Here is a 110,101-nt window from a genome sequence, read left to right as displayed (position 1 = left end):
CGTGCAGGTCGACCGGTCGTCCCGCCTCGGCCGGCAGGAACGTGGCGTTGAAGAACCGGGCCAGCTCTCCGACGGTCATCCCGTGCTGCTGAATGATCTCCTTGAGACCCACGCCCGAGGTGTACGGGCTGGTCATCATCGGCCCGTAGGCCCGCCCGCCGATCGGGTTGGGCCGGTCCAGCACGACGTAGCGTTTGCCGACCCGGGCCGCGGCGACCATCGAGGTGTACATCGTCCAGATGTAGGTGTAGAAGCGGACTCCGACGTCCTGGATGTCGAAGACCACGGTGTCCATCCCGGCCTCGGTGAACATCGCTTCCCACCGGGCCTGCGAGGCGCCGTACGCGTCGTACACCGGGATGCCGGTGCGTGCGTCGACGCCGGTTCCCTCGCTGCCACCGGCCTGCGCGGAGCCGCGGAAGCCGTGCTCGGGGCCGAACGCCGCGACCAGCTGCACCCGACCGGAGCCGTGCATCAGGTCGACGAGATGCCGGTACGACGCATCGACGCCGGTCGGGTTGGAGATGACGCCCACGCGCTGACCGGCGAGTTCGGCGAACCCGGACGACACCAGCTCGTCGAGGCCGGTGCGGACCCGACGGTCACGGGAGTTGGCCGCCGCCGGTCCGACGCCGAGCGTCCCCGCCCCCAGCGCGCCCGCACCGACCGCGCCGACCAGGAAATTCCTCCGCTGCATGCTTGCCTCCTACCAGCTCAGGCCGTGGCCGTAGGGGTAGAGCACGGAGCCCGCCCCCTCGGCCGTGGGGATCGTGACGGGCAGCCGTCCGCTCGGGGACAGTTCGCCGTGCAGCGCGCGGACGAGGGCGTCCATCGCCGCGCGGGTGTACGAGTACGTCGCCAGGTAGGTGGTGACACCCGGCAGGTACGCGATGTCGTACGGGTCGCGGACGGCCACGACGACCACGGGTTTCCCGGCGCCGAGCAGCGCCGCGACGAGGCGCTGTTGGGTGGCTCGCGGGTCGGTGACGGCGGTGTCCCACGCCTTGTTCACGAGCACGACGGTGAGGTCGTGCTCGGCGGCCTGGCTCGCCGTGGCGGTGATCGTCGCGTCGGAGGGCAGGGTCGCCGGTCGGGCGGTGACGCGGGCACCACGCGTGGTGAATCCGGCGGCGACCGTCGCGACCGGGGCGAAGGCGGCGCTGTCCCAGCCGGTGATCAGGACCGACCGGTCGGCGTGGGGCAGGGGCAGCACTCCGGCATCGTTGCGGACGGCGGTGAGCGTCGGGTCGGTGACCTGGGTGACGGCGGCGAGGTGCTCCGGAGCGCCGACGGTCCGGACGGCCTTCTCGACGTCGACCAGCGGCGAGCGGGCGAGTCCCTGGCGATACTTCACGCCGAGGATGCGCCGGACCGACTCGTCGATCCGACGCTCGGTGAGCTCGCCGGTGTCGACGGCCCGCAGCACCGCGTCCCGCGCCAGCGCGAGATTCGGCGGCATCAGGAGCTGGTCGGCGCCGGCCTTGAGCGCCAGTACGGGCACCCGCTCGTCGCCGTACTTCGCCCGCACGCCAGCCATGTTCAGCGCGTCGGTGACGATGACGCCCCGGAAACCGAGCTCACCGCGCAGCACGCCGGTGAGGATCGTCGGCGACAAGGTCGCGGGGTCGCCGGACGGGTCGAGCGCCGGGACCACGATGTGCGCGGTCATGATCGTGTCGACACCGGCGCGGATGGCACGCTTGAACGGCGGCGCGTCGATCCGATCCCACTCGGCGCGGCTGTGGTTGATCACCGGGAGGCCGGTGTGGCTGTCGGTGGCCGTGTCGCCGTGCCCGGGGAAGTGCTTCGCCACGGCGGTCACCCCGGCCCGGTCCTGGAAACCGGTGACCTGGGCGGCGGTGAGGTCGGCCACGAGGGTGGGGTCGGCGCCGAAGGACCGCACGCCGATCACCGGGTTGCCCGGGTTGACGTTGACGTCGGCGATCGGCGCGTACGGCTGTTGGATGCCGACGGCGCGCAGCTCGCGTCCGGTGACCTCCGCCGCCGTCCGGGCGGCCCCGGGCGACCGCCCCGCGCCCAGCGCCATCGACCCGGGGAACTGGGCGGCGGGGGAGGGCATTCGCACCACAGCGCCCTGCTCCTGGTCGGTGGAGATGAGCAGTGACACCCTGCCCTTTGCCCCGTCGCCACGAGCAGCCCTCTGCAGTCCATTGGAGAGGGTTGCGATCCGTCGGGGGCTATCCAGGTTGTGCGACCAGGAGAAGTAGCAGACGCCGCCCAGGTGGTACCGCTCGATCACCTCGGCCGGTGTCTCCACACCGAAGGCGGCGAGGTTCGCGGCCCGGTCTGCGGCGCTGGGGTCCGTGGCGTCACCGCCGTAGACGTAGGTGGCGAAGAGTTGTCCGACCTTCTGCTCCAGGCTCATGTGTCGCAGCGTCGACGTGACCCAGCCGTGCTCGGCGGTCGGTGGGCGCACCGGCGTGGCGGCTTGGGCAGGCATTGAAGCGAGGGTGGCCGCCAGGGCGGTCGCCAGGGCGGTCGCGGTAACGAGTCGGGTCTGCATAGACGCCTCTCAGTCCGGGTGGCTGAAACTTAGCTACACGCCAGCCGCCCGTCAAGAAGACAACCTACAAATCCCCGCAAGCTGAAGGGCGAAAGGACACTCGATGCGAAGTCCGTCGACGGCGAGGCCGCCCTCGCCACGGTGCACGCCATGTCGCTCACGCCGCTCACCGCAACCCTCATGGCCGTCGGTGGGCTGGTCACGTCGGCCTGGGTGCTGCTGGCCCTGTTGCGCTGACGACCACCGCGTCATCGACCCCTCATCGCTGGGCGACGATGGCCTCGAGCACCGTGCGGACGGGTGTCGGGCGGTGGCCGATGACCGCCTCCAGCGTCGGATCGGTCACCGCGAACTCCTTTTCTCGCGCCGCGAGGTACAGGCCGAGAGTGAAGTCGGCCGCCGCGGCGGGCATGCCCCGCTCGATGGCGGACGCCCGCCACTGGTCGTCATCCGCGACGACACGTTCGACGGTGCGGCCCGTGATGTCGCTGAGGATGGCAGCCACCGCTTCGAGGTCGAGCATCTCCGAGGCGGTCAGCGGTGCCGTGACCCCGTCGAGTACGCCATCCTCGGTGAGAGCGACGGCTGCCGCCTCGGCCAGGTCGGCGTGCGCGGTCCAGGAGACCGGGCCGTCCGCCGGCGCCACGAGTCGCCCGGTCTCCAGCGCCGCGCCGATGGAGAAGCTGAGCGTGCTCGCGTAGAACCCGTTGCGCAGGGCGGTGAAGGAAACCCCCAGTCCGGCCAGATGTTCCTCGGTCGCGGCGTGCGTGGGCTGGGCGGCGAAGAGCGAGTCCCGGGAGGCGGCCTGGTGGCTGGTGTAGAGGATTCGACTCGCTCCCGCGGCGCGGGCGGCGTCGATGGCGGCGCGGTTCGCGACGAACGCGCCGGGGCCGCGGATGGCGGCGGAGACGATGAGGATCTTGTCGGCACCCTCGAAGGCGTGCCCCAGCGTGGCCGGGTCGGTGAAGTCCGCGGCGCGCACCCGCACCCCACGCTCGGCGAGGCCGGCGGCCCTGTCGACGTCGCGCACGCTCACGCCCACGGCGTCGGGCGACAGCCGGTCGAGCAGCCGGTCGACGATCTGGGACCCCAGTTGGCCAGTGGCACCGGTGACGACGATCATGATGAACACTCCTTGTTATCGGCGTTACGGCGCAAACGTTAGCACCGATAATTCATGGATAACAAGTCACTGTTAGCATCGGTTCATGGTGACAACGCAGGACACCCGCGACGACGTCCGTGCGGGCATCGTCTCGGCAGCGACCCAACTGCTGCGCGAGAAGGGCGCGAACGCGGTGACGACGCGCGCCGTCGCCCAGGCCGCGGGCGTGCAGGCGCCGACCATCTATCGCCTGTTCGGCGACAAGGACGGCCTCATCGACGCCGTCGCCGAGCACGTCATGGCGACCTACGTCAGCGGCAAATCGGTCGCGGCGGACGGCGACCCGGTCGCGGACCTGCGCGCCGGATGGCGCGCGCACGTGGAGTTCGGCCTGACAAACCCCGAGTTGTACGCGCTGATCGCCACCCGGGGGAGCGGTACACCCTCGCCGGCAACGATCGCCGGCCTAGACGTGCTACGCCGGCGCGTCCGACGACTCGCCGCAGCCGGCCTCCTTCGGGTCGACGAGGAGCGCGCGCTGATGATGATCCACTCTGCGGGCAACGGAACCATCCTCACGCTGCTCGGAATGCCCACCGGGCAGCGCGACCTCGGCCTGGGCGAGGCCATGCTCGATGCCGTGCTCACCAGCATCCTGGCGACAACTCCGGTAACACCCGACACCACCGCGAACGCGGTCGCGGTGACCTTCGCGACCGTGCTGCCCGACCTCCCGGGGCTCACCGACGCCGAACGCGCGCTGATGGCCGAGTGGCTCCACCGATCGCTGACCCACCAGACGCCGTGATCACGTGGCGAGGAAACAACTCGACGGGATCACCCTGGGGGATATAGCTTGCAGTTGACCGCGACACCGCCCGAGGAGGTGAGACCCATGAACGTTGTAGCGATGTGGGTGCTCCCCCTTGCCGTCACGGTCGGGCGATTGACGTAGGTGTCGCCGGGAGCGCCTTGCCAACACGGCACTCCCGAGAGGCAACACCTATGCGCCCTCCGCAATTCACCGCCGACGCGCCGTCGACCGATCAGGTCGAGCGCGACTCCACCGTGGGCGACATCCGCCCGGCATCGTCGGCCCCCAACACCGATCGTGTGCCCCGCACGTACGACGTGATCATTGCCGGATGCGGGCCGACCGGTGCGATGCTCGCCGCCGAACTGCGGCTGCACGACGTGCGGGTCCTCGTTCTGGAGAGGGAGACCGAGCCGGCGTCGGCCGTCCGCATCGTCGGCCTGCACATCCGCAGTCTGGAGCTGATGGCGATGCGCGGGCTGCTGGACCGCATCCTCCCGCACGGGCGGCAGCGTCCGGCCAGCGCCTTCTTCGCCGCCATCGCCAAGCCCGCGCCCAAGGGCCTGGATTCCCGGTACGCCTATCTGTTGGGCATCCCGCAGCCGGTCATCGAACGTCTGCTCGAAGAGCACGCCATCGAGCTGGGTGCGCAGGTCCGGCGCGGTCGGGCGGTCGCCGGTTTCGAGCAGGACGACGAGGGTGTGACAGTCGAGCTGGCCGACGGGGAGCAGTTGCGGTCGCGCTACCTCGTCGGCTGCGACGGCGGGCGCAGCACGGTGCGCAAACTGCTCGGCGTCGGCTTTCCCGGCGAGCCCGCCCGGACCGAGAGTCTGATGGGCGAGATGGAAGTGGGCGTCCCGCAGGAGGAGATCGCCGCCACGGTGGCCGAGATCCGCGAGACCCATCAGCGGTTCTGGCTCCGGCCCGCGGGTGTCGGGGTCTACAGCGTCCTGGTCCCCGCCGCCGGGGTCAGCGACCGCGCCGAACCGCCCACCCTCGACGACTTCAAACACCAGTTGCGCGCCATCGCCGGGACCGACTTCGGCGTGCACTCCCCGCGCTGGTTGTCGCGCTTCGGCGACGCCACCCGGTTGGCCGACAGCTATCGGGTCGGGCGGGTGCTGCTGGCCGGCGACGCGGCGCACATTCATCCGCCCATCGGCGGACAGGGCCTCAACCTGGGCGTCCAGGACGCGTTCAACCTCGGCTGGAAACTGGCCGCGCGGATCCGCGGCTGGGCGCCGGAGGCACTGCTGGACACCTACCAGGCCGAACGCCGTCCGGTCGCCGAGGCGGTGCTGGACAACACCCGAGCCCAGACGGAGCTGCTGTCCACCGAGCCGGGCGCACAGGCGGTGCGCAGGCTGCTCACCGAGTTGATGGACTTCGACGAGGTGAACCTCCATCTGCTGGAGAAGATCACCGCCATCGGTATCCGCTACGACTTCGGCGCCGGCCCCGACCTGCTCGGTCGCCGCCTGCCCGACATCGACGTCAAACAGGGCCACCTCTACGGTCTGCTGCACGGCGGCCGCGGTCTGCTGCTGGACCGCACCGAACGCCTCACGGTTGGCGGCTGGTCAGACCGGGTGGACCACCTTGCGGATTCGAGCGCGGCGCTGGACGTTCCGGGTGTCCTGCTGCGCCCCGACGGCCACGTCGCCTGGATCGGCGACGACCAGCAGGACCTGGACGACCACCTCTCCCGCTGGTTCGGCGAGCCCGCCCACTGATCTCAGGCCGGCGGCCTCGAGGTTGAGGAACTATCAGCGACCGGGCTCGGGGTGACGCTCTGAGTTGCCCCGAGCCCGGTCACTGATGATGTGAGGCTGGACGTGCCGGTGACGGTTCATGACACAGCCCGGCAGTCAGGTGCGATTGAACCGCCAACGGGTCGCGGTCAGTCCGTCCGTGCCATAGCCGAAAGCCCGGACGGGGGAGACCTTGTAGAAGGCATACCGGGGCGACCCCGGCAGACTCTCGTCATGGACTCGGCCGTCCCTGATGGCGAACGTCCAGCCGTACTTGGTTGCGAAGGCGGCGGCCACCCGGCGCAGCGCGGTCTCGCCCGACACCTGGTGAGCTTCACCGCTTACCACCAGGTCGAGGTTGTCGCTGCTCACGGTGATGACAGCGCGGGGGTTGCCGGCCAGGTTTCGGCTCTTGCGGGAGCTCGGGCGGCTCGCAATGCACGGCACCCCATCCACCAGCACCGGCATCACCGGCGCGGCATGTGGACGGCCATCCGGACCTACCGTGGACAGCCAACACTTGTGCGCCGAATCCAGACAGGCCAATGCCTGGCTCCAAGGCTTGAGTGTCGCCACGTCGGTGTTGAAGGGTGTGGCATCTTCCTGCCCGAAGAGGAGTTCAGCGACTGGCGTGTCGACCCTCATGACGGGTCCTTGGTCGTGTCGTACTCGTCGTGCAGCCGCCACCACTGGTAGGGCTGGGTCTGCGGCCAGCCTTGCGGCGAGTCCTCCCAGGTCTCCTGTCTGCCGTATGGCGTCAGGTCGAGGAAGGACCAGTTGCTGCCGAGCCGTTCCACGCCCCGGGCGGTGGTGGTGTAGGTGCGGAAGATCCGGTCGTCGGCGCGGAGGAAGACGTTCAGCGCGAATCCGTCGCCGGTTCCCATGTCGGCGTTGAAGCTGTTGTTCAGCGACGAGTACCAGGGCAGGGCCCAACCCATTCGCCGCCGCAGCGCCAGCAGGTCGTCGAGTGGGCCATGGGACGTCAACGCCAGGGTGACGTCGCGGGCGTTGAGGTGGGCCGGGTGTCCGACGTTGTCGGTGAACATTGAGCAGCCGGAGCAGACAGCGTCGACGCCGTGCCACATGAAGGTGTACACGATGAGCTGGCGGCGGCCCTGGAACAAGTCGGTCAGACTGGCAGGCCCGGACGGGCCCTCGAACACGTAGTCCTGCTCGACCGGCGTCATCGGTAGCCGGCGACGCGCCGCGGCCACTGCGTCGAGCTGGCGGGTGAGTGCCTTTTCGTGGACTCGCAAGGTGTTCACTGCCTCTTGCCAGTCCCCGGTCGGCACGATCGGCGGATGGTTCATACGGGCCTCTTTCGGCTTCCATACGCGTGTAGAGGGGGCTTGAACCAGTCCGTCTCCTTAAGGAACGGACTGGTTGTGACGCTAACAGAGTCAGTTCCTTGAAGGAACCACCTTGCGTATCGTGACGTCATGCAGCGAACGCAATTCGGCGCCATGGCATGCTCGATCGCCCGCACCCTCGACGTCATCGGTGAGCCGTGGTCTCCGCTGATCTTGCGGGACGTCTACGCCGGCACGCACCGCTTCGAGCAACTCCAGCGGGGCCTCGGCATGTCCCGCAAGGTGCTCGCCGAGCGGCTGAACTGGCTGGTCGAACAGGGCGTCCTGGCCCGGCGTGAGTATTCCGCCCGGCCGCTCCGGCACGAATACCTGCTCACCGACAAGGGCAGGGAGCTGTGCGATCTGCTGCTTGTCATGGTGAGGTGGGGTGACCGGTGGACGGCGGGCGAGGCCGGCCCGCCGGTGCTGTACCGCCACCACGCCTGCGGCAAGATCAGTCATGTGGAGCTGCGGTGCTCGGAGTGCGAACAGCCCATGCGGGCAACTGACATCGACCTGTTGCCCGGGCCCGGAGCCCACCCAGGATCTTGACCATCGGATCGGTTGGCTTACTGGTTGTGGCCGCCGATCGATCGCGGGCACACTCGGTGAGAATCGGATGCGTCGATCCAGTACCGGACCGACGCATGACGTTCTGTGGACGCTGGCAGACTCATCACATGACGGGTCTGACAGCCGAACTCGTGGCCGATGGTCGCGCCCCGCAGGCCGCGGCGCTCGCACCGAACGGGCGCTTGCTCTGCTACGTTCTCGCCCCCCTCAGCCGGACCGGTGACCACCTCGACACCGAACTCTGGCTCGTCGACACTGATGCCGCCGTCGCGTCACGCCGGGCGACCGCCGACACCGCAACCGAATCCCAGCCACGCTGGTCGGCCGACTCGGGAACGCTGTTCTTCCTGTCCGACCGCGCCGACCGCGGTACCCCGCAACTGCACGGGCTCACCCTCGCCGACCGCACGATGACCCCATTGACCAAGTGGCGCGCCGGCATCGTCGACCACCTGCCGCTCAGCGACCCCAACCTGGTCGCTCTGCTCGCCGAGGACGAACCCACCGAGCAGGACACCGACCGTGCCCGCGACCGCGACGACGCCATCGTCGTCGGCGAGCGCGAACCGCGTGCCCGACTGCGCCTGCTCGACCTGCGCACCGGCCGGGTCACCACCCCGAGTGTGTTCGGTGACCGGCACGTCGTGGAACTGCGCCAACGTCCCGACGGCGGCCCAATTGCCGTGCTGACCTGGGCCAGCGCTGACAACGACCACGGTCCACGCACCGGCCAACTGCACCTGTTCGACCCCACGACCGGGACCGAGGAGAACCTCGGACCGGTCGAGGTCGACGCACGATCTCTGGCCTGGTGGCCGGGCTCGGACGGTTGGCACCTCGGTTACATCGCGCTCACCCCACCGACTCTGCAGGCCGGCACCGCCGTGCTCGACCTGGCCTTGGACAGCCGCGTCCTGCGCAACCGCACCGCTGGTCTCTCGATGTGCCCCACCCAACTTCGCCAGACCGACGCCGTACCGCTGGTGGTGTTCGCCGACGGCCTGAACACGACCCTGGCCAGGCTCGACCCCACCAACCTCACGACCCTGTCGCATCACCCCGGACGCCTCGACAACCTCACCACCACCCCTACCGGCGACAAAGTCGCGGCACTGACCGGCACCCGCTACCAAACCCCGAACGTTCACATCGGAGCGCCAACCGGGCCGCTGCGAAGAATCACCAACACCCGGCCGGAACTCGACGGCATTCCGCTTGGCACGCAACAGCCGCTGGCCTACCGCGCCGCCGACGGCCTCGACCTGGACGGCTTGCTCGTGCTGCCGGTCGGACGAACCGCATCGGAAGGCCCGTTCCCGCTGGTCACGATCGTGCACGGAGGCCCGTACGATCGCTACGCCGATCGGTGCCAGCTGTTCTGGTTTCCCAGTGCGCAGTGGTTGGCCGCCGCCGGCTACGCGGTGTTGCTGCCCAACCCGCGCGGCGGTCAGGGCCATGGCCACCAGTTCGCCGCCAGCGTCGCCGGCCGGGTCGGGCAGCAGGAGTGGACCGACATCCTGACCGGCATCGACCTGCTAGTTGCCGAGGGCATCGCCGACCCCGACAGGCTGGGCATCGCCGGCTGGAGCCACGGCGGCTTCATGTCCGCCTGGGCCATCGGCCAGACCGACCGCTTCTGCGCCGCGCTGGTCGGCGCCGGCGTCATCGACTGGGGCATGCTCGCCGCGACCGGGGAGAACGGCCAGTTCGAAGCCGCACTCGGTGGCAGCACCGGCTGGTCGGGTATCGGCCCACACCCACACGACGCGGTCAGCCCAATCTCCTTCGCCGGCAACATCCGCACTCCGGTGCTCATCCTGCACGGCGCCGAGGACACCAACGTCCCCCTCGGACAGGCCGTGTACCTCCACCGGGCGCTACGCCACTTCGACGTCGAGCACGAGTTCGTGATCTACCCGAGAGAGGGCCACTCGATCCGGGAACGCAACCACCAACTCGACGTCCTGCGCCGGACCCGCGCCTGGTTCGATCGCTGGCTCCGGACCTGACCTGAGCTGACTGTGCGGCTGGACGGGCTGTACGCCGCCGGCGCCCGCAAGGTCCCGGCCGGCGCCCCGGCCGGTTCGTGCCGACGAAGTGGGTCGGCCACGTCAACGCGTACCGCCGGAACTGGGAGTTGGGCGTGAGGCCACATTTCCGCTCGCCCCAAACCGATCAAACCAGTTTGATGTATCTTTGTGGTCATGGTGCCGCCGAGTCACACTGCGCCGCCGTTCGTTCGGCTGGCCGCACACCCGCTGCGCTGGCAACTGCTGACCGCACTCGCCCGCAGTGACCTGCGGGTCCGCGAACTGGTCAGCCTCGTGGACCAGCCGCAGAACCTTGTCTCCTACCACCTGCGGCTGCTGCGCGACGGCGGCCTGGTCACCGCCACCCGCAGCAGCTTCGACGGTCGCGACAGCTACTACCACCTCGACCTCGACAACTGCGCTCACGCGCTGGCAGGCACCGGCGCCGCCCTGCACCCCGCCCTGCAGTTGGGCAGCACTCCACCGACCCCGCCGGTCCACCCGCCGCGAACCGTGCTGTTCGTGTGCACGGGCAACAGCGCACGTTCCCCCATCGCCGAAGCCCAGCTCCGACGCCACACCGCCGGGCACGTGCAGGTGACCAGCGCAGGAACCCGCCCCCGACCGCAACTACACCCCCATGCCGTGCGGGTGCTTCGCGACCACTTCGGCGTCGACGTCGCGAGCCGGCACCCGCGGCACCTGGACACGCTCACCGGCCGCCGCTTCAACTACGTGATCACCCTGTGCGACAAGGCCCGAGAAGTGTGCCCCGACTTCGGTAACCCGGCCGGTCAGCTGCACTGGAGCATCCCCGACCCCGCCGCAGCCGGCACCAGGGACGACTACCCCGCCTTCTTGCAGGTCGCTGCCGACATCGACACCCGCGTGCGGCATCTGCTGCCCGTCCTCGCCACCGATCCCCAGGAGACCAAACCGTGAGCACACCTGAGCAGTACGTCAACGTCCGCTACCTCGTCGACGATGTTGACGCCGCCGTCGACTTCTACACCGCCCACCTCGGTTTTCACCTCAAGACCAGCGCGGCCCCCGCCTTCGCCGACGTGGTCCGCGGCCGGCTACGACTGCTGCTGTCCGGACCCGCCAGCTCGGGCGCCCGCGCCACCCCGAACGACGCCACCAGCCCCGGCCGCAACCGTATCCACCTCATCGTCGACGACCTGGACGCCGAGATCGACCGGCTCCGCGACGCTGGCCTGGCGTTCCGCAGCGAACTGGTCTCCGGGCCCGGCGGCCGTCAGATCCTGCTCGCTGACCCCGCTGGCAACCTCATCGAACTTTTCCAACCCGTCCGCGAAGCCACCCGCGCCAACACCTAAAGCCAGTCGCACGTCGCCGCAGCGAACTGGTGGCCTAGGCGACATCTCGGCCCAACTGATCGGCGTGCGCGGTGATCCACCTCGCGTCGCGTCGGTAGAGCCCGACGTGACTGCGAATGCTCTCCTGTCCCTGATCAGCCCGCGCCTCGGTGAAGGCGGCGAGGTCGTGTAGTCGATGGACCGCGGCCTGGAGGACGTGAGCAGGGTCTTGCCCCGAGCCGTAGGCATCGCAGAGCATGCGCAGCCGACGTGCCCGCTCGCGTACGTCACTGCCGATTGCGTCGCCGTTGTCGGGATGGGCCAGCGGCACCAGCCGGTAGGCAAGGTAGGCCAGATCCCACGACCGGGGACCGGGCGAGGCCGTGTCCCAGTCGATGACTCCGGTGAGCCGCCGGTCGGTGAAGACCATGTTGTACGGCGCGAAGTCGTTGTGACAAATGACCTCAGCTGGCTGTCGCACCGGGAACTGCCAAACTCCGCCGACGGTGTCGAAGCTGGCGGTGGCTTGGTGAAGGTGTGCAAGGTGGACACCTGCATCGGTGAGGACGCCATCGCTCCAGACCCAGTTCGGCAACGGGTACTGCGGCACGATGCCCGGCAGGTACGAGACGCTGTCGCGTCCGTGCTCATCGGTCCCGAGCGGTTGCGGAGCCCAGGTGACCCCACGCTCACGTAGGTGTCGGAGCAGGCGTTGAATCGTCGGGCTCCAGGTCCCGGCACCGCGCCGAACAGTGGCACCGACACGAGTTGCACCCCCCATGTTGCCGCCCGGTAGCGCTTCCTCCTGCTCGTCGACCGCGTTCGCACTGTGGTCATTCATGCCGACATCCTCAGCGCGTGGGGGCCGCAAAGCCACAGCGTTCCCGAGGCGGCCGACGAGTGGGCCTGAGCTCCAGGGAGCCGAATACTGGATTGTTGTTAACGATAATCCGCTAATCACCCGGGACGAAAGGTGCGAAACGTGCAGGCACCATAATGACAGTTATGCTGTGTAACGAATGAGACTGGTGTAAGTGGTCGGACGAGCCGCCTGTCCTGTCCCGACGGGACTTGATGCGGGCCGCTGGTGGTGAGGCTTCTGCCAGAATGACTTCCTCGATCCGTGGGGGCGCGGCGCTTCCGGTCCATGGACGGAGGAACGGCGTGAGCGTCGCGCGGGAGCAGTTGCTTGACGATGTCGCTGACATGGTTCCGACGTTCCCCGCGCCGCAGTGCGTACGGGTGGCCGTTGACGGGGTCGGCGACTTTCATCACCGTCGGGCTGCGCGGCATCGCCGGGGCCGGGATTCGCCGGAAGGCTTCTGGCTCGATAGTTACGACTACGAAGCCCTCGTCCACAACGTGCTGGAGCCGTTCGGTCTCGGAGGCTCTCGCCGTTACCGTCCTGCTGTCCATGATCTTCGGACAGACGAGGTCCTGGATCTTGCGCGGCGGACCGCGGCGCCTGGCACGGTACTCATCGTCGACGGGCTGTTCCTGCACCGTGACGAGTTGGTGGAGTTCTGGGACTTCTCCGTCTTTCTTGACGCGCCGTTCGCGGTCACCGTGGCCCGGATGGCCCGACGCGACGGCTCGCATCCGGATCCCGAACATCCCAGCATCAGCCGCTACGTCGGCGGCCAGCGGCTGTACTTCGCCGCCTGCGCGCCTCACGAACGCGCTGACGTCGTCATCGACAACCAGGATGTGACCAGACCGGTCCTCGCCAAGGTGAGCATCGGCCGACGATCATCGAGGTGAGTTGCGGGGTGCCTGCTACCGCGGCACCTGCTCTGCTCCTGATGCTTCAGACCGGGTTGCCATACCCGCCGGGTAGGACGCCGCAGTTTCGGCAGGCCCTTCCCGGGCGGGGGTTCTCGTCGCCGCAGGCCAGGCAACGTCCAGCCGGGTCGACCCCTGCGGCGTACGTATCGAGCACCCGCTCCACCACGATGGAGAGCTCCTCGGTGGGATGCTTCTGCGGATCGGGGCAGTAGGCGATGTCATGGCAACCCCACGAGTCCCACGGATGCGGCGTCGTGGGGACTCGTCGGCCCTCCTGCTTCTGCAGTCGCCGCTGGGCCGCGAAAGCGACTGCCCTGGCCAGCACCAGAACGCGGGCTGTCTCGAGTTCGCCGAGGGCCCGGACCATCGACGGGGGATCGACCTCAATGTCGCCGGGGATGCGGTGCCGGGTCGCCAGGTGATGCCAGGTGGCGTGGAAGCCGTACGGCGCGAAGTGGTAGAGGCAGTCCCGTAGATGCGAACGGCGCCGTCGGGGGCTGAGGCTCTCGTCACGCACCCGGCGGGCGGTCGCGGGGAAACTGGTCATCTCAGGACGATCACTACGAGCGGCCGTACGCAGCGCGGGCTTGGGCTACCTCGGCGGCCTCGCGTTCACGCCAGCGGCGTTGGGCCTCCCGGTTGCAACTGCGACAGACCCGACGGTACCGGCCGGTGGCCGGGTCGAGCTCACGGTCGTGGCCGTTGCGGCACTGTGCCAACTGGTTGCGGCTGCGGCAGGCCTCGGCCCGGCTGAGCTGGCGCAGATGTGTCGGCTCGATACAGTCGGCGGCACCGCAGGTCTGATCGACGTCGAGGGCGGGGTCGTACCCGCCGACGAGGACGACGTACGCGGCGATGTGCGCCCACGCGCGACCGGCGACCTTCTGGTGCACCCCGCGTCGCCGCCCGTAACCTTCGATGACCAGGCAGCCGTTCTCGGTACGGTGCGAGCGTTCCAGCAGGTAGACGCGCAGCGACTCCTCGGTGTGGTACCGGGACAGACCCTTCACGGCCGAGAGCACAGTGTCACCGTACCCAGGTCGCACAGCCTCGTCGAACGACGGCGGACCCGCCGGCGCGCCCGCTCGGCGAGTGGTCGCGCTCCGGCCGGTAGCCGACCGTGCTGTCCACACCAGAGCTGCCGTACCCTCGCCGGGGTGGGTCTGCTGTTGGTGCTGCGCGCTCCGCTGCCGCGTCCGACGAGCCTGCGTCGGGCTACCCGCGCGCAGCGGCGGGAGCGCCATCGCGCCAACGCCGACGAGTGGACCGCGGCGCAGGAGCGCGGTTTGCTGCTCGACGTGCCGGTGGAGGAGTTGCTGCCGCTGCTGAACGCCGCCGGCGGTAACCGACTTCCAATCTTGGGTCAGCTCAGCCCGTGGTCAGATGGCGTACTCGTTCGTGAGGATCTGCCGCAGCTCGACGCTGACGTCGACCGTCTCGCGGCGGCGGCGGCTGACGAAGCGGAGCGTGAGCTGGTGGCGGCGCTGAAGGCGTTGTTGGCGCGCTGGCGTGACGAGCCTGGCCTGACACTGCACTGGTATGGAGACTGACGGGGATCCGAAAGATCGCACAGAACGAGCTGGGCGGCGCCCGTCGGCGTCACCGACACACGTCCAGGTCGGTGACGCCGACGACCGTCTCAGGTGCGGATGCCGTAGTGCAGGGACGCCACACCGTTGCTGAATCGGCGATTGCTCAGTAGCTCCAGGTCAAGGCGGGTGCCACTGGGCAGTCCGGGCTTGCCTCCGCCGGTGAGGATGGGATGGATCAGCAGGTGGCACTCGTCGATCAGCCCGGCCTGGAATGCCTGCGCCGCGAGGTGTGCACCTCCGATGGTGAGGTCACTGGTGGCCGAGGCTTTCATGGCGCGTACCGAGGCGGGGTCGAAGTTCCTTTCGAGCCGGGTTTTGGCGGTCGAGGTCGCGTCCAGCGTGGTGGAGTAGACGACCTTGTCCGCTGCCTGCCAGACGTCGGCGAAGTCGGCAGTGAGCTTCGAATGTGCAGCCAAGGCAGGTTCGGTCTCCCAGACGGACATCGACTCGTACAGACGCCGGCCGTAGAGGTAGGTGCCCATGGGCCGGACGAGATCAGTGATGAACGTGAGGTAGTCGTCGTCGGGTGGAGTCCAGTCGAATCTGCCGTGTTCGTCCTCGATGTAACCGTCGAGGGACACGTTGTTCACGTAGATCAGCTTGGCCATGGCGCTACACCTCGACGTCGACTGCGACGGCGTGGACATTCCGCAGTGTGGCGTCCAGTTTGGAGAAGGCCTCGTTCCAACCCTGTTCGGCGGGGCCAACCACCCTCCCCGGGAGCCACTGACGGATCTCGAGGCGCGTCCGTCCATCGGCCTCGTCGTGGAACTCGACCCGCATCCTTGTCTCGTGCGGCTCAATGCCCTCCGGCAGCTGCCCGGTGACGTGCGCGACGCCGTCGAGCAGTTCGCCGTCGACGACGTCGGTGAGGTCGATGTGGACGTCGACTCGAAGGTCGGGTTGGGTCGGGAAGACCTCGGTCCACCGCTGGTAGCCGCCAGGCCGAACGTCGAATTTCATGTCGCCGCGGGGCAATGAGTTGCCGATCGGTCCCCACCATGCGGCCAGGTGGTCCGGGTCGGTGAAAGCTCGGTAGACCAGCTCCCGTGGCGCGTCCACCACTCGTGAGATGACGATTGGCGGTTTGTCGCTGTCCATCAATTCTCCTTGTCGTGAGCCTTGCTCGGGGATTCCCTGTCGGGACACGCCGAGCCGTGGATCGTTCGGTCCGTTGGCCGGCCGGCGGCCTGCACGGCCGCGAGGTGGGCGTCGAGGCGGGTGAGGGACGTGTCCCAGAACCGCCGGTAGCGCTCGATCCACTCGGCGGCTTCGCGCAGCGGGGCGGCCTCGATGCGACTCATCCGCAACTTCCCCGACCGGGTGCGTGAGATGAGCCCAGCGCGCTCAAGCGCCTTCAGGTGCCGCGACACCGCCGGCATCGAGATCGGGAGCGGAGCGGTGAGCTCGGTGACCGTGGCGTCGCGGTCGGCCAGCTCGGCGAGGATCGCCCGTCGAGTCGGGTCGGCGAGCGCCGAGAACACCGCGCTGAGTTGATCGCTGCCAGACACCAGAGCCTCCAGTCACTTAACCAACACGTTAAATGTAGTGCCGGATGAACGCATGTCAACACGCCGAGACATCGCGGTGATCATCGCGGGTAGACGTGCAGCCTCGTCGAGGTGCCGGCGGGCGCCGACCCGGCGGTGTCCGCCGGCACTGGGCAACCCCGGGCTCGCGGCGTGGCTGCCGCCGCCCTCGCGCGGACGCCCCTCGGGCAGCGGTACGCGCCTTGGCCGAGCACCACATGGGCTGCCGTTGGTCGGGCCCGCCGCCGTCACGACGACCAGTTGTCTGCCGACCTGGCTAGCCGAGGTGCGCCCAAGCCGGTAGCCAGACCTCGGCGCCGGGTGCCTGCACCCGTCGGGAGCCGAGGTGGTCGCGAAGTGCGGCCAGCGCGGGGTGCGGGTTGTCGTCGCGCCAGATGAGTGACATCGGGTAGATGGGTGCCGGGTCGCGCACCGGTACGCGGCGCAGGTCGTAGCTGTCCGGCCACAGGTACCGGGTGCGTTCCCCCGCGAGGGTCGCCAGCTCCGCGGAGTCGGCGATCTCGGCCAGCAGCGCCTCGTTGCCGAAGACCGGCCCGACCAGGTCGATGGTGAGGCCGAACGCGGCGGCGAGTTCGTCGTAGTAGTCGGCCCATTCGGTGCCGGGAGCCATGCCGGGCATCCAGATGCGATGCTCAGCGAGTTGCGCGGGCGTGACGGTGGGGGCGTTGGCCAGGGCGTGGCGGGGGCCGACGAGCAGTTCGTGGTGTTCGTCGATCACGCGGGTGGTCCTGATCGCGGCGGGCAGGTGACGCGCGGCGACGGTTACGGCGTGGAAGGTGGCGTCGACAGTCCCCGCCTCGACGGCGGCCATCGCGGCGTGGACGTCGGCGTCGAGGGTGACGACGTCCAGCTCGATGCGGGGATGCGCGCGGTGGAAGTCCTGCAACAGCACCGCCGGTGCGATCCGTCGGCTGTGCACGTCGACGCGCAGCGCCCGTCGGCCGGGGCGTACGGAGGCATCGGCGCGCGCCTCGGCCCGGAGCAGTTCACGGGCGTGCGGCAGGAACGTCTGACCGTCGACGGTGAGGTGGGTGCCGCGCGCGGTGCGGGTGAACAGCCGTACCCCGAGGTCCTTCTCCAGTGCGGCGATTCGCTTGGAGACGGCCTGCTGGGTGATCGACAGCGCGGCGGCGGCGTCCTGGAACTGGCCGGCGTCGACGGCGGCGACGAACGTACGGACGGCGTCGAGGTTCACCCGACAAACCCTACCGACACAACCTTTGGTTGTGACTCGCCGCCCATGCGGTTGTTTGATCCATGGTCGCCCGCCTTGCTTTGATCGCGGCGGTCAACGATGAGTTGTCGGGAGCGGGGGTGTGGGCTTGTCCGCGAGGCGATCCCTGGGACGGCGGTTCGGCTGGTTGTGGGCGTCGTACGCGGTCAGCGCCTACGGCTCGGGGCTCGGCTTCGGGGCATTGCCGTTGATCGCCGTGCTGGTGTTGCAGGCCAGCCCCGCCCAGGTGTCCGTGTTGGCCGCGCTGGGGCCGGCCGTAGGCGCGCTGATCGCGTTGCCGCTCGGGCCGTGGGTGGAGTTCCACCGCAAGCGGCACGTGATGATTGCTATGGATCTGACCCGGTTCGCGGTCCTGCTGACCATCCCCGTCGCGTACGCCCTGGGCCGGCTCAGCTTCGAGCAGTTGCTGGTCATCTCGGCCGTGCTCGCCACCGCCAAGATCGCCTTCAACGCGGCCAGCGGCGCCTTCCTCAAGGCCCTCGTGCGGCCGGACGACCTGCTGGTGGCGAACGCGCGGTTCGAGTCGACGACCTGGAGCTCGATCGCGCTCGGGCCGCCGCTGGGCGGCGCCGCGGTAGGACTCTTCGGGCCGGTCGTCACCGTCGTGGCCGACGCGCTCAGCTACCTGCTCTCCGCACTGGGCCTCACCGCCATTCGCGGCCACGAAGACCACCCCCGGCGCACCGGCGCAGGCCGGGTCCGGGCCGGTGAGCTGCTCGACGGCTGGCGGCACCTGCTGACCCACCCCGGTCTGCGGGCGCTCTACCTCAACCAGTTGCTCGTCGCCGGGCTGATCATGGCCACCGAGCCGCTGTTGGCCGTGCTCCTGCTCGGCGAGCTGGGCTTCCCGCCGTGGCAGTACGGCCTCGCCTTCGCCGTGCCCTGCGTCGGCGGGCTCATCGGATCACGCCTGGCCCGTCGTGTGGTGGCACGCCATGGCCAACAACGGATCATCCGCACCGTGGGCACGCTGCGCGCGATCTGGCTGATCGGCCTCGCCTTCGTTCAGCCCGGCGTGGTGGGTCTCGCCACGGTGATCGCCGTCGAGTTCGCGATCATCATCAGCATGAGCCTGTACAACCCGGTGCTCGCCACCTACCGCCTTCAACAGACTCCGAAGGACCGCATCGTCCGCACCCTCTCTGCCTGGTCCATCGGCAGCAGCGCGGCCATCGCCATCCTCAGCGCGCTCGGTGGGCTGCTCGCGCAGGCCACCAGCCCGCGCACGGCCATCACTGTCGCCGGGTTGGTGATCCTCGCGAGCCCGCTGCTGCTGCCCCGGAGCATGGACGCCGAACGACCGGCACCGGAGCTCTCCGCACGGGTCTCTACGATCGCGTGATGTTCCAGCCGACCTATCCGATCCGCACCGCACGGCTCGTCCTGCGCCCGGTCACGATCGACGACCTCGACGATGTGTACGCGTTTCAGCGTCGGCCCGACGTCGTGCGCTGGATGCTCGGCGCGGAGCCGCGCACCCGGGAGCAGTCGCGGGTGTCGGTGCTCGCCATGGCGGGCGAGGACGCGTGGCGCGCGGAGGGTGACTGCCTCACGGTGGCCGTGGTGACCGACGCCGGGGTGATCGGGATCGTGGAGTTGGTGTGGCGCAGCCAGCTGGAGCGTACCGCCGAACTCGGGTTCGTCTTCCACCCCGACCACTGCGGTCGCGGATTGGCCACGGAGGCCGCCACCGCGGTGCTGGACTGGGGTTTCACCGAGTTCGGACTGCACCGGGTCTACGGCCGGTGCCACTGTCGCAACGCCGCATCGGCCCGGCTGATGACGCGACTCGGTATGCGCCAGGAGGCCCGCCATGTCGAGAGTTACCTGTTCAAGGGGGAGTGGGCCGACCAGCTCGTCTTCGCGATCCTGGCGCGCGAGTGGCGGGCCGGGACAAGCACGGCACGGGGTGGGATGCGCCAGTAACCGGCCTTGCGCCGGCTGAAGCCCTGGTCAGAGACGCAACTCGAGCACCAGTTCGTGCCGGATGGGGATCCCGCCGCCGTGCCCGCGCGTCGCGGCGGCGGTCGATCGCCGCCGCGAGACGCGGGGTGTGCCTGCTCAGGCCCGGCGCGCGAGCCACTCCCGGTAGGCGGTGGGCGCGATGACGGCGTCGTCGCCTGCGATGAGGACATCGCCGGACATGGCGGCGAACATCCCGGCGGTGTTGTCGGTGGTGACGGTGCGCTGGTCACCGCGGGCTTCGAGGGTGATCCGCCCCAGATCGTCGAGGGCGAAGACGTCGGGCCCGGCGACGTTGCGGATGCCCTGCAACGGCGCGCCCATGCTGACCTCGGCGACGGCCTGCGCCACGTCGGCGGCGGCCATCGGCTGCACCGGCGTGCTGGGCAGGCGGACGGTGGTGTCGTCAGCCGTCCAGGACAGGATCGCCTCGACGAACTCGAAGAACTGGGTGGCGCGGACGATCGAGTACGGAATCGGACCGGCCGTGAGGATCTCCTCCTGGAGGCTCTTGGCGCGGTAGTAGTCCAGGTCGGGCACCTGGTCGACGCCGACGATGGAGAGGATCACCGCGTGGCCGACGCCCGCGCGAGCGGCTGCGGCCAGCAGGTTGTCCATGGTCGTCTGGAAGAAGGCGGGCGAGGCCTCGTCGAAGGTCGGCGAGTTCGTCAGGTTGACGACGACCTCGGCGCCGGCGAGCCCGTCGGACAGGCCCTGCCCGGTGAGCAGGTCCACCCCGGTGGACGGCGAGAGCGGCACCGCCTCGTGCCCCGCGGCCTGCAGGATCTTGACGACCTGCGACCCGATGAGGCCGGTCCCGCCCAGTACGGCGATCTTCATCCCATGCACCTTCCCGTGACTGTGTGGTCCGACTGCTGAGGTTCAGCCGAAACTCGGACCATCCTTGTCCGAGAACTATACTCGGACACAACGAGTCCGAGTAACGGGGTGACTAGGGTGACGTCATGAAGATGTCCGGCGGGGTCGAGTGGGCGCTGCACTGCTGCGTGGTGCTCACCGTCAGCCACACGCCCGTTCCGGCGGCCAAGCTGGCGGAACTGCACGACGTCTCCAGCAGCTACCTCGCCAAGCAGCTCCAGGCGCTGGCCCGCGCCGGCCTGATCCACTCCGCTCAGGGCAAGTCCGGCGGCTATGTGCTGGCCCGCGCACCGGAGAGCATCACCCTTCTCGACGTGGTCCGGGCCGTCGACGGTCCCGGCAGGGCCTTCGTCTGCACCGAGATCCGCCAGCGCGGCCCGTTCGCGACCCCGACCGACGCCTGCACCACGCCGTGCCCGGTCTCCCGTGCGATGTGGGCGGCCGAGGACGCGTGGCACCAGGCGCTCGCTGCGGTCACGATCGCCGATCTCGCCCGCGACGTCGACGCCACCTCCGGCCCCGAGGCCCTGGTCGGCATCCAGGCCTGGCTGACCGGCGGAGCCAGCTGACCCCGGCTGACCGGCGAAGCCTGTCGTGCACGGTCAGCCGGTGTGGCGTACCTCGGTGTCCCAGATCTGCGCCCACGGACGCCGCAGCCCCCGACACACGTGGATCGGGCCGCCATTCTCGTCGTTCTCCACCTCGACCCGCTGGTCCACCACCCCGGAGAGGGTGCACCGCTCGAACCAGGTGTTGAGCTGGTCGGGGCGCTCCCAACCGACGGCGATGACCACGTCCGCGTCGGCGGGCGGGCGACCGAAGTCGACCATGCTGTTGTGCCCGGAGTACGCGCGGGGCAGACCACGGGCCGGACCGTAACGCGCCAGTGCGCCGGCCTCGCCGTAGTTGGCGGTCAGAACGACCGCCCGTGACCGCTCCTCGGGCGGCAGCCCACGATGGACTCTCGCGACCGAGTCGGCGAACTCCGGCCAGCCGATCGTCTCGCCGGCGTCGTAGTTGACGTCGACCACGAACCCGGGCAACCGGTCGGCCGGCAGCACCGGCAGCAGCAGCACGACGTTGGGCAGCAGGAACGGCACCACGCCCAGCGTGAGCAACCCACGACGCCACCAGAGCGACCCGCGCGAGGCCCACGCCACGGTGACCAGCGCTCCGGCGGCGGTGAGGACCAGCAACAGCGGCGCGTCGTAGTAACCCTTGCCGCCGGCGATCAGCACGATGCCGACGACGACCACCCAGGCCCAGCCCACCGCCCGGTAGGCCCGCCACTCCGGCCGACGCAGCAGCGCCACGAGGCTGGCGATCCAGATCGGTACGGCGTACGGGCTGATGATGACGAAGTGGAGGGTGAACGACTCCAGGCGGCCACTGTAGGAGCTGTCGCCGTCGGAGATGGACCCGGCAACGTCGAGCTGCGGAAAACCGTTGGTCGCCTGCCAGATCAGGTTCGGCGCGGCCAGCAGCACGGTGATCCCGGCGGCGGCGAGCACCCACCGGTCGCGCAGCAGCCGACGCGGCCCGGCGATGAGCACCCCGGCGACCAGGCCCACGGCCAGCAGCGCCGGCAGCAGCTTGCTGAGCATGCCCACACCGAGCGCCAGCCCGATGCCCAGCGCCCAGCGGCTGTCACCGGTACGCAGCAACCGCACCGCACACCACGCCGCGACCAGCCAGACCAGCAGGTCGACGGTGGTCGTGCTGAGCAGGTGGCCACTGGCGAGAACGATGCCGGAGAGCGCGGCGAGCACCGCCGCGAAGAGTTGGCCGCCCCGGCCGGCACCCAGCTCCCGGGCGATGGCGGCGACCAGCAGCACCGCGCCGCCGGCCAGCATCGCCGACGGGGTACGCAGCACCACCAGGTTGCCCGGGGCGATCGTGTCGAGCAGCCGGGCCAGCGCCGGGACCAGGGGCCCCTGATCGACGTAGCCCCAGTCGAGGTGCCGACCGGCGAGCAGGAAGTACAGCTCGTCGCGGTGATAGCCGTAACGGCCCGCGAGCAGCAGCAGCGTCACTGTGGTCGCCGCGGCCACCCACCACGGGCCGAGCGCCCGCGGACCGGGTACTTCCGGTTCGCCCGGTGGGCCGACCGTGGCAGGCCGACGGGGACTGTCGGTGTCGACTGCGTGTTCGCTCACCCGCTCATCATCGCCGGCCGCGTCGCCGCGTGGTGCCCGTGGTGCGCGCTGTCGCCGTCCGGACAGAACGAGAATCCTGCTCGGTGGAACCTCGGCGGCGGTCGAGGCGTGAGTGCGGTGGACGTCGATGGGACGCCGGAAGGGCGGGGGGCGAAGGGATGTTGCATGTCGACGAGTTCGACGACTTCTACACCAGCACGTATCGACGCGTGGTCGGGCAGCTGTACGCGATGCTGGGGGATCTCAACGAGGCGGAGGACGCGGTACAGGAGGCGTACTGCCGTGCGTGGCAGCGACGGACGAAGCTGAACGAGTACGACAGTCCCGAGGCGTGGGTCCGCACGGTCGCCTACCGCATCGCGGTGAGCAGTTGGCGTCGAGCGAGAAACCGGCTGGCCGCCCACCGGCGGCACGGTCCGCAGGATCCTGTCCAGTCGACCGGCTCCGGTCATCTGGAACTCATCGGAGCCCTGGCGGGACTGCCGTACGAGCAGCGGCGGGTGGTGGTGCTGCACCACCTCGTCGGCCTGCCACTGGCCGATATCTGCCGCGAGACGGGAACGCCACTGGGGACGGTGAAGTCCCGGCTCGCCCGGGGCAGGCAGGCGCTGGCCCAGCACTTCACGGAGTTGACGGACAGCGCTGACGGAAGGATCTCGGAAGATGTCTGACCTGCATCGGGCGGCCGGCGAGCCGGCCCCGTTCGAGGAGAGGCTGGCCGACCTGGCCGGGAGTGCGGCGGCCGTGGCGCGACCCGAGTCCCCGGCGGCCGTCCGACGCCGTGCTGGGCACCGGACGGCGCGCCGACGGCTTGGCACCGGGGCCCTGGCGGTGGCGGTACTGGGCGCCATTGCGGTCGGAGGCGCGTGGCGTTCGTCCTTCGACGACGCGGTACCGCCGGCGGTGACGCCCTCTCCGGTGACCCCGCCGAGCACCCCGGCGCCGACCACGCCGTCGCCCACCGTTCAGTCGCCGACGACCGGTTCTCCCGAGGTGCCCAGCTCGGCGGCCGGGACCGTCGGCGCCCGGCCGCCGGGCGCGCCCGACTCGACGCCGGGCCGGTGCACGACGGCGCAGCTGACGGTCACGCTCGCGTCCGAGGACGCCGCGAGCGGACACCGCAGCGTGGCCGTGGTGTTCCGCAACAGCGGAGGGGCCGCCTGCCGACTGACCGGCTACCCGGGGGTCGACGCGCTGGGTGGCGACGGCAGGACCCTGGCGCATGCCGAGCGCACGCGGCGCGGCTATATGGGTGGTCCGGCGGGGACCGGGCGGCCGCCGACGGTGACGTTGCATCCGGGCAGGTCCGCGTCGGCGTTGGTCGAGGCGTCGGGTTTCCGCGCCGACGGCGCCGCGTGCAAACCGTACGTGAGCCTGTTGATCACGCCGCCGGACGACGTCCGGTCGGTACGGCTGAGGTGGGAGACCGACAGTTGCAGCGATCTGGAGGTGCATCCGCTGGTCGCCGGAACCACAGGTCGCTCGGCCTGACCGTACGGAGCGCGACCGCCGCGGCGCTCAACGCGCCGCGGCGGTCCGCCCCGTGCGGGTGGTCGGACCGGGTGCGAAGATCAGCTTTGTCACTCGGACCGAAAGGACGATATGCGCTATCGCACTCTGGGCAACACCGGCACCCTGGTGTCCACCCTCTGTCTGGGCACGATGACCTTCGGCGCGGAGACCGACGAGGCCGGCAGCTTCGCCCAACTGGACCGGTTCGTCGAGGCCGGCGGCACCTTCATCGACACCGCTGACGTCTACTCCACCGGCGTCTCCGAGGACATCATCGGGCGCTGGCTGCGCAGCCGACCCGACCTGCGCGACCGCCTGGTGATCGCCACCAAGGGGCGGTTCCCGATGGGCCCGGGGACCAACGACGCCGGCCTGTCCCGGGTGCATCTCACCCGCGCCCTGGACGCCAGCCTGCGCCGACTCGGCGTCGAGGCCGTCGACCTGTACCAGGCGCACGCCTGGGATCCGCTGACCCCGCTGCCGGAGACGCTGCGGTTCTTCGACGACGCGGTCAGCGCCGGCAAGATCCGCTACGCGGGGGTCAGCAACTTCACCGGCTGGCAGTTGCAGAAGGCCGCCCTACTCACCCAGCACCTCAACCTCACCCCGATCGTGACCCTGCAACCGCAGTACAACCTGCTGGCTCGGGAGATCGAGTTCGAGTTGGTGCCGGTCTGCGAGAACGAGGGCATCGGCATCCTGCCGTGGTCACCGCTGGGCGGCGGTTGGCTGACCGGCAAGTACCAGCGCGACAGCACGCCCACCGGCGCGACCCGGCTCGGCGAGAACCCGCAGCGCGGCGTCGAGGCGTACGCGGGTCGGAACGCCGAGGAGCGCACCTGGCGGGTGCTCGACGCGGTCCGCCAGATCGCCGAGGACAGGGGCGTGTCCATGTCGGCGGTGTCGCTGGCCTGGCTGGCGGCCCGACCGGCAATCACCTCGGTGATCCTCGGCGCGCGGACCACCGACCAGCTCGACGACAACCTGACCGCCGCCGACCTGGTCCTCGACGCCGAACAGATGCGGCTGCTGGACGAGGCGAGCGCCCCGCTGGTGGGCGACTACCCGTACGGCGCGGCCGGGGTGCGCCAGCGCGGCCGTGACCTGCCGGCCGGATCATGACCTCGTTCCCCGAGCCCACCGACCCGGCCGGCAGCCGCACCGAGGTCTTCCTGCGCTCGAGACCCGCGCGGACCTGGTGGCGGCGCTGCGGGTGCAGGGCGCGCACACCACGGCCGTGGTGACGGCACACGACCTGGCCGAGATCGGCGCGCCGGGCCCGCGGTGGAACGGCGCGGACCCGGCGTCGCTGGAGCGGGTGCTGTTCCACCTGGTGCAGGAGTACGCCCGCCACTTGGGCCACCTCGACGTGGTCGCCGAACTCGCGGGCAGCCCGACCGGGAAGTGAGGCCGCCGGCTCGATAATGGGCTGATGCCGCTGCTCGTCGCACCAGCCCTGCCCGCCGGAAGCCTCGCCGCCCAGGAGCAACCCCACCTTCCGGTACGCCCCGGGCTGGCCCTGCGGCCGTGGCGCGACGACGACGCCCCGGCAGTGCGGGCCGCCTTCGACTGTCGGCAGATCCAGCGGTGGCACGTCCGGCGCATGGACGGCGACGACGAGGCGCGGGCGTGGACGGCGCAGTGGGCCGGCCGTTGGCGTGACGAGACGTCGGCCAGTTGGGCCGTCGTCGACGCCAACGACCGACCGCTGGGTCAGGTGGGGTTGCGGGGCGTGCTGCTGGACGAGGCGTCGGCGCACCTGTCGTACTGGTTGGTGCCGGCCGCGCGTGGTCGGGGCATCGCCACCGAGGCGCTGGGGGCACTCACCCGGTGGAGTTTCACGCGGGCCGGTCTGCACCGGCTGGCCCTGGAGCACTCGACCGCCAATGCGGCGTCGTGCCGGGTGGCCACGCGGGCCGGCTTTCCGGTGGAGGGCGTGGCCCGGGGGTCGGTTCGCCACGCCGACGGCTGGCACGACATGCACCTGCACGCACGGCTGCGCACCGACGGCCCGACCTGATCAGATTGTCGGCGCGGATGGTGTCGGCGTTGCACCAGCCTCGTCGGCGCGTCGCATCGCCCGCGGCAGCCGCAGCGCGACGACGCCGGTGGCCACCAGGCCGCCGACGCCCGCAACCATCAGGGTCACCGGGGCGGAGGTGGCGTCCAGCAGGACACCACCGGCGAGGTAGGACGTCGCGGCGGCGACCCCGATCGCACCGTACAGATTTCCGAAGACCCTGCCGAGCATGCCCGGTGGCACCGTGCGTTGCAGCAGCGTGCTGGAGGCGACGTCCATGGCTGCCAACCCGAACCCACGGACGGCCTGCAGGGCGATCGCGGCGGCGACGGCCCAGGCGAGCCCGGTCAGCAGGTTGCCGCTGCTGCTGACGGCGAAGCCCGCGATCAGCAGCAGCGGCATCGACGCCCGGGTGCCCCACCTGGACAACATGGCGTAACCGGCCACCAGTCCGACACCGACCGCGCCCAGCAGAAGCCCGACCGCGGATTCGCCGACGTGAAAGGTCTTCTGGGCCAGCAGCACCAGGGCTACGTCGTCGACCCCGTTGAAGGCGACCACCGCAGTGAAGCCAAGGAAGATCACCCGCACCGTCGGAACACTCAACAGATAGGCGATGCCCGCTCTGGCCTGTCGCAGCAGGGACGGCTGGCGCCCATCGCCGGTTGCTGGCGGTAGTGAGGGGAGCGTCGCGAGCAGGACGGCCGAGACCAGGAACGACACGGCGTCGACGATCAGCACACCACGCAATCCGACCAGGGGGAACAGGGCCGCGGCGAGCAGGGGGCCGACCGCCTCTGCCGCGTTGGAGCCGAACCCGAGGGTGGAGTTGGCGGTTTCCAGGTCACGGTCACCGACCAGTGCGGGCACCGCCGCCCGAGATGCCGGTTGGAAGAGCTGCGACGCGGTGGCGCGAACCGCGACGAGAGCCAGCAGCATTGGCAGCGAGGGCATTGTCAGCACGATGACCAGCAGGACCACAGCTTGGATGAGTTCGCAGACGACCATCAACCGTCGGAGATTGAGCCGATCAGCGAGGGCTCCGGTGAAGGGACCCAACAGGGATGGAGCGAAATCTCCGACAAGGAGCAGAAGCGCGACCGCCAGTCCCTTACCCGTCGTCTCGGCGACGTGGAAGATCAGAGCGACGAGGCTGAGTGAATCGCCCGCGTACGAGACGAGCCGTGCCGAGAAGAGCGTTCGGAATGGCCTGTTGCGGCGAAGCAGTTGGGTGGGACGCAACGGCGCAGCGTCTGCCGTGGCGGACGCTGCGCCGGGCATCTCGAACTTCCCCTGTCGCCGAGGGCTGCGGTGCGGGGTCGTGCTGCCGATACAAAGGACGGGTGAACCAGCCTGTGGGTGAAGGTAGCCATCAACGCGTCGGTGAGCGCGGTATTTACGGTTGTCGGGGAGCTGACTCAGGAAGCGACCGGGACGTTGGTGGTGGTCCCGTTGGCGTCGGTGACCCGTACCTCGGTCGCGGTCGCGGGCAGGAGCGCCGCGTTGCGGCCGGCGTCCTGCCACTGACCGTCGGCGATCTGGTAGCTCAGCGCCGAACCCTCGGCGGCGACGAGAATGCCCTGGTTGTCGGGCAGTCGTAGCCGCACGGGGAGGGGCGCCGACCAGTCCGCGGTCGTGCTGGCCACCGCTTCGAACGGAAGATATTTGCGGGCGAGCAGCGCGATGACGCGGGCCGGGTCGTCGTCGTACTGGACGGTTTCCACGAGGAGCCGCCGGCCGTCGGGGGTTGCCCCGTAGACCCACAGGAGGGGAGAGCCGTTGTGGGTGTGCGCTCCGACAGGGTCGATGTATTCGGCGAGGGCTTCGGTCGGCGCGTTCACCTCTTTGGCAGCCGGATCGGTGCCCCAGACCTGCTCCGCGCCGGGCAACGTGTGGCGAAGAAGCGGTGGTGCGGGCCGATCCTTGTTGCCGGGGAAGTAGATCTCGCTCGTGCCGTCGATGTGAATCGCGTTCTGCCGTTCAACGGGAGTCCGGGAGAGCGCGACGGTGAGCTTCGTGCGCTGCGGCGGCACCGACAACACCGCCGCACCGTCCTGGAATGCCACCGGCTCGAAGGTCCGCTCGACCTTGCCATCGGGCTTGTACCGCAGTTGCGACGAGAACTGCACCGGTTGCCCGAAGTCCAGCACAAGGAGTACGTCGCGCTGCGGTCCGAGCAGCGCCGCCTGCTCAAGGCCGTCTGTTTCGCTGTCGGTGGCCTGGGTCAGGGTGCTGACGCGCGGGTCGCCGGCGGTCGGTTCGACGAACCCCACAGTCGTGCCGTGTGCGGTGGCGTGGGCGACGTAGGCGGCCGGGCCAGCAGGCGTACCTCCTGCCCACACGACGTGCGGCTCGCCGCGCGTCCGATCTCCGACCTCCTTGATCCGGCGCTGCCACACCTGACGGACCTGCCGCAGGTATCCCTCGTCGGCGGCCAGATCACCGCGAGTGGGCTGGTCGAGCAGCCGTGAAGCGACAGGTGTATCTCCGGCGTTGCCGGGCAGGTCGAGGACGCCAGCCACGGGCACGGCCACCACAGCCGCGCAGACCGCCGCCAACACGGCCCGCCGGCGCACCACCCGCCGCCGCCCACCCCGACGCACCTCAGCGAGCAGGCCCGGTGGGCTGACCAGGTCGACCGTCGCGCGATGCAGGATGGCGCGCACGTCACTGTCGTTCATGGTCATCGCGAACTCCCGGGTCCAGTGATGGGCATGACGAAATTCGATCCGGCCAGCGCTTCTCGCAGCCGAGCCAACCCACGGGAGGCGTGGCTCTTCACCGCACCCTCGGAGCAGCCCATCGCCGCGGCGACGTCGACGATCGGCAGGTCTTCCAGGTAACGGAGCACGACAGCGGCCCGCTGCCGAGCCGGCAACGCCCGCAGCGCCCCGACGACCAGCTCGCGAACCGCCACCGCGTCGGCGTGGTCCCGGGCAACCCCGTCGTGGTCGCCCAGCGACTGTTCCGGACGCCGGGCACGCCACCGCCACCGGTTGATCGACCGATTGACCAGCGCACGTCGCGCGTACGCCTCCGGGCTGATCTGCACCCGGCGCCAGCGCACATACATCTGCTCCAGCACCTCCTGAAGCAGGTCCTCCGCCGCGTGCCGGTCCCCGGTCAGCAGGAAGGCAACCCGCAACAGCACACCCGACCGTGAGCGAACGAAGTCGTCGAACTCCACCCCCCGCGAATCCCTCATCTGACCTCCCGGCCTCGTCAACCAGCAAGACACCGGGTGGGCTCGCGAGGTTTACCGGTCCGGCAACTTCGCCCCGGCGGGTCGGACCCGCGTGGAGGGCGTGGGCCGGTGATCCGGGGTGGGGCCGCGGTCGGCGGTCAGTAGGGGCATCTGCGCCCGTCGCGCACCATCTGCGCGTACTCGGCGCCGGTGATGCGCAGCCGATCGGTCTCAGTGCCGTCCTTGGCCCGACAACCGTCGAACGGACTGAGGTAGACCCAGGTGTAGGCCGAGTCGTCCGCGCGCCCGGTTACCTCGAACGGCTTGTCACCGGGTGCCGAGATCACCATTGTCTGGCGTCGTCCGTCGGCGAGGTAGTCCAGCTCCAGTCGCCATCGGCAGTGCTGCTTGGCGCTGAGCGCTCGTACCTGGATGACGTTCTTCTCACCCTTGGGCAGGGTGATCTTGTGGGTGGCGAAGAACGGGGCACCGGCATCCTCGCTATCCGGGTCGTCGACAAGCATGCGGGGGTTCGGCCGGTCGACGTGTGTCACGAGGACGACCTTCTTGGAGTCGCCCTGGGATTCGTTGGGCTCCTGGATCCCGGTGAGTGGGGGACGGCAGGGCTCGACGAGGACGGGCCGGAGGTCGACGGCCTCGGCGGCCTCGTCCCGGGTGCCGACGAGGGTGATCTCCCAGGTGCTCCGTTCGATGTCGACAGCGCCGGCCTCGACGGCCGGATCGTCCGGCCGTTTGGCGTCCAGGCGAGCCAGGTCGGCGCCGGCGGGGTAGACGTAATCGAGCGCACCCTCCTGCGGGTAGGGAACGTGTTTCAGGTCCAGGACGACGACAGGCCCCCGCCCGGCCAACTGCTCGGCCAGCTCGTTCGCGGGCTTCCACTGGTTGATCGTGCCGAGGACGACGGTGCCGAGCCAGGTGGCGACGGCACCGACCACGATCGTCAGCAGCCAGGTGACGGGACGCTTCCACCAAGCGACGGTTGCCGGCGCGGGCGGCGGCGCGGCCTTACGGCGACGCGGGCGCTTGTTACGTGGACTCATGGACCGGAGTCTCCTGCGTATCGGTGGACGTGTCGGTGGACGTGTCGGTGGACGTGTCGGTGGACGTGTCGGTGTCGAGGAGCCGACGGGCCAGCAGCACCGGCAGCGCGACGAGCCAACCCCAGGCCGCGCCGAACCGCAGCGCTGAGGTCAATTGCAGGCCGAGGGACTGCCAGGGCGCGCAGCCGGTAGGGGAGTCCGAGATGGCGCAGTCGACGAGGACGTCGGACGTCGCGGTCAGCGCGGACGCCGCGATCGTGGCACCCCAACAGACGACGACGAGCCCGAGGCGGTGCCCGGAGTTCGGCAGGCCGGCGAGCAGCGCCCAGAGCAGGAGCCACAGCACCACCAGCAGGGCGAGGGCGAGCACCGACCTGTGCACCCATACGTCCATCGACAGGGGATTCGGGTCGATCTCGTGGGTCAGCCGATATTCGACGTCGTCGCGTCCGTGCGGCGGCGGGGACAGGGCGGGGCGGGACAGGAACACAGTGAACAGCGCCAGGGGCCCTCTCCCCGAATAGCTGTCCCACACCGCCTGGGTGCCGTTGATCAGCATGAGCACCAGCACCGGAAGGACGCCGGCCAGGGCAAGATTCGCGCTGCGTCCTCGCACGTCGCCGATCAGCGGAACGCGGGCAGCGGGCGCGCTGTCGTCACCTTCGTCGGTGTCTTTCCTGAGCCGGTCCAGCAGCAGTATCGCCAGGCTGGTTGAACCCACCAGGGAGGCGTTCGCGCCCGCCAGCAGGCAGCCGAGAAAGAGGGCGTCGGACGTCCAGCCGGTCAGCGTCAGGTGCGCGCTGGCGAGGAGCGTGGAATGGTCCAGTGCCTCGTTGGCGTACCAACCGGTGGGGACGGTGTGGACGCGGACCACGAGGGTGGCCCACCAGAGCAGGTCCCCGATCGCCGTGGCGGTGAGGGCGGCGGCCGCACCGACCATCGCCGCGACGAACGGGTGCGTCCGCCGGGTGACCAGGCCGCAGGCCAGGTACGTCGACACCCCGACCAGCAGGATCACGACCCAGCGGATCAGCGGCGTCACCGCGTCCATCATGGGAGCGGTGATGGGGTCGAGGGGGGCGAAGAAGACCACCCCCTTCGCGACGAGGGTCCGGAAGTCGTCGGCGGTCCGCGTGACGGTGATCGGCCCCGACATGGAGTTGACCTCGGCGGTGACCCCCAGGTAGATCAGGATGGCGCCCACAGCGGCGAGCACGGCGACGACGATCCTGAATGGTCGGCTCATCCGGGTGGCCTCATCCCGGGGCGGGTCGTCACGCCGTCAGTCTCCCGCATCGTGCTGACTCGTACAGACCCCCGGAGGTGGTTGACGACCGCCTCAGCGGGCTTCCGCCCAGCCGACGAAACGCGGGGTCAGATCGGGCAGCGCGACGTCCGGGTTGAGCTTGGTGAGATCAGTTAAGGCTTCCTCCTGGACCTTCGCCAGGTGGCTCAACAGGCCCGGTCGATCCTCGCGGTACTCGCCGAGCAGGCGCAGCTTCGCGGCCGAGCACGGCCACAGGATGCCGCAGACCGGGCAGCGCCACGACGGGCGCAACGGGGAGTGCTTCGGGCGCTCGGGCATCAGCGGATCCCCACTGTTGCGCAACGCCGGACCGGTGTGGGTTTGCTGAATTGGACGCTCGCGGCGGTGGTCAACAGGACCACGTCCCCGGCCCTGAAAGCGTTCCGTACCTCGTTCTGCACAGCTTCTCCTTTTCGTTGCAGCACCGTCTACAACGCACTTTGCCGGGGGTTGCTGGACAAACACACAGCGTTAACTAATCTTCTCGGAGCAGCGGATTTGTTCCAGGGGAGGGACGGCATGAACCACGCCTTTGTCGCGGCGCTGGCCGCGGCGGGTCACACCGCCGAGAGCCTCGCAGGTCAGCTCGGTGTGCACCCGAAGACCGTCGCCAGGTGGGCAAACCCGGGGCACATTCCCCAGAGTCGACACCGTGCGACAGTGGCGGGGCTGCTGGCGAAGGACGCCGACGCGCTGTGGCCGGACGTGGTCCGTCGCCGTGAGCCGGTGTGGTTCCGGCCGTGGGTCGACCTCGAACGTGAGGCCGTGACGCTGCGATCGTTCCAGCTCGCGTGGGTGCCCGGGCTGCTCCAGACCGAGGCGTACGCCAGGGCGACCCTGGCCGGCGGGGTGCTGACACCGGAGGCGGTCGCCGAGTTCGCCGAGGCGCGGATCAACAGGCAGGCGATCCTCGGCCGGGGAGGTGGCCCGCTGCTGATCGCCGTGCTGGACGAGGGGGTGCTGAGGCGGCGCGTCGGCGACGACCGCGGGCTGATGGCGGTGCAACTCGCGCGCCTGCTCGGGCACGCCGAGGCGGGCGCCGTGCAGCTCCACATCGTCCCGGCGGACGCGCCCAGCTACCCCGGGCTCGACGGACCGTTCACCATCGCCGACATGCCGGACGGGTCACGGGTCGCGCACGTCGACAGCGCGGCACGGGCGCAGATCCTCGATCAAACGTCGGATCTTGTTAGCCTGGAACGACGGTGGGAGCGTATTCGCGGCGAGGCCCTGCCCCGAGGGCGTTCGTTGGAACTTCTCAGAGAAGCGGCAGCATCATGGACATGACCGGTGCGCGGTGGCGGAAGAGCACGAAGAGCGGCGGCAACGGCGGTGACTGCGTCGAGGTTGCCGACAACCTTCCGGGCGTGGTCCTGGTCCGTGACACGAAGGACCGCGACGGCGGCACGCTGACGTTCAGCCCACAGTCGTGGCGTGGCTTCGTCGCGATGGCCCGCGACGCCGGCTGAACGAACCACATCGGACGAAGGCTCCCGGCGCTGGCCGGGAGCCTTCGTCGTGGGTGGGCCCGGCCGTCGGCCACCGCGCATCGACGAACGATCTGATCAACGGACGACGACGGGGTCGGCCGGTTGCGGTTGCGGGGCCGCCGGCCAGGTGAGTCGGCGTACGCCGGGCACGAGGGCGGTGCCCGCGCAGGCGGCGAGAACCAGCAGACCTGCGACGGCCAACGGAACGGGTGCGCCGAACGCGTCGGCTGCCAACGGCGCCAGGGCGTAGCCCAGCGGCATGGCGGCCAGCGACACCAGCCAGTCGTACGAGGTGACCCGGGCCAGGACCTCCGGCGGGAAGTGGTGCTGCACGACTGTCTCCCACACCGGGTTGAGGTAGCCGAGGGCGGTCAGCGCCACCGCATAGGCGGCGATCACCGCAGGGGCGGGCGCGGCGACGGCGAGCAGGAACAGTGGGGCGGCGTAGCAGGCCAGCCCGAGGTTGGCCAGCAGCACCGGCCTGTGCAGCCGGACCCGCCCGGCCAGCAGCGATCCGGTGAGCATCCCGATCGCGCCGGCCTGCAACAGCAGCACCCAGGTCGTCTCGCCGCCCAGGCGGTCGATGGCGACGGCCGGCCCGAGGGTCATCAGCACGGCGGCGGCGCCGTTCCACACGCCGTGCCCGAGCAGGCTGGTCCAGAACCAGTCGCGGGCGCGTACCTCGCCGAAGCCGTGCCGCAGGTCGCCGAGGACGGAACGGCGGGGCAGCGGCACATGGCGGACCCGCACCAGCGCGAGCAGCGCGGCGCTGAGCGCGAAAGACGCGCCGTCCAGGATGAACGCCCAGCCGGGCCCGGCGGCCCAGATCAGCGCGCCGGCCAGGGCCGGGCCGGCGAGGCGGCTGATGTTGGCGGTGATCCCCATCAGGGCGTTGGCCTTCTGCCGGTCGGCCGGTTCGACGGTGCCGGCGACCAGCGGGGACGCTGTCGGAATGGCGAACGCCGAGGCGGTGCCGCCGAGCGCGGACGCCACCACGACTGTGGTCAGTGACGGGTCGCCGCCGAGCAGCTCGACGCCGACCGCGAGCTGCGTGGCGCAGCGGACCAGGTCGGCCAGGAGGGCGACCCGGCGGGCGTCGAACCGGTCTGCCACCACCCCGCCGAACGGCAGCAGGACCAGCCGGGGGACGACCGCCGCGGCGAGGATGACGGCCAGCGCGCCGGTGGAGCCGGTGGCCCGCAGCACGGCCAGCGCCAGCGCGGCGGGCACCACCGCGTCGCCGAGGGCGGAGATGGTGCGACCCAGGAACAGCAGCCGGAAGGAGTGGTTGCGCAGCGGGTGAGCCATGGCCACAACATACTTCGACGTCGAATATTTCGGCAATGAATATTTCGGCACTGAGGTAAGCTGGCAAGGTGACCACCACTCCGGACGCCGTCGACCGGCACATCGAGCGCTGGCTGCCAGTGGTGCCCGACCTCGACGCGGACGTCGAGGGGGCGGTGACCAGGATGATCCGACTGACCCGGCATCTGCGGGCCGTCAAGGAGCGGGTCCTGGTCGACCTCGACCTGCCGGCCCACGAGTACGACACCCTGCACGCCCTGGCCGGCCGCGGTGGTCGGGCCGCACCCTCGGACCTCGCCGCGGACCTCACGATGGCCCCCGCCTCGATCACCGCGCGGGTGGACGCGCTGCTCCGGCGGGGCTTCGTACACCGGATCCCGTCGACAGTCGACCGTCGACGCGTCGACGTGGAGCTCACCGAGGCGGGTCAGGCCGCGTGGCGTGGGGCGATGGAGGTCCAGGGCGCCGAGGAGCACCGCCTGCTCGGCGCGCTCACCGCGACCGAACGGCGACACCTCTCCGACCTGCTGCGCCGGGTGCTGCTCGTCGCCGAACAGCCACAGAGCACGCCGCAGACCGACTGAGCGGGGCCGAAAATCGCCTGGCGGCCCGCGTACCGCTGATGCAAGGGTGACCGGCGTGACTACGCATGTGCTGGCCGGGGCCCTGGCCGACGACGGACGGCGACGGATCTTCGCGGCGATCGTGCTGGGTGCCACCAGCGCGACCGAGGTCGCCGAACGGACCGGCCTGCCGGCGCGGGTGGTGCTCACCGGGGTCCGCCGGCTCACCGACGCGGGCCTCGTCACCGGCGCGGACGGCGCGCTCGCGGCCGACGAGGCGTCGCTGCGGGCCACCGCGCGCGACGGCGGCCCGGCCGACGACGCCGCACCCGGCGTCGACCCGGTGCTGCGGACCTTCCTGCGCGCGGGCGTCCTGGTGAGTCTGCCGGCGCAGCGGGGTCGACGGAGGGTCCTGCTCGCGCACATCGCCGAGCAGTCGTTCAAGCCGGGCACCCGCTATCCGGAGCGGGCCGTCGACGACGCGCTCAAGCCGTGGTGCGCCGCGGGAGGGTCGGATCACGCGACGCTGCGCCGGTATCTGATCGACGAGCAGTTGCTGACCCGCGAGCACGGCATCTACCAGCGGCTCTGAACGCCGGCTGCGCGAACCGTCTGGTTGCAGAGGATCTTGCTAGCCTCGGCGCATGACCTCCTGCACGCCCACCGATGGCCCGCCGGACCTGTTGTTCCTGCTCTCCTGGGCGAGCCACTCGTTGCAGACCGAGCACGCCGCCGGGCTGGCCGAGCTGGGCATCTCGCCGCGGGCGCACTACGTGCTGGCCCAGGCCCACACCGGTGAGCTGACCCAGCGGGAGATCGGCGAGCGCTGCGGTGTGGACAAGACCACGATGGTCGTGACGCTCGACCAGTTGGAGCGGGCCGGGCTGGCCGAGCGCCGCCCGGTGCCAACCGACCGACGGGCCCGGATGGTCGCGGTGACGCCAGCGGGGGAGCAGGTGCTGCGGCAGGCGCAACAGGTGGTCCGGCGCATCCAGGACGACCTGCTGGCAACCCTGCCCGAGCAGGACCGGGAGGTGTTCCTGCGGGCTCTCCTGGCGCTGGTGAGCGGGCCACTGGCCAACACCTCCCCGTACGCGCCGGGGGCCCGTTCCGGCTGTTAGTTCCGAGAAAGATAGTTCCGAACCAGACTATCTGTTACGGTCGTACTCGTTCGTTTCCCCTGAACGAGGAGCCGTCATGAGTGCTGCCACCGTCACGACCCCCGCCCCCTCACCACTGCGCCGCCGCGCCCTCGGCGTCGCCGCCGCCGTCGTGGCTCCCCTGGCCATCTGGGCGATCGGCGCGCTGGCCGGAGTCGACTACACAGTCGAGAGCCCGGGCCAGCCCGCCACTGTCATCGGGGCCGGCGCGATCGTCATGATCGCCCTTGTCGCCGCCCTGCTCGGCTGGGCGGCGCTGGCGCTGCTGGAGCGGTTCGCCCCCCGGGTCGCCCGACCGGTCTGGATCTCGCTGGCCATCGTCGTGACGGTGCTGTCCTTCGTCCCCGTGCTCAGCGTCGAGGCCACCGGCGGCGCCAAGCTCGCCCTCGGCGCGACGCACGTGGCCGTGGCGGTCGCGTTGAACGCCCTGCTGCCCCGCCCGCGCCGGTAAGCGCCCGCTGGTATTCCCGCCGCCCACCTCGTGTCGCGCCGACCACGGGGTGGGCGAAACCCTCATGAGTCGATGCGCCGAGGTTGCTAGCATCGACGAGCGCCGCCGTCGTCGTCGCCACCCACGACCGGCAACTGCTGCGGGACCTGGCCGACTGGCCGCTGCTACGGGTCGACAAGGCCGTGACACCGGGTACGCGAACCGGGGCGACCGGATAAAACCGTTGACCGGGCGGTGATGATCAACAGGTGACCATTGCCGCCCGGCCCACCTGGACGACCAGCACCAGCCGGCCCGACCACCCCGACGGGGTGCTGCTGCTGCGCGAGTACATGACCGAGATGGTGGTTCGTTATCACCGTCGCCCGGCCCTGCCCGGCGAGGTCGACGCCGCGCTGGCCGAGCTACCCAGCGACGACCTGACCACGCCGAGCGGGCTGCTCCTGCTCGCCCACCACGGCACGGAACTGGCCGGCTGCGCCGGGCTGCGCTGGCAACCCGGCTGGGCCGAGCTGACCCGGGTGTTCATCCGCTCCGAGCACCGCGGCGCCGGTGGGGGCGCCGTGCTGCTGGCCGCCGTCGAGGAGCAGGCCCGCGCGGCCGGGGCGGACCGGATCCGGCTCGACACCCGCCACGACCTGGTCGAGGCCCGCGCCCTGTACGCCCGGCACGGCTACGTCGAGATCCCGGCGTACTCGCGGGGCCCCTACGCCGAACACTGGTTTGAAAAGCGGCTGTCCGAAGCAGTTGACGTCGGCGCGCGGACGCGCTAAATAAGAAGAGGAAGTTGAGTCACCCTGGCTCAACTCATCACCTTCGGCCAGGAGAACCGAGGAGGCATGACGATGTTGATGCGTACCGACCCGTTCCGCGAGATCGACCGGCTCGCCGAGCAGTTCTTCGGTACGGCGGCCCGTCCCGCGACGATGCACCTGGACGCCTACCGCGACGGCGACCACTTCTACGCGGCGTTCGACCTGCCCGGCGTCGATCCGGACAGCATCGACTGCACCGTCGAGCGCAACCTGCTCACCGTCCGCGCCGAGCGTCGCCGGCCCACCGGCGACGGCGTCGAACTGGTCGCCGCCGAACGCCCGATGGGCACCTTCACCCGGCGGCTGTTCCTCGGCGACACGCTCGACACCGACAAGCTGGAAGCCGGCTACGAGAACGGGGTGCTGACGCTGCGCATCCCGGTCGCCGAGCGCGCCAAGCCCCGCCGGGTGACCATCCAGGCCAACGGCGGCGCCCGCCGAGAGATCAACGCCTGATCCGACACAGTGACGGGTGGGACCGGCGCGCCTGCACGCCGATCCCACCCGAGGCTGAGAGCCTTTTTCACATGGTGTTCTCCGACGCTCCGGTGCTCGCCCGCCCGTCCGCGCCACCGGCGCTGCCGAGCGGGCCGGTCGAGGTCACCGAGGCGTGGCTGCGCAACCGGCGGCTGTCCGAACACACCCGCGACGCCTACCGACGTGACGTCACCGGCTGGCTCACCTGGTGCGCCGGTCACGACCTGGACCCGCTGCGGGCCACGTTCCTGCACGTCAACGAGTACGCCCGCGCGCTGGAAAGCCGCGTCGACGCCCGCAGCGGCCGCACACTGACCCCGGCGACCGTCGCGCGCCGACTCTCGGCGCTGTCCAGTTGGTACGACTTCCTGGTCAAACTGGGCGCTGTGCCGGCCAACCCGGTCTCCGGCGCCGACCGCCCCCGCGTCGACCGGGACCACTCCGCCACCGTCGGGCTCACCCCCGAGGAGGTGGACGCCCTGCTCAGCGCCGCCGACGCGGACACCGGCGCGACCGCCGTCCGCAACCGGGCGGCGCTCGCGCTCCTCGCCGACCTGGGTCTGCGGGTCGGGGAGCTGATCTCGCTGGACCTGACCGACCTCGGCACCGAACGCGGCCACCGCAGCGTGCGCTTCATCGGCAAGGGCGGCAAACAACGTCGCCGCGCCCTCACCCCCGGCACCGGGCACGCCCTGGACGCCTACCTGGCCCAGCGGGCCGCCACCACCGGCGTGCCGGTGCCGCAGCTCACCGGCCCGCTGCTGGTCACTGCCAGCGGTGCCCGGCTGGACCGGCACTCGGTGTTCCGGATGGTCCGTCGGCTCGCCCGCGCCGCCGGCATCCCGGCCTGGGCGAAGCTGTCCCCACACTCGCTGCGACACGCCTTCGCCACCACGGCCCGCTCGGAGGGCGTGCCGTTGGAGGACGTGCAGGACGCCATGGGGCACGCCGACCCGCGCACCACCCGCCGCTACGACCGGGACCGGCACAACCTCGACCGTGACCCGGCCTACGCGGTGTGGGCGGCCCGGTCGCGTCGTCGCGGCTGAGCAGCGCTCTCGCCGGGCCGTCTCAGCTCTGCGGGCGGGGGCAGATGCAGAACGGCTGCCCGATCGGGTCGAGAAGCACCACCCACCGCTCGCCGCCGGGCTGGAAGGCCGGCTTCGACGCGCCCGCGGCGACGAACTTCTCCTCCGCCGCCGCCAGGTCGTCGACGTAAAGATCCAGGTGGTAGCGCTTGTCGCCGGTCTGGTCCGGCCAGGAGGGCGGTCGGTAACCCTCGACCAGCCCGAAGCCGATGGAGACACCACCGGAGCTGATCATCGCGTACTCCGGTTGGCTGTGGGTGACCTCCCAGCCCAGCGCCTCGTGGTAGAACGCGGCGTGGCCGGCGGGATCGGAACTGTCGAGGTTGACCATTGCGAGGTCGGCAGAAGCTGTCACGCCGGCAGTATGCCGCCGGGGCCCGACAACTCCGGCCCGCGACACCGGCCCGCGAGCAAAGGTCAGGGGGCGTCGAGGGGCCAGAACGTCACGCGGGCCGTGCCGTCGCGGCAGATTAACCCGGCGCCGACCCGGCGGCAGTTGGTCACACCCGCAGGGAGCACTGCGGACACCCGATGACCGTCGCGTCCCACCGTCGCGATCAGGGAGCGCCTGCCGTCCTCCGCCATCCCCAGCACCACCAGGGGTTCCGTGGCGACCCGTGGGCCCGCCACCGTGCGCCACCGTGCCCCGGCCGGCCACGTCCACACTCGCACCCCGGTGCCCGCGTCGATCGCCCAGCGTCCCTGCTCGTCCTGCCCGCAGATCAAACCCTGGCAGGGCCGCAGGACCAGGTCACCCGGCTGCACCGGCGACCGCCAGCGCGGCACCAGCCCGGGTAGGTCGTAGCCGGTCAGCGCCACCGCGACGCCGCTCGGGTGGCGCAGCACCAGATGCGCGCCGACGACCTGGGGATTGTCCGGGCCGTAGTCGGCCGGCGGAAGCTGTCCCCGCCCGCGTTCGGCGCCGTCACGGGCGTCGAGCAGCCGGACCAACCCGTCGTCCTGCACCAGCAGCACCCGCCCGGGCAGGCCGGGCAGCGCCCGCAGCACCGCCGTGGAGGGCAGCGGGACCGACCACCGGGTCGCGCCGGTGACCGGGTCGACGCCGTGCACAGTGCCCTCGACCCGCCGACCCGGTTCGGCGGCGCTGCGCACCTCGCGCACGGCGACCGCCTCGTTCCCGGCCGCGTACACCCGTTCGGATCGCCGCCACACCGGCTGGCCGGTACGCAACGACCGCCCGGTGGTGACCCTCGCCCCGAGCGCCTGGTCGCGCTCGACCAGCAGCAACAAGTCACCGGCGACCTCGGCGGACCACCCGGCGGCGGGCGGCACGGTCACCCGCCACCGCGGCGGGCCGTCCGGCGCGGCCGAGTCGTAGGCGCTCAGCGTCGGCGGGTTCGGCTCGGGGTCGACGACCAGCAGCAGCGGCCCCGCGCCGAGCACTGTCGCCCGGGCGGGCACCGCCGGCCCGACCTGAGGCGTCAGGCGCGCGGCCGGGGCGGCACCACCGAGCAGGACACAGGCCGCCACCAGTGCCGCCACCCGCCATCGGCGGGACACCTGCGGCGGTGGCCCGCGCTCCTCCACTGGCGCGCCCCGGTCGTCACCCAGCTCGATCAGCACCGACATGGGGCGCCCACCCGTCCGCTCGCGCCAGCCGGTCAGCAGAGCAGGTCGAGGTGGTGGTGGGCGTCCTCGGCGATCTCCTCGTGCCGCAGCCAGCGGCGCGCCCACAGTCGGGCGGCCAACTCCGCCTGCTCGTCGCCCCACGCGGCGTGCTCGACGAGCAACGCGGTGGTCAGCGCGTACGCCAAGCGCAACGCCAGACCGCGGGCGCCCGCGAGCACCGCCGACGCACCCGGGTCGACGGTCACCGCGGTGATGGTCTCCGCCAACTGCGCGGCGGCGGTGGCCAAGGTGTCGGCCAGCACCGGCGACAGCGGCCGCGCCAGGTCGGCGGCGGCGGCCAGCCGGCTCAGCAGCGGCGCACCGGCGTCCTCACGGGTCAACGCGCGCAGCACGTCCAGGGCCAGCACATTGGTGGTGCCCTCCCAGATCGGCAGCACCTGGGCGTCGCGCAGCAGCCGGGGCACACCGGTGTCCTCCACGTAGCCGGCACCGCCGAAGCTCTCCACGTACTCGCTGGCGGAGCTGACGGCGAGCCGGCCGGTGGCCAGCTTCGCCAACGGCGCCACGATGCGCAGCTCGGCAGCGGCTTCCGGGTCGGCGCCGACCTCGACCCGCCCGAGCAGGGCGAAGGCGTGCCCAGCAAGAGCGAACGCGCCCGCCGCGTCGACCGCGAGGGTGCCCAGGGTGGCCCGGTGCAGGGGCGAGGACACCAGCGGGCCACCGGCGACGTGCCGAACCTCGGCGTACGCGCGGGCGTAGGCGAGACCGCGTCGCATCCCGCCGGCCGCCGCCGCGGCGTTGTGCACCCGGGTCACCACGACCAGGGTCATCGCCCGGACCAGACCGGGCACCGCCGGATCACCCAGTGGAAGGGCGTACGCGTCGCGCAGGCCGATCTCGACGGTGGGCAGCGCCCGGGTGCCGAGCTTGTCCTTGAGCCGGTGCACTGTGACACCCGGTGCGGTTGCGCCCGGCACCGCGCCGTCGGCCAGCGGTGAATCGACCGCGTACCGGGGGACGAGGAACGGGGCGAGCACCCGGCTGCCCCGCCCGGCGCCCTCCGGCCGGGCCAGCGCCACCGCCATCGCCGCGTCGGCGGCGGAGCAGAACCACTTCTCCCCGGTCAGCCGCCACGAACCGTCCGCCGCAGGTCGGCCGAGCGTGCTGGAGCGGCCCAGATCGGAGCCGCCCTGCGACTCGGTCATCCACTGCCCGCTGGTGATCGCCGTGGCCGGGTCCGTGGAGATCAGCCGGGGCAGCCACGCATCGCGGACCGTGGCGTCGACGTCGGGCATGCTGAGCAGCGCCGCCGCCCCGTCGGCCATCGCCACCGGGCAGGAGAACGTCGCCGACTCCGGCCCGTACAGGTGCAGCAGGGCGTGCTGAACGACCCGCGCGGCGGCACCCCAGGTGCCCCGGGCGTCCGGCAGGTAGGGCAACGCCACCACGGCGTGTCGGGCGGCGGCGGCGCGTTGCGCCTGCCAACCGGCGGAGGTGTCGATGCGGTCGATCCGGGCACCCCACGGGTCATAGCGGACCAGCGTCGGCGGATGCGCCTCCGCGTCGGCGTGCGCCGCCCGCAGCGGCCCGGTGACGTCGGCGGCCAGGTCCGCGAGACGGCCCTTCGCGGCGGCGTGCCCGCCCGGGCCGAGGTGACGCTCCAGCCAGGACCGCAGCAGGCCATCGCCGGCGTACGGGTCGACGGGGGGTGGTACCGGCTGCACGAAGCGGCTCATCGATCGGCTCCTGGCACTGCTCGGGGGTGTGCGCCGACGGTAGACGATGCGGGGCCGCCGCGAACAGGGCACACCCGCGCATCGGGCGCACCCAGTTTCTGGCTTGTCGCCCGTCGGCGTGAGCGTCTTCTCTACGGTCGGTAGTCGTGGGTGCGGGCCAGTCGTGGAGCCGACCGGCCCGGCGTCACCGCCCGATGCGCACCGGGTTGGCGTTCGCCGGGTTCGGCGTGGCGCTGTGCTGCGTGGGGGTGGCCGGGTTGGGCGCCTGGAACCTGCAGACCGTCCGGCAGGCCGCCGGCCCGATCCGGGAGACCGCCGACGGTTTCCTCAGCGAGGTGGCCCTCGGCGACAGCGACCGGGCGTACGAGCGGCTCTGCGAGGACGCGCGCAGCCGCTGGAGCGCGATCGGCTTCACCAGTTGGGTGCGGACACCACCGATGGTCACCGACTACGAGATCACCGACGTGTCAGTCGCCACCCGCAGCGGACGACCGCACGGCACGGTGACCGTGAAGGTGACCCGCGACGGCGGAATCAGCGAAGAACGTCGCCTGCCGGTGGTCCGTGAGGACGGCAACTGGCGGGTGTGCGGTGACCCCTTCTGAACCCCCGGTCGTTCGTCCGAAGCGGCCCTGGTTGCTGCGCGAGCGTCGGGGGGTGGAGCCGACCACATCGATGGAGCTCTTCTTCGACCTGGTCTTCATCTTCACCACCACCCAGTTGGCGCATTATCTGATCGCGCACCCGGACTGGCGTGGTGCCGCGCGCACCGCGCTCCTGCTGGCGCTGGTCTGGTTCGTGTGGATCTACACCGCCTGGGGGACAAACTGGCTGCGCCCCGACCAGGCACCGGTGCGGGCGCTGCTGATCGCGCTGATGCTGGGTAGTCTGCTGCTCTCCGCGGCGATCCCCGAGGCGTTCACCGGCGCCGGGCTGCTCTTCGCGCTGGTCTACGTGACCTTGCAGGTGGGCCGCACCGTGTTCGCGCTGTGGGCGGTGCAGGGCCAGCCGTGGCTGGTCGACGGATTCCAGAAGACGTTGCCGTGGTTCGTCGGAACGTCGCTGCTCGTGGTGCTCGGCACCGTGCTCGGCGGAGCCTTCCAGGAGACGCTGTGGGCAGCGGCGATCGTGATCGAGGTGATCGGCCTGTCGACCGGGTTCCCGGTCCCCGGTCTGGGCCGCAGTCCCGCCGAGCAGTGGATGGTGGAGGGCGGGCACCTGGCAGAGCGGTGCCAGGCGTTCATCCTCATCGCCCTGGGCGAGTCGATCCTCGTCACCGGGAGCACACTCGCGCAGCACCTGGACCTCGGGATGGTCGGTGCGTTCGTGCTGGCGTTCGCCGGTTCGGTGGCGCTGTGGTGGGTGTATTTCGCCCGGTCGGCCCCGGCGGCTGCGGAGGTTGTCGCGCACGCCGGCGAGCGCACCGGCGCGTTGGGCCGGCTGGCGTTCAACCACCTGCACCCCGTGATGGTCGCCGGCATCATCGTCACCTCGGCGGGCGACGAGCTGCTCCTCCGCGAACCCGGTGCCCCCGCCAGCACGGTCGCCGCGCTGTTCACCCTGGGCGGCCCGGCGCTGTTCCTGGCCGGGCACGCCGCCTACAAGGCAGTGCTGTGGCGGACCCTGCCGACCAGCCGGATCGCGGCGGTGCTGCTGTTGCTGGCGTTGATCCCGTTGTTCGTGAAGGTCGGAATTTCGGTCGCGGCGTGCGCCACGGTGGCGTTGGCGGTGACGGTCGCCGTGATCCTGGCCGACCGGGTGACCCGGGCACGGGCGGCTCAGTCGCGGGGGCCGAGGTCGCCGCTGCGGTAGTGCCGCCGGCAGAGCACCTGGTAGCGCACCTCGGCGGTGTCGACGGTGTCGCCGATGACGACCTGGGCGCCCTCACGGACGACCCGCCCGTCGACGACCCGGGCGTTGAGCAACCCTTCGCGGCCGCACCAGCAGAGCACCTCGACCTGGATGCGGGCCACCTCGTCGGCCAGCTCGAACAGGCGTTGCGTGGCGGGGAACAGCCGTGACCGGAAGTCGGTGGCCAGGCCGAAGGCGAACACGTCGACGTCGTAGCTGTCCACCAGCTCGGCCATCTGCTCGACGTGCTCGACGGTGTAGAAGCACGCCTCGTCGCAGATCAGGTAGTCGACGCGTACCCCGTCGGCCCACCGACCGCGCACCAGGGCCCGCAGGTCCAGGTCGTCGGTGACCTCGATGGCCTCGTGGGCCAGGCCGATGCGGGTGGTGACCTGCGGTCCCAGCGACCGGTCGATGCGGGTGGTGACCAGCCCGCGCCGGCCCTGCCGGGCGTGGTTGTAGTTCATCTGCAACGCCATCGTGGACTTGCCGCAGTCCATCGGCCCCCAGAAGAACTTCAACGCCGCCGCGTGCACCGGACGCCCGTCGAGTCCGCGCGCGGCCGCGCACCCGGCCGGAGCGTGCGGCTGGCCGGGAAACGGATGGGCCAGGCAGGTCGGGGCGGCGGCGGCGTCGTCAGTCACGGTCGGGCAGCCTAGCCGATCGACCGTTCCTGATCTGTTGGGTGCGGGACGCGTGCTCAGAGCACCCGGGGTGGGGTGTTGCCCGCGGCCACGATGGCACGGCGGATCGGCACGGCGGCGAGGAGCAGGAACCCGACGATGAAGAAGATCAGCAGTGAGACCAGGCCCACCCGGTAGGAGGAGGTGAGCTGGAACACCAGGCCGAAGGCGAGCGGGCCGAGCCAGCTGGTGCCCTTGTCGCTGATCTCGTAGAAGCCGTAGTACTCGCCCTCCTTGCCGGCCGGGATGAGCTGGCTGAACAGCGACCGGCTCAGCGCCTGGCTGCCACCGAGAACCAGGCCGATGGCCGCGCCGAGGACCATGAACGGCACCGGCGCCTCGGCGGGCAGCCGGAACGCGGCGATGATCACACCGGTCCAGAGGACCAGGCTGAGCAGCACGGTCTTCCAGGCGCCGATCCGCTTGGCCAGCGCGCCCAGGCTCAACGCGCCACCGAAGGCGAGGAACTGCACCAGCAGGATGGTGATGATCAGGGTGCTCTGCTCCAGCCGCAACTCCTCGGTGCCGTACTGGCTGGCCAGGGTGATGACGGTCTGGATGCCGTCGTTGTAGACCAGGAACGCCAACAGGAAGTACAGCGTCAACGGGTACGCCTTGACCTCGCGCATGGTGCGGGCGAGTTGCCGGAACCCGTCGGTGAGCACGTTGCCGCCACTGGCCAGGGCCGCGACGCCGGGGCGTTCGCGCAGCCAGCGCAACGGCACCAGCGTGAACAACGCCCACCACACGCCGGCGGACACGATCGACCAGCGGGCCAGGTCCAGGGTGCGCTGCGGGTTGTCGCCCTCGTCGAGCAGGGTGATCGCGACGAGGTTGAGGGCCAGCAGCAGACCGCCGCCGAGGTAGCCCAGCGCCCAGCCGCGACTGGAGATGCCGTCGCGTTCGTCGGGGCCGCCGAGCTGCGGCAGGAACGAGTTGTAGACCACGATCGCTGCGCCGAAGGAGATGTTGGCGACCAGGAAGAGCGCCCCGCCGAGCAGGTAGCGGTCACCGGTGACGAAGGCCATCGCGATAGTGGCGCCGGCGCCGGTGAACGCGGCGCCGCCGAGCAGCCGCTTCTTGTGCGCCGAGCGGTCGGCGATCGCCCCGATGACCGGCAGCACGAACACGGTGAGGAACACCGACAGCGAGATCAGGTACGGGTAGTAGGACCCGGCGGCGATCTTGATGCCCAGGGGGTAGACGGAGCCGTCGCAGGAGTCCGCGCCCAGTTCGCAGCCGGCCGCCAACTCGGCGACGGTGGTCAGGAACGGGCCGAGGAACACGGTGATCACGGTGGTCTGGAACGCGGAGTTGGCCCAGTCGTAGATGTACCAGCCCCTGCGCTCCCGGCGGGTGCTCGCCGGAGGCGGGGTGTCGTCCACCGTGGGGGTCACGGTCTCGGCCATCGGGGGTCCTTCGATGGTCAGGCGGCCCAGTGGCCGCGGCTGCGGTAGACGTCGCGCAGCACGCCGACGTGATCGGTCATGATGCCATCCACGCCACGATCCAGTAAGTCGTGCATCTGGGCTGGTTCGTCGATCGTCCAGACGTGCACCTGCAGCCCGATCCGGTGGCAGTAGTCGAGGAACCGGCGGTCCACCACCGGCACCCGCCCGTAGTGGGGCGGCACCTGCGCGGCGACCACCGACGGGGGCAGCCGCAGTGGCCGCCCGTGCAAGGAGGCCAGCCGCAGCCGGGCGACGCCGCGCATGCCCAGGCTGGTGGCGACCCGACCCTCGGTGAGCGCGCGCAGCCGGGTCAGCCGGGCGTCGCTGAACGAGGCGAGCAGCACCCGGTCGCCGGCGCCGGCCCTGGTCACGGTCGCCACCGTCGGCTCGACGCCGCCGTCGGCCTTCACGTCGATGTTGAAGCGGACCTGCGGCCACGCCCCCAACACCTCGTCGAGTCGGGGTACGACGGCAGCGCCGCCGACGCGTACCGAGGCGAGGTCGGCCCAGCTCATGTCGGCGATGCGACCCGCCTCACCGGTGACCCGGATCAGCGTCGGGTCGTGGAAGATCACCGCCACGCCGTCCGCTGTGGCGTGCACGTCGGTCTCCACGTACCGGTAGCCCAGGCCGATGGCCCGGGCGAACGCCTCGGTGGTGTTCTCGTCGCCCTCGGCGGCCCCGCCACGGTGGGCGAACGCCAGGGGCGCCGGCGCGTCGAGGTAGCCGAATCGGGTCAACACGCGACGCAGTATGCCCCCGGTTGGTGGAGCGCGGGTGGCCTGCCGGCGAAAATCAGGCCCGTGGCACCGGGTGCCACGCCCACCGCGCCGATCTTGCAGTTTCGGTCGTGGATACGCGTGGAACGTTCTTTATATCGGGACAGCAAGTGCAAGATCGCGAGAGGGTGGGCCGGGTGCGGTCAGCTCCAGTCGGTCTGGTAGCCGTCGTGGCGCAACAGGTCCAGCAGTTCGGCGTTGCTGGGGCGGTGGGCGCGGGTGAGCGCGGCGGTCAACTCGTCGACTCCGACCGGGTCCGGCCCCTGCACCTCGATCGCCCGGACCTTGGCGCCATCGGTGCGGTAGAGGGCGATGGACGGGTCGCTGTTGTCGGTGTCGTGAGTCACGATCAGCGTGCTTCCGCCGCCCAGGTCGGTGCAGGTGCGCAGCCGCGGCGCGGCGCAGTCGACGCCGTCGGGTAGCCCGGTCGCGGGTTGCGGCACGCGCAGCCGCCAGAGCACGGGAACGGCGCGGCCATCGGCGGTGCGCAGCGGGTAGGCGATGTCGAGGCCGCCGCGCTCCAGCCAGCCGACGGTGCCGGGCCGGGTCACGTCGTCGGGGATCAGCAGCTGCTCCCGAGACCACGGTGACGATCGGGTCAGGTCGGCGAGGTCCCGCTGATCCTTGGCATGGTGGTACTCGATCCGCAGACCCGCGTAGCCGATCCCGCCGACGACGACGAGTACCAATGCGGCGAGGACGAGACTACGGCGCGACACATGATCACTGTCCCAGTCGCCCGACCCGGCGTCGTGCAGACCCCAGGGCTTCAGGCCAGCCAGCCGCCGGTCATCCGCGCCACCGCGGCGCCGTCGAGGTCGGCGAGCTTGACTCCGACGAACTGCCGGGCGCCCTCGGAGGTCTGCGCCCGTACCGGCGGCGTCGGGTCGGTCAGCGTGGCGACCACCACCACCGCCGCGGCGTCGGCGGGGGACTGCGCGGCGGCGAACGCCTGCCCGGTGCGGGCCAGGTACACGCGCAGCGCCGGCCCGTAGACCCCGGCGGCGGCGCTGGCGGTGTCGGCGTCGATGCCGATGTTGGCGACGAACTCGCTGGCCACCGCGCCCGGCTCGACGAGGGTCACCCGCACGCCGGTGGTGGCGGCGAGCGGGGCGAGGGCTTCCAGATACCCCTCGACGGCGAACTTCGCGGCGCAGTACGCCTCGTTGAACGGCTGCCCGACGATCCCGCCGACGCTGGAGACGGTGACCAGTCGGCCCCGGCTGGCCCGCAGGTGCGCCACGGCGGCCCGGCTGACGTGCAGCACGCCGAAGAAGTTGACCTCCATGACGGCCCGCACGTCGTCGATGCTGTCCTGTTCCAGGGTGCCCGACGTGCCCGGCGCCGGCGTTGTTGACCACCGCGTCGAGCCGGCCGTAGGTGCCGACCACCTCCTCGACGCAGGCGGTCACCGAGCCGGGGTCGGTGACGTCGAGGCGGCGTACGTCAATCAGGTCGGTGACCCCGGCGGCGTCGGCCGCGGCGCGCAGCCGCTCGGCGCGGACCACGTCGCGCATGGTGGCCACCGTGCGCCAGCCAGCGCGCGCAGCCCAGCGCGATCTCCAGGCCGATGCCGGTGTCCGAAGGCGATCGACTCGGTTTCCTGCGAGGCTGGGTGTCCGGGGCGCGGGAATGCCCGGTTTCCAGAAACCGAGTCGATCACCGACCCGGCGCCGGGCGCGGCTGGGGTCGCTCGGGCGGGCTGGGGTCGACGTGTCGGGGCCGGTCGGGTTCGTCGGGGCGCAGCGGGGCGAGGTGTCGGGATCCGATCTGTGGCCCGGCGGGCCGCACCGTGGTTATTGACTGGTCAGGACGGCGCCGGTGTGGGCGTCGACCACCGTCCTGCCATTGAGGGGCCGGCCGAGCATCACCCGGACAGTCCGCTCCTGTGCCACATCGGCACCGGACCACCAGAGGGCGGGCTGACGGGCGGAGACGCGCAACATGACCCGGTCATCCGTCTCATCCGCCTCGGCGTGGACGATGTCGAAGTCGGGGTGCACGTCAACCTGCGCGTCGAGCAGTCGACCACCGTCGCTGACCCGGTAGGAATTGACGCTGAGGTTGATCTCCTGCGAGCGGCGGACTGCGGCGACGGCGACAGACACGCCGATCAAGAGGGCCGCGGCCGCGGCCACGGCGACCGCGAGCACAGCCCTCTTGATCGGCTTTCTCATGCTGTCGCCAGGCTTCCCGGGAGGCCGTAGTAGGCCTGCCAGATGTCAGTGAACACCTGCATGCACCCGCTCACGCTGTTGGATGAATGACCGTGATGAATTCCCTTGGCCGCGACCTTACCGTCTGAGCGGACCGTGTAGACAGGCCCGCCAGAGTCACCGCCGACCGTGCACACCCCATCATTGCGATAGAAGCTGCGCACCACGTTGCGAGCGGTCTCGCCGTCGCTGTGCTTGAAGTTGATCCCGGTGGAGTAGACGGTCCAGTTGCACTTCTCACCGGTGACGTGGCCGCCGACGCAGTACTTGTCGCCGTTGACCGGAGCACGGCTCCACATCTCGCCGACGGCGGCCCCGCTGCTCGATCCTGGACCACGCCGGTAGATGTAGGGCGATGTCCCCTTGCCGGAGACGACGCTGGAGAGGGCGACGTCGCCCCGGTAGGTCGACTGGCCGGACAGGTAGACGGTCCCGGTGCCGTTGTTCCAGTTCTCCGACGAGTTCGGCGTGACGTAGCCGATGACGCTGGAGGGGGTTGACAGGTCGCCGCCACCGGGCGCGCAGTGCCCTGCGGTGAGCATCATGTTGGCCGAGCCGTTACGCCAGGAGAATCCGGTGGTGCAGACGTTGGGCGTGCTGGTCTTCGCGCCACCGTAGAACGGCGAGGTGTCGTTGTTACGGCCGTCGCCGGTCGAGGTCGTCTCCGCCATGTACCGGATCGCGATGGCGTCGGTTCCGAACCTCGCAGCCAGGGCCTGCAGCAGCGGCTCGGAGAGCCGGCTGACGTACACGTTGATCCGGTTGGTCTCGGCGTCCGGCTCGGTCATGAAGATCGCGTCCCGGTCGGGTACGCCGGCGCCCGGGTCGATCGCTTCGTCCTTGACCTTCTCGAGTTGCGCGATGCTGCGTGTGACTCGTAGGCCCTGCACGGGGGTCGCTACCCGCAGGTGGCCGTCCCGGAATTGCGCGACGAGGCTCTCCCCTCGACCGGTCGTGCTGTCCAGCCGTACGGCGCCGGTCACGTGGTCGTACCAGGGATACGCAAAATCCGCAGTTCTTCTGCACGAGTTCCTGTGCCTCGTGCAGAAGTTTCGCCGCCGCCTCGGGCATTGGGGCTGGAGGGGCCGGATCGGTCCAGGCCGTGACGGCGAGGCCGCTCGGGCTTGCAATCGAGGTGCTGGGCGCTGCCTGCGCCGGGGTCGGGAGAGCCGTGGTCATCACGACGGCTACTCCTAATACGGCAATGCTGGTTTTCGCATGACACTCCCCGTAGTCGTGCTGCTCCTGCGGTTTCGCAGGAGCACGAGTCTCGCACCAACTGATCAGCGAGAGTGTCCTGCGTCACATCAGGTGCGAAGTGGACTTTCACCCGCATCGGGGGTGGTTCGACGGGCGGAGCAGCGGATTTGATGCGTTAGTACGCTGCGGTCGGGTCAGCGACGGCGGTGGACGCGGCTGGGGTCGCTCGGGCGGCCGGGGTCGATGTGTCGGGGCAGTTCCGGCTCGTCGGGGCGCAGCGGGGCGAGGGTGTCGGTGAGCGCGTCGATGATCCGGTCGGTGGCGCGGCGGGCCGCGCCGGGGTGGGCCGCAGCCGTCTCGCCCAGGTCGACGGGGGTGCCGAAGTGCACCCGGATCACCGGTCGACGCCACAGCGAGCGGGCGACGCCCCGCAGCATTCCGCGGGGCGCCTGGTAGGGCAGCACCTCGTGCGAGCCCCACTGGGCGACCGGGACGACCGGGGCGCCGCAGGCCAGGGCGAGGCGCGCGGCGCCGGTCTTGCCGCGTTCGGGCCACAGGCCGGGGTCCAGGCCGATGCGCCCCTCGGGGTAGATGAGGATCACCGAGCCGCGGGCGACGGCCGTGGCGGCGTCGTCGAGGGCCCGGTGCACGGCGCTGGTGCCCCGGTCGACCCGGATGTGCCCGGCGTGGCGCATGGCGGCGCCGAACACCGGGACGCGGAACAGCCCGGCGGTCGCCATGATCCGCGGGGCGACGCCACGGGTCTGGCAAGCGGCGGCCATGACCACCGGGTCGAACGGGCTGATGTGGTTGGCGGCCAGCACGAGCGGGCCGCGACGCAGGTGCGCCGGGACATCGCCGGTGACCTCGAGGCGGGCGAGCAGGCCGACCAGGCCCCGGGCCAGCAGCAGGGCTGCGCGCCAGATCAGCGGCGGCTGCCAGGTGGTGTGTGCGGTGTTCATCAGCGCGCCATCGTCGCACGCCCCGGCAGGGCTGCGAGGGCGGGTCGGGTGATCAGGGTCATTGGTCCCGGGTGCGTTCGGGCCGCCCGGCCCTGCCCAATCCTCTACGACGAGCAGTAGTATTTACTACGTCGCGTAGTACGGATGGTTGGGGGTTTTCAGGTGGACGCGTTGGACGTTGCCCGCTGGCAGTTCGGTGTCACCACCGTCTACCACTTTCTCTTCGTACCGCTGACCATCGGCCTCTCCGTGCTGGTGGCCATCCTGCAGACGATGTGGCACCGCACCGGCAACGAGCGCTACCTCAAGCTCACCAAGTTCTACGGCAAGCTGTTCCTGATCAACTTTGCCATGGGCGTGGTCACCGGGATCGTGCAGGAGTTCCAGTTCGGCATGAACTGGAGCGACTACTCCCGCTTCGTCGGCGACGTCTTCGGCGCACCCCTGGCCATCGAGGCGCTCGTCGCGTTCTTCCTCGAATCCACCTTCATCGGCCTGTGGATCTTCGGTTGGGACCGACTGCCCAAGCGGGCGCACCTGGCCAGCATCTGGGCCGCCGCTATCGGCACCAACCTCAGCGCGTACTTCATCCTCGCCGCGAACTCGTTCATGCAGAACCCGGTCGGCTACCGGATCAACGCGGACACCGGTCGCGCCGAGCTGACCGACTTCCCGGCCGTGCTGACCAACAAGGTCGCCCTGATCACCTTCCCGCACACCCTGGCCGGCTCGTTCCTGGTCGCCGGGTCGCTGGTCACCGCCGTGGGCCTGTGGCACGTCATCCGCAACCGCGGCTCCGCCGACACCGGCGCGTACCGCTTCGCCACCAAGTTCGGCTCCTGGGTGGTCCTGGTCGCCTCAGCGGCCGTGCTGTTCACCGGCGACATCCAGGGCAAGATCATGACCGACGTGCAGCCGATGAAGATGGCCGCCGCCGAGGGCCTCTACACCACCGAGAGCCCCGCCTCGTTCTCCGTGCTCACCGTCGGCAGCCTGGACGGCAGCCGCGAGGTGTTCGCCATCAAAATCCCGTACCTGCTGTCGTACCTGGGCACCGGCGACCCCAACGGCACCGTGCACGGCATCAACGACCTGCAGGCCCAGTACGCCACCCAGTACGGCGCGGGCAGCTACACCCCGATCATCCCGGTCACCTACTGGAGCTTCCGCTTCATGATCGCCTTCGGGATGGCGGCCGGCGCGATCGCCCTGCTGGTGCTCTGGAGCCAGCGCAAGGGCCGCACCCCGAGCAGCAAGTGGCTGCTGCGCGCCGGGCTGGCCATGCCGGTGCTGCCGTTGCTGGCCAACTCCTTCGGCTGGATCTTCACCGAGATGGGTCGCCAGCCGTGGATCGTCTTCGGCGAGATGCTCACCCGCAACGGGGTGTCCCGCAGCGTCTCGCTGGCCGAGGTGCTCACCTCGTTCGCCGCCTTCACGCTGATCTACGCCACCCTCGCCGTGATCGAGGTCAAGCTGCTGCTGCGCTACGCCAAGGCCGGCGTGCCCGACGTCAGCGAAGAGCACCCCATCGACGACACCCACGACGACGCCGAGCGCCCGCTCGCCTTCGCCTACTGATCCCGGAGCCCATCGTGGAACTGACCACCATCTGGTTTCTCCTCGTCGCCGTGCTGTTCACCGGGTACTTCATCCTGGAGGGCTTCGACTTCGGCGTCGGCATGCTGCTGCCCGTGCTCGGCCGCGACGACCGGGAACGCCGCGTCCTGATCAACACCATCGGCCCGGTCTGGGACGGCAACGAGGTGTGGCTGATCACCGCCGGTGGCGCCATGTTCGCCGCGTTCCCCGAGTGGTACGCCACCCTCTTCTCCGGCTTCTACCTGCCGCTGCTGCTGATCCTGCTGGCCCTGATCGCCCGTGGGGTCGCCTTCGAGTACCGGCACAAGCGCCCCGAGGCGTCCTGGAAGCGCCGGTGGGACGCGGCGATCGTGGTCGGCTCGCTGCTGCCGGCGATCCTGTGGGGCGTCGCCTTCGCCAACATCCTGCGCGGTGTGCCACTGGACGCCGACCACGAGTACGTCGGCGGCCTGCTGAACCTGCTCAACCCGTACGCCCTGCTGGGCGGCGCGACCACCCTCGCGCTGTTCCTCACCCACGGCGCGGTGTTCATCGCCCTGAAGACCACCGGCGACATCCGCGAGCGCGCGGGTGCGCTCGCCGTGCGCCTGGGTGTGGGCGCCGCCGTGCTCGCGGTCGGGTTCCTGACCTGGACGTTGAGCATCCGCTCCAGCGCGGCCGCCGTCGTGCTCGCCGTCGGCGCGGCCCTCGCCCTGCTCGGTGGCCTGGCCGCCGCCCGGGTACGCCGGGAGGGCTGGGCGTTTACCGGCACCGCCGTGGCGATCGGTCTGGCGGTGGCGACCCTGTTCGCGGCGCTGTTCCCGAACGTGCTGCCCTCCACGCTGGACGCGGCCGGCACGCTGACGGCCACCAACGCCGCGTCCACTCCGTACACCCTGAAGATCATGACCTGGGTGGCGGTGATCTTCACTCCGGTGGTGCTGGCCTACCAGGGGTGGACGTACTGGGTGTTCCGCAAGCGCATCGGCGTGGCCAACATCCCGCAGCACTGACCGACGGCCGCGGGGTCGCCGCCCGCCGGAAAAATTGGCGGTCCTCGGGAGTCGGCCCCGCTAGGGTGTCCCGATGCCCGACCCCGTGCACGTACGTGAACTCAGCACCGATGACCTCGACGCCGCATGGGAGTTGGGACGGATCGCGTTCGGCTCCGCCGCGGAGCGACACGCCAGCACCACCGTCGCAGTGCCCGGCATGAGCCGCTACGGCGCGTTCGACGACAGCGGTCGGCTCGTCGGCAAGGCCGTCGACCTGCACCACGACCAGTGGTGGTCGGGCCGGGCGGTGTCGGCCGCCGACGTCGCCGGGGTGGCCGTCGCCCCCGAGGCCCGGGGCCGGGGCGTGGCCCGTGCCATGCTCACCGGTCTGCTGCGCGGGGCCTACGAGCGGGGTGCGGCGGTCAGCGCGCTCTACCCGACCGTCGCCGCCCCGTACCGGGCCTGCGGGTGGGAGGCCGCCGGTGTGCTGCGTACCGTCGATCTGGCCACCGCCGCGCTGCCCCGGCACCGGCCCTCCCCGGACCTGACCGTGCGGGCCGGCGCGGTGGCGGACCTGCCCGCCGTCGCCGATTTGTACGAGCGGGTCGCCCGGTACCGCAACGGCATGCTGACCCGCCGGGGTGAGCTGTACGACTTCTTCGCCGCCGACCGGGGCCTGCCCGGCGACGGGGTCACCCTCGTCGAGGCCGACGGCGAGCTGGTCGGCTACGCCACCTGGCAGCGGGGCCGGGGCTACGGGGCAGATTCCGTGCTCAGCGTCGACGAGGCGCTGGCCGTCACCGCCGAGGCAGCCCGGGAACTCGTCGGGGTGCTCGGCAGTTGGGCCAGCGTCGCGCCGACCCTGCGGCTGTGCCCGCTCGACGGCGACGCCGTCAGCACCGTCCTGCCGTTGGAGTCGGCCCGTGACCACGAGCGGGACCTGTGGATGCACCGACCGGTCGACGTCGCCCGCGCGGTGAGCGCGCGGGGGTGGCCCACCCACGCCCGGGGCACCGTCGACTTCGGCCTCACCGACCGGCTCGCCGAATGGAACACCGGCACCTGGCGGTTGACCGTCGCCGACGGCGCCGCCGAGCTGACCCGGATCGACGCCGACGCGGACCTGCGGCTGGACGTGCGCGGTTTCGCCCTGCTGTACGCCGGAGCCGCGCCGGCCCGCGCGGTCGCGCAGGCCGGGTTGCTGCACCACAGCCCGGCCGCCGACCCGGCCGCGCTCGACCTGCTCGGCGCGGGAGGGCCGGCACAGTTGCTCGACTACTTCTGACCGACCGGTCCGGCCCGTTGGCCGCCGCCAGGTTGGTGTTGACCGACCAGGCCCGGTCGGTGGGCTGCTGACAGGTTGGCCGGATCGGGCCGAGCCCGCGCACCCGTCGGGCTCTTGCCCGTCAGGTCGGGGTCGGGGTCGAGGCCAGTTCGGCGTTGGCGCGCTGGGTGACCACTGTGAGCGCCCGGGCGGCGGCACTCGCCTCGTCGGTGGGGATGTCCGCGTAGAGGCGGGCGCTGATGTCCGCGACGGCGTCGGCGATGCGGGCCTGCACGGCGTGACCGGCGTCGGTGAGCCGCAGCCGTGGTGCGTCGTCGTCTGCCTGGGCCAGGTTCGCGTCGACGAGGGTGGCGAGCACCCGTTGCACCTCCTGTTCGTCGACCTTGAGGGTGCTGGTGATCCGGTGCGTGAGGTGAGCGCGTTCGGCTGGGCCGTTGGCGAGGACGTTGAGGGCGAGCACCTGGTTGAACTCGACGCCGAGGGGAGCGGTGGCCCGTTCGAGCAGGGCCCGGGTGGCGTAGTGGGCCTGGCCGATGACCTGGCCGTTGAGGGTGGGGACAGTGGACATGACACCTCCTTCGATACGTTGGTTGAACCAACGTTGGCCGGACCAACGTAGCATCAATCGTGGGTCGCGCCAACGATTACTGGTAGGCTGCGCCGCATGGACAACGCGGCCCCGCAGTCACCCGCCGGGCTCAGCACCAGCCCGAGCTGGCTGCTCAACCAGACCGCCAGTCACGCCGCCCGCCTGCTCAGCGAGGGCTTCGCCGCGCACGACCTGCGCGGCTACCACTACCGACTGCTCGCCAGCCTGGCCGAGGACGGGCCCGCGAGCCAGGCCGACCTCGGCCGGCGCTGCGGGATCGACCGCAGCGACGTGGTGGCCGCCATCAACGACCTGGCCGGCCGAGGGCTCGTGGTGCGCGCCCCCGACCCGGCCGATCGCCGCCGCAACGTCATCAGCGCCACCGACGGCGGCGCCGACGAGGCCCGCCGGATGGGCGCGACCCTCGAGCGCGTCCAAGCCAACCTGCTCGCCCCGCTGTCCGCCACCGAGCGCGAGCAGCTGACGCGACTGCTCACCCGACTGCTGCGCCACCACAGCCGGCACTGACCCGCCTCAGCGGGCCTCGCGCAACTCCGCCAGCCGAGCCTCGATCTCGGCCAGCTCGGCGCGCAGCCTCCCGGCCTGCTGCTCCGCCTCGGCCCGCTCGGTACCGAGGATCTGCTCCACCGCCTCCTGCACCCCCGGCACGTCGACCAGGGCCACCATCTTCAACGCCTCCGCCGGCTTCACCACGTACGGCTTCGCCAGGGCCTTGCTGCCCTGCTGCGCCGCGACGGTCCACTCACCGTCGGCGTACGCCAGGGTCACGGTGAGGCCCGCCGGGCCCTTCGGCTTGACGGCCTTGACCGCCCGCCGCGCCGGCGGCTTCTCCGTCTGCTCCACCTTCGGCTCCTCCTGTCGCTGCGCGGGCACCCGCGGCGTGTCCAACACGAACTCCGGCGCGGCCGCCGCTGGCGGCTCGGGCTCGGGCTCCGGCTTCGGCTCCACCACCCGACGAGTGACGCCCTTGGGCGCCACGGCCAGGTCGGCGGGGGAGAACGGCAACTCGTCGCGGCCGAAGCGCACCACCACGAACTCGTCGGACACCTCGGGGTCGGTCAGCTCGATCACCTGACCGACCTGACCAGCGATCTGCCCCGCCGACGCGGTGAACACCACCCGCGGTTTACGCCCGGCCGCCAACGACTCCCGGATGCTCTGCACCTCGCTAGTGGACAAACCCTGGCCGGCATCCATCACAACCCTCTTCCGTACACCTGTTTGATTGCTGTCTTGATACCAGCCGACTGCGACACCCGTCGCACGGGGCTCACGCCCGCTCAGCCGCCCAGCGCCCGCAGCGCCCGGTCCGCGTGCTCGTTCATGCTGACCTCGCTGTGGATCACCTCGATGACCCGCTGGTCGGTGCCGATGACGAACGTCATGCGCTTCATGCTCAACGGCCCCAACGGCACCCGCCGCTTGACGCCGAACTGCTGCGCGACCGCGCCGTCGGCGTCCGACAGCAGCGGATAGTCGAAGCCGTGCAGCTTCGAGAACTCGGCCTGCTTCGCCACCGGGTCACGGCTGATGCCCACCCGCGTCGCGCCCAGCGCCGTGAACTCCGCCGCGAGGTCGCGGAAGTGGCAACTCTCCGCCGTGCATCCCCGGGTCATCGCCGCCGGGTAGAAGAACAGCACCACCGGCCCGCCCGCCAGGAACTCCGACAGCCGCCGCGGCGTGCCCGTCTCATCCGGCAGCTCGAAATCCTGCACCACGTCGCCGACACCCACACCCGCCACCGCGCACCTCCATCGTCTGATCGACCGCGCGGTGAGCGTAAGCGATCACGCCCAGAGCGCCGCCACCTCGTCAGCCACCACGTCGGCCTGGGCCCGCCCCGCTCGCGCCGCTCCCGCCCGCCGGGCCAGGTCCAGCACATTGCGGCCGATCGCCGTGCGCGCCGCCGCGTCCGGCGTCAGCACCACCACCCGCGACCCAGCCGCCCGCAACGCGTCCACCTGCGCCGACAGCCGTGGCATCGGCCCGAACGCCGCCGACGTCGGCGCGAGCACCAGCACCCTGCGCGCGTCCGCCGCCAGATCCGCGTTCACCGTCGAGCGCATCCCACCGTCGACGAAGCGGCGGACACCGATCGTCACCGGCGGCCACACCCCGGGCACCGCGCAACTCGCGCCCACCGCGTCCACCAGGGACACCCCGCTGTCGCGGTCGAACACCACGAACTCACCGGACGACGCGTCCACCGCCGTGATCAGCAGCCGCCGCTGCGGCCACTCCCGGTCCGGCAGACGGGCCTCGATCACCACGCGCCGCGACGCCTCCGACTGGGTACGCGCCGCCACCGCCATCGCCCCGATCCGCGCCCGCGAGCGCACCGCGTCGCGGGTCCGACCACCGGCCCAGATCAGCCGCGCCAGCGTCGCGAAGCCCAACCGTGCCGCCAGCTCACGCGACGGCGGCGCCAACTGCTCGGCGTAGAAACGCTCGACGGGCAACCCGGAGCACACCTGCGCGCCGACCAACGAACCCGCCGACGTGCCCACCACCAGGTCAGCCTCGGTGACCGGCAAACCCCGCTCGACCAACCCGGCCAGCAGCCCCAACTCCCAGGCCACCCCGGTCACCCCGCCACCGCCGAGCACCAACGCCCGCTGCATGTGACCCTCCTCTCGACGACCGACCCGCGCCGGTCACGGTAGCGTCGGCACGACCATCGCGCAGCCGTCAGACCCCCCGGAGGCACCGTGGCACCCGTCACCGTCATCACCGGCGGCGGCCGGGGCATCGGCGCGGCCACCGCCCGCCGGCTCGCCGCCGCCGGTCACCACGTCGCCCTGTGCTACCGCCGCGACGAGGCCGCCGCCACCGCCGTCCTGGCCGACCTGCGGGCCGCCGGCGCGCAGGCCATCGCGGTACGCGCCGACACCACCGACCCCGAGCAGGTGCACGCCCTGTTCGACGCGGCCGCCCAACTCGGCCCGCTCACCGGCCTGGTCAACAACGCCGGCGTCACCAGCCTGATCGGGCCGTTCACCGAGCTGCGCGTCGAGGACCTGCGCCGGGTCGTCGACGTCAACCTCGTCGGCTACGTCCTCTGCGCCCAGCAGGCCGCCCGCCGGCTCACCGACGGTGGAGCGATCGTCAACGTCTCGTCGGCGGCCGCGACCCTCGGCAGCCCGGGGGAGTACGTGCACTACGCCGCCGTGAAGGCCGCCACCGACACCCTCACCGTCGGCCTGGCCAAGGAACTCGCCCCAAAGGGCATCAGGGTCAACGCCGTGGCCCCCGGCATCGTGCGCACCGACATCCACGCCGACTCCGGGGTGCCCGACCGCGCCGACTCCGCCGTCGGCCGCATCCCGCTGGGCCGCGCCGGCGAACCCGACGAGATCGCCGCCGCCATCGCCTGGCTGCTCGGCCCGGACGCCTCGTACGCCACCGGGACCGTGCTGCGCGTCTCCGGCGGTCTCTGACCACGCCTTCACGCGGTCGGAGACCGCCGGGCGTTCACGCGGTCGGAGACCGCCGGATCCGGCTCAGTGGGTGAACAGCTTCGCCGCGGTGACGACGGTCTGGGCGACCCCGTAGCCGAGCAGCGCCGCCACCACCAACCAGGAGATCCACAACCGGGCCTGCTGCCCGGGTCGGCTGTCCTCACTCATCGCGTACCACTCCTCTGCGCCGTCGTGTCCTCGTTCACGTCCCGATCCGCGTTCTCGTCCGCGCCCTGTTCCGGGTGCTGCTCCGTCGCCGGCTCGTGGTAGCGCTGCGGCACCGGCCGCACCAGCAGGTTCGCCACGAAGCCCACGGCCAGCACAGCCACCATCGTGAACAGCGCCGGACGGTACGCCGTGGCCGTGAGCGAGCCCGGCTCGCCCTGCGCGTCGAGGAACCCGTTGACGATCAGCGGACCGGCGATCCCCGCCGCCGACCACGCGGTCAGCAGCCGACCGTGGATCGCACCGACCTGGAAGGTGCCGAACAGGTCCCGCAGATACGCCGGCACTGTCGCGAAGCCACCGCCGTAGAACGACAGGATCACGCAGGCCAGCAGCACGAACAGGGCCGTCGAGGTCTGCCCGACGAGCGCCAGCAGCGCGTAGAGCACCATGCCGACACCCAGGTACACCAGGTAGATCGGTTTGCGGCCGATGACGTCGGAGGTGGACGACCACACGAACCGCCCGGCCATGTTGAACAGCGACAGCAGACCCACGAACCCGCCGGCCGCCGCGACTGTCACCGCCGAGGTGCCGTTGTCCCGGAAGAAGTCCTGGATCATCGGGCTGGCCTGTTCCAGGATGCCGATGCCGGCGGTCACGTTGCAGAACAGCACCACCCACAGCAGCCAGAAGGAGCGGGTCTTCACCGCGTTCGCCGCCGACACGTTCGCCGTGGTGACCAGCGGCTTCGCGGCCACGCTGGCCGGGTCGAAGCCGGCCGGACGCCAGTCCTGCGCCGGCACCCGCACGTTCGCCACCCCGAACATCATGATCACGAAATAGCCCAGGCCGAGGGTCACGAACAGCCACACCAGGGCGCTGCCCGACGCCGTCGACCCCGCGTTGGCCGGGTCGTAGCCGGCGTCGTAGAACGACAACAGTTGCCGCGACAGGGGAGAGGCGACCATCGCCCCACCACCGAACCCCATGATCGCCAACCCGGTGGCCAGCCCTGGCCGGTCCGGGAACCACTTGATCAGGGTGGAGACGGGGGAGATGTAGCCGATGCCCAGGCCGATGCCACCGAGCAGCCCGTAGCCCAGGTACAGCAGCCACAGCTGCTTCGTGGCGATGCCCAGCGAGCCCACCAGGAAACCCGCCGCCCAGAAACAGGCGGAGACGAACATGGCCTTCCGCGGCCCGTTCGCCTCCACCCAGGTCCCGGCGACCGCGGCGGACAACCCGAGCATCACGATCGCGATGCTGAAGATCACCCCGATCGCGGTCTGGCTGGTGTCGAAGTGGGCGATCAGCGAGTTCTTGTAGACGCTGGTCGCGTAGACCTGACCGATGCAGAGGTGTATGGCCAACGCCGCCGGGGGGATGAGCCACCGGCTGTAGCCGGGTGGGGCGACGGTGTGCCGACGATCGAGTGCGGAAAGCATGCGCTGCTTCCTCTCCGATGAGGACGAGAAACGTCGCACCCAACGTGCCCACACCACTCGCAAGCGGCAAACCTCACCGTCGCCGGACGGTCGTTCCGCTGAGCTGAGCGGTCAGTCAGCGTCCGCCGCGGCCCCGTGATCGACTCGGCTTCCGGGAAGTCGGCGCATCGCGGCGGCCCGGACACCGCGACATGCCGGGAAACCGAGTCGTCACGCCGCGCCAGCGGCTCAGGCCGCGACTAGCGCAGGTCCGGCAGGTGCCAGCCGCCGGCCAACGCGTCGGCGTCCGCCGGACCCCAACTGCCCTTCTCGTACGACTGCACCGCCGTCGGCAGATCCAGGATCGGCTCGACGATGCGCCACTCCTGTTCGATCGTCTCGGCACGCGCGAAGCGCAGGTGCTGCCCGTCCATCGCATCGTCGAGCAGCCGCTCGTACGCCTCCTGCCGGCGACCGAAAGCCGAGCCGAAGTCGACGGACAGATCCACCGGACGGCTCGCCACCTCAGCACCCGGGCTCTTCGCCTGGATCGACATCGTGATGCCGTCACCGCGCCCGAGGCGGAACCGCAGCAGGTTCGCGGCCCTCGCCGTGCCCCGCTCGGCGGGGATCAGCGAGCGCTGCGGCTGCTTGAACTCGACCACGACCTCCGTCGCCGTCCCCGGCAGGGACTTACCGGTACGCAGGTAGAACGGCACGCCCGCCCAACGGGGGGAGTCGACAGTCAACCGGGTCGCCACGAACGTCTCCGTGTTCGAGCCCGCAGCCACGCCGGGCTCGTCGCGGTAACCGGCGTACTGCCCCCGGACGGTGGACTCGGGCGACAGCGGTGCGATCTGCCGCAGCACCGCGGCCTCCGCCTCCCGGAACGCCGCGGTGTCCTCGCTGGCCGGCGCCTCCATCGCGATGAGCGCCACGACCTGCAGGATGTGGTTCTGCAGCACGTCCCGGGTCGCGCCCACCGTGTCGTAGAAGCCGGCCCGACCCTGGGTGCCGAAACCCTCGGCGAGGGTCACCTGGATGTTGTCGATGTGCTCGTTGTTCCACAGCGGCTCGAACAGCCGGTTGGCGAACCGGAAGGCGTAGAGCCCCTCGACGGCTTCCTTGCCGAGGTAGTGGTCGATGCGGAACACCCGCTCCGGCGCGAAGGCCGCGCCCAGGGTGCGGTCCAGCTCGCGGGAGGACTCCAGGTCACGCCCGAACGGCTTCTCCACGATCACCCGGCCCCGGTCGGCCAGACCCACGGCAGCCAGGCCCTCGACGACGGAGCCGAACACCGCCGGAGGGATCGCCAGGTAGAAGACCGGCCGCTCGGCGTCGCGCAACCGCTCAGCCAGCCGCTGGTACGTCGTCGGGTCCGCGTAGTTGCCGGAGATCATCGAAAGGTTGTCCGCCAGCCGATCGAAGGTCTCGTCGTCGATCTCGTCATCGGCCTCGTTGACCGACTTGCGGGCCATGGTGACCAGTTGCTGATCATCCCAGGGGGAGCGGGCCACGCCGATGACCGGAACGTCGAGGCGGTCGCGCCGGGTCAACTCGTACAGCGCCGGAAACAGCTTCTTCGAGACGAGGTCTCCCGTGACGCCGAACAGCACTACCGCGTCTGAGCGCATGTGCATGGCACTTCCCATTCGATCATCCGAACCTGATCTTCCGAACGGACAACGGCACGACGCACTCCAGGAATTCCCCAGCGTGCGGCGTACGTGAGGTCGGTGACAACACTGTCTCGACGAGCCCTTATGTTAAGGAAGGTTTACAGTACAGGCGAAACGCCGGTAGCCTGCGACTCTAATCGACGAACGTCGATCATGACGAGGCCTGGAGGTACCGTGCGTCGCCGACACACCACCACACGGCTGCTGGCCATAGCCGCACTCGCGCTGCCAGTCATCCTGCCCGCAACGCCCGCCGCCGCCGCGGCACCCACCGCACCAGCCCGACACCTCAGCGACGTCATCCCCGCACCGGTCGAAACCCACCCCGACGCGCACAACACATTCCGGATCACTCCCCTGACCGTCATCCGCACCACCCCCGGCTCAGCCGCCGCCTGGCAGGTCGGCCACCAACTCGCCACCACACTGCGCCCCGCCACCGGCCACCCCCTGCCCGTCCTGCCCGTACGCTCCACCCCGCTACCCGAGATCGCCCTGCTCATCGGCGGCGCCGACGACCGCATCGGCCAACAGGGCTACCAGCTCGGCGTCACCCGCCGCGGCATCACGATCCGCGCCAACACCCCCGCCGGGCTGTTCGCCGGCACCCAGACCCTGCGCCAACTGCTCCCCGCCGAGATCGAGGCACCCGACCGGCAGCGGACCACCTGGACAGTCCCCGGCGGGCGAATCGTCGACTACCCACGCTTCGCCTATCGGGGCGCGATGCTCGACCTCGCCCGCCACTTCCACACCGTCGACGACATCACCGCCTACGTGGACCTGCTCAGCCAGTACAAAATCAACTACCTGCACCTGCACCTCACCGACGACCAGGGCTGGCGCATCCAGATCGACTCCTGGCCCCGCCTCACCACCGTCGGCGGCGGACCCGGCACCGGAGTCGACGGCGTCGGCCCCGGATACCTCACCAAGGCCGACTACAAGGGCGTCGTCGCCTACGCCGCCGCACGACACATCACGATCATCCCCGAGATCGACATGCCCGGACACACCAACGCCGCCCAGTCGACGTACCCCGAACTCAACTGCGACGGCGTCGCACCACCCCCGCGCACCGACATCGCGGTCGGCTACAGCTCGCTCTGCATCAACGACGAACTCACCTACCGCTTCGTCGAGGACGTCATCCGCGAACTCGCCGCCATCACACCCGGACCATTCCTGCACATCGGCGGCGACGAAGCCCACGCCACCACCGACGAGGACTACCGCACCTTCATGAACCGGGTCCTGCCCCTGGTCGCCAAGTACGGCAAGCGCGCCTCCGGATGGAACGAGATCACCCAGGCCGACCTGCCCACCGACGCCGTCGCCCAGTTCTGGGGCACCGGCACCACCAACGCCAGCCTCGCCGCGGCCGCCGCCCGCGGCAACAAGATCATCATGTCGCCGGCGAACAAGGCCTACCTGGACATGAAGTACGACGCCAACACCCGCCTCGGCCTGCGCTGGGCCGGCCTGATCGAGGTGTCCGACGCCTACGGCTGGGACCCCGCCACCCGGGTCACCGGCGTCGGCGAGAACGCCATCCTCGGCGTCGAGGCCCCACTGTGGTCCGAGACGCTGCGCACCCTGGACGACATCGAATACATGGCCTTCCCGCGCCTACCCGCGATCGCCGAACTCGGCTGGTCCACCACCGCCAGCCACGACTGGGAATCGTTCCGGACCCGACTGGGGGGGCAGGCACCCCGCTGGCGACTGCAACAGGTCGACTTCTACCCGTCCCCGCAGGTGCCCTGGATCTGACCCGTACCGCCGTCTGAGGTTGTGGTGCGGGCCGGTGCCCGCACCACATGCAGTCCACTCCAGGCGACCCTCGCGGCAGCCCCCACCAGGACTCGCCGACCAGTGGAACTCCGCCGGGCAGAGGCGGTGATGGTCGCCGGTTCACCGAGGACGTCGCCCATGTCGACGGTCAACTCGGTGACGCCACTGCCCGCCACGCGGGCGGCCAGGCAAGCGGTGCTGTTCACATTCGCGATGTCCTCAGGGACCCCGATCGACGGCGCGAACATCCGGGCCACCACGCCACCAGAGCGGGTGGGCACCGAATAGACGTAGCAACCGAGCAACCCCAACCGGTCGCACGCCACACGGAGCTGGTCCAGATTAGGGCCGAGGGTCACGACCGCATCAGGCGTGATGACCGGCACCAGCATCCGCGCCCGACCCAACGAGGCCACACACGCCCCAGAAAGCAACTCGCCCGCAGCAACACCCAGAGCGTCGACGACAAGGCCGATCTCGACCGAGGTCGCGTCGCGTACGGCCACCGGACCCGCGTCGAACGCGGCCTGGACCTGATCACCGCCACGGACCGCCCGACCGACGAACGTACGCCCCGACACCCGCAGCCTGAACTCGTGCTCTGCGCCGTGGCGACGCCCTGCCAGGAACGCCACGGCGGCCACCGTCCCGTGCCCACACGAAGGCAGTTCCCCCTCGGCGGCAAAGAACCGCAGGTCCACGGGCTCGTCTGCCGTGGCTCGCCCCACGAACACCGCATGCGAGGTGCCCACGCGGGCGGGCACCCGGCTGCGCTCGGCGTCGGTCAACGCGCACGCCCCGGCTGGTGTGGGGGAGAGGGACTCATCGATGACGGCCGTCGCGCTGCCGCCACGCCCGCCCGGAATCGAGCGATCGAAAGCAGCCTCCGCTGACCTGCCGTCACCGCGCCCCACGACTCAGCCACCCCTCAATAGCAACCCGCTCGGGGCCGCGGCCACCGCCGAGCCTGCCAGGTTCTGCGTCCTGGTCAGGAAGGCCAGGGAACTTCGTGGTACGTGGTCCCCGAGGAGACGGTGACGAGATACTCGGACCTTCTCAGCAGGCCACTCCGCAGCGTGTCAAAGTCAACGGGGTCGGCCTCAACGAAGACGGTCGGCCAGGTGAGGTCCGGGACAGCCTGATTGATCAAGGCGTTGACGTCTCGCGTCCACCCGACCTGAACCGTCCAGTCGTGCCCGGGTACGAGGTAGCTCAGGCCCGGCAGGGGCAGCGGGAGCCCATCATCGGTCTTGCCGTTCGCCGCGTAGTACGTCTCGACATCCTCGATGGCCGAAGTGGTGGTCGGTATCAGCCCGGTAGCCTTGGCGCGCTTGTCAACCTCGCGCAGCACATCCAAAATGTCGCCGTCGGCCCCGAAGTACCTGGTGTCGCTAAGACCGCAACTGAGGCGGTAGTCGTCGTGTGGCCACAGGGCGTTGGTGGCTCCGGCGTGGCAGATGTCGCGTGTTGACGTTGCGACCGACCTGAGCGGCGACGCCTGAGTCACGGCGGAGAGCAGGGTGCTGATCTGTTCAGCGCTCGAAGCACTTGCCTGCCGGGCTGCGGCCGAGTGCGCTTCCTGGCTTGCTTCCTCCCGCGTGGGTGCGTCTGACCCGCAGGCTGTCAGCGTGAGCAGCAGAGTTACAGCCGTTGCCAACGTGACCAGGCGACGAGGAGTCATGGTTACCAGGATGCTGGCTGGCTGCACACGCAGGAATGAGTCGCCGTACTCATCCTCCTGCGACCAACGGGTTCGATTCGATAATCCACATTATGTAAAGTAGCGCGTTCCGGGGGTCCCCTCGCCGTTCATTCGACGGGGTCAGTCGCGCGCCAGGCCCGGCGGGCACGCGTCCTCGTCCGGCTCGACGAGACGTGCGTTGACCAGCGGGTTGCGTCGCAGGGCCGCGAGCACCGCACCACTGGCGCCGATGTCGGTCCAGGTGTCGTCCCACAGGGCGGAGACGAGCCAGGAGCGATCCGCCGGAAAGAACAGGTCGGGCAGCGCCCCGTCGCCGCCGCGCATGTGACCGACGCGCCAGGTGAGAGCCTGCTCCGGCCCGGCCTGGACCAACACGTAGGGCCAGTCCCCGTAGAGGGACACCCTCGGGGCGTGCGGGAAGACGACGTCGTGGGCGCCGGTGTCGAGAAAGCCCAGCCACCAGGGCTGATCCGGCGTGCACGCCATCAGCTCGTCGATCACCGCACGTTCGTGGGCGTCGAAACCGACCCCGGCGGGCGAGTGGAAGGTGCCGTACGCCTCGAACACCGGCGGGATCGCGGTGGTGACCGAGAGGCCCTGTGTGGTGCGCCCGGCGAGCCAGGCGACGTCGCTGACCGTGCCGATCCGCCAGGTCCGGCCGTCCTTGCTGACGTCCATGGGCTCCGTCGGGGTCGTTGCGTCTTGCGCGTCGCGATCGACGGCGGCGGGCGACGCCCACCCGGCTGGGCCAGCGGCCCGCCACTGGTGCCCCTCGGAGCAGACCAGATCTGCCGGACCGTCGAGGTCCCGGTACACGATGGGCGTACCGCGTCGACCACAGGTGGGACAGATGGCGGCGAGCGACGTCATGCCGCGCACGATACGTGCTTCTCCGCCAGCTCCAGCCGCGCTCGCGGCGTTCCGGAATGAGGCCCCTCTCCCCTCGTCCACCCGCTTTCCGGATACGCGAAAATGCTGCATAATATCCCTTATGCATCAAAAACAGGACGAATCGCTCGCGGTGCTGATCGAGGAGTTCCTGACCGCGCGGGCCACCCGTAAGCCCTCCCCGCACACCCTGGCCGCGTACCGCAGGGATCTGCACACGGTCGCGGCTCTGGTCGCGGAAGGTGCCACCCCTCCCCTACCCCTGGACGCGCTGTCGATCACCGACCTCTCCCCCCGGGTGATGCGCGCGGCCTTCGCCCGGTTCGCCGCTCCCCGGGCGCCCGCGTCGGTGCATCGGGCCTGGTCCACCTGGAACACCTTCTTCACGTTCCTGGTTGCTGACGGGTTCGTGGCGGGCAACCCGATGCCGGCGGTCGGGCGGCCCCGGGCGCTACTCCCCCAGCCGAAGCCGCTGCGCGGCGCGGACACCCCCGAGGTGCTGCTCGCGTCCGCCGCGCGGGACGACGGTCGGCAACGCGACCCGTGGCCGGAGCGTGATGTGGCGGTGTTGGCGGTGGCGCTCTGCGCCGGGCTGCGCCTGTCGGAGCTGCTGGCGTTGCGCGTCGACTCGCTCGGCGGTCGGCCCGGTGAGCGGCGGGTTGAGGTGGCGGGCAAGGGTGGGCGGCCTCGGGTGGTGCCGATTGAGGCGGATCTGGACCGGGTGCTGCGGGACTATCTGGACAGTCGGGTGCGGCGCTTCGGTTCGCGGTCGGTACGCCCCGACTCGCCGTTTCTGGTGGATCGGCGTGGTGAGCCGTTGCGCCGTGGTGGTCTGCAGTATCTCGTCGAGTCGTGTTACCGGCGGGCCGGCATCGGTGACCGGGTGCCGCGTGGTGCGCGGCTGCACGCGCTGCGGCACACCTTCGCGACGAGGTTGGCGGAGGACGGTGCGAGCGCGGCGGAGATCATGCGGTTGTTGGGGCACGCGTCGTTGGCGTCGTCGCAGACGTACATCGAGGTGACGGCCGGGCAGCAGCGCGACGCGGTCCGCGCCAACCGGACCAACCGCGCGCTGGCGGGTCTGGTGCCGCCCGGGTGATGGTGGTCAGTGTGCGCGGTGGCCGGTGCCGTCGGCGGTGGCGGGCAGTGGGCCGAGGACGGCGTTGATGATGTGGATGCGGGCGTTGGTGGCCTGGTAGTCGGCGCAGACCGTGTCGGCGCGGTCGCCGAGGCGGGTGGTGGGCCCGGTGCGGGTGACGGTGACGGTGACGCCGTCGAGGGTGGTGGCGGTGCCGGCGGTGGTGAGGTCGGCGATCGGGTGGCTTCCGGTGATGAGGTGGGCTTTCAGCAGGGTGCGGAGCTGGTCGGTGTGGTGGGTCATGAGGTCGTCCCAGTTGTCCTCGGAGAACGTGGCGGCGAAGGCGTCGTCGGAGGGTGCCAGGACGGTGACGCCGTCGCCGGCGGGCAGGTCGGTGAGGACGCCGCTGGTGCGCAGGGCCGCTTCGAACGTGGTGAGGGTGGGGATCCAGCGCAGGGCCTGGTCGACGGGTTGCCCGGCGAGGAAGCTCGGGTTGCCGGGGTCGGTGCCGGTGGGCAGGGCGGCGCAGAGTGGCCCGGCGGGCTGGGGTGCGGTGCTCGCGGGCGCGGCGTCCGTGCGGGGAGCTGCGGGGCTGCCGGTGCAGGCGGCCAGCAGCAGGGTCGGCAGGAGCAGGCCGAGCGTCCGTTGGACGCGTCGAGCGCGGTGCGGTCCGCGGAATCGTCGGGGGTGTCGCGGTGGGATGGCAGGGTGCGACACGGCGGCCTCCACGGGTGCGGGGTGGGTGGTGAGGTGCCGGCGGCGTGGGTGTCGGGCCCGCGCCGCCGGCGTGACGGCTCGCTAGTTGTGGGTCACAGTGCCGCGCACTGGGTGGTGCGGGGGCCGTGGACGGTGTTGGCGATGCCGAGGTTGTGCGGGGTGGGGTTGTTGCCGGTGCAGTTGAGCGGGGCGCGGATGGTGGTGCCGGCCAGCACGGGTGCGTCGGTGCCGGTGGTGTTGCCGGACAGGTCGACGGGGCCGGCGATGGTGGCGTCGATGATGGAGATCGTGCCGGTGGTGGCGATGCGGACGGGGCCGTTGATGGTGCTGTCGGCGAGGAGGATGCCGGCGGCGCCTGCGGCGGTGAGCGGGCCGCTGATGGTCGTTGCCGTCGTGACGAGTGCCGCGCCGGCCCGGACGGTGACCGGGCCGTTGATGGTGGCGTCGTCGGCGCAGGTGAAGCCGGTGACGGCCAGGGGTCCGTTGCGGCGGCCGGTGAGGGTGGGATAGACGCGTTCGCCGTCGGTCAGCTTCTCCACGCCCTTGCCGTCGAGGAGCAGGGGGATGAGGCCGCGTTCGGGTTGGTTGAGGGGGACGTAGTGGTCGTCGCCGATCGTGATGACCTTCCAGCCGTGGGCGGCGATGCGCTGGGCGACGGTGGTGCCGACGCCACCGGGCCCGTCGGTGCGGGCGCCGTTGTACTGCGCGTCGGTGAGTTTGTAGGCGCAGGGCGGGTTGTCGAGGATCAGGTCGGCGGGGGGCGCGTCGAGTGGTGGCGGGCTGTCGCCGGGGTGCGGTGCCGGGTGGGCGGGGATGGGGCGGGAGCCGCGGAAGACCAGCCGGCCGGTGTTGGCGGCCTGGGTTTCGATGGCCTCGCTGCGGGCCTTGAGGATGTCGGCGCGGTCTGCGCGGTGGTAGTCGAGGAACTGGTGGAACGTCCACAGGGCGGAGTAGGTCTTGCGGCGTCGGTTGTTGGTGGCGTTGCCCTCGTCGGGGCGGGTCTGGCCGCCGGAGCTGCGCAGTTCCAGCAGGGAGTTGGTGACGTTCTTGAGCCCGAGGGTGTTGCGCAGGATGGTCTCTTCGCTGAGGCCGACGTTGCCGCCGCCTTCGCAGCCGTAGGGGCAGGCCCACCAGCCGGCTTCGGCGCCCTTGGCGTACATGTGGCCTTCGATCATGTCCTGGGACTGGTCGAAGATGGGTTGGGCGACGTTCTGGTGCCGTGGGGGCAGCATCGGCAGGTCGCCGGCGCGGGAGTTGCCGAACTCGTGGCCGTCGTAGCCGGCGACGGGTCGGTAGTCGCGGACCATTTTGATGTACGCGGTGGTCTCGGGTTGGCGGATCAGGGAGTAGTCGCGGTTGAGGTCCTGGCCGGTGGAGTTGCCGCGGGTGTTGTTGGCGCGGCCGTCTCCGTTGATGGTGGGGACGATCAGGACGGTGGTGTGGCTGAGCAGGTCGGTGATGCGGGGGTCGGTGCTGAAGGCGAGTTGGCGGGCCATGATGAGGCAGGCTTCGCGGTCGCCGGGTTCGTTGCCGTGCACGTTGCAGTTGATGGCCACGGGTGCGGTGGCGGCGACTGCTTCCGGGGTGGCCGCCGGGGTGGGGTGGCCGATGACCATCATGTTGATGGGTCGGTTCTGCACTGTGCGGCCGAGTTCGACGACGCGTACGCGGTCGCTGAGGGCGTCGATGGCGGCGGTGTAGGCGTACTCGTCGGTGTCGGTGGTGTACTGCGCGGCGTGGGTGGTCTCCCAGCCGGTGCGCAGTTGCTCGCCGGGGGTCGTGGGGTTGCCCCAGGGTGCGGTGGTGGTGGCGGTGACCGGGTCGGAGTAGGGCTGTTCGGTGGTGCCGGTGCGGGCGCGTACGCGCCATTGGAAGGTATCGCCGGGGTTGTAGCCGGCGTCGGCAAAGGTGGGCGCGTGTTGGTTGATCTGGCGGTTGGGTCGCCAGATGCCGACGATGGTGGGTGCGCCGGTGGGGGTGTTGTCGGCGTCGACGGGGGTGCGTTCGATCTGGTAGTCGGTGGCGCCGTCGACGGGTTGCCAGGCGAGGGTGGTGTATCCGTCGGCCTGATGGGCGGTGAGGGCGGTGACCTGGTCGGGTGGTGCGGCGTTGGCGGGGGTGGGTGCGGTGGTGAGGGTGACGGCGATGAGGGTGGACACGGCGATGAGGGTGGGTCGCTGGCGTCTCATGTGGCCTCCGACGAGTTGATCGTGGCGCGTGTCGACCAGCATGATTGTCGAAGTCCGTCGATGCAATGATCTTGAGGGAATCTTGCGACTTGGCGGTCCGCTCCCCCGCCGACCCTTGATTGACCCGTTTTCGGGAAGGCGCGGTGTCCGGGGCACGGGGATGCCCCGGTTTTCAGGAAGCCGAGCCGAGCGTGGAGGCCGCCTCAGGCCGCGATGCGGCCGGCGGGGCGATGATGCTCAGCCGAGGTCGACCAGCAGGGGTCGGTGGTCGGAGATGGTGGACGCCGGCGCGGTGACCGCGCGTACGGGTGGGAGCTGGTCGAGGGCGTGCCGGTCGGCGAGGATGTGGTCGAGTTGGACGCGGGGCTGCCCGGACGGGTAGGTGGGGCGTCGGCCCAGGGGGCGCCAGCCGGAGATGAGCCGGGCCGCGCCGGCGGGCAGGTTGAGGTCGCCGAGCAGGACGCGGGGCCCCGGTAGCGCGCGCAGGGCGCGGACGGTCTGACGTAGTTGGCGGGCGTTCCACCCGGGCACGAAGGACAGGTGGGTCGCGGCGACGGTGAGGGGGCCGTGCGGGGTGTCCAGGACGGCGGCGAGGATCACGCGGGGTTCGTCGTGCAGCAGGATGAGGCCGCCGCGGGGGCCGGGCACGTAGACCGGTGAGCGCACCGGCGCCGGCTTGAGTCGGGTGACCTGCCAGCTGCGCACGGGGTATCGGCTGATCAGCCCGATGCCGTAGCAGGGTTCGCCGTGGCCGTCGTCGTCGTGGCGCAGTGGGCGGAACTGTTCGCCGGGGGTGCCGACGACGGCGGCGGCGAAGCGGTGGTGGGGTGCGCCGAGGGCGCGGGCGGCGATGGCGGTGAGGTCGAGGTTGCCGCTGCGGCGTTGGTCGCGGTCGACCTCCTGCAGGGCGAGCACGTCGGCGTCGAGGGCGCCGATGGCGGCGGCGAGTCGGTCGGAGTCGACGAGCCCGTCGGTGAGGGACCGCCCGTGCAGCAGGTTGAAGGTGGCCAGGCGCACTCCTGCACCTTACGTGCCCGTGGCATGGTTGCCGGGTGGTGAAGGTCTTGCTGTGTTCGGTGCTGGTGTTCGTGGCGGTCGGCGCGTTGGGGGTGTGGTTGCGGCGTACGCGGGGTCGGTGACCGGGTGAGGCTGGCCACTCGGGTGCCGGTGAGGCGCGTCGGGTGGGCAGAATTGCCGCCCGTGGACGCCGTGACGCTGAGTACCCTGCTGGCCGCCGCCGCGATGGCCGGGTGGGTCGATGCCGTGGTCGGTGGTGGCGGGTTGTTGCTGCTGCCGGCGTTGTTGGTGGCCGCCCCGGGGTTGCCGGTGGCCACCGCGTTGGGCACGAACAAGTTGGCCGCGATCTTCGGTACGGCCACTGCGGCGGCGACGTACGCCCGCAGGACGAAGGTCGACTGGCGGGTGGCGGGCCCGGCGGCGGGGTTAGCGGTGCTCAGCGCGGGCGTCGGTGCGGCGTTGGCCGGGGCGGTGCCGGCGTCGGCGTACCGGCCGGTCGTGCTGGTGGTGCTGGTGTCGGTGGCGGTGTTCGTGCTGCTGCGTCCCCGGATGGGGGTGGTGGCGGTGCCGGCGAAGCGCACTCCGGTGCGGGTGGCGGTGGTGATCGCGGTGGCCGGGGTGGGGATCGCCCTGTACGACGGGTTGATCGGCCCGGGCACCGGCACGTTTCTGGTGTTGGCGTTCACCGCCCTGGTGGGCGCGGACTTCGTGCACGGCTCGGCGATGGCGAAGGTTGTCAACGCGGGGACGAACCTGGGCGCGCTGGTGGTGTTCGGGGTGACCGGGCACGTGTGGTGGCTGCTGGGCGCGGGCATGGCGGTGTGCAACATCGCCGGCGCGGTGCTGGGGGCGCGGATGGCGTTGCGCCGCGGCTCCGGGTTCGTGCGGGTGGTGTTGCTGGTGGTGGTGGTGGCGTTGGTCGCGAAGCTGGGCCACGACCAGTGGGTGAGCTAGCCGCGGCGGCTGGGTGAGTCGAAGCGCCCGGCGCGGATCTCGCGCAGGGCCCGGCGGCGGGTGTCGCCGCGCAGGGTGTCGACGTAGAGCTTCCCGCCCAGGTGGTCGGTCTCGTGTTGCAGGGCGCGGGCCAGGAACCCGCTGCCGGCGATGGTCAGCGGCTCGCCGTGCTGATCGACGCCGTGGGCGGTGGCGTGCAGGGCCCGCACGGTCGGGAAGTACAGCCCGGGGATGGACAGGCAGCCCTCCTCGTCGTCCTGGAGCTCGTCGGACAGCTCCAGGGTGGGGTTGATGAGGTGGCCGCGGTGCCCGTCGGCGTCGTAGACGAACACCTGGGCGCTGACGCCGATCTGCGGTGCGGCGACGCCGGCGCGGCCGGGCTCGCCGAGCAGGGTGTCCATCAGGTCGGTGACGAGGGCCCGCAGCTCGGCGTCGAAGGTCGTGACCGGTTCGCACCCGGTGCGCAGGACAGGGTCGCCGATGATCCGGATGGGCCGCATGGTCATGGGGTTCAGCGTATCGCCGTGCGGTGCGGCGGTCAGCGCCCGGCCAGGGTGGCGCGGATCGGGGTGGTCTTCGCGGCGGCCTCGGCGACCTCGGCGTGTGCGTCGCTGTCCCAGGTGATGCCGCCGCCGGCCCAGGTGTGCAGCCGCTGGCCGTCGGCGGCGGCGGTGCGAATGGTCAGGCCCAGGTCGACGTGGCCCGGGGCGACCCAGCCCAGCGCGCCCATGCTGGCGCCCCGCCCGACCGGTTCGAGGGCGCTGATCTGGGTCAGGGCGGCGAGTTTCGGGGCGCCGGTGACGGAGCCGCCGGGGCAGGTGGCGCGCAGCAGGTCGGCGAGGCCGAGGCCGTCGGCGGCGGCGGCGCGGACTGTCGACTCGGCCTGCCACAGGTCGCACCAGCGGCGCACGGCGAACAGTTCGTCGACGGTGACGGTGCCGGTGCGGGCGATGCGGGCGAGGTCGTTGCGTTCCAGGTCGACGATCATGATGTGTTCGGCGCGTTCCTTCGCGCTGGCGAGCAGTTCGGCGCGGCCGGTGGCGGTGGCCGGGCGGGTGCCCTTGATCGGGCGGGTGATCACCTGCCCGTCGGTGACCTCGACGAGGGTTTCCGGGGAGGCGCAGCCGATGGCCCAGCCGTCGCCGGTGAGGACGCCGCCGTAGCGGGCGCCGGGGAGCGCGCCGAGACGGCTCAGGGCCGGCAGCGGGTCGCCGGTGTAGGGGGCGGCGGCGTGGCCGACGAGGTTGCTCTGGTAGACGTCGCCGCGGCCGATGGCGGCGCGGACCGCGTCGACGGCGGCGGCGTGCTGGCCGGGGGTCCAGCTCTCGACCCACTCGCCGAGCCACCACGGCGGCGGCGGGCCGGGCCGGGCGACAGGGGTGGGGCCGTGCTCGTAGACGACGACGGCGAGGTCGGGCAGGGCCGGTGCGGGTTCGGGCGCCCGGGTGGGTGCGCCGGCCAGCAGCGCCCCGGCGGCGGCGGACAGGTACAGCGCCGCGCCGCAGACCCCGGTGCCGTGCTGGCCGGTGGAGGGTCGCGTCAGGTCGTGCACGGGTAGGCCATGCGCCGCGAGGAACTCCTCGGCGAGGGCCGCGGGGTCGCCGCCGTCGCCGAGGGACCAGTGCAGGCGGGCGCGTTCGGTCAGCGCTCCCCGGCACGCGGCCGGCGCGGCGGGTACATCGATCGACGCAGCAGGGCCGCGGTGGGCGGCCAACGCCGCCGGGCCGCTGTCCGCGGCCAAGCCAGCCTGGCCGCTGTCCGCGGCCAAGCCAGCCTGGCCGCTGCCCGCGGCACACACCTGTGGGAGCGTTTCCACGCCGTACGGTCCAACCTTCCTCATCCGTTCAGTGGATTTCCCGTGCACCAGGCGGGCACCTGCTCGATGCTGGACACTTTCGCTTGGTACTGTGCGTCACTGGTCATGTGAACCATGACACAGTGCCCCCACAGTCCGGAGAACCCGATGTGCCAGCACCAACCGACCTGCCCCTCCGCTGAAGCCACCGACCGGGAAGCCGCGCGGGTCCTCGCCTGCTTCCGTGAGCAGGGCTGGAGCCTGCTCTGCAACGGTGTCATCGTCTTCGAGGACACCGGCGAGCTGCTTCCCGACGGCAGCAGCATCGCACCGCACCGCGGCCCCGCCCGCCACGCTCTCGTGGCCTGACCGACCACTCAGCGTCACCGTTTAGCCGCCGTCGACCCAGGCTAGTCCCCCGGTAAGGGACGTCCCCGCCCAGGTCGCAGCGGCTGCCGGGGCAGGCCGTACCGCCCGCCCCGGCGCGCCGTCGTCAGTCCTCGACCGGCTGCGGCGTCGTCAGTCCTCGAACGCCTCCGGCGACGGGCACGAGCAGACCAGGTTCCGGTCGCCGTACGCGCCGTCGATGCGCCGCACCGGCGGCCAGTACTTCCCGGCCCGGTCCACCCCGGCCGGGTACGCGCCCACCGACCGCGGGTACGCGTGTGACCACTCGTCACCGCTGACCATCGCCGCGGTGTGCGGCGCGTTGGCCAGGGGGTTGTCCCCCGCCGGCCACGCCCCGGAACCCACCTGCTCGATCTCCGCGCGGATCGCGATCATCGCGTCACAGAACCGGTCCAGCTCGGCCAGGTCCTCGCTCTCGGTCGGCTCCACCATCAGCGTCCCCGCCACCGGGAACGACATCGTCGGCGCGTGGAAGCCGTAGTCGATCAGCCGCTTCGCCACGTCGTCGACGCTCACCCCGGTCGCCTTCGTCAACGGCCGCAGGTCGAGGATGCACTCGTGGGCCACCAGGCCCTTGTTGCCGGCGTACAGCACCGGGAAGTGCCCTCGCAGTCGCGCCGCCACGTAGTTCGCCGCGAGGACCGCCACACCGGTGGCCCGGGTCAGCCCCTCGGCGCCCATCATCCGCAGGTACGCCCACGGGATCGGCAGGATCCCCGCCGACCCGTACTTCGCCGCCGAGATCGCCGGCGTGGCGTCCACGTGCGCGCCCAGCGGGTCACCGGGCAGGAACGGCGCCAGGTGCGCGCGGACCGCCACCGGGCCCACCCCGGGGCCACCGCCGCCGTGCGGGATGCAGAACGTCTTGTGCAGGTTCAGGTGCGACACGTCCGCGCCGAACTTGCCGGGCTTGGCGAACCCGACCAGGGCGTTGAGGTTCGCCCCGTCGACGTACACCTGCCCGCCGGCGTCGTGGACCTTCGCGCACAACGACGCGATGCCCGTCTCGTACACGCCGTGCGTGGACGGGTACGTCACCATGATCGCGGCGAGCGCGTCCCGGTGCTTGTCGATCTTCGCGTCCAGGTCGACGAGGTCGACGTTGCCGTCGTCGTCGCAGGCCACCACGACGACCCGCATGCCGGCCATCACCGCCGACGCCGCGTTCGTGCCGTGCGCCGATGACGGGATCAGGCACACGTCGCGGTGCGTCTCACCCCGCGACGCGTGGTACGAGCGGATCGCCAGCAACCCGGCCAGCTCGCCCTGCGAACCGGCGTTGGGCTGCACGCTCACCGCGTCGTAGCCGGTCACCTCGGCCAGCCACGACTCCAGCTGACCGATCATCTCCCGGTACCCGACGGTCTGCGCGTCCGGCGCGAACGGGTGGATGTTCGCGAACTCCGCCCAGCTGACCGGCTCCATCTCGGTGGTCGCGTTCAGCTTCATCGTGCACGACCCGAGCGGGATCATGCCCCGGTCCAGGGCGTAGTCGAAGTCCGACAGCCGCCGCAGGTAGCGCAGCATCGCCGTCTCCGAGTGGTGGCTGCGGAACACCGGGTGGGTGAGGAAGTCGCTGCCGCGCGTCAGGTCGACCGGCAGGGCCGTGTCCACGTCGCCGTCGAACGCGGGCACCCCGAACGCCGCCCACACCTGCGCCAGGTGCGCGTCGGTAGTGGTCTCGTCGCAGGACACCCCCACCCGGTCGGCGTCGACCAGCCGCAGGTTCACACCACGGTCCGCGGCGGCGGCCACCACCTCTGCGGCCCGCCCGGGCACGGTCGCGGTGACGGTGTCGAAGAACGCGGCGTCCGCGACGTCCACCCCGCCGGCGCGCAACCCGGCCGCGAGCCGCGCCGCCATCCGATGGGTACGCGTCGCGATGTCCCGCAGCCCGTCCGGGCCGTGGTAGACGGCGTACATGCCGGCCATCACCGCGAGCAGCACCTGCGCGGTGCAGATGTTGCTGGTCGCCTTCTCCCGGCGAATGTGCTGCTCACGGGTCTGCAACGCCAACCGGTAGGCCGGGTTGCCGTCCGCGTCGCGCGACACTCCGACCAGGCGCCCGGGCAGCATCCGCTCCAGGCCCGAGCGCACCGCCAGGTAACCGGCGTGCGGCCCACCGAAGCCCATCGGTACGCCGAAACGCTGGGTGGTGCCGGCGGCGATGTCCGCGCCGATCTCCCCCGGTGCGCGCAGCAGCGTCAACGCCAGCAGGTCCGCCGCCACGGTCACCAGAGCGCCGACGGCGTGCGCCGCCTCCACGAGGGCCGCGTGCTCGCGCACCGCCCCGGACGCCCCCGGGTACTGCAGGTGCAGGCCGAAGAACTCCGCCGGCAACTCGTCGCGCTGCACGTCGAGGACCCGCACGTCGATGCCGAGCGGCTCGGCCCGGCTGGTGATCACCGCGATGGTCTGCGGCAACGCGTCGGCGTCGACGACGTACACGCCGCTCTTGCTCTTGGAGGCCCGCCGCGCCAGGGTCATCGCCTCCGCCGCCGCGGTGCCCTCGTCGAGCATCGAGGCGTTCGCGGTGGTCAACCCGGTCAGGTCGGTGACCATGGTCTGGAAGTTCAGCAGCGCCTCCAGGCGGCCCTGGCTGATCTCCGGCTGGTACGGCGTGTACGCCGTGTACCAGGCCGGGTCCTCCAGCACGTTGCGGCGGATCACCGCCGGGGTGTGCGTGCCGTGGTACCCCAACCCGATCATGGAGACGGCGACGGTGTTACGTGCCGCGAGGGCCCGCAGCTCGGCGATCGTCTCGGCCTCGGTGGCCGGGTCGGGCAGGTCGAGGGTGCCGTGCCAGCGGATCACCTCGGGGATCGCGGCGTCCATCAGCTCGTCGATCGAGTCGTGCCCGACGACCTCCAGCATCCGACGCTCATCGTCGGGGCCGGGACCGATGTGACGGGTGGCGAACTGCTCTACGGTCATAGGGGGGCACTCCCGGGGCGAGGTCGACGTGTCGGCCTCCCCCTCTGTCGCACCCACAGGGCACTCCACAGTGCCTGCCCACGAGGTCCTTTTGCCTGAGAGGTTCCGGGGAGGATTTGCCCCTTCGGCGCCGCCCTGCGTGCTGTCGGGCGGTCTCTCCCACGTGGGTGTTACCGGCGTGGTCAACGCTACCAGCGTTGGTGTTTCCGGCGGATGTCCTACCCCCGGGCCAGGTGCCCGCCCGGGGCCCGGCCCGTCACACCCCCAGCGGTGCCCCGGCGCCGACCCGCGCGGCCAGCTGCTGCAGCACCGCGCCCAGCGGCGCGTCGACGCACACGGTGGCGTGGCCGTCACCCCGGGTCGGCCCCTGGTTGACGATCGCGACCGGGATGCCCCGTTTCGCGGCCCGAATCACGAACCGGCGACCCGACATCACCGTCAACGACGACCCGAGCACCAGCAACGACCGGGCCTGCTCCACGGCCGCGAAACACCGCGCCACCCGCTGCGCCGGCACCGTCTCACCGAAGAACACCACGTCCGGTTTCAGCATCCCGGTGCCGCAGATCCCGCAGTCCACCGGCCGAAACGCCGCCACCTGCTCATCGGGGAGATCAACATCACCGTCCGGGTTGACCGCGGCGACGCGGGCCACGAACTCCGGGTTGGCCTCGCGCAGCCGCCGGTGAAGCTCCTCCCGGGAGGTCAGGTTGCCGCAGTCCAGGCAGGTCACCTCGTCGAGGCGGCCGTGCAGCTCGATCACCGACGGGCTGCCGGCCGCACCGTGCAGACCGTCGACATTCTGGGTGATCACCGTGTCGACCAGCCCGGCCTGTTGCAGCCCGGACACCGCCCGGTGCCCGGCGTTGGGCGCCGCGCCCGCGATCAACCGCCAGCCCAGGTGGCTGCGCGCCCAGTAGCGCCGCCGGGCCAGGGGATCGCGGGTGAACGCCTGGAAGGTCATCGGCGTGTGCCGCCGCGCCACCCCGCTGGGCCCCCGGTAGTCCGGAATTCCCGACTCGGTGGACAGGCCGGCGCCGCTGAGCACCACCACCCCACCACCGGCCACCAGCGAGGTCAACGCGTCGAAGCTCTCCATCACCTCTCCATGCTGCCTCAACCGGTTCACCAACGCCGAGCCCCGCGCCGGGTGGGCGGCCCCACCCGGCGCGGGTGGCGTCGGCGGCGAAGACGACGGCTATACCGCGACGACGTCGGCGACGACGCACGCGATGTTGTCCGGCGCCCCCTCGGCCCGCGCCAGACCGATCAGCGCCCGCACCGTGTCCTCGGGATCGTCCGTCGCGGCCAACGCCGACCCCAGATCGGCCCGGTCGACGACCGCGGACAGCCCGTCGGAGCACAACAGGTACCGGTCACCCGGCAACGCGGTACGCAGCGCCAGATCCGCCTCGACCTGCCGACCGCCACCGAGGGCGCGCACCAGCACCGCGCGCTGCGGATGCGTCGCGGCCTGGTCCCGGTCGAGCCGCCCCTGATCAACCTGGGCCTGCACCCAGGTGTGATCCTGCGTGAGCAGCGACAGTTCACCGCCGCGCAGCAGGTAGGCCCGGGTGTCACCGACGTGCACCAGCGCCAGCCGGGAACCGCTGAGCAGCAGCGCGGTCAGCGTGGTGACCGGCTGGTCGGTGTCGGTGGCCAACCCCTGCACGGCGCGGTCGGCGTCGCTCACCGCGCTGGCCAGCATCGTCAGCAGGTCGGCGGCCGGCACGTCGGTGAACGCCAACGGCTTCAGGGCGTCGACGGCGGCGGCGCTGGCGGCCGCACCGCCGGGCCCCCGCATACCGTCGGCCACGGCGAGCAACCGCTCGCCGGCGTACGCGGTGTCCTCGTTGCTGTCGCGCACCAGCCCGGTGTCACAACCGGCGGCGCAGCGGACGGCAACTGTGGGATTCGGGTCGGACATGGTGGCGCCCCCTTCAGACAGGTGGTCCACGAGGAGGGTGGCGAGCCGGGCACGCGCCGCGGTGTCGGCGCTGACCTGCCGCCAGTACGCGGTGACCGCCTCAGCCGCCGCCGCGGGCTCCAAGCCGCACACGACCCGGATCGTCGCCAGCGGCATACCGAGCCGACGCAACTGGGCGACCAGCCGAGCCACCGGCAGCTGAGCCGGGTCGTAGAGCCGGTAACCGGACTCCGGATCGACAGCGGCCGGCACCAGCAGCCCAACCTGGTCGTACAGGCGCAACGCCTTCGGTGTCAGCCTCGCCGCCCGGGCGAACGCCCCGATGGTCATCAGCCCCACGTCGACATCCTCCTCGCGCCGGTCACGGCGACCGGCACCCGCCAGGCTCAGGGTTGCCCGAAGGTCAAGGTCAAGCCGGTGACACCGCCTGCACCCCGCGGCGCCGGTAGGTTGGGCGCATGCGCGTTGTCATCGCCGGAGGCCACGGCAAGATCGCCCTACTGTTGCAACGCCACCTCGTCGGGCGCGGCGACACCGCCGTCGGCCTCATCCGCAACCCCGAGCAGACCGCGACGCTGCGCGCCGCCGGCGCCACCCCCGTCGTCTGCGACCTGGAACACACCCCGCTCGAACAGGTGGCCGGGCACCTCGACGGCGCCGACGCGGTGGTCTTCGCCGCGGGCGCCGGCCCCGGCAGCGGCGCCGCCCGCAAGGACACCGTCGACCGGGCCGCCGCCGTGCTGCTCGCCGACGCCGCCACCCGCGCCGGCGTCCACCGCTACCTGCTCGTCTCCTCCATGGGCGTGGACACACCACCCGCCCCCGGCACCGACGACGTGTGGGCGGCGTACCTGCGCGCCAAACGCGCCGCCGAGGACGACCTGCGCGGCCGCGACCTGGCCTGGACGGTGCTGCGACCCGGCCGGCTCACCGACGACCCACCCACCGGGCGGGTCACCCTCACCCCACACGCCGGCCGTGGCGCGATCAGCCGCACCGACGTCGCCCACGTCCTCGCCGCCCTGCTCGACGAACCGGGGACCACCGGCGCGACACTGGAACTCGTCGACGGACCCACCCCGATCGCCGAGGCCGTCCGCGCCGCCGCCAGCTGACCACCCGCCGCGCCGACGGTTGCCCTCAGCCGCCCGGGCGGTGCGCGGCGACCAACACCGGCCCGCCGGGGACGGTCGGAAAACGCCGAACCTCACCCAACCCGGCCCCCGCCAGCACCTCCGCCATCCGGTCGGCGTCGAAGGCGTTGCCGCCGTTGCGGACGGCGTTCCACCGGTCGACGGCCGCCCGCAACGGGTCCCCGGCCGGCGGATTGGTGCCGGCCACCAGCCAGCCACCGGGTCGCAGCGCCTGCACCAGCCGGGGCAGCGCGAGCGCCAACGTCTGCTGGGGAAGAAACGGCGCCGGCACCCAGACCAGGTCGTATCCGCCCGGCTCGACCACCTCCGCGACGTCCTGCCGGCGCAAACTGATCCGGTCCGCGACGTCGGCCGCCTCGGCCAACTCCCCGCGGGCCAGGTCCAACGCCCGTTGCAGCACGTCGATACCCACCACCGACACCCGCGGCAACGCGCGGGCCAGGGCGACAGCCAACGCCGCGACACCGGTGCCCGCGTCCAGCACCCGGGCGTCAGCCGAATCCAAGCGCTCCGCCAGCCCCGCCAACTCGGGCACCACCCGGGTCGCCAACGCCCGGCCGGTCGCCGCCGACGCCCGGCCCTGGTGCAACAACACCTCGTCGTCCACCTGCGCCCAGCCGGCCCCGCCCCCGCCGGAAGGCTCCTGCGCCGCCGCGGCGACCGCCTGCCGCAGCGAACTCAACCGCGCCTGCACCGCGCTGCGCCCGGTCGGCCCGTCGGCAGGCACCAGCGACGGATGCGCGACCGGCGTCGCGCCGTCCCAGGACAGCAGACCGGCGGCCTCCAGCACCGCGCTGCGGTGCGGCGACGCCGCGAGGACCTCGGCGAGCGGGGCCGACAGGGCGTCACTCATGGTGCCGACCGCGGCCGCCAGCGCCCACGCCGATGCCTCCAACGCGGCCAGCGGGTCCGCTGACCCGCCGGACGGGGACGGTGATACCGACACGACGGCACCTCTCCCCGTGGCGGGCCACCGCTCAGCCCCGCCTGACCCCTCCGACTATGCCACCGCCGCCAGCGCACCGGGTGGGGTCCACGTCAGCGCACCCCACCCGGCGACTCAACGCTGCTGGTGCCGCGGCAACGCCGACTGGCCCACCACGCCACCCACGAACGGCGCCCCCGGCGTCTCCGCCGCGATCCGATCCATCGTGCGCGCCAACTGCTCACTGCCGTCGTCGAGATGCCGCGCCGCCGCCTGCATGTGCGACACCATCATCTCGCCGAAGATCCGCAACGCCTCCCGGGTCGCCACCGTGTCGTCGAAGCTCGGCCCCGCCGCGCTGCGGTACTCCGCCACCGCCCGCTCCGCCTCCTGCTTCGCCTCCGCCTCCGCCGCGTGCAGGTAACTCTCGTACTGCACCCGGGCGTACTCGGCGACCCGACGCGCGTAGTCATGGGCCTGCGCGATGATCTGCTCGGCCTCCCGTTGCGCCGCCGACAGCAGATTCACCTCCCGCGCCGCCGGGACCTTCGCCGCCGCGCCCGTACTCGGAATCACCCCGTGCCGGTGCAACTCCACCCGGTCGGTCAGCCGCTCGTTCTCCGCCCGCAACGTCGCGATCTGCGTCGCCAACAGGTCCAACTCGTCAGCGACCTGCACCCGGAACCGGTCCACGTCGGCGTTGTCGTAACCGCGCCGAGCGAACGACGCCGCACCGAACTCCCACCGCCGAACCCGGTCGGCGGTCATCCGCACCTGCACACCGCCGGAAACCTGCACCCCGTCATACCGACTGATCGGCGTCGCACTCACCTGTGCAGACCTCCGTTCGCGACCGCCGGGCTCGCAAGCTCACTGCTCGCGCTCACCTGTGCCCACCTCCCGAAGTGTCACCCGCAGCCGGTTGCTGCACCGCCGTCCGCCACGCCGGGCCGTACCACTGCGCGCCCAGGCCCTCGTGGTGCACCTGACCCGCGTGGTAACCCGCCTGCACCAACGTCCGCACCGCGTGCGACACCATCTCGTCCGACCCACACACGAACACGTGCCGGGATCGCCAGTCACCGTCGGCCAACGCCCGGTCCACCGCTTGGACGAACTCCCCCGGCCGGTGCACGTCGGCACCGACCACGTACGTCACCGTCAACCACGGATACGACGACGCCAACTTGTCCATCGCGTCGCTGTCGTAGAACTCGCTACGGGAGCGGGCCCCCACGTACAGGTCCACTCGCCGGCGGGAACCCTCCGCGGCCACCTGCTCCACCAACGCCTTCACCGGCGCCCAGCCAGTACCCGCAACCAACAGCAACAGGTCACTGGAGCCCGCCGACCGCAACCCCAGCCGGTCCCCCACCGGCGCCGCCAGGTGGATCCGATCCCCCACCGCCGACCCGTACACCAGCCGCGACGACACCGCGCCACCCGGCGCGGCCCGCACATGCAACTCCAACGTGCCGTCCGCGCGCGGCGCGTTCGCCGGCGAGTAGTACCGCCACGACCGCACCGACGGGTGCGACACACCGATCGACTGACCCGGCGTGAACGGCAACAGATACTGCGGACGCACCGTCAACACCGCCACGTCGAACGCCCGCCGCTCATGCGCCACGATCTCCGCCACCCACCACGGCGGATTGACCGCCTCAGCGGCCTGCGCGGCCTCCATCATCACCTGGGCGACCAACCCGTACGCGGCAGTCCAGTCCGCAGCCAACTCGTCGGTCCACTGCTCGGCGAGGAAATGCTGCAACGTCGCCACCAGCGCCTCACCGACCGCCGGATAGTGCTCCGCGCGGACCGCGAACTTGCGGTGATCCGCGCCGAGATCCTGCAGGAAACCCACCAGCCGATCCACCTGGTCCACGTTGGACACGATGTGACCCAACGCGGTCACGAGGCGGTCCCGCTGACCGGCCATGTTCGTGGGGAACATCTGCCGCGTCTCAGGATGAGCGAGGAACAACGTCGAGTAGAAGTAGAGCGGCACCTGGTCGCCATGACCGGCGACCACCGACCAGCTCTGCTTGAGGCGAGCCGCGTCCACGCTCAGGCGCCCGACCTGTTCCCGGCAGCCACCACCTGGCCCTGCACCTGCCCCAGCACTGTCTGCACGTCAGCGAGGATGTCCGCCGGCACCCCCAACTCGGTCAACGTCACCGTCAGGTGCTCGCCCACCTTTGCGTAGTGCTCCACCGTGATGTTCAACGGCTGGTGCGTCTCGGCCAACCCGCGACCCGTGTACTCGTTCGGGCCACCCAGCACCACCGTCAACATCAACGCCAGGTGCCGCCGCTGACCGGCCATGTCCACGTCAGCGAAGTAGCCCGCCAACTCCGGGTCCGCGAGCACCTTGTCGTAGAACAGCTCAACCGCCGCCTTGACCGAACTGGCACCGCCAATGCGGTCGTAGTGCGAGGCGGGAGCAGTCTCTTCCGTAACCGTCACGGTCGTTCCTTCCGGGGATGAAGGGTCCAGAACCGTGAGGGACCATAGCGTGTCGACCGCCTCCGGTCAGCGCCCCCCTATCGGATTCCCGACAAAACGACACCACGCTACGTAACCGCTACCGATGGGTATCTCCACAATCGGCCACCGAAACGACACCCACAGTATCCACAGTGGACCGCATCAGCCGAACAAACCCTGGAACCGTCACCGACGGTCGCGAGAAAACCAACCGGAAAAAACCCGGAAGCTGGAACGCTCAGCCGGCCCGCCGCCGCGCCCGCCGCGCCGCCAACTCGTCACCCACCGGATCCGGGCCCGACGCCACGGCCGGCTCCACCGGGCCGCTCGTCGCAGGCTCCGCCGGCAGATGCGACAACGACCCCTGGATCTCCTTGAAAGCCCCACCGATCGCGATGCCGAAGACCCCCTGGCCACCCTGCAACAGGTCGACCACCTCCTCCGGAGACCGGCACTCGTACACCGTCGTCCCATCAGAGATCAGCGTGATCCCCGCCAGATCCTCCACACCACGCGACCGCAACGCCTCGATCGCCTTACGGATGTTCTGCAGGGACACCCCCGCATCCAACAACCGCTTCACGACCTTCAACACCACCAGGTCCCGGAACGAATACAACCGCTGCGTCCCCGAACCCGAAGCATCACGAACGCTCGGCACCACCAGCGTCGTCCGCGCCCAGTAATCCAACTGCCGGTAACTGATGCCCACCGCGTGGCAGGCCGTCACACCCCGGTAGCCAACCGAACCGTCACCCTCAGCCGCCACACCTGGCGACGAGGCACCCGACTCGTCGAACTCTGCACCCGGATCGGAATCCCGCGGCTCGTGCATCCGGACAACCTCCCCGTCAGTGTGGCGACGCATCGTTTCCGGGACGCGCACCCCTCGACATGGAAACCCTATCGCCACCGTCAGGGGTTACCACGGAGGAACCGACGCGACACGCCGCGCAGCCACCGAGAAAGATCACCAACCGAACACGGGCACACCTCAGCCCGCGAAATCCTCCGGACGCACCTGCTCCAGGAACTCGCGGAACTTCTCCACCTCGTCCTCCTGCTCATCAGGGATAACGATCCCCGCCTCGCTGAGGACCTGCTCCGCACAACGAATCGGCGCACCAACCCGCAACGCCAACGCGATCGAATCGCTCGGCCGCGCCGACACCCGCACCCCATCGCCGATCAACAGATCCGCGTAGAAGACGTTCTCCTTCAGCTCGGTGATCTCCACCGCCTGCAAGGGCGCCTTCAACGCCGCCAACACATCCCGCAGAAGATCATGCGTCAACGGCCGGGCCGGCTTGACCCCCTGCTGCTCATAAGCGATAGCCGTGGCCTCGACCGCGCCGATCCAGATCGGCAGATAGCGGTCCCCCTCGACCTCCCTGAGCAGGACGATCGGCTGGTTGCTGGGCAGCTCCACCCGAACTCCGACCACGCTCAGCTCGCGCACCGCCGCCTCCGTGTCGTTGTCACCTACGCCGCACCGCGCCCTTCCCTGCACGGTACACGGACCGCAACACGGCCGTCCCATGCGCTACAGCACCACGCCCGCGCCGAAAAGGGGTTACCCCGGCAAGCCTACGGCACGCTTCCCGGGAGAGATCTTTCCGCTCAACCGCCACCCACCGGGCACCCTCACCGACCCAACGTCGACCGCAGCCCCACCCGCACCAACGCCGCGTGCAACTGCTCCGACAACGCCACCAACTCCCGCGCCGTCTCCGCCGCCCGCGCCCGCGCCGCCGGATCACTCTGCCGCGCCAACGGGGCCACCAACTGCGCGAACAAACCGACCTCCCGGTCCGCCGCCGTCCGATAACCCCGCAGGTGCCGCGGCTCCAACCCGTACGCCGCCAACCCCGCCACCGCCGACGCGATGATCAGAGCATCCGCGTCATACCACCCCGGCGGATCCGAGACCAGCACACCGAGCCGCTCCAACTCCACCAACGTCGACTCGTCGATCCCACTGCGCGCCACGAGATCCGCCCGGCCGAGCCGCACCTGCGACGACTCGGCCGGCTCCGCCAACTCACGACCCGGCACCGCACCATCGGGACCAACCGCCACCAACGCCGGCCGCGACCGCCCCGGCTGCTCACCGGACGAATCCCACTGGGCCAACTGCTCCCGGATCACCCGCAACGGCAGGTACTTGTCCCGCTGCGCGGTCAACACGAACCGCAACCGCGCCACATCGTCCCAGCTGTACTTCCGGTAACCCGCCGCCGTCCGCTGCGGCTCGACCAAACCCTCGGCCTCAAGAAACCGCAGCTTCGAAATCGTGGTATCCGGAAAATCCACCCGCAACTGCCCAAGCACCTCACCGATGCTCATCAGCGGCTCAGACCGAGCCGCCCCGGGTGACATGGAGGCCGCAGGCTCGTTCACCCCCGGCCGGCCTCCTCCTCCGGGCGCGGACCGGCGATGAACACCACCCGGAACTTACCGATCTGGACCTCGTCACCATTGCTCAACGTGGCCGCCTCAACCCGCTCACGATTGACGTACGTGCCATTCAGGCTGCCCACGTCCCGCACCGTGAACGTCCCACCATCGCGGTGGAACTCCGCATGCCGACGCGACACCGTCACGTCGTCCAGGAAGATGTCACTGTCCGGGTGCCGGCCACTGGTCGTCACATCGTGGTCCAACAGGAACCGGGCACCCGCATTCGGGCCTCGACGAACCACCAGCAGCGCCATACCCGGCGGCAACGAACCGGACATCCGGCTCGGCACCACATCGGTATCCGGCCCCTCCAGCACTTCGTCGAGCGAACCGAGATTGAGCGTCGAAGTGACGTCGAGTGGGGGGAACTCGTCGTCTGGCCGCGTCATGGGACCACCTCACGGATCTGTTCGGTCGGCGTCGGGTAATGGCGGGTCTGGCCGCCGGGCACTTGAACACCCGGCGGCTGGCTCCCCGTGCCCGGGAAGGCAATTCCGCAACGCTCAACTATTGGGTTCTCGGTCGACTGGGCGAGCCTAGCCAGCGCCGAAATGCAGGGCAACCGGACGCGCGCAGACATCCCACGCACCGGATCAAGCACACTCAGCCTTCGGTGATCTTCTGATACGCGGCCGCCGTCAGCAACCCATCCGTCGCAGTCGGATCATTCGGCGTGATCTCCACCAACCAACCCTCACCGTACGGATCAGTGTTGATCAGCTCAGGCGTGTCAGCCAACGCGTCGTTGCGCGCCGCCACCGTACCGGCAACCGGCGCGTAGATCTCCGACACGCTCTTGGTCGACTCGATCTCACCCAACGAGTCACCGGCCGCGACCACCGCACCCGCCTCGGGCAACTGCACGTACACGATGTCACCGAGCGCGTCCTGCGCGAAGTGGGTGATGCCGACCCGGACCGAAGCCGTGCCGTCACCCGCCACCCACTCATGCTCGGCGGTGTATCGCAGATCCTCGGGAATCACCAGACGCGTCCTTCATCCATCGGTGCCCCGGACCACCCGGGTCCGGCGCGGCCGCGCCGGTCAGGAGACCGGACGGGCGTGTTCCAACTTGATCGGCACGTGCAGCGCCGAAACCTCGGCAACCTCACGCTCCCCAAACGTCACGTTACCGCCGTCACCCCGGACCGACGCCACCACCCCACCAGGAATGTTCAACGCCGTACGCATCGTCGCCGGATCACCGATCACCGTGATCGTGTACGGCCCCGACAACCGACGCCCCTCGACCATCAACGACCCGTTGTCCCCATCGAGGAAGTACGTCGACGCGATGATCCGCACCGTCGCCCGATCCCCACCGGAAATCTGCATCGCCTCGGCGCCCGCACCACGCAGCTCCTGCACCGCGTCCAACACCCGGTTCGCCGAGATCGGCTTCACACCGGCGTCGAACTGCACCGTCAACCCCGGCCCCACCGCCGGCAACGTCCCCGCCAGGATGCCCAGCTCGTCCGCCCGCCGCGTCGCCTCATCCAACGCCGCCTGACGACCCTGCTCACCCGACTGCAACTGCCGCTGACTGTCCTCCAGAGCCCGGATGTCCTGCTGCAGGCGGTTCTCCCGCGCATCCAGATCCGACAGGATCCGGACCAGGTCCTCCTGCCGGGTGGCCCCCAGGGTCGGGTCCGTCGACGTCGTCTTCAACTGCACGACCAACGTGAACCCCAGCAACGCCAACAACGCGGCGATCATCACCCCGGCCGCACTCCACCGGGACCGACCAGCCGCCACCGGCGCCGCCGACTCCGCCGAACCGTCGGAACCGGCAACCACCGGCTCCGCCAACCCGTCGGAACCCGCGACCGCCGGCTCCCCCGACCGCGACACCGCGTTCAGGTCCACCGTCGCACCATCGTCGACAGGCTCCACACCCGGCTCCGCCGCAGGCTCGTCATCCGACGGCTGCGCCGGCCCCTGCGGCGCCAACGGGCTCAACTCATCCGGATCCGGCGCATCCGGCCGCGGATCCGGCTCACCCGCCGGCCCACCCGGCCGCACCGGACCGGCCGGCTGCGGCCACCCGGTCCCCGTGTCGGTCTGCTCGTCACTCATCGCAACCCAACCTACGCCCGGAACAGGTGCCGACGGATCGCCGCCACGTTGCCGAAGATACGCACACCCAACACGACGACCACACCGGTGGACAACTGCCCACCCACCCCCAACTGGTCACCCAGATACACGATCAGACCAGCCACCAGCACGTTCGAAATGAACGACACCACGAACTGCTTGTCATCGAAGATGCGGTCCAACCGGGCCCGCACCCCACCGAACACCGCGTCCAACGCGGCCACCACCGCGATCGGCAGGTACGGCTGCAACGCCGCCGGCACCGTGGGATCAAGCCACACGCCCAGCACCACACCGGCGAGCAACGCCAGCACCGCGATCATCGGCCACCTCCGGAGGGGCTAACAGTCGTCGCCGGACCGGACGACCCGGGACTGCCGGAACGGACACCCGACGCGGAAGGGCTCGGACTGACCGACGGCTTGGCGTAGCGTAGCTGCGGCTCCGGCGCCGCCGGCAGGGTGAGGTCGTCCGCCTCCCGCACACCGAACGACAACCCCGTCCCCTGCGCGACCTTCCGCATCAGCGCCGCGTTGCGGCTGTCCTCGAAGTCGCGCCGCATCGAACCCGGCCCGATCGCCGACACCTCGTACGGCCCGGTCACCGGCCGGAAATCCACTAGCATCGCCTCACCCGCCGACCGGATCGTCGACGTCGACGTCAACCGCTGCCCGTTGATGGCGATCGCCTCCGCGCCAGCACTCCACAACGCGTTCGCCACACCCTGCAGGTCGCTGTAGAGCACCCGCGGCGGCCCAGCGCCGGCACCGGTGACCGCGTCCGCCTTGTCCGGCGCGTCCGCCAACCGCACCACCACACCATCACCGCGCACCCGACCCAGCCCGGTGCTCGCCTCCAGGTTGCGCAACCGGGCGGCGGCCGACCCGCTCAACGCCGCGTCCCGCTGCCGACTGACCTCCTCGCGCAGCTGGTCCGCCCGCGTGGACAACCGATCGGTCTGGCTCTCCCGTTCCTTGATCTGCGTCACCAGACCCGAACGGGCCTGGCTCCGCCCCGGCTCGTCCGCCATCGTCTGCCGGTACGCGACCGCGAACAGGAAACCGAGCATCACCACCACGACCAGGCTCACCGACCGTGCCGGCAACGCCCGCCACCCGCGCGCCGGCGCCGACTGCGCCGAGCGCCGACGCGCGGCAGCCGCGTCCGCGTACCCCGGATCCAGCGGGTTGCGGAACAGTTCGGTGAGGAAGTCCGGCGCGTACACCCGGTCCTGGCCGGGTTTTCCCAGCCGCGGCGCGCTCACCCCGCCGCTCCCGGACCGCGCGCCGCGCGCACCAGTCGGGCCGCCTGCACGACGTACATCCCGCCGGCCACCCAGTACAGCACCAGCCCCCACCAGGCCAACGCCCAACCGATCGCGCTCGCCGCCGTCGCCACTTCGGTCGCCGCGCTGGCCAGCAGCAGCACCGGGAACGCCGCGAGCAGCAGGAACGTGGCGGTCTTGCCCACGTAGTGCACCGGCGGCGGCCCGTACCCGTAGCGACGCAGCACCGCCAGCGAGGCCAGCAGGAGCACTTCACGGGCCAGCAGCGCCGCGGTGAACTGCCACGGCACCACCTCCCGCGCGGTGAAGGCGACCAGGGTGGCGAGGATGTAGAGCCGGTCGGCGAGCGGGTCGAGCAGCTCGCCCAGGCGGCTGACCTGGTGCAGGCGGCGGGCGATCCAGCCGTCGACCCAGTCGGTGGTGCCGCCGATGGCCAGCACCACGACCGCCGCCACGTCGGCCTGCGCCACCAGGAACAGGTAGAGGAAGAGCGGCACGCCCAGCAGCCGCCCGAAGCTGATCAGGTTGGGCAGGGTGAGCACCTGGTTGCCGGGAGTCTCGTCACCGGTGTCCCGCGGTTGCTCTGCCCGAGCCTGCCGACGCGACACCGATCCTCCTCCACGGCACGCGGGCCCCCGGCCGGCGCGGGGCGCGGCTGAGGGTCGTACGCGCTGTCGGGCCGACCAGCGCCGGCTCTCCCCTGCGGCCCCGGGTGGGGCCCTTCCCCTGATGCGGCCCGCGATCTCGATGATCGCGGGCCGGGTAGGTGCGCTGCCACTATATCGGGCTTCCCCTCGCTGGCCGGGTGCCGCCGCGGGCTGTCGGTGCGGCTGTGCCGCACTGTGGCGTGGATCACCACGCCTAAAGCGTCCTAGGATACTAGTGGAAGAGGGAAGCGACGCTCAGGCCGTCTGGACGGCGGGATCGGTCTGCTGCTCTGGCACCGATGTCGCCGCCCGAGCGAACCCGGCCAGCGCCAGCAACAGCTCGTGCTGCATCCGCACCGGCATCCGGTCCAACACCGCCTGCACCGCGCGCTGGCGCCGCTCGGCCAACTCCCCCAACAGGGTCAGCGCCGCGGCGGTCGGCACCAACCGCACCTCACGCCGGTCACGCGGATCGGCCACCCGACGCAACAGCCCGGTCGCCTCCAACCGGTCGCACAGGCGGCTCGCCGACGAGGGCACCACGTCCAGCAACTCCGCCAGCCCGTTGACGTTGGTCTCCGGACGACCGCTGATCAGCGTGAGCACTCTCAGCTGGGTGGGCGGCACCTGATGCCGCGACGCGGCCGACTCCAGAACGGCGATCAGCGTCCCGGCGGCCGCGTCGATCGCCGCGGCGAGATCCGCAGGTCGCTCCACCTGATGTCCCCTGCCGTCGTCGCGCTGGTGCCCGCCCGGCAACGCGGCGGCGAATCTCACCCCGTGCCCCGTTCGCGCGGACCGTGCCAGTCCAGACAGACCACGACGGCGTCGTCGCGCAGATCGGAATCCGCGTGATAGGCGTGCAGTTCGCGCATCACCGTACCAACCGCCTCGGCCGGCGGCTGCAACCGCGTGGCGCGCAGAGAACGAGCCATTACCCGCTGCCCGTACGGCTCCTGACCCGGCGGCTCGGCGGCCCACACCCCGTCACTGACCACGAAGAGCCGGTCACCCGGGGCGAGTTGCACCTCCTGAAGCTCGTAGCGGGTCTCGGCGAACATGCCCAGCGGCAGCTGCTGATCCAGCTTCAGAGGCTCGACCGTGGACCCCCGCATCCGCAACAGATGGGGGGAGCCCGCGTCGACCGCCCGCACCCGGCCGAGGCGAGTGTCCACCTCGAGCAGCAGGGTGGCCACGTGCCGGGCGCCGCGGTGTTGGTAGAAGACCGTGTCCGAGGCCAGCTCGGCCTGTTCCACCAGGCCGCCACCGGAGCGCCGCGCGTTGCGCATCGCGTTGACCGTGACGGCGGTCAACAGGGACGCCGCCAGCCCACTGCCCTCGCCGTTGAGGACCGTCACGGTGAGACGGTCGCCGTCCAACGACCAGTCAAAGTGGTCACCGCCGACCGTGTACGCCGGTTCGAGCTGGCCGGCCAGCTCGAACGCGTGGTGGGACACACCACGACCGGGCAGCAGGTCCCACTGCATCTCGGCGGCCATCGTCAGTCGCTCCCGACGGCGGGCCCGCCGGTAACGGTCGGTCTCCCGGTCCGCCGCGCGCATCGCCACGGCCAGGGTGCCGGCGATGTCGGTCGCCCGACCGGTGACCGTCGCGTTCGGTACGGCCGGAAGCTCGATCAGCAGCACGCCAAGCCGCTCCCCCCACACCGTCAAGGGCAGGTAGAGCCGGCAGGGGCCTTCACCGTCGAGTACCGGCTGCTGGCTGCTGAAGCAGCGCTGCGCCATGGTGTGGCAGGCCAGGAAGCCGCCCGCAGGCAGGTCCGGGTCCAGCACCGGCCAGAGGCCGCTGATCCGGTAGTCGGCGACGAAGACGTCGGTGCGCAGCGCGCCCATCGCGGACCGGATCGCCCGGTCCGCCGCCTCCGCCAACTGGTCGGGCGGAGCCTCGCGCAACGCGCGCGACACCACGTCCGGCGCGTCTACCATCGTCGTCCTCCCCAGAAGCTTGCTATAGGGCAAGCATCATACGGACGCCACGGACGGATGATCGGCGCGGTCAGTCACCCGCGCGGGTCGCGAGCACACCGTGGAACGCGTCGGGCACCCGCGCCGGCGGGCCGTCCGGCCGCCACTCGGCGACCGGGACGATCCCGTCCGCCGTCGGCGCCCACCGACCCAGCAGGGGCGCGAACGCCGCCGGTGGACGCATCCGGAACTGCGGTCCCATCATGGCGAGCGCCTGCGGGTGGCCGGCCAGCTCCTCGGTGTCGAAGTCCACAGCGAGCAGGCTGCCCGGCGCCGCGGCAGCGTACAGCTCGTCGAGGGTGTGGGTCAGTGTGGCGTCGTCGAGGAACGCGGCCAGGCCGAGGAAGACCACTCCGACCGGCCGTCGACCCCAGCCCGGCACGAAACGGTGCAGCTGCGCCGGGTCGACAGTGCCGATGTCGGTCGCGTCGCCGAAGCCGTAGCCGGCCCGGTCGCTGCCGGCGAGGATGCTCTGTCCCAGTCGGATGGTGACCGGGTCGACGTCGGTGTAGAGCACTGTCGCGTCGGTGGCGACCTCGTGCACGTTGCCCATCGTCGGCACCCCGGCGCCGAACACCAGGAACCCGTCCACGCCGTGGGCGGCCATCGCCCGCACCGCCCGGCCCAGGAACGCCCGCAGCTCGCGGAACACCGGCGCGCACGGCCCGTACGCCTGCTCGAAAGCGTTCGCGGCGGCCACGTCCACGGGGAAGTGATGCTGCCCGCCGAGCCAAAAATCGATCATGCGAGCGGTGCTCGGCTGGTCTGGTTCACCCATCGGCGGCGCTCCCTCCCCGGTCGTCGCCAGCGTACCGACCGGGACGCGCTCAGCGGTATCGCGGCGCGAGGGCGTCCGGGCCCGCGATACTGGCCGCGAGCGGAGGTGGGCGGTGAACTCGGCGAACAACGCGGCGGTGGTGGTCGGCGTCGACGGCTCGGAGTCGGCGCTGCGCGCCGTACGCCTCGCCGCCACCGAGGCGGCACGCCGGCACCGACCCCTGCGGGTCGTGCACGGCTTCATCTGGCCGCTGCTGCACGTACCGGTCTCCCCCGCCCCGGACGCGCCGCCCGGCGGTGGGCTGCGCCACCGGGCCGAGGAGCTGGTCGAGGCCGCGGTGCGCGAGGCCGAGGCGACAGTGCCCGGATTGTCGATCTCCGGCGAGATCATCGACGGTGAGGCCGCCGCGGTGCTGGTGGGCGAGTCCCCCACCGCCGCGCTCATCGTGCTCGGCGACCGCGGGCTGGGTGGATTCTCCGCGCTGCTGGTCGGCTCGGTCGCGGTGCAGGTCGCCGCGTACGCCGACTGCCCGGTGCTGGTCGCGCGCGGCACGCAACGACCCGACGAGCCGGTCCTGGTCGCGGTGGACGGCTCGGACGCCTCCCGGCGGGCGGCGGACTTCGCCGCCGAGACCGCCGTGTCGCTCGGCGTGCCGCTGGTGGCGGTGCACGCCTACCGACACCCCGGCAGCAGCGGTCCGGGCGACATGCAACCCCTGGTGTACGACGAGGCGAAGCTGCGCGGCGAGCAGGAGCGGATGCTCGCCGGGTGGCTGACCGGGCTCACCGAGGACCATCGGGGTCTGCGGTTGACCTGCCAGGTGGTGCATGGCCGACCCGGCACCGTGCTCGCCGAGGCGTCCCGCTCCGCCCAACTGGCGGTGGTCGGTGGACACGGGCGCGGCGAGGTGACCGGGTTGCTGCTGGGGTCGGTGAGCCAGTCGATGCTGCACCACGCGCAGTGCCCGGTGGTCGTGGTCCGCGCGCCCCGTTAGCGCGCCGGGGTTGGTCCGCCACCAGACGGGTAGACGGCCGCGGTACGCCCAGCGGACGGTGGGCAGCACCAGGTGCCCAGACCGACGAAGGAGGCACAGATGCCAGGACCACGGCCGGGCAGTAACGCGTACGACAAGCAGCGCGCGCGGTTGCGCAACGCGATCGACGACTCCGGGCGCCGGGTACCCGACGGCAAGGCCAACCAGGTCGCGAACCGGATCCTCCAGGAGGATCGCGGTCAACGGGGCGTGGTGCGCGGTGAGCGGACGTACGGCCCGAAGAGCGAGCGCGAACCGGGCGACCCGAAGTGAGGACTGTTGACGTGGCCGACGGCGCGATCGCGGGCGCCGTCGGCAGCACCGCGCTGAACGTGGTCAGCTACCTCGACATGGCGCTACGGGGACGTCCGGAGAGCGACGTCCCCCAGGAGACCGTCGACCGGCTGGCCGGGATCGCGCACGTCAGCCTGGGGTCCGACGGCCGGGCGGCCAACCGCCGCTCGGGCCTCGGGCCGCTGATCGGTTACGGGCTGGGCGTCGCCGCGGGCGTCGGGTTCGCGCTCTACGCCGGTGGTCGCCGTCAGCCGTTGCCGGTAGCCACCGGTCTGCTCGGCGCGGGTGTGATGACCATGACAGACGGGTCGATCACCGTGCTCGGGATCAGCGACCCGCGTACGTGGCGGCGCTCCGACTGGATCTCCGACATCATCCCGCACCTCGCGTACGGGCTGGCGGCCGCCGCCACCTGGAACAGGTTGCGGCGGCCGCCAGCCCGCGGTCGCTAGCTCATCGGTCAGCGGGTGTCGCTGTCGTCCTCGGCCACGGGCTCGCCGGCCGGGCCGTACGGCGACACCTGCCCCTTGGGCACCGGTCGACCCTCGTCGCCCCGCGACGAGCCACGGTTGAGCGGGTGCCCCGTCGGCTTGGGCCCCTTGCTGTCCTGGCTGGTGGCGCCCTTGGCGTTGCGCCGGAACTCTTCCTGCTGCGGATTGACCACCGGTGTCTCCCTTCCGGGTACGGGGGCGGCATCGACCGCCTCCACGCCTCGGCATACCCGCCCGCCCCGGTGGCATTCCGGCCGGGGTCAGCGGTGCGACGGCTAGCGGGTCCCCAAGTGGGTAACCCGACGGGGTGGGCAATGATCGAAGTGTGGTGCGGGTGCTGCTCGACCGGCGTGGCCGCACGTACGCGGAGGAGGCCGGCATCCGGCTCTCCGACCGGCCCGGGCCGCTGTATCAGCTGCTGGTGCTGACCACGCTGCTGAGCACCCGGATCCGCGCGTGCGTGGCGGTGGACGCCGCGCGGGAGCTGTTCGCCGCCGGCTACCGCACCCCACAGGCCATGGAGGCGGCCAGTTGGCAGGAGCGCGTCGACGCGCTGGGCCGGGGCCACTACCGCCGCTACGACGAGCGGACCGCCACCATGCTCGGCACCGGCGCCCGGCTGTGCCTGGACCGTTGGCACGGCGACCTGCGACGCCTGCACCGCGAGGCCCAGGGCGACCCGGCCGGGCTGCGGCGGCGGCTCACCGAGTTTCCCGGCATCGGCCCCACCGGCGCGGACATCTACCTGCGCGAGGCGCAGACGGTCTGGTCGGACGTGCGCCCGTACGCCGACCGTCGGGCGCTGGCCGGGGCGAAGCGGCTGGGCCTGCCGGGATCACCGGACCGGCTCGCCGGTCTCGTCGACGAACCGGACTTCGGCCGGCTCGCGTCAGCGCTGGTACGGGTGGCGCTGGGTGAGGAGTCCGCCGGTGAGGTCACCCGAGTCGCCTCCCGCTGAGGCGCTCACTTGACCGTCTTGTCCCCCGGGCGGGTCAGGTGCCACACCAGCAGCGCGGCGAGCAACGCCAGCACCACCACCCCGCCGGAGATGCCACGGCCCTCCTCGGGGCTGCGGCCGGCGCTGCCGAAGTAGATCACCGCGAGGCCGGCCAGCACCGTGACGAACGTACGCAACCCTCGGTCCTTCACGTCTGGCACGGTAGGCGGACCGCGTTCCCCGCTTTGTCGATTTGGACCTTTTGTCAGCCTTCCGGGTGAACCCTCAGCGCTCGGTGACGAACCCGCAGAGTCGCACCCGGCGCACCGCCCGGTCGGCGACCTCCACCACCTGCAGGGTCAGCCCGGGCAACCGCACCGTCTCACCCGGGGAGTCCGGCAGGTGCCGCAGTCGGGCCAGCACCAGACCAGCCACCGTCGTGTAGTCCCGGGACAACGGAAAGCTCAGCCGCACCCCCAGGTCGGGCAGGTCATGCAGTGGGAAGTCGCCGGGTACCAGCAGCGACCCGTCCGGTTCCCGGACGACCCCGCGCACGTCCCGGTCGGTCTCGTCGTACAACTCGCCGACCACCTCGGCCAACAGGTCCTCCATCGTGACCATGCCGTCGATGCCCCCGTGCTCGTCGACCACCAGGGCCAGTTGCTGATGCTCCTGCCGCAGCTGACGCATCGCGTCGGCGACCGGCAGGGTCACCGGCAGCAGCAGCGGATCCCGGACCCGCTCACCCACCGGGGCGGTGCCCGCCCGCACCAGGTCGCGGATGTGCACCACCCCGAGCACCTCGTCCAGGCCGCCGGGGCCGGTGACGGGAGCGCGGGACCGCCCGGCGGCGGCCAGCCGCCGGACCCCCTCGTCGGCGGCCAGACCGGCGGGCAGCGTCGTCACCTCCCGCCGGGCCACCAGGATCTCCCGCAGCGTCCGGCCGGCGATGTCGAACGCGCCGGTCAGGATCTCCCTCTGCTGGGCCGACAGGCCGCGCTGGCTGGCCAGCATCTCCCGCAGCTCCTCCTCGGTCATCTCCTCCCGGTTGGCCCGCGGGTCACCACCGGCGAGCCGCACGACCGCGTCGGTGGCCCGGCTGAGCAGCCACACCGCCGGCCGGGACACCCGGGCCAGCAGATCCAGCGGGCCGGCGCTCAGCAGCGCCCAACGCTCGGCCCGCTGCATGGCCAGCCGCTTCGGGGCCAACTCGCCGAGCACCAGCGTGACGAACGTCAGCAGCACGGTCACCAGCAGCACCGCGGCGGGACGTGCCGCCCCGCCGAGGAAACCCAACGGCCCGACCAGCGGAGAGGCCAACGACACCGCGGCCGCCGCCGAGGCCAGGAACCCCGCCAGGGTGATGCCGAGCTGGATCGTGGCCAGGTAGCGGTTCGGGTCGCGCGACAGGTGCACCAACCGGTCGCCGGCGCGGCTGCGCCGGCCCAGCCGCCGCAACTGCCCCTCCCGCAGGGTCACCAGCGCCATCTCGCTGCCGGAGAGCGCGGCGTTGACCAGCACCAGCACGGCCACCAACGCCAACTGCCCGAGCTGACCGCCCATCGCGTACCCCCGTCCGCCGCCTGAGGTCACTCAACCGCAGCGGGGCGCGGCGCGGGCCCGGTTTGCGGCCGCGCCCCCGCTCAGTCGACCTCCAGGTCGTCCAGCGAGATGGCGTGGGTCATCAGCCACCGGGCCAGCGCCGACATCCCGAACAGCCACAGCGGCACCGACTCGGTGGGGCCGTTGGTGGCGTAGACGGCGAAGCGCAGGTCCGGCGCGCGGTACGCCTCGATCCGCCACCGGTGCTGCCGGTCCCGCCAGACCGCCGAAGGGTCCATGGCGTCACCGTAGGTGACCGTCGCCGACCTCGGGGCCGGTTGGCCCGGCATCGCCGGGTCAGCCCGGTACCACAGTCGTCCCGAACACGATGCGGGCAACGGACACCAGGAGGCTGATGCCGACCGCGGCGAGGATCAGCCAGCCGAACCCACGCCACCCCGAGCCCCGGCCGGGCACCGGCACCGGCAGTGGTCTCCACAGCTCCCGGTAGGTCCAGGCCAGCACACCCACCCCGAACGGCAGGAGCCCGACCCAGAACCAGAACCACCGGGTGCCGGCCAGCGGCGGCGCGCCAGCGATCAAGCGGCCCAGCCAGAGCACGGTCAGCACACCGGCGAGCACAGCTGCGGCGTTCCCGATCCGGTGCGCGGTGCCGCCCCCGGCCTGCCACGAATCGTCGACAGCGGCACGCCGCGCGTCCCACCCGGTGCTCGCCGACGAGTCCGGCCCGACGGTGTACGAGTCCGAGGCGAGCGGCGCCCCAGCGGCGTACCGGTTCTGGCCGTTCGACACGGTCCAGGTCAGCATCCCCCCGTCGGCCGCGTACTGCACACGCGGCCGGCTCCCCCAGTACGCGCCGTCGTCGGCCCAGCCGTACGCCCGCTGGTAGCTCGCCACCCGGCCGGCCGCGAGATCCCGGTCGAGCTGGGCCTCGGTCGACTCGCGGGGCTCCACCCACCACGCCAGACCAGCCCAAAGCACCCAGAGCACCGGCAGCCCCCAGCGCAGCACCACCGGGACGACCTCACGCCACCGACCGCCGAACGGCCGCGACGGGGACGGCGACACCTCGCGCATCCCGCCACGGTCGCACCTCGACGCCACCCTGTCAGCCCCGGATGGCGCGCGCTCAGGTGACGACGATGCGGGCGTCGTCGGGCAGCCGCCGTGTCGCGCCCCGCCGGTCCAGCAGCTCCAGCAGCGGCACCGCCACCCGGCGGGTGGTGTCCAACGCCTGCCGGGCCGCCGACAGGGTGAACGGCTGCGGCAACCCGGCCAACACGCGGACCGCGTCGTCGAGCGCGTCGGGCAGCAGCACCACGTTGTCGGCCAGCCGCAGCAGCGCGCCGGCCCGCACCGCGGCCCCGATCTCGCGCGGGCCCAGACCGAGGTCGACGAGGCGGTCCGCCTCGGGGGCACGGAACGGCCGGTCACCGTACTCGGCGCGGACCCGTCGCACGGCCAGGGCCACCGGTTCGGGCAGCGCGTTGGCGCTCGCCGCCCCGACCCGACCGGCGTGGATCCGCAGTGGCGGCCGGACCAGCGCCTCGACCAGCACCCGGTCGGGCAGGGCGAGGCGCTGACGCAGCGCGTCCACCGGCATCCCGGGCTCCAACGGGTGTTCCCGCGCGTGCCGGGCGACCTCCTCGGTCAGCCGCTCGCCGAGCCGCCGCCAGTGTGCGGGGTCGGCCAGCCAGTCACCGGCCACCGGTTCGGCGTGCACCGGCACGCCCATCCGGATCAACGCGCCGGCCCGGATCAGCCGGCGACGGCGCAGCTCCCCCGCCAGGTCGGGTCGACCGTCCAACTCGGCGAGGACCTGGGCGCGGGCGGCGGCCGCACCCCGTAGGGCCAGCGGTGGGGGTGCCACGTCCAGCACCCGCACCCCGCCGCTGACGTGGTGGCGGCCCGGGTCCCGCAGCAGCGCCCGGTCACCCACCAGCAACGGCAGTGGGCGGGCCAGCCGCAGCCGGACGGTGTCCGGGCCGAGCGGGCGCACCCGTACCGGCACCGCCGCCGACCCGACGTGCAGTGTGAGGGTGGCCGGTAAGTCGGCGGCCGGGTCGCCGGCGAGCCGGACGTCGACGAGGTCGGTGTGGTGAAACCGGCCCGGGGTGAGCAACGCGTCGCCCCGGCCGAGCCGGTCGCGGGGCGTACCGCGCAGGTTGACCGCCACCCGGGCGACCGCCGCCGCCTCCGGGCGGGCCTCGCCCAGGGAGTGCAGGCCACGGACCCGGACCGGTTCGTCGGCGCCGGCCAGCTCCAGTTCGTCGCCCACCCGTAGCCGCCCGGCGCCGAGGGTGCCGGTGACGACGGTGCCGCTGCCCCGCACGGTGAAGCTGCGGTCCACCCACAGCCGGACCGGGTCGTCCACCACCGGCGCGGGCAGTTGGGCGGCGAGCCGGTCCAGGGCCGCCCGCAGCTGCGGCAGGCCGGCACCGGTCAGGCCACTGACCGCCACCGCGGGCACCGCGCCGAGGCTGGTCTCGGCGATCTCGGCGCGGGCACGGGCCGTCGCCGGCCCCGGATCGGCCAGGTCCGCGCGGGTCACCGCCAGCAGGCCGTACTCGACGCCGAGCGCGTCGAGCGCGGCCAGGTGCTCGGCGGACTGCGGCATCCAGCCCTCGTCGGCGGCCACCACGATCAGCGCCGCCGGGACCGGGCCGACCCCGGCGAGCATGTTCGGCACGAACCGCTCGTGCCCGGGTACGTCGACGAACGCGACGGTGCCGCCGGACGGCAGCGTCGTCCAGGCGAAACCCAGGTCGATGGTCATCCCCCGGCGGCGTTCCTCGGCCCACCGGTCGGGTTCCATCCCGGTCAACGCCCGGACCAGTGTCGACTTGCCGTGGTCGACGTGCCCGGCGGTCGCGACGACGAACACGTTCAGTCCTCCCCGGGTACGCGCAGCACGGCCTCGCGAACGGCCTCGTCCGCGTCGGCGGGCACACAGCGCAGGTCGAGCAGGAGGCGGCCGCGCACCACCCGACCCAGGACCGGCGGGTCTCCGGTGCGCAGCGGCACCGCGTACCACTCGGGCAGGCTCAACGCCCACGAGTCCAGCTCCACCCCGGGGGCGCCACCCCCGCCGACCACCGCGACGGCCGGCACCACCTCCGCCTTGCGGCCGTCCGCGCCGAGCCGGTCCCGCAGCCGCTCCACCCGTTCACGCAGGGCACCCGGGTCGGTGTGCAGCGCCGCCCGGGTCGGAGTGTCCGGTTGGTGCACTGTGGCGGCCAGCGCGGCCAGGGTGAGCTTGTCCACCCGAAGCGCCCGCGCCAGTGGGTGGCGACGCAACCGCTCGATCACCTCGACGTCACCCAGCAGCAGCCCCGCCTGCGGCCCACCGAGCAGCTTGTCGCCGCTGGCAGTGACCAGCGCGGCGCCCGCGCGCAGGGTGCTGACCGCGTCCGGTTCGTCGGGCAGCAGCGGGTCCGCGCCGAGCAGCCCGGAGCCGATGTCCGCGACCACCGGCACCCCGAGCGTGGCCAGTTGCCGTACCCCGACGGCGGAGGTGAATCCGGTGACCCGGAAGTTCGACGGGTGCACCTTGAGCACGAAGCCGGTCTGCGGACCGAGCGCGGCGGCGTAGTCCGCGAGGGTGGTGCGGTTGGTGGTGCCCACCTCGCGCAGCCGCGCACCGGTGCTCTCCAGCAGGTCGGGCAGGCGGAAACCGTCGCCGATCTCGACCAGCTCGCCCCGGCTGACCACGATCTCCCGGCCGACGGCCAACGCGGTGGCGGCCAGCACCAGCGCGGCGGCGCCGTTGTTGACCACATGCACGGCGCCCGCGTCGGGCACCGCGGCGGCCAGCGCGTCGAGCGCGCCCCGGCCGCGACGGGCCCGCCGGCCGGTAACCAGGTCCAACTCGACGTCGGTGTGCCCGGCGGCGGCCACCACCGCGGCCACCGCGGCGGACGACAACGGCGCCCGACCCAGGTTGGTGTGCAGCACGACACCGGTGGCGTTGAGCACCACCCGGGGGCCGGGCGTGGGCAACGCGGCGACCGCCGCGTCGCGTACCTCGTCGGGGTTGAGCTCGCCCCGGCGGGCGCGGCCCTGCGCGTGGGAGACGATCGCCTTGACCTGCTCCCTACCGAGGGTCACGGCGGCGGCGGCCAGCACCGGGTCGGCGAGCAGCGTGTCCGTACGGGGCACCCGACGTCGCGGATCCACCGGACCGTCGCCCATCACGTCATCTCCTGCAAGCGGTGTGGCGGAGACGGACGGGAATCGAACCCGCCTGGCCCGGGTCCCGGACCACTCCGGTTTTGAAGACCGGGAGGGGCACCAGCCGCCTGAACGCCTCCACCGGACATTCGATCACACCGTGGGCGGCACCGCCCGATCAGATGGAAGATCCATGCCTGTTCGCCGCGCCTCGACCCGTTCGCGCTGCGGCACCACCGTGTAGCGGGGGTCGCGGGCCGAGGCGACGCCGCCGTAGAAGATGCCGAACCGGGTCAGCACCGACGCGGCCAGCAGCGCGGTCCCGGAGAGCGCCCCGACCACCCGGCTGCGCCGGCCCAGCAGAGCACCCGCCACCCCGCCGGCGGTCAGCAACCGCCCGGCGCGCAGCAACCGACCCGGCCGACCCAACCGGTAGGGCTCGCTGAGCAGGCCGAGGCGGGTCTCCACCCGATGCGCGCCGTACAGCTCCAGGGCCGCGCCGGCCACCGCCATCCGGCGGGCCGGCCCGGCCTGGGCCGGCGGCGCGGCGAGCAGACCCACGCCGGCGCCGCTGGCCAGGGCGCTGCCCGCGAAGATCACCGGCAACTCGGGGTACGCCTCATGCCAGGACGGCACCGCCGTGTCGGCCAGCAACACCCCGGTGTACGTGGCCAGCGCCGGCGCGGTACCGGCGGCGAGCAGCCCAGCGGCGTGCCCGATCGGCGGCAACGCCCGGCCGGCCAGCCCGAGCAGACCGTGCCGGGGCAGCACACCGGCCGCCTCGGCGATCGCGGCGACGCCCGCCGCCGGCCCGTACGCAGTGAGGATCCAGGTGCCCATCGACATCGGCGAGGTCGGCTTGGCCACCCGCAGCATGTGGTGGAACCGCGCCGGCCGGCCCAGGTCCTTCACCAGGAAGACGGCGCTGGCGCTGACGGCGGCCAACGCGGTGACCCGACCGGCGCGCCGCAACGCGGGTCGCCCGGTGAGCTGCCCGCCCGCGGCGAGCAACGACGAGCCGGCGGCCAACCCGCCGGTGAACAGGTACGCGGCGATGTCCCACTTCCAGACCGGCCCCTTCAGGATGGGCCGACCGTAGTACGACGTGAACTCCGCCTCCGGCACCCGCAGTTCCTCACCGCCGCCGCGCCGCCTGCCCCGCCGGCCCTGCCGGCCCCCGGCTTCGGTGCTCCGCCGCGCCGTCAGGTCGCCCCGGCGGCTGCTGGCGGCGGTGCCCCTGTCGCTCGGATGGTCGCCACCGCTCGCGAGCTCCTCGCCGCTCGTGGCGCTGAGGCCGTCGTCGCTCACCTGTGGTCGGTCGTCGCCCTCGGCGGCGAGCCGCTCCCGGAAGCGACGGAACCGGTCGCCCACGGGGCCCGGTGGGGTCATGAGGAACCTCCGACGAACGCGGCGACGGTCGCCGCCGCCATGGCGAGGGCCGCGAGGCCGGCGCGCTTCCACATCTTCGGCAGGTCACGGGTGGTCACGACCGGGTCGGGTGGCAGCCCGTACACCTCGGGTTCGTCCAGGAGCAGGAAGAACGCCCCGTCCCCGCCCACGCCGTCGTTCGGGTCATGGCCGTACAGGCGGGCCTCGGGGACGCCCCGCTCGTGCAGCGTCGCCACTCGGGCGGCGGCGCGTTCACGCAGCTCGTCGAGCGGCCCGTACTGGATCGACTCGGTCGGGCACGCCTGCGCGCACGCCGGTGTCATGCCGGCGCCCAACCGGTCGTAGCACAGCGTGCACTTCCACGCCCGACCATCATCCTTGCGCTGGTCAATGACGCCGTACGGGCAGGCGGAGATGCAGTAACCGCAGCCGTTGCAGATGTCCTCCTGCACCACCACCGTGCCGAACTCGGTCCGGAACAGCGAACCCGTCGGACAGACGTCCAGGCACGCCGCGTGCGTGCAGTGCTTGCAGACGTCCGACATCATCAACCACCGGAAATCCGTACGCTCCTCGACGCCCGTGCCCCGGCCCGGCGGCTGGGCCCCCGGCATCCCCAGGAACTGCGGCCCCGCGCCACCCCGGCCCGCGGCGGTCGGATCGGCCGCGATCGCGCCGAGCACGTCCGCCGGCCCGCCCCCGGCCATCCGGGCGGCGGCGGACGGCGTGCCGGTCGGCACACCCGGGTCCGTGCCGGTGCGCTCGCTGGTGCCAGCCGCCGCAGCAGCCGACGCCGCGCTGACCGAACCGTCGGTCGGCGTTCCCGCGAACGGTGGCGTGCGGTGACCGGCCGGCCGAGGTTGCTCGATGAACGCGACGTGCCGCCAGGAGTTCGCGGTCAACGCGCCGGTGTTGTCGTAGGACATACCCAGCAGGTCGAGCCCGCTCTCCGGGACGCCGTTCCACTCCTTGCAGGCCACCTCGCAGGCCTTGCAGCCGATGCAGACGCTGGTGTCGGTGAAGAACCCCATCCGCGGCGGCGCGTTCTCGTAGCCCGCGTCAGGCGCCGGGTCCAGCGGGCCGTACAGGCTGTTCGGGTCAGGAAGCACCCTGCTCCTTTCCCTCGCTGTCGGTGGTGACCGCCGGGGCATTGTGGCCCGGGTTGATCCCGGCGCGCCGCTGGTAGTCGGCCACCAGGTCCAGCAGCGCCGGCCCAGTCGGTCGGCGGCCCGGCCGCACGTCGCAGGTGCCCACCTTGCTCTCCTGGATCAGCACGTTCGGGTCCAGGCTGATACCGAACAGGTCGTTGGCCGAGTCGCCGGTCACCAGACCCTCGAAACCGAAGTGGTACGGCAACCAGACCTGGTGGATCAACCGGTCCTCGACGCGCAACGGGGTGAGCCGGTCGGTCACCAACACCTTCGCCTCGATCACCGCACGACCGCTGACCAGGTGCGCCCAGCCCAGGTGGGCGAGGCCGCGTTCGACGGCCAACTCCGGGGACACCTCCACGAACATCTCCGGCTGCAACTCGGCCAGCGGCGACACCGTCCGGCTCATCGCACCAGCGGTGTGGTGCTCGGTGAGCCGGCTGACAGTGAACACGTACGGGAACACCTGACTGTGTTGCTCCGGCGGGCTCGGGTTCACCGAATTCACCGGGTGCGCGTACATCTTGCGGGTCGGGTTGGCCTGCTGACCGTAGAGCGGGTTACGCACCGGCGACTCCACCGGCTCGTAGTGCGTCGGTAGCGGCCCGTCCAGGACACCGCTGGGCGCGTACAGCCAGCCCTTCCCGTCGCCCTGCATGATGAACGGGTCGTCGCCGGCGATGCCCTCCGTCCCGGACGCGCCGGGTGGCGGCCGGTACGACGGCGGTTTGGTCTTCTCGAAGTCCGGCACGTCGTAGCCGGTCCACTCGGACTTCTCCGCGTCCCACCAGACGTAGCGTTTGCGCTCAGACCACGGGTTGCCGTCCGGGTCGGCGGAGGCACGGTTGTAGAGGATGCGCCGGTTCGCCGGCCACGCCCAACCCCACTCGGCGGCCACCCAGTCCTGCTCGTGTCGGGACTTGCGCCGAGCCGCCTGGTTCACGCCGTCGGCGTACACCCCTGTGTAGATCCAGCAGCCGATGGCTGTGGAGCCGTCCGCGCGGGCCTCCGCGAAGCTGGACAGCGGACGGCCGGTGGCCACGTCGTACCCGTTGACCTCGCGCAGCACCGACTCGGCGCTCGGCTCCGCGAGCGGACCGTGCGTGGGGTAGTCCCAGGTGAGGTCGAGCAGCGCCCGGTCGCGCGGCAGCGGCGAGTCGGCCAGCTTCTCGCGCAGTTTGCGGCCCAGGTGATAGAAGAACCACAGCTCGGAGCGGGCGTCACCTGGCGGCTCGACGGCCTTCTCCCGCCACTGCAACAACCGCTGCGTCTGGGTGAACGTGCCCTCCTTCTCCACGTGCGACGCGGCGGGCAGGAAGAACACTTCGGTGCGGCACTCCTCCGGCACGATCTCCCCGGTGGCGACCTCGGGGCCGTTCTGCCAGAACGTCGCACTCTCGATCATGAACAGGTCCCGGACCACCAACCAGTCGAGGTTGGCCATGCCCAGACGCTGCGCCCGGCCGTGCGCCGACCCGACCGCCGGGTTCTGCCCGAGCAGGAAGTAGCCCTTGATCTTGCCGTCGATCATGTTCAGCACCTGCTGGTAGGTGCCGTGGTCGCCGGTCATCCGCGGCATGTACCCGTAGCAGTAGTCGTTCTCCGGTGTCGCCGCGTCACCCCAGTACGCCTTCAGCAGGCTGGCGGCGAACGATCCGGCGTTACCCCAAAAGCCCTTCTGGCCGGGGTGCCGGATGCTGTCCACCCACTCGTCGAAGGTCGGGTGGTCGGCGTGGTGCGGCATCGGCAGGTAACCCGGCAGCAGGTTGAACAGCGTCGGAATGTCCGTGGAGCCCTGGATGCTGGCATGACCGCGCAGCGCCATCACCCCACCACCGGGACGACCCATGTTGCCGAGCAGCAGCTGGATGATCGCGCCGGTGCGGATGTACTGCACACCCACACTGTGCTGCGTCCAGCCCACCGAGTAGATCAGCATCCCCGTGCGTTCCCGGCCGGAGTTTCGGGTCCACGCCTCGGCCAGCTCCAGGAACTTGTCCTGTGGGATGCCACAGACCCGCTCGACCATCTCCGGGGTGTAGCGGGAAAAGTGTCGCTTGAGGATCTGGTAGACGCAGCGCGGGTGCTGCAACGTCTCGTCCCGCGGGGTGTCCCCGTCGACCTGCGCGCCGTGCGACTCGTGCTCCAGCCCGGACGCGCTGTCGCGCTCCTTGGCCGTGTGCCCACTGCCGGAGGAGCCCTCGTTGCCCTCGTACTGCCAGCTGTCCTGCACGTAGGTGCCGGTCTCCGGGTCGAACCCGGAGAAGAAACCGTCGCCGTCCTCGGTGTCGCTGAACTCCTCGCTCACGATCGTCGCCGCGTTGGTGTACGACAGCACGTACTCCCGGAAGTCCAACTCGTTGTCCAGGATGTAGCGCACCACCCCACCGAGCAGCGCGATGTCCGTACCCGCCCGGATCGGCAGATACGAGTCAGCCACCGCGCTGGTCCGCGTGAACCGCGGGTCGACGTGGAAGACCTTCGCCCCCCGACGCTTGGCCTCCATCACCCACTGGAAACCCACCGGGTGCGCCTCGGCCATGTTCGAACCCTGAATGACGATGACGTCAGCGTTGGCGATGTCCTGCTGGAAATCCGTCGCACCGCCACGACCGAAGCTGGCCCCCAGACCGGGGACGGTAGCGGAGTGTCAAATACGGGCCTGGTTCTCGATCTGAAGAGCCCCCATCGCGGTGAACAACTTCTTGATGAGGTAGTTCTCCTCATTGTCCAGCGTCGCCCCACCCAGACTGGAGAAACCCAGCGTCCGGTTGAGCGGCCGGCCCTGCGTGTCGACGTCCTCCCAGGTCTGCTCACGAGCCGCGAGCATCCGGTCGGCGATCATGTCGAGCGCGGTGTCGAGCTCCAGATCCTCCCACTGCGTCGAGTAGGGCCGGCGGTAGCGGACGGTGGTCTGCCGCAGTGGGCTGGTGACCAGGCTCTTGCTCGCCGAACCCTTCGGGCAGAGCCGACCCCGCGAGATCGGGCTGTCCGGATCGCCCTCGATCTGACTGACCTGCCCGTCCTTCACGAACACCCGCTGACCACAACCAACAGCGCAGTACGGGCAGACCGAACGGGCGACGCTATCGGCGTCCTCGGTACGGGCGGTGAGCGCGCGGGACCCGTCGGACTTCGCCGCGGCACCCCGGCCCAGCGGGTCCGTGCCGGTGAGCTGGCGGTACACCGGCCAACCCTCGATAAAGGTCCGTAGACCCAACCCCGACACCCCCTCCCACGCGAGCGACCCTCTGAAGATAGGCCAACTGAGACAGGTTCGCGAACCGAGGAAGCGAGACAGCGCCGCCCCCGGCCGGTGGGCCGGGGGCGGCGCTGGTGTCGGTGTGCAGGTCGCCTCTCGGCGAGTGGCACGACGCGGCTCCAGCCGAACGGTATTCCGCGAAGGCGATATTAGGTGAGGCCCGGGGACACTGAGTCACACCGACACTGTCCACAACCAGCCCCCACCCCGCCTTGTTCCCACGCCCCGCCTTGCCCACCCATACGATCGCCGCCCGGCCACAACGGAGATGCCGCTGGCCGGCACCCCGGATTGCGGGTGCCGGCCAGCGGTCGGTGTCGTGCGGTGGTGCTTAGTGCGCTGGTTCTGCGATGTGGCGCGGGTCAGCTGTTCCAGTACTGGGCGACCAGGTCGGTGGCCTGCTGCTCCCACTGGGCGTAGGCGTCCGGGTAGGCCGACACCTGCACGGTCTGCGCGGCGTCGGTCAGCGGCATGTCCTGCCACCCGTCAACCTGCTTCAGACCCTTGAGGAACGCGGTCGTCGAGTACTCCGGGTCGGTGATCTGCTCCGGCGTACCCCAACCCGAGCTCGGGCGCTGCTGGAACAGGCCCAGCGAGTCATGGTCGTTCCTGTCGCCCAGGTGACCCAGGTTCTCCAGCTTCGACTCCTGCAGGCTCGTCGCGATCGAGATCACCGCGGCCCGCTCCGGGAGACCGGCCTTCTTCGTGGCGGCGATGATCGCCTTCACGTTGGCGGTCTGCTCGTCGTTGAGGCTGATGTGGGACTGCTCGCCCTGCGGCTTCGGCGCCGCCGACTGCACAGCTGCGGCGACCGGCTTGGCATCGACCGGGTTGGCGTGGGCGGCGATCGGACCGGCGAAGACACCACCGGCGAACGCGAGACCAGCAACAGACAACATGCTCTTACGGAAGATCGTGTTCATGAGGGGTAGCTCCTTCGGGGGTAGAACACCCGCACCGCCAAAGGGGGCGGCGGTGATGGGTGTGAGCACCTCGTCCGGCGCTGCACGTACCAGGGGAAAAAGTTTGGGGGGTGACGCCCGTGTCGGGCGTCGGGGTCGGTGACCTGCGAGCGGGGGGCTCGCGGCGCCGGGTCCCTGTGTAACGACCGGGGGGCCGAGGTCATTCCGGGGTTGGCCCACCCGTCGGCACCCGCATCAAGGCAGTGCCTGCGGTCGTTCGTGGGGACTGTAACGACCGGGTGGAGGCTGGCATTCCGACCTGCGCGACCAGCCCTCAGGGTCGGGCGGCAGGTCGGTGGTGCTGCGATCGTCAGGATGTGTAACGACCCCGACCCGGCCATGATTCCGGCCCACGAGTGCGCCCGACCACACCCCAGAAACGGCCAACGTCGGACAAACCACCCACAGGCGCAAGGACCCACGGCGCCGCATCGGCCCTCACCGGATGATCCACTCGGGTTCACGGAAGTCGGGGCATCCCGGACGGCCGGACACCCCGACTTCAAGAAACCCGAGTCGATCACGAACGGGCCGACCGCATCAGTACGCGCAAACCGGACAAAATTGGAGGTGATGAGGGCCAGCCGGCGCGCCTGGAGCAGCGCGCTGGGATCGACCTGAGCGACACCGGCTCTGGTGGGCGTTACCCTGACACCATGCAGGCCGTCTCCCCCACCGCGACCGGCGTGGCCTTTCTGGCCCGACCGGGTCGCCCCGCTGTGGTGGCACGGACGCTCGCCGAGCTGGCCGGCCCCACCCGAGGTGTGGTGGAACTGCCGGTACGGCTGATGTGGAACGCCGAGCGCACCTTCGACCTCGGCGACCCCGACCAACTGCTCTGGATGTACGAGAACGTGCTCCGCGAGACCACTCGGGCCGACGATCTGCGCGCTCTGATCAACGGG

General features: G+C 71.2%; 119 protein-coding genes, 1 tRNA gene, 2 pseudogenes and 1 riboswitch (2 of these 123 only partly in view). Of the genes and pseudogenes, 43 read left to right on the top strand and 79 right to left on the bottom strand.

What is annotated here, in order from left to right:
* The 3 genes from FB453_RS07130 to FB453_RS07120 all read right to left on the bottom strand — a co-directional run.
* Positions 1 to 697, bottom strand: partial view of a DUF1343 domain-containing protein gene (locus tag FB453_RS07130; RefSeq protein WP_145788489.1) — the 5' portion only. Its footprint begins 593 nt before the window's first position; 697 of the gene's 1,290 nt are visible here — the first part of the coding sequence; the start codon lies at positions 695 to 697; the stop codon falls past the left edge of the window.
* 9 nt (positions 698 to 706) lie between these two features.
* Positions 707 to 2,461, bottom strand: coding sequence for a glycoside hydrolase family 3 protein (locus tag FB453_RS07125; protein WP_222431324.1), 1,755 nt, complete (start codon positions 2,459 to 2,461; stop codon positions 707 to 709).
* A 322-nt stretch (positions 2,462 to 2,783) separates the two neighbouring features.
* Positions 2,784 to 3,647, bottom strand: a complete 864-nt coding sequence (locus tag FB453_RS07120; RefSeq protein ID WP_145788486.1) for an NmrA family NAD(P)-binding protein — start codon at positions 3,645 to 3,647, stop codon at positions 2,784 to 2,786.
* A gap of 85 nt (positions 3,648 to 3,732) precedes the next feature.
* Here FB453_RS07120 and FB453_RS07115 point away from each other — a divergent pair, with 85 nt between their 5' ends.
* Together FB453_RS07115 and FB453_RS07110 are read left to right on the top strand one after the other, a co-directional pair.
* Positions 3,733 to 4,437, top strand: a complete 705-nt coding sequence (locus FB453_RS07115) for a TetR/AcrR family transcriptional regulator (protein ID WP_145788484.1) — start codon at positions 3,733 to 3,735, stop codon at positions 4,435 to 4,437.
* A gap of 356 nt (positions 4,438 to 4,793) precedes the next feature.
* The gene (locus FB453_RS07110) at positions 4,794 to 6,176 is read left to right on the top strand and encodes an FAD-dependent monooxygenase (protein ID WP_486480212.1); all 1,383 of its coding nucleotides are present in this window, start codon (positions 4,794 to 4,796) and stop codon (positions 6,174 to 6,176) included.
* Between the two features lie 135 nt (positions 6,177 to 6,311).
* On the opposite strand, the gene FB453_RS07105 is transcribed toward FB453_RS07110, so the two are convergent.
* Both FB453_RS07105 and FB453_RS07100 read right to left on the bottom strand, forming a co-directional pair.
* Positions 6,312 to 6,839, bottom strand: coding sequence for a pyridoxamine 5'-phosphate oxidase family protein (locus FB453_RS07105; RefSeq protein ID WP_145788482.1), 528 nt, complete (start codon positions 6,837 to 6,839; stop codon positions 6,312 to 6,314).
* The gene (locus FB453_RS07100; RefSeq protein ID WP_091398194.1) at positions 6,836 to 7,504 is read right to left on the bottom strand and encodes a DUF899 domain-containing protein; all 669 of its coding nucleotides are present in this window, start codon (positions 7,502 to 7,504) and stop codon (positions 6,836 to 6,838) included. Before FB453_RS07100 ends, FB453_RS07105 begins: the two co-directional genes overlap by 4 nt.
* A gap of 129 nt (positions 7,505 to 7,633) precedes the next feature.
* Here FB453_RS07100 and FB453_RS07095 point away from each other — a divergent pair, with 129 nt between their 5' ends.
* The 4 genes from FB453_RS07095 to FB453_RS07080 all read left to right on the top strand — a co-directional run bounded on the left by FB453_RS07095 (position 7,634) and on the right by FB453_RS07080 (position 11,486).
* A complete protein-coding gene (locus tag FB453_RS07095; protein ID WP_145788480.1) occupies positions 7,634 to 8,095 on the top strand; it encodes a winged helix-turn-helix transcriptional regulator in 462 nt (153 codons plus the stop codon).
* 128 nt (positions 8,096 to 8,223) lie between these two features.
* Positions 8,224 to 10,125, top strand: a complete 1,902-nt coding sequence (locus tag FB453_RS07090) for a prolyl oligopeptidase family serine peptidase (RefSeq protein ID WP_145788478.1) — start codon at positions 8,224 to 8,226, stop codon at positions 10,123 to 10,125.
* A 195-nt stretch (positions 10,126 to 10,320) separates the two neighbouring features.
* The gene (locus FB453_RS07085; protein ID WP_145788476.1) at positions 10,321 to 11,088 is read left to right on the top strand and encodes an arsenate reductase/protein-tyrosine-phosphatase family protein; all 768 of its coding nucleotides are present in this window, start codon (positions 10,321 to 10,323) and stop codon (positions 11,086 to 11,088) included.
* On the top strand, positions 11,085 to 11,486 hold the full coding sequence (locus FB453_RS07080) for a VOC family protein (RefSeq protein ID WP_145788474.1): 402 nt from the start codon (positions 11,085 to 11,087) through the stop codon (positions 11,484 to 11,486). Before FB453_RS07085 ends, FB453_RS07080 begins: the two co-directional genes overlap by 4 nt.
* A 34-nt stretch (positions 11,487 to 11,520) precedes the next feature.
* Here FB453_RS07080 and FB453_RS07075 read toward each other — a convergent pair whose 3' ends face one another.
* Positions 11,521 to 12,306: an aminoglycoside phosphotransferase family protein gene (locus FB453_RS07075; RefSeq protein ID WP_145788472.1), complete on the bottom strand. Its 786-nt coding sequence runs from the start codon at positions 12,304 to 12,306 to the stop codon at positions 11,521 to 11,523.
* A 323-nt stretch (positions 12,307 to 12,629) separates the two neighbouring features.
* Here FB453_RS07075 and FB453_RS07070 point away from each other — a divergent pair, with 323 nt between their 5' ends.
* Positions 12,630 to 13,226: a nucleoside/nucleotide kinase family protein gene (locus FB453_RS07070; RefSeq protein WP_222431323.1), complete on the top strand. Its 597-nt coding sequence runs from the start codon at positions 12,630 to 12,632 to the stop codon at positions 13,224 to 13,226.
* Positions 13,227 to 13,272: 46 nt separating this feature from the next.
* Here the strand turns inward: FB453_RS07070 and FB453_RS07065 are convergent, their stop codons facing one another.
* A complete protein-coding gene (locus FB453_RS07065) occupies positions 13,273 to 13,797 on the bottom strand; it encodes a hypothetical protein (RefSeq protein WP_145788470.1) in 525 nt (174 codons plus the stop codon).
* Between the two features lie 13 nt (positions 13,798 to 13,810).
* A complete protein-coding gene (locus FB453_RS07060) occupies positions 13,811 to 14,272 on the bottom strand; it encodes an HNH endonuclease (protein WP_145788468.1) in 462 nt (153 codons plus the stop codon).
* A 135-nt stretch (positions 14,273 to 14,407) separates the two neighbouring features.
* On the opposite strand from FB453_RS07060, the gene FB453_RS07055 reads away from it, so the two are divergent.
* The gene (locus FB453_RS07055) at positions 14,408 to 14,800 is read left to right on the top strand and encodes a hypothetical protein (protein ID WP_145788466.1); all 393 of its coding nucleotides are present in this window, start codon (positions 14,408 to 14,410) and stop codon (positions 14,798 to 14,800) included.
* 89 nt (positions 14,801 to 14,889) lie between these two features.
* Here the strand turns inward: FB453_RS07055 and FB453_RS07050 are convergent, their stop codons facing one another.
* The 4 genes from FB453_RS07050 to FB453_RS07035 form a co-directional block, all read right to left on the bottom strand.
* Entirely contained in the window at positions 14,890 to 15,450 is a 561-nt protein-coding gene (locus FB453_RS07050) for a dihydrofolate reductase family protein (RefSeq protein WP_145788464.1), read from the bottom strand.
* A 4-nt stretch (positions 15,451 to 15,454) separates the two neighbouring features.
* Positions 15,455 to 15,943: an SRPBCC domain-containing protein gene (locus tag FB453_RS07045; protein WP_145788462.1), complete on the bottom strand. Its 489-nt coding sequence runs from the start codon at positions 15,941 to 15,943 to the stop codon at positions 15,455 to 15,457.
* Entirely contained in the window at positions 15,943 to 16,353 is a 411-nt protein-coding gene (locus FB453_RS07040; RefSeq protein ID WP_145788460.1) for a metalloregulator ArsR/SmtB family transcription factor, read from the bottom strand. Before FB453_RS07040 ends, FB453_RS07045 begins: the two co-directional genes overlap by 1 nt.
* 295 nt (positions 16,354 to 16,648) lie before the next feature.
* On the bottom strand, positions 16,649 to 17,587 hold the full coding sequence (locus tag FB453_RS07035) for a LysR family transcriptional regulator (protein ID WP_145788458.1): 939 nt from the start codon (positions 17,585 to 17,587) through the stop codon (positions 16,649 to 16,651).
* A 127-nt stretch (positions 17,588 to 17,714) separates the two neighbouring features.
* Here FB453_RS07035 and FB453_RS07030 point away from each other — a divergent pair, with 127 nt between their 5' ends.
* Entirely contained in the window at positions 17,715 to 18,968 is a 1,254-nt protein-coding gene (locus FB453_RS07030; RefSeq protein ID WP_145788456.1) for an MFS transporter, read from the top strand.
* Positions 18,968 to 19,552 (top strand): GNAT family N-acetyltransferase, encoded by a 585-nt coding sequence (locus FB453_RS07025; RefSeq protein ID WP_145788454.1) that lies wholly within the window; start codon positions 18,968 to 18,970, stop codon positions 19,550 to 19,552. The genes FB453_RS07030 and FB453_RS07025 overlap by 1 nt, the downstream gene beginning before the upstream one ends.
* A 135-nt stretch (positions 19,553 to 19,687) precedes the next feature.
* On the opposite strand, the gene FB453_RS07020 is transcribed toward FB453_RS07025, so the two are convergent.
* Entirely contained in the window at positions 19,688 to 20,428 is a 741-nt protein-coding gene (locus tag FB453_RS07020; protein ID WP_145788453.1) for an NAD(P)H-binding protein, read from the bottom strand.
* Between the two features lie 125 nt (positions 20,429 to 20,553).
* On the opposite strand from FB453_RS07020, the gene FB453_RS07015 reads away from it, so the two are divergent.
* Positions 20,554 to 21,036: an RrF2 family transcriptional regulator gene (locus FB453_RS07015; RefSeq protein WP_222431322.1), complete on the top strand. Its 483-nt coding sequence runs from the start codon at positions 20,554 to 20,556 to the stop codon at positions 21,034 to 21,036.
* Between the two features lie 33 nt (positions 21,037 to 21,069).
* On the opposite strand, the gene FB453_RS07010 is transcribed toward FB453_RS07015, so the two are convergent.
* Positions 21,070 to 22,623: a glycosyltransferase family 39 protein gene (locus tag FB453_RS07010; protein WP_145788451.1), complete on the bottom strand. Its 1,554-nt coding sequence runs from the start codon at positions 22,621 to 22,623 to the stop codon at positions 21,070 to 21,072.
* Between the two features lie 158 nt (positions 22,624 to 22,781).
* On the opposite strand from FB453_RS07010, the gene FB453_RS07005 reads away from it, so the two are divergent.
* The 5 genes from FB453_RS07005 (at position 22,782) to FB453_RS06985 (ending at position 26,155) form a co-directional block, all read left to right on the top strand.
* Complete coding sequence (locus FB453_RS07005) at positions 22,782 to 23,294, top strand: SigE family RNA polymerase sigma factor (RefSeq protein ID WP_112586924.1); 513 nt, start codon at positions 22,782 to 22,784, stop codon at positions 23,292 to 23,294.
* Positions 23,287 to 24,114, top strand: coding sequence for a DUF4232 domain-containing protein (locus FB453_RS07000; RefSeq protein WP_145788449.1), 828 nt, complete (start codon positions 23,287 to 23,289; stop codon positions 24,112 to 24,114). The genes FB453_RS07005 and FB453_RS07000 overlap by 8 nt, the downstream gene beginning before the upstream one ends.
* Positions 24,115 to 24,225: 111 nt before the next feature.
* Positions 24,226 to 25,257 carry an aldo/keto reductase gene (locus tag FB453_RS06995; protein WP_145788447.1) on the top strand — a complete coding sequence of 344 codons (1,032 nt, stop codon included), beginning with the start codon at positions 24,226 to 24,228 and terminating at the stop codon, positions 25,255 to 25,257.
* Positions 25,235 to 25,543, top strand: a complete 309-nt coding sequence (locus tag FB453_RS06990; protein ID WP_486480189.1) for a mycothiol transferase — start codon at positions 25,235 to 25,237, stop codon at positions 25,541 to 25,543. The genes FB453_RS06995 and FB453_RS06990 overlap by 23 nt, the downstream gene beginning before the upstream one ends.
* Before the next feature lie 24 nt (positions 25,544 to 25,567).
* Positions 25,568 to 26,155, top strand: a complete 588-nt coding sequence (locus FB453_RS06985; protein ID WP_145788445.1) for a GNAT family N-acetyltransferase — start codon at positions 25,568 to 25,570, stop codon at positions 26,153 to 26,155.
* Here the strand turns inward: FB453_RS06985 and FB453_RS06980 are convergent, their stop codons facing one another.
* The 6 genes from FB453_RS06980 to FB453_RS06955 all read right to left on the bottom strand — a co-directional run bounded on the left by FB453_RS06980 (position 26,156) and on the right by FB453_RS06955 (position 31,985).
* Positions 26,156 to 27,436, bottom strand: coding sequence for an MFS transporter (locus tag FB453_RS06980; protein WP_145788442.1), 1,281 nt, complete (start codon positions 27,434 to 27,436; stop codon positions 26,156 to 26,158). It abuts the gene before it with no gap.
* 137 nt (positions 27,437 to 27,573) lie between these two features.
* Positions 27,574 to 28,842, bottom strand: coding sequence for a hypothetical protein (locus FB453_RS06975; protein WP_145788440.1), 1,269 nt, complete (start codon positions 28,840 to 28,842; stop codon positions 27,574 to 27,576).
* Positions 28,839 to 29,360, bottom strand: coding sequence for a SigE family RNA polymerase sigma factor (locus FB453_RS06970; protein ID WP_145788438.1), 522 nt, complete (start codon positions 29,358 to 29,360; stop codon positions 28,839 to 28,841). Before FB453_RS06970 ends, FB453_RS06975 begins: the two co-directional genes overlap by 4 nt.
* 137 nt (positions 29,361 to 29,497) lie before the next feature.
* Complete coding sequence (locus tag FB453_RS06965) at positions 29,498 to 30,400, bottom strand: hypothetical protein (protein WP_145788436.1); 903 nt, start codon at positions 30,398 to 30,400, stop codon at positions 29,498 to 29,500.
* Positions 30,387 to 31,646, bottom strand: a complete 1,260-nt coding sequence (locus FB453_RS06960; RefSeq protein WP_145788434.1) for a hypothetical protein — start codon at positions 31,644 to 31,646, stop codon at positions 30,387 to 30,389. Before FB453_RS06960 ends, FB453_RS06965 begins: the two co-directional genes overlap by 14 nt.
* 93 nt (positions 31,647 to 31,739) lie before the next feature.
* Entirely contained in the window at positions 31,740 to 31,985 is a 246-nt protein-coding gene (locus FB453_RS06955) for a flavin reductase (protein ID WP_145788432.1), read from the bottom strand.
* A 240-nt stretch (positions 31,986 to 32,225) separates the two neighbouring features.
* On the opposite strand from FB453_RS06955, the gene FB453_RS06950 reads away from it, so the two are divergent.
* Positions 32,226 to 32,993 (top strand): Scr1 family TA system antitoxin-like transcriptional regulator, encoded by a 768-nt coding sequence (locus FB453_RS06950; RefSeq protein WP_145788430.1) that lies wholly within the window; start codon positions 32,226 to 32,228, stop codon positions 32,991 to 32,993.
* Complete coding sequence (locus FB453_RS06945; RefSeq protein WP_112679871.1) at positions 32,984 to 33,175, top strand: DUF397 domain-containing protein; 192 nt, start codon at positions 32,984 to 32,986, stop codon at positions 33,173 to 33,175. The genes FB453_RS06950 and FB453_RS06945 overlap by 10 nt, the downstream gene beginning before the upstream one ends.
* A gap of 96 nt (positions 33,176 to 33,271) precedes the next feature.
* Here the strand turns inward: FB453_RS06945 and FB453_RS06940 are convergent, their stop codons facing one another.
* Entirely contained in the window at positions 33,272 to 34,504 is a 1,233-nt protein-coding gene (locus FB453_RS06940; RefSeq protein WP_145788428.1) for an MFS transporter, read from the bottom strand.
* Between the two features lie 68 nt (positions 34,505 to 34,572).
* Here FB453_RS06940 and FB453_RS06935 point away from each other — a divergent pair, with 68 nt between their 5' ends.
* The 8 genes from FB453_RS06935 (at position 34,573) to FB453_RS06905 (ending at position 39,019) form a co-directional block, all read left to right on the top strand.
* A complete protein-coding gene (locus FB453_RS06935) occupies positions 34,573 to 35,088 on the top strand; it encodes a MarR family winged helix-turn-helix transcriptional regulator (protein WP_222431320.1) in 516 nt (171 codons plus the stop codon).
* A 55-nt stretch (positions 35,089 to 35,143) separates the two neighbouring features.
* Positions 35,144 to 35,659, top strand: coding sequence for a DUF2087 domain-containing protein (locus tag FB453_RS06930; RefSeq protein WP_145788425.1), 516 nt, complete (start codon positions 35,144 to 35,146; stop codon positions 35,657 to 35,659).
* 52 nt (positions 35,660 to 35,711) lie between these two features.
* On the top strand, positions 35,712 to 36,188 hold the full coding sequence (locus FB453_RS06925; RefSeq protein ID WP_112586945.1) for a MarR family winged helix-turn-helix transcriptional regulator: 477 nt from the start codon (positions 35,712 to 35,714) through the stop codon (positions 36,186 to 36,188).
* A gap of 76 nt (positions 36,189 to 36,264) precedes the next feature.
* Complete coding sequence (locus FB453_RS06920) at positions 36,265 to 36,678, top strand: DUF6069 family protein (protein ID WP_145788424.1); 414 nt, start codon at positions 36,265 to 36,267, stop codon at positions 36,676 to 36,678.
* Between the two features lie 83 nt (positions 36,679 to 36,761).
* Positions 36,762 to 36,896 carry a hypothetical protein gene (locus tag FB453_RS34805; protein WP_486480188.1) on the top strand — a complete coding sequence of 45 codons (135 nt, stop codon included), beginning with the start codon at positions 36,762 to 36,764 and terminating at the stop codon, positions 36,894 to 36,896.
* A 30-nt stretch (positions 36,897 to 36,926) separates the two neighbouring features.
* Positions 36,927 to 37,451, top strand: a complete 525-nt coding sequence (locus FB453_RS06915; protein WP_486480187.1) for a GNAT family N-acetyltransferase — start codon at positions 36,927 to 36,929, stop codon at positions 37,449 to 37,451.
* A 72-nt stretch (positions 37,452 to 37,523) separates the two neighbouring features.
* Positions 37,524 to 37,949: an Hsp20/alpha crystallin family protein gene (locus FB453_RS06910; protein WP_145788422.1), complete on the top strand. Its 426-nt coding sequence runs from the start codon at positions 37,524 to 37,526 to the stop codon at positions 37,947 to 37,949.
* Positions 37,950 to 38,020: 71 nt separating this feature from the next.
* A complete protein-coding gene (locus FB453_RS06905; RefSeq protein ID WP_145788420.1) occupies positions 38,021 to 39,019 on the top strand; it encodes a tyrosine-type recombinase/integrase in 999 nt (332 codons plus the stop codon).
* A gap of 22 nt (positions 39,020 to 39,041) precedes the next feature.
* Here the strand turns inward: FB453_RS06905 and FB453_RS06900 are convergent, their stop codons facing one another.
* From FB453_RS06900 to FB453_RS06890, 3 genes are all read right to left on the bottom strand, one after another.
* Complete coding sequence (locus FB453_RS06900; protein ID WP_145788419.1) at positions 39,042 to 39,413, bottom strand: VOC family protein; 372 nt, start codon at positions 39,411 to 39,413, stop codon at positions 39,042 to 39,044.
* Positions 39,414 to 39,475: 62 nt separating this feature from the next.
* On the bottom strand, positions 39,476 to 40,648 hold the full coding sequence (locus tag FB453_RS06895) for an outer membrane protein assembly factor BamB family protein (protein ID WP_145788418.1): 1,173 nt from the start codon (positions 40,646 to 40,648) through the stop codon (positions 39,476 to 39,478).
* A 32-nt stretch (positions 40,649 to 40,680) separates the two neighbouring features.
* Positions 40,681 to 42,384, bottom strand: a complete 1,704-nt coding sequence (locus FB453_RS06890; protein ID WP_145788416.1) for an acyl-CoA dehydrogenase family protein — start codon at positions 42,382 to 42,384, stop codon at positions 40,681 to 40,683.
* 146 nt (positions 42,385 to 42,530) lie between these two features.
* On the opposite strand from FB453_RS06890, the gene FB453_RS06885 reads away from it, so the two are divergent.
* Positions 42,531 to 42,989, top strand: coding sequence for an Rv0361 family membrane protein (locus FB453_RS06885; RefSeq protein ID WP_373861155.1), 459 nt, complete (start codon positions 42,531 to 42,533; stop codon positions 42,987 to 42,989).
* 52 nt (positions 42,990 to 43,041) lie between these two features.
* A complete protein-coding gene (locus FB453_RS06880) occupies positions 43,042 to 44,196 on the top strand; it encodes a low temperature requirement protein A (RefSeq protein ID WP_145788415.1) in 1,155 nt (384 codons plus the stop codon).
* Here FB453_RS06880 and FB453_RS06875 read toward each other — a convergent pair.
* The 9 genes and pseudogenes from FB453_RS06875 to FB453_RS06835 all read right to left on the bottom strand — a co-directional run bounded on the left by FB453_RS06875 (position 44,163) and on the right by FB453_RS06835 (position 51,526).
* Positions 44,163 to 44,879, bottom strand: a complete 717-nt coding sequence (locus FB453_RS06875) for a thymidine kinase (protein WP_145788414.1) — start codon at positions 44,877 to 44,879, stop codon at positions 44,163 to 44,165. The genes FB453_RS06880 and FB453_RS06875 overlap by 34 nt on opposite strands.
* A gap of 56 nt (positions 44,880 to 44,935) precedes the next feature.
* Positions 44,936 to 46,327, bottom strand: a complete 1,392-nt coding sequence (locus FB453_RS06870) for an MFS transporter (protein WP_145788413.1) — start codon at positions 46,325 to 46,327, stop codon at positions 44,936 to 44,938.
* 17 nt (positions 46,328 to 46,344) lie between these two features.
* Positions 46,345 to 47,112 (bottom strand): glycerophosphodiester phosphodiesterase family protein, encoded by a 768-nt coding sequence (locus FB453_RS06865; RefSeq protein WP_145788412.1) that lies wholly within the window; start codon positions 47,110 to 47,112, stop codon positions 46,345 to 46,347.
* 179 nt (positions 47,113 to 47,291) lie between these two features.
* Positions 47,292 to 47,867 carry a hypothetical protein gene (locus FB453_RS06860; RefSeq protein ID WP_145788411.1) on the bottom strand — a complete coding sequence of 192 codons (576 nt, stop codon included), beginning with the start codon at positions 47,865 to 47,867 and terminating at the stop codon, positions 47,292 to 47,294.
* Between the two features lie 50 nt (positions 47,868 to 47,917).
* A pseudogene (locus tag FB453_RS06855) lies at positions 47,918 to 48,720 on the bottom strand (SDR family NAD(P)-dependent oxidoreductase).
* A gap of 95 nt (positions 48,721 to 48,815) precedes the next feature.
* Positions 48,816 to 48,940 (bottom strand): annotated as a pseudogene (locus tag FB453_RS34800) (1-acyl-sn-glycerol-3-phosphate acyltransferase); the annotation flags it as partial.
* Positions 48,941 to 48,944: 4 nt separating this feature from the next.
* A complete protein-coding gene (locus FB453_RS06845) occupies positions 48,945 to 49,325 on the bottom strand; it encodes a hypothetical protein (RefSeq protein WP_145788409.1) in 381 nt (126 codons plus the stop codon).
* The gene (locus FB453_RS06840) at positions 49,322 to 50,347 is read right to left on the bottom strand and encodes a S1 family serine peptidase (protein WP_145788407.1); all 1,026 of its coding nucleotides are present in this window, start codon (positions 50,345 to 50,347) and stop codon (positions 49,322 to 49,324) included. The genes FB453_RS06845 and FB453_RS06840 overlap by 4 nt, the downstream gene beginning before the upstream one ends.
* 411 nt (positions 50,348 to 50,758) lie before the next feature.
* Positions 50,759 to 51,526 carry a lysophospholipid acyltransferase family protein gene (locus FB453_RS06835; RefSeq protein WP_145788405.1) on the bottom strand — a complete coding sequence of 256 codons (768 nt, stop codon included), beginning with the start codon at positions 51,524 to 51,526 and terminating at the stop codon, positions 50,759 to 50,761.
* 162 nt (positions 51,527 to 51,688) lie between these two features.
* On the opposite strand from FB453_RS06835, the gene FB453_RS06830 reads away from it, so the two are divergent.
* The 3 genes from FB453_RS06830 (at position 51,689) to FB453_RS06820 (ending at position 55,384) form a co-directional block, all read left to right on the top strand.
* A complete protein-coding gene (locus FB453_RS06830; protein WP_181539355.1) occupies positions 51,689 to 53,104 on the top strand; it encodes a cytochrome ubiquinol oxidase subunit I in 1,416 nt (471 codons plus the stop codon).
* 14 nt (positions 53,105 to 53,118) lie between these two features.
* On the top strand, positions 53,119 to 54,117 hold the full coding sequence (cydB, locus tag FB453_RS06825; RefSeq protein ID WP_112586980.1) for a cytochrome d ubiquinol oxidase subunit II: 999 nt from the start codon (positions 53,119 to 53,121) through the stop codon (positions 54,115 to 54,117).
* 73 nt (positions 54,118 to 54,190) lie between these two features.
* Complete coding sequence (locus tag FB453_RS06820) at positions 54,191 to 55,384, top strand: GNAT family N-acetyltransferase (RefSeq protein WP_186718095.1); 1,194 nt, start codon at positions 54,191 to 54,193, stop codon at positions 55,382 to 55,384.
* 121 nt (positions 55,385 to 55,505) lie between these two features.
* On the opposite strand, the gene FB453_RS06815 is transcribed toward FB453_RS06820, so the two are convergent.
* Positions 55,506 to 55,952, bottom strand: a complete 447-nt coding sequence (locus tag FB453_RS06815) for a MarR family winged helix-turn-helix transcriptional regulator (protein ID WP_145788402.1) — start codon at positions 55,950 to 55,952, stop codon at positions 55,506 to 55,508.
* A 96-nt stretch (positions 55,953 to 56,048) separates the two neighbouring features.
* Here FB453_RS06815 and FB453_RS06810 point away from each other — a divergent pair, with 96 nt between their 5' ends.
* Complete coding sequence (locus FB453_RS06810) at positions 56,049 to 56,501, top strand: MarR family winged helix-turn-helix transcriptional regulator (RefSeq protein ID WP_145788399.1); 453 nt, start codon at positions 56,049 to 56,051, stop codon at positions 56,499 to 56,501.
* A 6-nt stretch (positions 56,502 to 56,507) separates the two neighbouring features.
* On the opposite strand, the gene FB453_RS06805 is transcribed toward FB453_RS06810, so the two are convergent.
* From FB453_RS06805 to FB453_RS06795, 3 genes are all read right to left on the bottom strand, one after another.
* Complete coding sequence (locus tag FB453_RS06805) at positions 56,508 to 57,191, bottom strand: hypothetical protein (protein ID WP_145788397.1); 684 nt, start codon at positions 57,189 to 57,191, stop codon at positions 56,508 to 56,510.
* 83 nt (positions 57,192 to 57,274) lie between these two features.
* Positions 57,275 to 57,736, bottom strand: a complete 462-nt coding sequence (locus FB453_RS06800; protein ID WP_486480186.1) for a peroxiredoxin — start codon at positions 57,734 to 57,736, stop codon at positions 57,275 to 57,277.
* 45 nt (positions 57,737 to 57,781) lie between these two features.
* Positions 57,782 to 58,615 carry a patatin-like phospholipase family protein gene (locus FB453_RS06795; RefSeq protein WP_145788392.1) on the bottom strand — a complete coding sequence of 278 codons (834 nt, stop codon included), beginning with the start codon at positions 58,613 to 58,615 and terminating at the stop codon, positions 57,782 to 57,784.
* Between the two features lie 87 nt (positions 58,616 to 58,702).
* Here FB453_RS06795 and FB453_RS06790 point away from each other — a divergent pair, with 87 nt between their 5' ends.
* A complete protein-coding gene (locus FB453_RS06790; protein ID WP_091398050.1) occupies positions 58,703 to 59,431 on the top strand; it encodes an SDR family oxidoreductase in 729 nt (242 codons plus the stop codon).
* A 63-nt stretch (positions 59,432 to 59,494) separates the two neighbouring features.
* On the opposite strand, the gene FB453_RS34795 is transcribed toward FB453_RS06790, so the two are convergent.
* The 3 genes from FB453_RS34795 to zwf all read right to left on the bottom strand — a co-directional run bounded on the left by FB453_RS34795 (position 59,495) and on the right by zwf (position 62,684).
* Positions 59,495 to 59,620 (bottom strand): MFS transporter small subunit, encoded by a 126-nt coding sequence (locus FB453_RS34795; protein WP_256442137.1) that lies wholly within the window; start codon positions 59,618 to 59,620, stop codon positions 59,495 to 59,497.
* The gene (locus FB453_RS06785) at positions 59,617 to 61,065 is read right to left on the bottom strand and encodes an OFA family MFS transporter (RefSeq protein WP_486480185.1); all 1,449 of its coding nucleotides are present in this window, start codon (positions 61,063 to 61,065) and stop codon (positions 59,617 to 59,619) included. Before FB453_RS06785 ends, FB453_RS34795 begins: the two co-directional genes overlap by 4 nt.
* A gap of 239 nt (positions 61,066 to 61,304) precedes the next feature.
* Complete coding sequence (gene zwf, locus FB453_RS06780; RefSeq protein WP_145788389.1) at positions 61,305 to 62,684, bottom strand: glucose-6-phosphate dehydrogenase; 1,380 nt, start codon at positions 62,682 to 62,684, stop codon at positions 61,305 to 61,307.
* A 213-nt stretch (positions 62,685 to 62,897) separates the two neighbouring features.
* On the opposite strand from zwf, the gene FB453_RS06775 reads away from it, so the two are divergent.
* The gene (locus FB453_RS06775; RefSeq protein WP_486480184.1) at positions 62,898 to 64,496 is read left to right on the top strand and encodes a beta-N-acetylhexosaminidase; all 1,599 of its coding nucleotides are present in this window, start codon (positions 62,898 to 62,900) and stop codon (positions 64,494 to 64,496) included.
* Here FB453_RS06775 and FB453_RS06770 read toward each other — a convergent pair.
* From FB453_RS06770 to FB453_RS34070, 3 genes are all read right to left on the bottom strand, one after another.
* Entirely contained in the window at positions 64,466 to 65,431 is a 966-nt protein-coding gene (locus tag FB453_RS06770) for a PhzF family phenazine biosynthesis protein (protein ID WP_486480183.1), read from the bottom strand. The two genes, FB453_RS06775 and FB453_RS06770, sit on opposite strands and share 31 nt — an antisense overlap.
* A 74-nt stretch (positions 65,432 to 65,505) precedes the next feature.
* Positions 65,506 to 66,198, bottom strand: a complete 693-nt coding sequence (locus tag FB453_RS06765; protein WP_145788385.1) for a hypothetical protein — start codon at positions 66,196 to 66,198, stop codon at positions 65,506 to 65,508.
* A 141-nt stretch (positions 66,199 to 66,339) separates the two neighbouring features.
* Complete coding sequence (locus tag FB453_RS34070; RefSeq protein WP_486480182.1) at positions 66,340 to 67,089, bottom strand: hypothetical protein; 750 nt, start codon at positions 67,087 to 67,089, stop codon at positions 66,340 to 66,342.
* A 121-nt stretch (positions 67,090 to 67,210) separates the two neighbouring features.
* Here FB453_RS34070 and FB453_RS06755 point away from each other — a divergent pair, with 121 nt between their 5' ends.
* Positions 67,211 to 68,206: a tyrosine-type recombinase/integrase gene (locus FB453_RS06755; RefSeq protein ID WP_145788383.1), complete on the top strand. Its 996-nt coding sequence runs from the start codon at positions 67,211 to 67,213 to the stop codon at positions 68,204 to 68,206.
* 6 nt (positions 68,207 to 68,212) lie between these two features.
* On the opposite strand, the gene FB453_RS06750 is transcribed toward FB453_RS06755, so the two are convergent.
* The 3 genes from FB453_RS06750 to FB453_RS06740 form a co-directional block, all read right to left on the bottom strand.
* Positions 68,213 to 68,902, bottom strand: a complete 690-nt coding sequence (locus FB453_RS06750; RefSeq protein ID WP_186718092.1) for a fasciclin domain-containing protein — start codon at positions 68,900 to 68,902, stop codon at positions 68,213 to 68,215.
* Positions 68,903 to 68,994: 92 nt separating this feature from the next.
* A complete protein-coding gene (locus tag FB453_RS06745; RefSeq protein WP_145788379.1) occupies positions 68,995 to 71,091 on the bottom strand; it encodes a M14 family zinc carboxypeptidase in 2,097 nt (698 codons plus the stop codon).
* 237 nt (positions 71,092 to 71,328) lie between these two features.
* Positions 71,329 to 72,108, bottom strand: a complete 780-nt coding sequence (locus tag FB453_RS06740; protein WP_112731963.1) for an endonuclease/exonuclease/phosphatase family protein — start codon at positions 72,106 to 72,108, stop codon at positions 71,329 to 71,331.
* Positions 72,109 to 72,291: 183 nt separating this feature from the next.
* Between FB453_RS06740 and FB453_RS06735 the strand changes: the two genes are divergently transcribed.
* Entirely contained in the window at positions 72,292 to 73,062 is a 771-nt protein-coding gene (locus tag FB453_RS06735; protein WP_263972109.1) for a sulfite exporter TauE/SafE family protein, read from the top strand.
* On the opposite strand, the gene def is transcribed toward FB453_RS06735, so the two are convergent.
* Both def and FB453_RS06725 read right to left on the bottom strand, forming a co-directional pair.
* Positions 73,059 to 73,568, bottom strand: coding sequence for a peptide deformylase (gene def, locus FB453_RS06730; protein ID WP_145788376.1), 510 nt, complete (start codon positions 73,566 to 73,568; stop codon positions 73,059 to 73,061). The genes FB453_RS06735 and def overlap by 4 nt on opposite strands.
* A 32-nt stretch (positions 73,569 to 73,600) precedes the next feature.
* On the bottom strand, positions 73,601 to 74,902 hold the full coding sequence (locus FB453_RS06725; protein ID WP_145788374.1) for a chorismate-binding protein: 1,302 nt from the start codon (positions 74,900 to 74,902) through the stop codon (positions 73,601 to 73,603).
* 123 nt (positions 74,903 to 75,025) lie between these two features.
* Here FB453_RS06725 and FB453_RS06720 point away from each other — a divergent pair, with 123 nt between their 5' ends.
* Positions 75,026 to 75,226: a DUF5999 family protein gene (locus tag FB453_RS06720; protein WP_007460326.1), complete on the top strand. Its 201-nt coding sequence runs from the start codon at positions 75,026 to 75,028 to the stop codon at positions 75,224 to 75,226.
* 150 nt (positions 75,227 to 75,376) lie between these two features.
* Here FB453_RS06720 and gcvP read toward each other — a convergent pair whose 3' ends face one another.
* The 3 genes from gcvP to FB453_RS06705 all read right to left on the bottom strand — a co-directional run bounded on the left by gcvP (position 75,377) and on the right by FB453_RS06705 (position 80,465).
* Positions 75,377 to 78,199: an aminomethyl-transferring glycine dehydrogenase gene (gene gcvP / locus FB453_RS06715; RefSeq protein WP_145788372.1), complete on the bottom strand. Its 2,823-nt coding sequence runs from the start codon at positions 78,197 to 78,199 to the stop codon at positions 75,377 to 75,379.
* 73 nt (positions 78,200 to 78,272) lie between these two features.
* A riboswitch (glycine riboswitch) is annotated at positions 78,273 to 78,371 on the bottom strand.
* 84 nt (positions 78,372 to 78,455) lie between these two features.
* Positions 78,456 to 79,298: an NAD-dependent protein deacetylase gene (locus FB453_RS06710; protein WP_145788370.1), complete on the bottom strand. Its 843-nt coding sequence runs from the start codon at positions 79,296 to 79,298 to the stop codon at positions 78,456 to 78,458.
* Positions 79,299 to 79,397: 99 nt separating this feature from the next.
* Positions 79,398 to 80,465 (bottom strand): MerR family transcriptional regulator, encoded by a 1,068-nt coding sequence (locus FB453_RS06705; protein ID WP_145788367.1) that lies wholly within the window; start codon positions 80,463 to 80,465, stop codon positions 79,398 to 79,400.
* A gap of 119 nt (positions 80,466 to 80,584) precedes the next feature.
* Here FB453_RS06705 and FB453_RS06700 point away from each other — a divergent pair, with 119 nt between their 5' ends.
* Positions 80,585 to 81,241, top strand: coding sequence for an NAD(P)H-binding protein (locus FB453_RS06700; protein ID WP_091397990.1), 657 nt, complete (start codon positions 80,585 to 80,587; stop codon positions 81,239 to 81,241).
* A 25-nt stretch (positions 81,242 to 81,266) separates the two neighbouring features.
* Here the strand turns inward: FB453_RS06700 and FB453_RS06695 are convergent, their stop codons facing one another.
* The 16 genes from FB453_RS06695 to FB453_RS06620 all read right to left on the bottom strand — a co-directional run bounded on the left by FB453_RS06695 (position 81,267) and on the right by FB453_RS06620 (position 93,944).
* A complete protein-coding gene (locus FB453_RS06695) occupies positions 81,267 to 82,226 on the bottom strand; it encodes a class I SAM-dependent methyltransferase (protein ID WP_222431319.1) in 960 nt (319 codons plus the stop codon).
* A gap of 114 nt (positions 82,227 to 82,340) precedes the next feature.
* Complete coding sequence (locus FB453_RS06690) at positions 82,341 to 83,036, bottom strand: DivIVA domain-containing protein (protein WP_091397983.1); 696 nt, start codon at positions 83,034 to 83,036, stop codon at positions 82,341 to 82,343.
* A gap of 52 nt (positions 83,037 to 83,088) precedes the next feature.
* The gene (locus FB453_RS06685; protein ID WP_145788365.1) at positions 83,089 to 84,270 is read right to left on the bottom strand and encodes a globin domain-containing protein; all 1,182 of its coding nucleotides are present in this window, start codon (positions 84,268 to 84,270) and stop codon (positions 83,089 to 83,091) included.
* Between the two features lie 2 nt (positions 84,271 to 84,272).
* Entirely contained in the window at positions 84,273 to 84,671 is a 399-nt protein-coding gene (locus FB453_RS06680) for a group I truncated hemoglobin (RefSeq protein ID WP_145788363.1), read from the bottom strand.
* 259 nt (positions 84,672 to 84,930) lie between these two features.
* Positions 84,931 to 85,527 carry a MerR family transcriptional regulator gene (locus tag FB453_RS06675; protein ID WP_145788361.1) on the bottom strand — a complete coding sequence of 199 codons (597 nt, stop codon included), beginning with the start codon at positions 85,525 to 85,527 and terminating at the stop codon, positions 84,931 to 84,933.
* Positions 85,528 to 85,686: 159 nt separating this feature from the next.
* Positions 85,687 to 86,151, bottom strand: coding sequence for a bifunctional nuclease family protein (locus tag FB453_RS06670; protein WP_030327706.1), 465 nt, complete (start codon positions 86,149 to 86,151; stop codon positions 85,687 to 85,689).
* A gap of 185 nt (positions 86,152 to 86,336) precedes the next feature.
* Entirely contained in the window at positions 86,337 to 87,038 is a 702-nt protein-coding gene (gene ftsR / locus FB453_RS06665; protein WP_181518541.1) for a transcriptional regulator FtsR, read from the bottom strand.
* A gap of 50 nt (positions 87,039 to 87,088) precedes the next feature.
* A complete protein-coding gene (odhI, locus tag FB453_RS06660) occupies positions 87,089 to 87,541 on the bottom strand; it encodes an oxoglutarate dehydrogenase inhibitor Odhl (RefSeq protein WP_007071101.1) in 453 nt (150 codons plus the stop codon).
* 214 nt (positions 87,542 to 87,755) lie between these two features.
* Entirely contained in the window at positions 87,756 to 88,136 is a 381-nt protein-coding gene (gcvH, locus tag FB453_RS06655; protein WP_091397961.1) for a glycine cleavage system protein GcvH, read from the bottom strand.
* 60 nt (positions 88,137 to 88,196) lie between these two features.
* Positions 88,197 to 89,228 carry a DUF881 domain-containing protein gene (locus FB453_RS06650; RefSeq protein ID WP_145788358.1) on the bottom strand — a complete coding sequence of 344 codons (1,032 nt, stop codon included), beginning with the start codon at positions 89,226 to 89,228 and terminating at the stop codon, positions 88,197 to 88,199.
* A gap of 11 nt (positions 89,229 to 89,239) precedes the next feature.
* The gene (locus tag FB453_RS06645) at positions 89,240 to 89,572 is read right to left on the bottom strand and encodes a small basic family protein (RefSeq protein ID WP_030327710.1); all 333 of its coding nucleotides are present in this window, start codon (positions 89,570 to 89,572) and stop codon (positions 89,240 to 89,242) included.
* A complete protein-coding gene (locus tag FB453_RS06640; protein WP_112602420.1) occupies positions 89,569 to 90,513 on the bottom strand; it encodes a DUF881 domain-containing protein in 945 nt (314 codons plus the stop codon). Before FB453_RS06640 ends, FB453_RS06645 begins: the two co-directional genes overlap by 4 nt.
* A complete protein-coding gene (gene clsA, locus FB453_RS06635) occupies positions 90,510 to 91,142 on the bottom strand; it encodes a cardiolipin synthase ClsA (RefSeq protein ID WP_145788356.1) in 633 nt (210 codons plus the stop codon). Before clsA ends, FB453_RS06640 begins: the two co-directional genes overlap by 4 nt.
* A 294-nt stretch (positions 91,143 to 91,436) precedes the next feature.
* Positions 91,437 to 91,898, bottom strand: coding sequence for a MarR family winged helix-turn-helix transcriptional regulator (locus tag FB453_RS06630; protein ID WP_112587043.1), 462 nt, complete (start codon positions 91,896 to 91,898; stop codon positions 91,437 to 91,439).
* A 56-nt stretch (positions 91,899 to 91,954) separates the two neighbouring features.
* Positions 91,955 to 93,127: a PP2C family protein-serine/threonine phosphatase gene (locus FB453_RS06625; RefSeq protein WP_145788354.1), complete on the bottom strand. Its 1,173-nt coding sequence runs from the start codon at positions 93,125 to 93,127 to the stop codon at positions 91,955 to 91,957.
* Between the two features lie 70 nt (positions 93,128 to 93,197).
* Positions 93,198 to 93,944 carry an SAM-dependent methyltransferase gene (locus tag FB453_RS06620; protein ID WP_112724836.1) on the bottom strand — a complete coding sequence of 249 codons (747 nt, stop codon included), beginning with the start codon at positions 93,942 to 93,944 and terminating at the stop codon, positions 93,198 to 93,200.
* A gap of 112 nt (positions 93,945 to 94,056) precedes the next feature.
* Here FB453_RS06620 and FB453_RS06615 point away from each other — a divergent pair, with 112 nt between their 5' ends.
* The 3 genes from FB453_RS06615 to FB453_RS06605 all read left to right on the top strand — a co-directional run bounded on the left by FB453_RS06615 (position 94,057) and on the right by FB453_RS06605 (position 95,723).
* Entirely contained in the window at positions 94,057 to 94,938 is an 882-nt protein-coding gene (locus tag FB453_RS06615) for a universal stress protein (protein WP_145788352.1), read from the top strand.
* 99 nt (positions 94,939 to 95,037) lie between these two features.
* The gene (locus FB453_RS06610; RefSeq protein ID WP_088948250.1) at positions 95,038 to 95,250 is read left to right on the top strand and encodes a phosphatidylethanolamine-binding protein; all 213 of its coding nucleotides are present in this window, start codon (positions 95,038 to 95,040) and stop codon (positions 95,248 to 95,250) included.
* Positions 95,247 to 95,723: a hypothetical protein gene (locus FB453_RS06605; RefSeq protein WP_145788350.1), complete on the top strand. Its 477-nt coding sequence runs from the start codon at positions 95,247 to 95,249 to the stop codon at positions 95,721 to 95,723. The genes FB453_RS06610 and FB453_RS06605 overlap by 4 nt, the downstream gene beginning before the upstream one ends.
* A gap of 8 nt (positions 95,724 to 95,731) precedes the next feature.
* On the opposite strand, the gene FB453_RS06600 is transcribed toward FB453_RS06605, so the two are convergent.
* Entirely contained in the window at positions 95,732 to 95,935 is a 204-nt protein-coding gene (locus FB453_RS06600; RefSeq protein WP_091397934.1) for a hypothetical protein, read from the bottom strand.
* Between the two features lie 134 nt (positions 95,936 to 96,069).
* Here FB453_RS06600 and FB453_RS06595 point away from each other — a divergent pair, with 134 nt between their 5' ends.
* Positions 96,070 to 96,720: a hypothetical protein gene (locus FB453_RS06595; RefSeq protein ID WP_112587053.1), complete on the top strand. Its 651-nt coding sequence runs from the start codon at positions 96,070 to 96,072 to the stop codon at positions 96,718 to 96,720.
* Positions 96,721 to 96,725: 5 nt separating this feature from the next.
* Here the strand turns inward: FB453_RS06595 and FB453_RS06590 are convergent, their stop codons facing one another.
* The 11 genes from FB453_RS06590 to FB453_RS06540 form a co-directional block, all read right to left on the bottom strand.
* Entirely contained in the window at positions 96,726 to 96,911 is a 186-nt protein-coding gene (locus tag FB453_RS06590; RefSeq protein WP_036410487.1) for a hypothetical protein, read from the bottom strand.
* Positions 96,912 to 96,984: 73 nt separating this feature from the next.
* The gene (locus tag FB453_RS06585; protein WP_145788348.1) at positions 96,985 to 98,262 is read right to left on the bottom strand and encodes a hemolysin family protein; all 1,278 of its coding nucleotides are present in this window, start codon (positions 98,260 to 98,262) and stop codon (positions 96,985 to 96,987) included.
* A gap of 80 nt (positions 98,263 to 98,342) precedes the next feature.
* Complete coding sequence (locus FB453_RS06580; protein ID WP_112587850.1) at positions 98,343 to 98,540, bottom strand: hypothetical protein; 198 nt, start codon at positions 98,538 to 98,540, stop codon at positions 98,343 to 98,345.
* Positions 98,541 to 98,598: 58 nt separating this feature from the next.
* Positions 98,599 to 99,339, bottom strand: a complete 741-nt coding sequence (locus tag FB453_RS06575) for a hypothetical protein (protein WP_145788346.1) — start codon at positions 99,337 to 99,339, stop codon at positions 98,599 to 98,601.
* Between the two features lie 52 nt (positions 99,340 to 99,391).
* Positions 99,392 to 101,146 (bottom strand): selenocysteine-specific translation elongation factor, encoded by a 1,755-nt coding sequence (gene selB, locus FB453_RS06570; RefSeq protein ID WP_145788344.1) that lies wholly within the window; start codon positions 101,144 to 101,146, stop codon positions 99,392 to 99,394.
* A gap of 2 nt (positions 101,147 to 101,148) precedes the next feature.
* Positions 101,149 to 102,453 carry an L-seryl-tRNA(Sec) selenium transferase gene (gene selA, locus FB453_RS06565; RefSeq protein WP_145788342.1) on the bottom strand — a complete coding sequence of 435 codons (1,305 nt, stop codon included), beginning with the start codon at positions 102,451 to 102,453 and terminating at the stop codon, positions 101,149 to 101,151.
* 23 nt (positions 102,454 to 102,476) lie between these two features.
* Positions 102,477 to 102,572 (bottom strand) — tRNA-Sec (locus tag FB453_RS34065).
* A gap of 13 nt (positions 102,573 to 102,585) precedes the next feature.
* Positions 102,586 to 103,821 (bottom strand): NrfD/PsrC family molybdoenzyme membrane anchor subunit, encoded by a 1,236-nt coding sequence (gene nrfD / locus FB453_RS06560; RefSeq protein WP_145788341.1) that lies wholly within the window; start codon positions 103,819 to 103,821, stop codon positions 102,586 to 102,588.
* Positions 103,818 to 104,972, bottom strand: coding sequence for a 4Fe-4S dicluster domain-containing protein (locus FB453_RS06555; protein ID WP_145788339.1), 1,155 nt, complete (start codon positions 104,970 to 104,972; stop codon positions 103,818 to 103,820). Before FB453_RS06555 ends, nrfD begins: the two co-directional genes overlap by 4 nt.
* Positions 104,920 to 108,192, bottom strand: coding sequence for a formate dehydrogenase (fdh, locus tag FB453_RS06550; protein WP_486480181.1), 3,273 nt, complete (start codon positions 108,190 to 108,192; stop codon positions 104,920 to 104,922). The genes FB453_RS06555 and fdh overlap by 53 nt, the downstream gene beginning before the upstream one ends.
* Before the next feature lie 404 nt (positions 108,193 to 108,596).
* Complete coding sequence (locus FB453_RS06540; RefSeq protein ID WP_145788335.1) at positions 108,597 to 109,157, bottom strand: hypothetical protein; 561 nt, start codon at positions 109,155 to 109,157, stop codon at positions 108,597 to 108,599.
* Between the two features lie 695 nt (positions 109,158 to 109,852).
* On the opposite strand from FB453_RS06540, the gene FB453_RS06535 reads away from it, so the two are divergent.
* Positions 109,853 to 110,101: the 5' portion of a hypothetical protein gene (locus tag FB453_RS06535; protein WP_091400038.1), read on the top strand. The gene runs 93 nt beyond the window's last position; 249 of the gene's 342 nt are visible here — the first part of the coding sequence; it begins with the start codon at positions 109,853 to 109,855; the stop codon falls past the right edge of the window.

It is taken from the genome of Micromonospora sp. CNZ322 (assembly GCF_007827755.1).
The sequence above is the reverse complement of the archived record's forward strand: the minus strand, read 5'-3'. Positions and strand labels throughout refer to the sequence as shown.

Coding starts and splice junctions, on each gene's coding strand:
- FB453_RS07065 (WP_145788470.1), bottom strand. CDS start 13,797: ATGACCAGTTTCCCCGCGACCGCCCGCCGGGTGCGTGACGAGAGCCTC.
- FB453_RS06725 (WP_145788374.1), bottom strand. CDS start 74,902: ATGAGGAAGGTTGGACCGTACGGCGTGGAAACGCTCCCACAGGTGTGT.
- FB453_RS06970 (WP_145788438.1), bottom strand. CDS start 29,360: ATGAGGGATTCGCGGGGGGTGGAGTTCGACGACTTCGTTCGCTCACGG.
- FB453_RS06625 (WP_145788354.1), bottom strand. CDS start 93,127: ATGGTAGACGCGCCGGACGTGGTGTCGCGCGCGTTGCGCGAGGCTCCG.
- FB453_RS06580 (WP_112587850.1), bottom strand. CDS start 98,540: ATGGACCCTTCGGCGGTCTGGCGGGACCGGCAGCACCGGTGGCGGATC.
- FB453_RS06975 (WP_145788440.1), bottom strand. CDS start 28,842: ATGACCATGAACGACAGTGACGTGCGCGCCATCCTGCATCGCGCGACG.
- FB453_RS06765 (WP_145788385.1), bottom strand. CDS start 66,198: ATGACTCCTCGTCGCCTGGTCACGTTGGCAACGGCTGTAACTCTGCTG.
- FB453_RS06650 (WP_145788358.1), bottom strand. CDS start 89,228: ATGAGTGACGAGCAGACCGACACGGGGACCGGGTGGCCGCAGCCGGCC.
- FB453_RS07100 (WP_091398194.1), bottom strand. CDS start 7,504: ATGAACCATCCGCCGATCGTGCCGACCGGGGACTGGCAAGAGGCAGTG.
- FB453_RS07105 (WP_145788482.1), bottom strand. CDS start 6,839: ATGAGGGTCGACACGCCAGTCGCTGAACTCCTCTTCGGGCAGGAAGAT.
- FB453_RS06815 (WP_145788402.1), bottom strand. CDS start 55,952: ATGTCCACTGTCCCCACCCTCAACGGCCAGGTCATCGGCCAGGCCCAC.
- FB453_RS06925 (WP_112586945.1), top strand. CDS start 35,712: ATGACCTCCTGCACGCCCACCGATGGCCCGCCGGACCTGTTGTTCCTG.
- FB453_RS07005 (WP_112586924.1), top strand. CDS start 22,782: ATGTTGCATGTCGACGAGTTCGACGACTTCTACACCAGCACGTATCGA.
- FB453_RS34795 (WP_256442137.1), bottom strand. CDS start 59,620: ATGAGTGAGGACAGCCGACCCGGGCAGCAGGCCCGGTTGTGGATCTCC.
- FB453_RS07120 (WP_145788486.1), bottom strand. CDS start 3,647: ATGATCGTCGTCACCGGTGCCACTGGCCAACTGGGGTCCCAGATCGTC.
- FB453_RS06645 (WP_030327710.1), bottom strand. CDS start 89,572: ATGATCGCGGTGCTGGCGTTGCTCGCCGGTGTGGTGCTGGGCGTGTGG.
- FB453_RS06820 (WP_186718095.1), top strand. CDS start 54,191: ATGCCCGACCCCGTGCACGTACGTGAACTCAGCACCGATGACCTCGAC.
- selA (WP_145788342.1), bottom strand. CDS start 102,453: ATGGGCGACGGTCCGGTGGATCCGCGACGTCGGGTGCCCCGTACGGAC.
- FB453_RS06870 (WP_145788413.1), bottom strand. CDS start 46,327: ATGGCCGAGACCGTGACCCCCACGGTGGACGACACCCCGCCTCCGGCG.
- FB453_RS06700 (WP_091397990.1), top strand. CDS start 80,585: ATGCGCGTTGTCATCGCCGGAGGCCACGGCAAGATCGCCCTACTGTTG.
- FB453_RS06835 (WP_145788405.1), bottom strand. CDS start 51,526: ATGAACACCGCACACACCACCTGGCAGCCGCCGCTGATCTGGCGCGCA.
- FB453_RS06940 (WP_145788428.1), bottom strand. CDS start 34,504: ATGGCTCACCCGCTGCGCAACCACTCCTTCCGGCTGCTGTTCCTGGGT.
- FB453_RS06985 (WP_145788445.1), top strand. CDS start 25,568: ATGCCGCTGCTCGTCGCACCAGCCCTGCCCGCCGGAAGCCTCGCCGCC.
- gcvP (WP_145788372.1), bottom strand. CDS start 78,199: ATGACCGTAGAGCAGTTCGCCACCCGTCACATCGGTCCCGGCCCCGAC.
- FB453_RS07025 (WP_145788454.1), top strand. CDS start 18,968: ATGTTCCAGCCGACCTATCCGATCCGCACCGCACGGCTCGTCCTGCGC.
- FB453_RS06710 (WP_145788370.1), bottom strand. CDS start 79,298: ATGGAGAGCTTCGACGCGTTGACCTCGCTGGTGGCCGGTGGTGGGGTG.
- FB453_RS06810 (WP_145788399.1), top strand. CDS start 56,049: ATGGACAACGCGGCCCCGCAGTCACCCGCCGGGCTCAGCACCAGCCCG.
- FB453_RS07085 (WP_145788476.1), top strand. CDS start 10,321: ATGGTGCCGCCGAGTCACACTGCGCCGCCGTTCGTTCGGCTGGCCGCA.
- FB453_RS06795 (WP_145788392.1), bottom strand. CDS start 58,615: ATGCAGCGGGCGTTGGTGCTCGGCGGTGGCGGGGTGACCGGGGTGGCC.
- FB453_RS06905 (WP_145788420.1), top strand. CDS start 38,021: ATGGTGTTCTCCGACGCTCCGGTGCTCGCCCGCCCGTCCGCGCCACCG.
- FB453_RS07125 (WP_222431324.1), bottom strand. CDS start 2,461: ATGCCTGCCCAAGCCGCCACGCCGGTGCGCCCACCGACCGCCGAGCAC.
- FB453_RS07110 (WP_486480212.1), top strand. CDS start 4,794: ATGCTCGCCGCCGAACTGCGGCTGCACGACGTGCGGGTCCTCGTTCTG.
- FB453_RS06945 (WP_112679871.1), top strand. CDS start 32,984: ATGGACATGACCGGTGCGCGGTGGCGGAAGAGCACGAAGAGCGGCGGC.
- FB453_RS06720 (WP_007460326.1), top strand. CDS start 75,026: ATGTGCCAGCACCAACCGACCTGCCCCTCCGCTGAAGCCACCGACCGG.
- FB453_RS06910 (WP_145788422.1), top strand. CDS start 37,524: ATGTTGATGCGTACCGACCCGTTCCGCGAGATCGACCGGCTCGCCGAG.
- FB453_RS06555 (WP_145788339.1), bottom strand. CDS start 104,972: ATGCCCCGGCGGTCACCACCGACAGCGAGGGAAAGGAGCAGGGTGCTT.
- ftsR (WP_181518541.1), bottom strand. CDS start 87,038: ATGAGCATCGGTGAGGTGCTTGGGCAGTTGCGGGTGGATTTTCCGGAT.
- FB453_RS06995 (WP_145788447.1), top strand. CDS start 24,226: ATGCGCTATCGCACTCTGGGCAACACCGGCACCCTGGTGTCCACCCTC.
- FB453_RS06845 (WP_145788409.1), bottom strand. CDS start 49,325: ATGAGAAAGCCGATCAAGAGGGCTGTGCTCGCGGTCGCCGTGGCCGCG.
- FB453_RS06755 (WP_145788383.1), top strand. CDS start 67,211: ATGCATCAAAAACAGGACGAATCGCTCGCGGTGCTGATCGAGGAGTTC.
- def (WP_145788376.1), bottom strand. CDS start 73,568: ATGACCATGCGGCCCATCCGGATCATCGGCGACCCTGTCCTGCGCACC.
- FB453_RS06620 (WP_112724836.1), bottom strand. CDS start 93,944: ATGGGTGAACCAGACCAGCCGAGCACCGCTCGCATGATCGATTTTTGG.
- FB453_RS06610 (WP_088948250.1), top strand. CDS start 95,038: ATGCCAGGACCACGGCCGGGCAGTAACGCGTACGACAAGCAGCGCGCG.
- FB453_RS06575 (WP_145788346.1), bottom strand. CDS start 99,339: ATGCGCGAGGTGTCGCCGTCCCCGTCGCGGCCGTTCGGCGGTCGGTGG.
- FB453_RS06540 (WP_145788335.1), bottom strand. CDS start 109,157: ATGAACACGATCTTCCGTAAGAGCATGTTGTCTGTTGCTGGTCTCGCG.
- FB453_RS07020 (WP_145788453.1), bottom strand. CDS start 20,428: ATGAAGATCGCCGTACTGGGCGGGACCGGCCTCATCGGGTCGCAGGTC.
- FB453_RS06895 (WP_145788418.1), bottom strand. CDS start 40,648: ATGTCGGTGCTGATCGAGCTGGGTGACGACCGGGGCGCGCCAGTGGAG.
- odhI (WP_007071101.1), bottom strand. CDS start 87,541: ATGACGCGGCCAGACGACGAGTTCCCCCCACTCGACGTCACTTCGACG.
- FB453_RS06955 (WP_145788432.1), bottom strand. CDS start 31,985: ATGCCCGAGCGCCCGAAGCACTCCCCGTTGCGCCCGTCGTGGCGCTGC.
- FB453_RS06805 (WP_145788397.1), bottom strand. CDS start 57,191: ATGGATGCCGGCCAGGGTTTGTCCACTAGCGAGGTGCAGAGCATCCGG.
- FB453_RS07075 (WP_145788472.1), bottom strand. CDS start 12,306: ATGAATGACCACAGTGCGAACGCGGTCGACGAGCAGGAGGAAGCGCTA.
- FB453_RS07090 (WP_145788478.1), top strand. CDS start 8,224: ATGACGGGTCTGACAGCCGAACTCGTGGCCGATGGTCGCGCCCCGCAG.
- FB453_RS07045 (WP_145788462.1), bottom strand. CDS start 15,943: ATGGACAGCGACAAACCGCCAATCGTCATCTCACGAGTGGTGGACGCG.
- FB453_RS07050 (WP_145788464.1), bottom strand. CDS start 15,450: ATGGCCAAGCTGATCTACGTGAACAACGTGTCCCTCGACGGTTACATC.
- FB453_RS06960 (WP_145788434.1), bottom strand. CDS start 31,646: ATGAGCCGACCATTCAGGATCGTCGTCGCCGTGCTCGCCGCTGTGGGC.
- FB453_RS07095 (WP_145788480.1), top strand. CDS start 7,634: ATGCAGCGAACGCAATTCGGCGCCATGGCATGCTCGATCGCCCGCACC.
- FB453_RS34070 (WP_486480182.1), bottom strand. CDS start 67,089: ATGACGTCGCTCGCCGCCATCTGTCCCACCTGTGGTCGACGCGGTACG.
- FB453_RS06950 (WP_145788430.1), top strand. CDS start 32,226: ATGAACCACGCCTTTGTCGCGGCGCTGGCCGCGGCGGGTCACACCGCC.
- FB453_RS07000 (WP_145788449.1), top strand. CDS start 23,287: ATGTCTGACCTGCATCGGGCGGCCGGCGAGCCGGCCCCGTTCGAGGAG.
- FB453_RS06980 (WP_145788442.1), bottom strand. CDS start 27,436: ATGCCCGGCGCAGCGTCCGCCACGGCAGACGCTGCGCCGTTGCGTCCC.
- FB453_RS06965 (WP_145788436.1), bottom strand. CDS start 30,400: ATGAGTCCACGTAACAAGCGCCCGCGTCGCCGTAAGGCCGCGCCGCCG.
- FB453_RS07015 (WP_222431322.1), top strand. CDS start 20,554: ATGAAGATGTCCGGCGGGGTCGAGTGGGCGCTGCACTGCTGCGTGGTG.
- zwf (WP_145788389.1), bottom strand. CDS start 62,684: ATGCACATGCGCTCAGACGCGGTAGTGCTGTTCGGCGTCACGGGAGAC.
- FB453_RS06585 (WP_145788348.1), bottom strand. CDS start 98,262: ATGGGCGGTCAGCTCGGGCAGTTGGCGTTGGTGGCCGTGCTGGTGCTG.
- FB453_RS06785 (WP_486480185.1), bottom strand. CDS start 61,065: ATGCTTTCCGCACTCGATCGTCGGCACACCGTCGCCCCACCCGGCTAC.
- nrfD (WP_145788341.1), bottom strand. CDS start 103,821: ATGACCCCACCGGGCCCCGTGGGCGACCGGTTCCGTCGCTTCCGGGAG.
- FB453_RS06675 (WP_145788361.1), bottom strand. CDS start 85,527: ATGCACGAGCCGCGGGATTCCGATCCGGGTGCAGAGTTCGACGAGTCG.
- FB453_RS06890 (WP_145788416.1), bottom strand. CDS start 42,384: ATGAGCCGCTTCGTGCAGCCGGTACCACCCCCCGTCGACCCGTACGCC.
- FB453_RS06745 (WP_145788379.1), bottom strand. CDS start 71,091: ATGAGACGCCAGCGACCCACCCTCATCGCCGTGTCCACCCTCATCGCC.
- FB453_RS07115 (WP_145788484.1), top strand. CDS start 3,733: ATGGTGACAACGCAGGACACCCGCGACGACGTCCGTGCGGGCATCGTC.
- FB453_RS06920 (WP_145788424.1), top strand. CDS start 36,265: ATGAGTGCTGCCACCGTCACGACCCCCGCCCCCTCACCACTGCGCCGC.